This window comes from Nocardia sp. CA-084685, assembly GCF_050955785.1.
Classification (GTDB): Bacteria; Actinomycetota; Actinomycetes; order Mycobacteriales; family Mycobacteriaceae; genus Nocardia.
The window spans coordinates 229,384-344,726 of sequence record NZ_CP192095.1; the positions used below are offsets into that span (position 1 = coordinate 229,384).

Annotated in this window: 99 protein-coding genes and 3 pseudogenes (1 of these 102 running past the window's edge); 49 read left to right on the plus strand and 53 right to left on the minus strand. The window is 65.3% G+C overall.

The genetic code is table 11. The features are described 5' to 3' along the window. The 4 genes and pseudogenes from ACQP2U_RS43060 to ACQP2U_RS43075 form a co-directional block, all read right to left on the minus strand. Positions 1 to 3,554, minus strand: partial view of a DEAD/DEAH box helicase family protein gene (locus tag ACQP2U_RS43060; RefSeq protein WP_433717244.1) — the start only. It extends 27,139 nt beyond the left edge of the window; only the first 3,554 of its 30,693 coding nucleotides appear in the window; its start codon is at positions 3,552 to 3,554; its stop codon lies off the left edge, out of view. After that, positions 3,515 to 3,892 (minus strand): hypothetical protein, encoded by a 378-nt coding sequence (locus ACQP2U_RS43065; protein WP_433717246.1) that lies wholly within the window; start codon positions 3,890 to 3,892, stop codon positions 3,515 to 3,517. The genes ACQP2U_RS43060 and ACQP2U_RS43065 overlap by 40 nt, the downstream gene beginning before the upstream one ends. Positions 3,893 to 4,150: 258 nt before the next feature. After that, positions 4,151 to 4,612: pseudogene (locus ACQP2U_RS43070) on the minus strand (hypothetical protein); the annotation flags it as partial. Positions 4,613 to 4,889: 277 nt separating this feature from the next. After that, positions 4,890 to 5,069: a hypothetical protein gene (locus ACQP2U_RS43075; RefSeq protein WP_433717248.1), complete on the minus strand. Its 180-nt coding sequence runs from the start codon at positions 5,067 to 5,069 to the stop codon at positions 4,890 to 4,892. A 133-nt stretch (positions 5,070 to 5,202) separates the two neighbouring features. Here ACQP2U_RS43075 and ACQP2U_RS43080 point away from each other — a divergent pair, with 133 nt between their 5' ends. Further along, positions 5,203 to 5,880 carry a hypothetical protein gene (locus tag ACQP2U_RS43080; RefSeq protein ID WP_433717250.1) on the plus strand — a complete coding sequence of 226 codons (678 nt, stop codon included), beginning with the start codon at positions 5,203 to 5,205 and terminating at the stop codon, positions 5,878 to 5,880. Between the two features lie 641 nt (positions 5,881 to 6,521). Here ACQP2U_RS43080 and ACQP2U_RS43085 read toward each other — a convergent pair. After that, positions 6,522 to 7,394 (minus strand): hypothetical protein, encoded by an 873-nt coding sequence (locus ACQP2U_RS43085; protein WP_433717252.1) that lies wholly within the window; start codon positions 7,392 to 7,394, stop codon positions 6,522 to 6,524. Then, the gene (locus ACQP2U_RS43090; RefSeq protein ID WP_433717254.1) at positions 7,391 to 8,386 is read right to left on the minus strand and encodes a ParA family protein; all 996 of its coding nucleotides are present in this window, start codon (positions 8,384 to 8,386) and stop codon (positions 7,391 to 7,393) included. The genes ACQP2U_RS43085 and ACQP2U_RS43090 overlap by 4 nt, the downstream gene beginning before the upstream one ends. A 5,507-nt stretch (positions 8,387 to 13,893) precedes the next feature. Here ACQP2U_RS43090 and ACQP2U_RS43095 point away from each other — a divergent pair. Continuing rightward, the gene (locus tag ACQP2U_RS43095) at positions 13,894 to 14,958 is read left to right on the plus strand and encodes a replication protein RepA (protein ID WP_433717256.1); all 1,065 of its coding nucleotides are present in this window, start codon (positions 13,894 to 13,896) and stop codon (positions 14,956 to 14,958) included. A gap of 408 nt (positions 14,959 to 15,366) precedes the next feature. Here the strand turns inward: ACQP2U_RS43095 and ACQP2U_RS43100 are convergent, their stop codons facing one another. From ACQP2U_RS43100 to mobF, 6 genes are all read right to left on the minus strand, one after another. Further along, the gene (locus tag ACQP2U_RS43100; protein WP_433717258.1) at positions 15,367 to 16,935 is read right to left on the minus strand and encodes a hypothetical protein; all 1,569 of its coding nucleotides are present in this window, start codon (positions 16,933 to 16,935) and stop codon (positions 15,367 to 15,369) included. A gap of 561 nt (positions 16,936 to 17,496) precedes the next feature. Then, positions 17,497 to 17,958, minus strand: coding sequence for a hypothetical protein (locus tag ACQP2U_RS43105; protein ID WP_433717260.1), 462 nt, complete (start codon positions 17,956 to 17,958; stop codon positions 17,497 to 17,499). 299 nt (positions 17,959 to 18,257) lie between these two features. After that, the gene (locus tag ACQP2U_RS43110; RefSeq protein WP_433717262.1) at positions 18,258 to 20,069 is read right to left on the minus strand and encodes a hypothetical protein; all 1,812 of its coding nucleotides are present in this window, start codon (positions 20,067 to 20,069) and stop codon (positions 18,258 to 18,260) included. A 343-nt stretch (positions 20,070 to 20,412) separates the two neighbouring features. After that, the gene (locus ACQP2U_RS43115) at positions 20,413 to 21,525 is read right to left on the minus strand and encodes an alpha/beta hydrolase (RefSeq protein ID WP_433717264.1); all 1,113 of its coding nucleotides are present in this window, start codon (positions 21,523 to 21,525) and stop codon (positions 20,413 to 20,415) included. Between the two features lie 201 nt (positions 21,526 to 21,726). Next, positions 21,727 to 22,563 carry a hypothetical protein gene (locus tag ACQP2U_RS43120; protein WP_433717266.1) on the minus strand — a complete coding sequence of 279 codons (837 nt, stop codon included), beginning with the start codon at positions 22,561 to 22,563 and terminating at the stop codon, positions 21,727 to 21,729. A 26-nt stretch (positions 22,564 to 22,589) separates the two neighbouring features. Then, a complete protein-coding gene (mobF, locus tag ACQP2U_RS43125; RefSeq protein WP_433717268.1) occupies positions 22,590 to 30,038 on the minus strand; it encodes a MobF family relaxase in 7,449 nt (2,482 codons plus the stop codon). Between the two features lie 821 nt (positions 30,039 to 30,859). Between mobF and ACQP2U_RS43130 the strand changes: the two genes are divergently transcribed. Then, entirely contained in the window at positions 30,860 to 32,227 is a 1,368-nt protein-coding gene (locus tag ACQP2U_RS43130; RefSeq protein ID WP_433717270.1) for a hypothetical protein, read from the plus strand. 388 nt (positions 32,228 to 32,615) lie between these two features. On the opposite strand, the gene ACQP2U_RS43135 is transcribed toward ACQP2U_RS43130, so the two are convergent. The 5 genes from ACQP2U_RS43135 to ACQP2U_RS43155 form a co-directional block, all read right to left on the minus strand. After that, entirely contained in the window at positions 32,616 to 33,770 is a 1,155-nt protein-coding gene (locus ACQP2U_RS43135; RefSeq protein ID WP_433717272.1) for a hypothetical protein, read from the minus strand. A gap of 247 nt (positions 33,771 to 34,017) precedes the next feature. Further along, a complete protein-coding gene (locus ACQP2U_RS43140) occupies positions 34,018 to 34,554 on the minus strand; it encodes a hypothetical protein (RefSeq protein WP_433717274.1) in 537 nt (178 codons plus the stop codon). 23 nt (positions 34,555 to 34,577) lie between these two features. Then, positions 34,578 to 36,368: a zeta toxin family protein gene (locus tag ACQP2U_RS43145; protein ID WP_433717276.1), complete on the minus strand. Its 1,791-nt coding sequence runs from the start codon at positions 36,366 to 36,368 to the stop codon at positions 34,578 to 34,580. Continuing rightward, positions 36,365 to 36,622 carry a hypothetical protein gene (locus tag ACQP2U_RS43150; protein ID WP_433717278.1) on the minus strand — a complete coding sequence of 86 codons (258 nt, stop codon included), beginning with the start codon at positions 36,620 to 36,622 and terminating at the stop codon, positions 36,365 to 36,367. The genes ACQP2U_RS43145 and ACQP2U_RS43150 overlap by 4 nt, the downstream gene beginning before the upstream one ends. 380 nt (positions 36,623 to 37,002) lie before the next feature. Next, complete coding sequence (locus ACQP2U_RS43155) at positions 37,003 to 37,791, minus strand: helix-turn-helix domain-containing protein (protein ID WP_433717280.1); 789 nt, start codon at positions 37,789 to 37,791, stop codon at positions 37,003 to 37,005. Positions 37,792 to 38,979: 1,188 nt separating this feature from the next. Between ACQP2U_RS43155 and ACQP2U_RS43160 the strand changes: the two genes are divergently transcribed. The 27 genes from ACQP2U_RS43160 to ACQP2U_RS43290 all read left to right on the plus strand — a co-directional run bounded on the left by ACQP2U_RS43160 (position 38,980) and on the right by ACQP2U_RS43290 (position 65,588). Then, complete coding sequence (locus ACQP2U_RS43160) at positions 38,980 to 40,176, plus strand: lipase family protein (RefSeq protein ID WP_433717282.1); 1,197 nt, start codon at positions 38,980 to 38,982, stop codon at positions 40,174 to 40,176. 339 nt (positions 40,177 to 40,515) lie between these two features. Next, complete coding sequence (locus ACQP2U_RS43165) at positions 40,516 to 41,880, plus strand: cytochrome P450 (protein WP_433717284.1); 1,365 nt, start codon at positions 40,516 to 40,518, stop codon at positions 41,878 to 41,880. Further along, positions 41,874 to 42,812: an alpha/beta fold hydrolase gene (locus tag ACQP2U_RS43170; RefSeq protein WP_433717286.1), complete on the plus strand. Its 939-nt coding sequence runs from the start codon at positions 41,874 to 41,876 to the stop codon at positions 42,810 to 42,812. Before ACQP2U_RS43165 ends, ACQP2U_RS43170 begins: the two co-directional genes overlap by 7 nt. A gap of 7 nt (positions 42,813 to 42,819) precedes the next feature. Next, the gene (locus ACQP2U_RS43175) at positions 42,820 to 43,287 is read left to right on the plus strand and encodes a hypothetical protein (RefSeq protein ID WP_433717287.1); all 468 of its coding nucleotides are present in this window, start codon (positions 42,820 to 42,822) and stop codon (positions 43,285 to 43,287) included. Positions 43,288 to 43,387: 100 nt separating this feature from the next. Then, entirely contained in the window at positions 43,388 to 43,699 is a 312-nt protein-coding gene (locus ACQP2U_RS43180; RefSeq protein ID WP_433717289.1) for a hypothetical protein, read from the plus strand. After that, entirely contained in the window at positions 43,696 to 44,817 is a 1,122-nt protein-coding gene (locus tag ACQP2U_RS43185) for a hypothetical protein (RefSeq protein ID WP_433717291.1), read from the plus strand. The genes ACQP2U_RS43180 and ACQP2U_RS43185 overlap by 4 nt, the downstream gene beginning before the upstream one ends. Before the next feature lie 2 nt (positions 44,818 to 44,819). Further along, on the plus strand, positions 44,820 to 45,665 hold the full coding sequence (locus ACQP2U_RS43190) for a MinD/ParA family ATP-binding protein (RefSeq protein ID WP_433717293.1): 846 nt from the start codon (positions 44,820 to 44,822) through the stop codon (positions 45,663 to 45,665). Beyond that, positions 45,658 to 46,401, plus strand: a complete 744-nt coding sequence (locus tag ACQP2U_RS43195; protein ID WP_433717295.1) for a hypothetical protein — start codon at positions 45,658 to 45,660, stop codon at positions 46,399 to 46,401. The genes ACQP2U_RS43190 and ACQP2U_RS43195 overlap by 8 nt, the downstream gene beginning before the upstream one ends. Further along, complete coding sequence (locus tag ACQP2U_RS43200) at positions 46,398 to 47,903, plus strand: cutinase family protein (protein WP_433717297.1); 1,506 nt, start codon at positions 46,398 to 46,400, stop codon at positions 47,901 to 47,903. The genes ACQP2U_RS43195 and ACQP2U_RS43200 overlap by 4 nt, the downstream gene beginning before the upstream one ends. 25 nt (positions 47,904 to 47,928) lie before the next feature. Further along, positions 47,929 to 48,546, plus strand: a complete 618-nt coding sequence (locus tag ACQP2U_RS43205) for a DUF6668 family protein (protein WP_433717299.1) — start codon at positions 47,929 to 47,931, stop codon at positions 48,544 to 48,546. Between the two features lie 9 nt (positions 48,547 to 48,555). After that, the gene (locus ACQP2U_RS43210) at positions 48,556 to 48,870 is read left to right on the plus strand and encodes a hypothetical protein (RefSeq protein WP_433717301.1); all 315 of its coding nucleotides are present in this window, start codon (positions 48,556 to 48,558) and stop codon (positions 48,868 to 48,870) included. Further along, the gene (locus ACQP2U_RS43215) at positions 48,867 to 49,148 is read left to right on the plus strand and encodes a hypothetical protein (protein WP_433717303.1); all 282 of its coding nucleotides are present in this window, start codon (positions 48,867 to 48,869) and stop codon (positions 49,146 to 49,148) included. Before ACQP2U_RS43210 ends, ACQP2U_RS43215 begins: the two co-directional genes overlap by 4 nt. Positions 49,149 to 49,169: 21 nt before the next feature. Beyond that, entirely contained in the window at positions 49,170 to 49,787 is a 618-nt protein-coding gene (locus tag ACQP2U_RS43220; RefSeq protein WP_433717305.1) for a hypothetical protein, read from the plus strand. Continuing rightward, positions 49,784 to 50,587: a hypothetical protein gene (locus ACQP2U_RS43225; protein WP_433717307.1), complete on the plus strand. Its 804-nt coding sequence runs from the start codon at positions 49,784 to 49,786 to the stop codon at positions 50,585 to 50,587. Before ACQP2U_RS43220 ends, ACQP2U_RS43225 begins: the two co-directional genes overlap by 4 nt. Continuing rightward, complete coding sequence (locus ACQP2U_RS43230; RefSeq protein WP_433717309.1) at positions 50,575 to 52,116, plus strand: hypothetical protein; 1,542 nt, start codon at positions 50,575 to 50,577, stop codon at positions 52,114 to 52,116. The genes ACQP2U_RS43225 and ACQP2U_RS43230 overlap by 13 nt, the downstream gene beginning before the upstream one ends. Next, complete coding sequence (locus ACQP2U_RS43235) at positions 52,113 to 53,597, plus strand: SCO6880 family protein (protein ID WP_433717311.1); 1,485 nt, start codon at positions 52,113 to 52,115, stop codon at positions 53,595 to 53,597. The genes ACQP2U_RS43230 and ACQP2U_RS43235 overlap by 4 nt, the downstream gene beginning before the upstream one ends. A 7-nt stretch (positions 53,598 to 53,604) precedes the next feature. After that, the gene (locus ACQP2U_RS43240) at positions 53,605 to 55,284 is read left to right on the plus strand and encodes an ATP/GTP-binding protein (protein WP_433717313.1); all 1,680 of its coding nucleotides are present in this window, start codon (positions 53,605 to 53,607) and stop codon (positions 55,282 to 55,284) included. A 151-nt stretch (positions 55,285 to 55,435) separates the two neighbouring features. Beyond that, on the plus strand, positions 55,436 to 55,951 hold the full coding sequence (locus ACQP2U_RS43245) for a DUF4913 domain-containing protein (protein WP_433717315.1): 516 nt from the start codon (positions 55,436 to 55,438) through the stop codon (positions 55,949 to 55,951). A gap of 349 nt (positions 55,952 to 56,300) precedes the next feature. Continuing rightward, the gene (locus tag ACQP2U_RS43250) at positions 56,301 to 57,257 is read left to right on the plus strand and encodes a hypothetical protein (RefSeq protein WP_433717317.1); all 957 of its coding nucleotides are present in this window, start codon (positions 56,301 to 56,303) and stop codon (positions 57,255 to 57,257) included. Between the two features lie 301 nt (positions 57,258 to 57,558). Beyond that, the gene (locus tag ACQP2U_RS43255) at positions 57,559 to 58,623 is read left to right on the plus strand and encodes a C40 family peptidase (protein WP_433717319.1); all 1,065 of its coding nucleotides are present in this window, start codon (positions 57,559 to 57,561) and stop codon (positions 58,621 to 58,623) included. After that, positions 58,620 to 59,198, plus strand: a complete 579-nt coding sequence (locus ACQP2U_RS43260) for a hypothetical protein (RefSeq protein WP_433717320.1) — start codon at positions 58,620 to 58,622, stop codon at positions 59,196 to 59,198. Before ACQP2U_RS43255 ends, ACQP2U_RS43260 begins: the two co-directional genes overlap by 4 nt. Before the next feature lie 100 nt (positions 59,199 to 59,298). Next, on the plus strand, positions 59,299 to 61,134 hold the full coding sequence (locus ACQP2U_RS43265) for a type IV secretory system conjugative DNA transfer family protein (RefSeq protein ID WP_433717322.1): 1,836 nt from the start codon (positions 59,299 to 59,301) through the stop codon (positions 61,132 to 61,134). Continuing rightward, the gene (locus tag ACQP2U_RS43270; protein ID WP_433717324.1) at positions 61,131 to 61,931 is read left to right on the plus strand and encodes a DUF4913 domain-containing protein; all 801 of its coding nucleotides are present in this window, start codon (positions 61,131 to 61,133) and stop codon (positions 61,929 to 61,931) included. The genes ACQP2U_RS43265 and ACQP2U_RS43270 overlap by 4 nt, the downstream gene beginning before the upstream one ends. Before the next feature lie 100 nt (positions 61,932 to 62,031). After that, the gene (locus ACQP2U_RS43275) at positions 62,032 to 62,724 is read left to right on the plus strand and encodes a type IV toxin-antitoxin system AbiEi family antitoxin domain-containing protein (RefSeq protein ID WP_433717326.1); all 693 of its coding nucleotides are present in this window, start codon (positions 62,032 to 62,034) and stop codon (positions 62,722 to 62,724) included. Between the two features lie 112 nt (positions 62,725 to 62,836). Next, positions 62,837 to 63,898, plus strand: coding sequence for a nucleotidyl transferase AbiEii/AbiGii toxin family protein (locus ACQP2U_RS43280; RefSeq protein WP_433717328.1), 1,062 nt, complete (start codon positions 62,837 to 62,839; stop codon positions 63,896 to 63,898). Between the two features lie 95 nt (positions 63,899 to 63,993). Further along, entirely contained in the window at positions 63,994 to 64,182 is a 189-nt protein-coding gene (locus tag ACQP2U_RS43285) for a histone-like nucleoid-structuring protein Lsr2 (protein ID WP_433717330.1), read from the plus strand. 560 nt (positions 64,183 to 64,742) lie between these two features. Beyond that, the gene (locus ACQP2U_RS43290; RefSeq protein WP_433717332.1) at positions 64,743 to 65,588 is read left to right on the plus strand and encodes a helix-turn-helix domain-containing protein; all 846 of its coding nucleotides are present in this window, start codon (positions 64,743 to 64,745) and stop codon (positions 65,586 to 65,588) included. Positions 65,589 to 65,591: 3 nt separating this feature from the next. Here ACQP2U_RS43290 and ACQP2U_RS43295 read toward each other — a convergent pair whose 3' ends face one another. Further along, the gene (locus ACQP2U_RS43295) at positions 65,592 to 65,960 is read right to left on the minus strand and encodes a hypothetical protein (RefSeq protein ID WP_433717334.1); all 369 of its coding nucleotides are present in this window, start codon (positions 65,958 to 65,960) and stop codon (positions 65,592 to 65,594) included. A gap of 318 nt (positions 65,961 to 66,278) precedes the next feature. Next, positions 66,279 to 67,325: an NERD domain-containing protein gene (locus ACQP2U_RS43300; protein ID WP_433717336.1), complete on the minus strand. Its 1,047-nt coding sequence runs from the start codon at positions 67,323 to 67,325 to the stop codon at positions 66,279 to 66,281. Between the two features lie 436 nt (positions 67,326 to 67,761). Here ACQP2U_RS43300 and ACQP2U_RS43305 point away from each other — a divergent pair, with 436 nt between their 5' ends. Together ACQP2U_RS43305 and ACQP2U_RS43310 are read left to right on the plus strand one after the other, a co-directional pair. Then, positions 67,762 to 68,382 (plus strand): hypothetical protein, encoded by a 621-nt coding sequence (locus tag ACQP2U_RS43305; RefSeq protein WP_433717338.1) that lies wholly within the window; start codon positions 67,762 to 67,764, stop codon positions 68,380 to 68,382. Further along, on the plus strand, positions 68,382 to 69,389 hold the full coding sequence (locus ACQP2U_RS43310) for a nucleotidyl transferase AbiEii/AbiGii toxin family protein (RefSeq protein ID WP_433717340.1): 1,008 nt from the start codon (positions 68,382 to 68,384) through the stop codon (positions 69,387 to 69,389). The genes ACQP2U_RS43305 and ACQP2U_RS43310 overlap by 1 nt, the downstream gene beginning before the upstream one ends. Positions 69,390 to 69,393: 4 nt before the next feature. On the opposite strand, the pseudogene ACQP2U_RS43315 reads toward ACQP2U_RS43310, so the two are convergent. From ACQP2U_RS43315 to ACQP2U_RS43385, 15 genes and pseudogenes are all read right to left on the minus strand, one after another. After that, positions 69,394 to 69,591, minus strand: a pseudogene (locus ACQP2U_RS43315) (RNA-guided endonuclease TnpB family protein); the annotation flags it as partial. 97 nt (positions 69,592 to 69,688) lie between these two features. Continuing rightward, complete coding sequence (locus ACQP2U_RS43320) at positions 69,689 to 69,988, minus strand: hypothetical protein (RefSeq protein WP_433717342.1); 300 nt, start codon at positions 69,986 to 69,988, stop codon at positions 69,689 to 69,691. Between the two features lie 115 nt (positions 69,989 to 70,103). Next, on the minus strand, positions 70,104 to 70,247 hold the full coding sequence (locus tag ACQP2U_RS43325; RefSeq protein ID WP_433717344.1) for a hypothetical protein: 144 nt from the start codon (positions 70,245 to 70,247) through the stop codon (positions 70,104 to 70,106). Between the two features lie 1,027 nt (positions 70,248 to 71,274). Next, a complete protein-coding gene (locus tag ACQP2U_RS43330) occupies positions 71,275 to 72,132 on the minus strand; it encodes a hypothetical protein (protein WP_433717346.1) in 858 nt (285 codons plus the stop codon). A gap of 103 nt (positions 72,133 to 72,235) precedes the next feature. Further along, on the minus strand, positions 72,236 to 72,634 hold the full coding sequence (locus ACQP2U_RS43335) for a hypothetical protein (protein WP_433717348.1): 399 nt from the start codon (positions 72,632 to 72,634) through the stop codon (positions 72,236 to 72,238). Positions 72,635 to 72,694: 60 nt separating this feature from the next. Continuing rightward, on the minus strand, positions 72,695 to 73,315 hold the full coding sequence (locus tag ACQP2U_RS43340; protein ID WP_433717350.1) for a hypothetical protein: 621 nt from the start codon (positions 73,313 to 73,315) through the stop codon (positions 72,695 to 72,697). A 15-nt stretch (positions 73,316 to 73,330) separates the two neighbouring features. Further along, entirely contained in the window at positions 73,331 to 73,522 is a 192-nt protein-coding gene (locus tag ACQP2U_RS43345) for a hypothetical protein (RefSeq protein ID WP_433717352.1), read from the minus strand. 48 nt (positions 73,523 to 73,570) lie between these two features. Continuing rightward, on the minus strand, positions 73,571 to 73,948 hold the full coding sequence (locus ACQP2U_RS43350) for a hypothetical protein (RefSeq protein ID WP_433717354.1): 378 nt from the start codon (positions 73,946 to 73,948) through the stop codon (positions 73,571 to 73,573). A gap of 115 nt (positions 73,949 to 74,063) precedes the next feature. Next, on the minus strand, positions 74,064 to 74,387 hold the full coding sequence (locus ACQP2U_RS43355) for a hypothetical protein (protein ID WP_433717356.1): 324 nt from the start codon (positions 74,385 to 74,387) through the stop codon (positions 74,064 to 74,066). 40 nt (positions 74,388 to 74,427) lie between these two features. After that, positions 74,428 to 75,636, minus strand: coding sequence for a hypothetical protein (locus tag ACQP2U_RS43360; RefSeq protein ID WP_433717358.1), 1,209 nt, complete (start codon positions 75,634 to 75,636; stop codon positions 74,428 to 74,430). Between the two features lie 35 nt (positions 75,637 to 75,671). Beyond that, positions 75,672 to 76,583 (minus strand): hypothetical protein, encoded by a 912-nt coding sequence (locus ACQP2U_RS43365; RefSeq protein ID WP_433717359.1) that lies wholly within the window; start codon positions 76,581 to 76,583, stop codon positions 75,672 to 75,674. Between the two features lie 83 nt (positions 76,584 to 76,666). Further along, positions 76,667 to 76,924 (minus strand): hypothetical protein, encoded by a 258-nt coding sequence (locus ACQP2U_RS43370; RefSeq protein WP_433717361.1) that lies wholly within the window; start codon positions 76,922 to 76,924, stop codon positions 76,667 to 76,669. Positions 76,925 to 77,026: 102 nt separating this feature from the next. Further along, positions 77,027 to 77,413, minus strand: coding sequence for a hypothetical protein (locus tag ACQP2U_RS43375; protein ID WP_433717363.1), 387 nt, complete (start codon positions 77,411 to 77,413; stop codon positions 77,027 to 77,029). A 79-nt stretch (positions 77,414 to 77,492) separates the two neighbouring features. Next, positions 77,493 to 77,642, minus strand: coding sequence for a hypothetical protein (locus tag ACQP2U_RS43380; protein WP_433717365.1), 150 nt, complete (start codon positions 77,640 to 77,642; stop codon positions 77,493 to 77,495). A gap of 280 nt (positions 77,643 to 77,922) precedes the next feature. Further along, the gene (locus ACQP2U_RS43385; protein ID WP_433717367.1) at positions 77,923 to 78,504 is read right to left on the minus strand and encodes a hypothetical protein; all 582 of its coding nucleotides are present in this window, start codon (positions 78,502 to 78,504) and stop codon (positions 77,923 to 77,925) included. Positions 78,505 to 78,743: 239 nt separating this feature from the next. Between ACQP2U_RS43385 and ACQP2U_RS43390 the strand changes: the two genes are divergently transcribed. From ACQP2U_RS43390 to ACQP2U_RS43420, 7 genes are all read left to right on the plus strand, one after another. After that, positions 78,744 to 79,358, plus strand: a complete 615-nt coding sequence (locus tag ACQP2U_RS43390; protein WP_433717369.1) for a hypothetical protein — start codon at positions 78,744 to 78,746, stop codon at positions 79,356 to 79,358. Between the two features lie 309 nt (positions 79,359 to 79,667). Continuing rightward, positions 79,668 to 81,836 carry a hypothetical protein gene (locus tag ACQP2U_RS43395; RefSeq protein WP_433717371.1) on the plus strand — a complete coding sequence of 723 codons (2,169 nt, stop codon included), beginning with the start codon at positions 79,668 to 79,670 and terminating at the stop codon, positions 81,834 to 81,836. Positions 81,837 to 81,902: 66 nt separating this feature from the next. After that, positions 81,903 to 83,333 carry a hypothetical protein gene (locus ACQP2U_RS43400; RefSeq protein ID WP_433717373.1) on the plus strand — a complete coding sequence of 477 codons (1,431 nt, stop codon included), beginning with the start codon at positions 81,903 to 81,905 and terminating at the stop codon, positions 83,331 to 83,333. After that, positions 83,334 to 85,268, plus strand: a complete 1,935-nt coding sequence (gene dnaB / locus ACQP2U_RS43405) for a replicative DNA helicase (protein ID WP_433717375.1) — start codon at positions 83,334 to 83,336, stop codon at positions 85,266 to 85,268. Between the two features lie 100 nt (positions 85,269 to 85,368). Further along, entirely contained in the window at positions 85,369 to 85,986 is a 618-nt protein-coding gene (locus ACQP2U_RS43410; protein WP_433717377.1) for a hypothetical protein, read from the plus strand. A gap of 419 nt (positions 85,987 to 86,405) precedes the next feature. Continuing rightward, positions 86,406 to 87,386 (plus strand): hypothetical protein, encoded by a 981-nt coding sequence (locus ACQP2U_RS43415; protein ID WP_433717379.1) that lies wholly within the window; start codon positions 86,406 to 86,408, stop codon positions 87,384 to 87,386. A gap of 397 nt (positions 87,387 to 87,783) precedes the next feature. Next, positions 87,784 to 88,008 carry a hypothetical protein gene (locus tag ACQP2U_RS43420; protein WP_433717381.1) on the plus strand — a complete coding sequence of 75 codons (225 nt, stop codon included), beginning with the start codon at positions 87,784 to 87,786 and terminating at the stop codon, positions 88,006 to 88,008. Positions 88,009 to 88,100: 92 nt separating this feature from the next. On the opposite strand, the gene ACQP2U_RS43425 is transcribed toward ACQP2U_RS43420, so the two are convergent. From ACQP2U_RS43425 to ACQP2U_RS43435, 3 genes are all read right to left on the minus strand, one after another. Further along, complete coding sequence (locus tag ACQP2U_RS43425; protein ID WP_433717383.1) at positions 88,101 to 88,388, minus strand: hypothetical protein; 288 nt, start codon at positions 88,386 to 88,388, stop codon at positions 88,101 to 88,103. A 500-nt stretch (positions 88,389 to 88,888) separates the two neighbouring features. Beyond that, positions 88,889 to 89,902, minus strand: coding sequence for a PH domain-containing protein (locus ACQP2U_RS43430; RefSeq protein WP_433717385.1), 1,014 nt, complete (start codon positions 89,900 to 89,902; stop codon positions 88,889 to 88,891). Between the two features lie 586 nt (positions 89,903 to 90,488). After that, complete coding sequence (locus ACQP2U_RS43435; RefSeq protein WP_433717387.1) at positions 90,489 to 91,010, minus strand: hypothetical protein; 522 nt, start codon at positions 91,008 to 91,010, stop codon at positions 90,489 to 90,491. 540 nt (positions 91,011 to 91,550) lie between these two features. Here ACQP2U_RS43435 and ACQP2U_RS43440 point away from each other — a divergent pair. After that, on the plus strand, positions 91,551 to 92,426 hold the full coding sequence (locus tag ACQP2U_RS43440; protein WP_433717389.1) for an exonuclease domain-containing protein: 876 nt from the start codon (positions 91,551 to 91,553) through the stop codon (positions 92,424 to 92,426). A gap of 266 nt (positions 92,427 to 92,692) precedes the next feature. On the opposite strand, the gene ACQP2U_RS43445 is transcribed toward ACQP2U_RS43440, so the two are convergent. Next, complete coding sequence (locus tag ACQP2U_RS43445; RefSeq protein ID WP_433717391.1) at positions 92,693 to 93,841, minus strand: hypothetical protein; 1,149 nt, start codon at positions 93,839 to 93,841, stop codon at positions 92,693 to 92,695. Positions 93,842 to 94,267: 426 nt separating this feature from the next. Here ACQP2U_RS43445 and ACQP2U_RS43450 point away from each other — a divergent pair, with 426 nt between their 5' ends. Beyond that, on the plus strand, positions 94,268 to 95,359 hold the full coding sequence (locus ACQP2U_RS43450; protein ID WP_433717393.1) for a GntR family transcriptional regulator: 1,092 nt from the start codon (positions 94,268 to 94,270) through the stop codon (positions 95,357 to 95,359). A 358-nt stretch (positions 95,360 to 95,717) separates the two neighbouring features. Beyond that, positions 95,718 to 96,230: a hypothetical protein gene (locus ACQP2U_RS43455; protein ID WP_433717395.1), complete on the plus strand. Its 513-nt coding sequence runs from the start codon at positions 95,718 to 95,720 to the stop codon at positions 96,228 to 96,230. Between the two features lie 104 nt (positions 96,231 to 96,334). On the opposite strand, the gene ACQP2U_RS43460 is transcribed toward ACQP2U_RS43455, so the two are convergent. The 5 genes and pseudogenes from ACQP2U_RS43460 to ACQP2U_RS43480 all read right to left on the minus strand — a co-directional run bounded on the left by ACQP2U_RS43460 (position 96,335) and on the right by ACQP2U_RS43480 (position 101,221). Beyond that, positions 96,335 to 97,381: a hypothetical protein gene (locus tag ACQP2U_RS43460; protein WP_433717397.1), complete on the minus strand. Its 1,047-nt coding sequence runs from the start codon at positions 97,379 to 97,381 to the stop codon at positions 96,335 to 96,337. 818 nt (positions 97,382 to 98,199) lie between these two features. Further along, positions 98,200 to 98,619, minus strand: a complete 420-nt coding sequence (locus tag ACQP2U_RS43465) for an NUDIX hydrolase (RefSeq protein WP_433717399.1) — start codon at positions 98,617 to 98,619, stop codon at positions 98,200 to 98,202. Between the two features lie 17 nt (positions 98,620 to 98,636). Then, positions 98,637 to 99,797 (minus strand): DegT/DnrJ/EryC1/StrS family aminotransferase, encoded by a 1,161-nt coding sequence (locus tag ACQP2U_RS43470; protein WP_433717417.1) that lies wholly within the window; start codon positions 99,795 to 99,797, stop codon positions 98,637 to 98,639. Between the two features lie 213 nt (positions 99,798 to 100,010). Next, positions 100,011 to 100,808: pseudogene (locus ACQP2U_RS43475) on the minus strand (NAD-dependent epimerase/dehydratase family protein); the annotation flags it as partial. Then, positions 100,808 to 101,221: a hypothetical protein gene (locus tag ACQP2U_RS43480; protein WP_433717401.1), complete on the minus strand. Its 414-nt coding sequence runs from the start codon at positions 101,219 to 101,221 to the stop codon at positions 100,808 to 100,810. The pseudogene ACQP2U_RS43475 and the gene ACQP2U_RS43480, both read right to left, overlap by 1 nt. Positions 101,222 to 101,394: 173 nt before the next feature. Here ACQP2U_RS43480 and ACQP2U_RS43485 point away from each other — a divergent pair, with 173 nt between their 5' ends. Beyond that, a complete protein-coding gene (locus tag ACQP2U_RS43485; RefSeq protein ID WP_433717403.1) occupies positions 101,395 to 102,747 on the plus strand; it encodes a helix-turn-helix domain-containing protein in 1,353 nt (450 codons plus the stop codon). Positions 102,748 to 102,915: 168 nt separating this feature from the next. Here ACQP2U_RS43485 and ACQP2U_RS43490 read toward each other — a convergent pair whose 3' ends face one another. The 4 genes from ACQP2U_RS43490 to ACQP2U_RS43505 form a co-directional block, all read right to left on the minus strand. Continuing rightward, positions 102,916 to 103,089, minus strand: coding sequence for a hypothetical protein (locus tag ACQP2U_RS43490; RefSeq protein WP_433717405.1), 174 nt, complete (start codon positions 103,087 to 103,089; stop codon positions 102,916 to 102,918). A gap of 228 nt (positions 103,090 to 103,317) precedes the next feature. Further along, positions 103,318 to 105,102: a hypothetical protein gene (locus tag ACQP2U_RS43495; RefSeq protein ID WP_433717407.1), complete on the minus strand. Its 1,785-nt coding sequence runs from the start codon at positions 105,100 to 105,102 to the stop codon at positions 103,318 to 103,320. Between the two features lie 337 nt (positions 105,103 to 105,439). Beyond that, positions 105,440 to 106,753: a hypothetical protein gene (locus ACQP2U_RS43500; protein ID WP_433717409.1), complete on the minus strand. Its 1,314-nt coding sequence runs from the start codon at positions 106,751 to 106,753 to the stop codon at positions 105,440 to 105,442. Between the two features lie 3 nt (positions 106,754 to 106,756). Beyond that, positions 106,757 to 107,410 (minus strand): type IV toxin-antitoxin system AbiEi family antitoxin domain-containing protein, encoded by a 654-nt coding sequence (locus tag ACQP2U_RS43505; RefSeq protein ID WP_433716968.1) that lies wholly within the window; start codon positions 107,408 to 107,410, stop codon positions 106,757 to 106,759. 43 nt (positions 107,411 to 107,453) lie between these two features. On the opposite strand from ACQP2U_RS43505, the gene ACQP2U_RS43510 reads away from it, so the two are divergent. Further along, positions 107,454 to 107,942, plus strand: a complete 489-nt coding sequence (locus ACQP2U_RS43510) for a diadenosine tetraphosphate hydrolase (RefSeq protein ID WP_433716966.1) — start codon at positions 107,454 to 107,456, stop codon at positions 107,940 to 107,942. A gap of 115 nt (positions 107,943 to 108,057) precedes the next feature. Here ACQP2U_RS43510 and ACQP2U_RS43515 read toward each other — a convergent pair whose 3' ends face one another. Together ACQP2U_RS43515 and ACQP2U_RS43520 are read right to left on the minus strand one after the other, a co-directional pair. Further along, positions 108,058 to 108,453, minus strand: coding sequence for a hypothetical protein (locus ACQP2U_RS43515; protein ID WP_433716964.1), 396 nt, complete (start codon positions 108,451 to 108,453; stop codon positions 108,058 to 108,060). Between the two features lie 258 nt (positions 108,454 to 108,711). Continuing rightward, entirely contained in the window at positions 108,712 to 109,458 is a 747-nt protein-coding gene (locus ACQP2U_RS43520; RefSeq protein ID WP_433716962.1) for a GNAT family N-acetyltransferase, read from the minus strand. Between the two features lie 639 nt (positions 109,459 to 110,097). Between ACQP2U_RS43520 and ACQP2U_RS43525 the strand changes: the two genes are divergently transcribed. Then, on the plus strand, positions 110,098 to 110,628 hold the full coding sequence (locus tag ACQP2U_RS43525; protein ID WP_433716960.1) for a hypothetical protein: 531 nt from the start codon (positions 110,098 to 110,100) through the stop codon (positions 110,626 to 110,628). A gap of 16 nt (positions 110,629 to 110,644) precedes the next feature. Continuing rightward, entirely contained in the window at positions 110,645 to 111,070 is a 426-nt protein-coding gene (locus ACQP2U_RS43530) for a hypothetical protein (protein ID WP_433716958.1), read from the plus strand. Positions 111,071 to 111,224: 154 nt separating this feature from the next. Here the strand turns inward: ACQP2U_RS43530 and ACQP2U_RS43535 are convergent, their stop codons facing one another. The 4 genes from ACQP2U_RS43535 to ACQP2U_RS43550 all read right to left on the minus strand — a co-directional run bounded on the left by ACQP2U_RS43535 (position 111,225) and on the right by ACQP2U_RS43550 (position 113,435). Then, positions 111,225 to 111,419: a hypothetical protein gene (locus ACQP2U_RS43535; RefSeq protein ID WP_433716956.1), complete on the minus strand. Its 195-nt coding sequence runs from the start codon at positions 111,417 to 111,419 to the stop codon at positions 111,225 to 111,227. A gap of 5 nt (positions 111,420 to 111,424) precedes the next feature. Next, positions 111,425 to 112,018: a hypothetical protein gene (locus ACQP2U_RS43540; protein ID WP_433716954.1), complete on the minus strand. Its 594-nt coding sequence runs from the start codon at positions 112,016 to 112,018 to the stop codon at positions 111,425 to 111,427. A gap of 229 nt (positions 112,019 to 112,247) precedes the next feature. Then, entirely contained in the window at positions 112,248 to 112,415 is a 168-nt protein-coding gene (locus tag ACQP2U_RS43545; protein WP_433716952.1) for a CopG family transcriptional regulator, read from the minus strand. A 441-nt stretch (positions 112,416 to 112,856) separates the two neighbouring features. Further along, a complete protein-coding gene (locus tag ACQP2U_RS43550; protein ID WP_433716950.1) occupies positions 112,857 to 113,435 on the minus strand; it encodes a hypothetical protein in 579 nt (192 codons plus the stop codon). A 97-nt stretch (positions 113,436 to 113,532) separates the two neighbouring features. Between ACQP2U_RS43550 and ACQP2U_RS43555 the strand changes: the two genes are divergently transcribed. The 3 genes from ACQP2U_RS43555 to ACQP2U_RS43565 all read left to right on the plus strand — a co-directional run bounded on the left by ACQP2U_RS43555 (position 113,533) and on the right by ACQP2U_RS43565 (position 114,609). Continuing rightward, the gene (locus ACQP2U_RS43555; protein ID WP_433716948.1) at positions 113,533 to 113,799 is read left to right on the plus strand and encodes a hypothetical protein; all 267 of its coding nucleotides are present in this window, start codon (positions 113,533 to 113,535) and stop codon (positions 113,797 to 113,799) included. A 258-nt stretch (positions 113,800 to 114,057) separates the two neighbouring features. Next, the gene (locus ACQP2U_RS43560) at positions 114,058 to 114,309 is read left to right on the plus strand and encodes a hypothetical protein (protein ID WP_433716946.1); all 252 of its coding nucleotides are present in this window, start codon (positions 114,058 to 114,060) and stop codon (positions 114,307 to 114,309) included. Between the two features lie 72 nt (positions 114,310 to 114,381). Next, a complete protein-coding gene (locus ACQP2U_RS43565) occupies positions 114,382 to 114,609 on the plus strand; it encodes a hypothetical protein (RefSeq protein ID WP_433716944.1) in 228 nt (75 codons plus the stop codon). Positions 114,610 to 115,343 lie beyond the last annotated feature (734 nt).

Genomic DNA, 115,343 nt, shown 5'->3' on the forward strand with positions numbered 1-115,343 from the left:
GCATCCAGCCCTTCGGGAATTGATGCTTCTGCTACCCCAGAGAGGGCGATCTCCACAGCCGCGGACACTGCAGCGTCGGCGACTGGTGGTTTCGCACCGGTCAGGACTGCACGGGCGGCGATGATGGCGTCGGTGAGCCGCTCCACTGCGATCGCGGTGTCGGTGCCGTCGGATGCACGGCCGATCCAGTTGCCGGAGCGAGTCGGGCGCGTCAGGGTGATATGGCGGCTATCGCGGTCACCGACGACCACCGTGTATTGCGTCGTCGCCAGCAGATCCCAGTGGCTGCTCCCCTGCCGCAGATACCTCGCGTGCTGGTCGATGAGGATCGCGGTGGCGACCTCGTTGATCAGGTAGCGGTGGATGTCGATCCCCACCCAGTGGGCGTCGAACAGCAACTGTGGGTCGGTCGTGGGCAGGCTCGCGATGACCTCCGCGACCGGTTCGGTCACCAGCGGTGAATCCAACAGCGACCTCGACACCGATCCGGTGCGGGCGTATTTCCAGAAGGTCTCCGACTGCGCCGCAGCCTGTATCCGGGCGTCGCCGGTGAGTCGGGTTCGCGCGTAGCGGTCCATCGCGGCGCGCACATCGGCGACGTGAGCGTGGATAGCGGTGGCGCCATTCGGTGCGCCGCTGTCGTCGCGCCCGACCGCGTGCAAGGCTTCGACCATGGCCGCGCGGTGGTCGCTACCCCAGTCCTCTTCAGTGGCCCCGCCGTCGCGGGTGAGCCGCCAATACCCAATCACCATCACGTTGCGGCTCGGCGCGTCGCCACGCTGCTCGACTGGTGACCACACCTGGGCCAGTTCGGTCCAACCTCGCCGCTGATCCGGCGCCGGGGTCGGCAGCATTGAGCGCACATGCAGGCGCACATCCGCAGCCAGCCAGTCGCGAGTGCCGGGATCGGTGAGGTCGACATCGAGGTCCGGCAATTGGACCGGCAGTTGTTGGAGCATCGTGTCGATCACTTCATCCAGCGCGATCGACCGAGTGCCCGCCGACAGCGGCCATTGACCCGGCATCGCGGTGAAAGGGTCCGCCATCAGCTGCGCCGCCGCCCACGTCCGCCACCGTTCCAGTTCGGTGCGCCCGTGGATCGGTGTCGGCCACCACGTCAAACGTCGATCCAAGGCGGTCGCGGCGATCTGCTCACACATCGCGCGCGTCGACCACCAGCCAACCTCGTTGCTGTGACGGCGGCGTTCCTCGGCGATGGCGGCAGCATCGGCGGGGCTGCGGTCGCCGTACTCGGTGAGCAGCTCATCGATCAGCGTCTGGAATCGCTGATGCCCGGCGAGGTCAGCGGCCGGGTAGCGTTCGCGCCGGATGTGGGCAAGCACTCGCGGATCAGCGGCGAGCTCGTCGCAGATCAGTCCCCACGCCAGCACCGGGTCGTCGTCGAATTCCTCTGACGAATCGGCGTATTCGACGTCGGTGTCCTCAGCGACATAGGGTGCGAACTCGTCGACGTACCCGGTCTCCGGTTCCAGCTCGAGATCGGTGCGTGTTACGGCGGCTGCCAACTGGTCGGCGATCTGACGAACGAACCCAGCGCGGCGCGCGGGTTCCTCGTCTTCCGGAGGTGTAGCGAGCCGCCGCCGGTTTGCGCCGGCGGCTTCACCGAAAGGGGGCGACCACTCCCCACTCGATGATCGGCTCGAACGAATGCGGGCGTGTTCGGCAGCGCGGATCGCGGCCGCGTGCAGGTCACTGCGTGCGGCGATGCTGTCGAGGAGGCTGCTCAGCCGTGACTCGGCCGCCGCGGCGGCGTGGTCGGCGGTGATGCCGGTGGCGGTGAAGATCTGCTGGATCTGCGCGTCGTCTCCGAGTTCGGTCAGGATCTGCGCCCACGTCTCGCTGGTGTGTTCCGACAACGCCGCCCACCAGCCGTCGGTGTAATCGCGGCGAATCAGCTCACCGGCAGTGCTGTCACCGCAGCCCGCCAAGGCGGTGGCGACCCGCGGGTCGGTGTCGGGATCGGGTTGGGCTGACAGCGCGTCCGGGGTGAACGCCGCGAACCCCAGCGCGTGAAAGTCGGCGCTGTTGACGGTGTTGACCGTGTCGATGGCGCTCTGCACCACCGTCTGCTGATCGGTCTCGGTGAGTTCGTGCAGTGCGGTGAAGCTGGCGATGGTGTCCAGGGCTGCTTCGGGTTCGGCACCGACACCCGGACCGACCTCGGCGGCGAGGTCATCGGCTAGTTCCACGGTCAGCTGCTCGATGCTGGTGCGGTCACCATGGTGGGTGCGCCACACGTGGTCGGCGATATCGCGGCCCATCAGGGTTTGGGCGTCGACGTCCTCTATCAACCCCTGTGCGATCCGCGCGATCTGCCGGTCGCCCGACGCGGCGGCCTCGAGATCATGGATGGCGGCCAAGCGCGCCAAGACCAGCGACCGCGCGGTGGGCACCGCGGCCGGGCTGAACTCCTCACGCGTCGCGGCCCCGGCAGCTATCACGGTCAGGTCAGCGGCATCGACAGTCTCGGCGGTGATCGCGGCGATCAACTCGGCACGCCGCTGCGCGTCGGGCACCAACGGCTCGTGGTCGTGGTCGTGGTCGTGGTCGTGGTCGTGGTCGAGCACGGCATCACGAGGGCGGTCGCTGGTGCGTGCGGCCAGCCACACCAGGTAGGTGTCCTCGTCGCTGATCACCTCCCTGACACCGCTGACGACGACATCCTTGTCGAACACCTCGACCGGTTCCCCAGCCAGCAACGCGGCCGCGACACGTTCCAGACGTGCGACCTGGCGAGGCAGCCACAATTGGCGGTTCGTGCGCGCGGCATACACGACCGCCTGAACGCGGCTGACGACATCCGCGTCTGTGTAGGCTGCGCCGGCGCGCAACTGCGCGACGACGGTCAGCAACGCGTCGTACAGCTGACTGCCCACCCGGAACTGCTCGACATTCGGAGGCTGCGCAGCGTCGATGACAACCGGACGCAGCCCAGCAGCGTCGGTGAACTCCCCCTCCCCCACCTCGACAGGCTGGGAAGCCGCCTTCGCTGCTCCGCCCGCGGCGATGGTCACCGCATGACGTATCGCCTCGTCGGCCTCTGCCTTGGTCAGTGGCGTATCCAGCAGATCAGTGGCTGCGGCACGGGAGGTCAGCATGGAACGCAGGGTTTCGCGCTGCACAAGGCTGGCTGGTTCGTCGCGCCAAGGCCTGGTGTTGGGGCGTCCCATCCGAAGAACCGCTGCGCGGTTGATGTTCTCCGGGGCGATCCCGGCAGCCCGCAGCTGGTTCTCCATCTGCATCGTCTGCACTTGGAGCCCAGACCACCGTAGCTGGCACACTTCGAGATCGTCGGTGAGGCCGTCGATCTCTTCGGTCAGAACGCTGATCTGCTGGGCGGCTTCAGCTTTCGCAGCATCCGACGCTTCGACGTCGGCGACAGTGATATTGGCGAACTCGAGCGCTTTCTCGGCGCTGCCTTTGGATGCCAGCAGCGTGTGTCCTCGCGACCTGATGCCGTCGAGGTCGTGGATCGCGCGAGCCCACTGGTATGTCAGCTCGGTGATCGGCTGGCCCGGCTCCTCGTGCGCCATTCCTCGTCGATCATCAGTTCCAGAGGCTCGCGCAGCGGATCCGCGGCGTTCTTGGGCGTCGGTTCGCCGTCTTGCAGCCGCTGAGCGATCAAGGACACTGCCAGAATCTGCCACAGCAGCGGCGGGCTGATCCCCCACACTCGGGCGACGATGTCTGCCGCCAGCGCGTCCTCCCGCACCAGGCACCGACGCCACCGATCCGGATCCCGCCTCCGCTCGGCTTCGATCGTGTCGGCCGCCACCAGGTCGCTGATCAGCGAACGGCCCGGATTGATCGCCATCGAGCCCCCCTCCGATCCGGTACTCATGGCGCGGATGCGGCTCGGGTCCCGGTCCATTGGTTTCCTCCTGTTCGGAATTCACGTCGGCCACGGATCATTCCCCTTCGAACACCATGCCCGTGGCGCCCGGTGCGGGTGCCACGGCAACTCAATGTCCGAACCGTATCCACGCATTTCCGCTGAATACGCCGCAAACCCACAGCCAGTGTGACATCAAAACCATCCACCACACTCGATGCGTACTGCCGCGCCTGCGAGCAGGAAGTGGTTCTGGCACACAGAACATGAGACGCCGCTGTTGGGTTGTTGGCGCAGCTACGAAGCAGATGTAGCGGGAAAGAGCACAAGATAGCTGGGCTTGGCGCTCGCGAGGGCTGGTTGGCTCGCGCTGGTCGAGACACCTCGCGAACGATCCATGCGACGCTGGCGAATCTGAGCCGGATGGGCCAGGGATCTACCGGTGTGGTGGGTGTGGCCTCCGGTCACGGGATCCGCAAGGACCAGCGTAAGCGTGTCGCCGCGTTCGGCGATGTTGGGCAGCGAAGCCCAAATTTCCTTGAGACGAGGGTCGGATTGCGCGAGCTCAGTCATCGCGACGTAGTCATCGTCGGCGGCAACCCCCAGTGAGAACAGCACGTAGAGAGCCAAGAAGTACGCTGTCGCGTCCTTCCAGTTGACGATGAATTCTTCAGCGTTCGGCGCGGTCAGCAACTGGCGCAGCAGATTGAGCTTTGGTGGATGATCGGCGGGTACCAATGGAGGGCAAACGCTTTCAGCCGCGGAGTTGTATCAGGTGACATCAGTCGTCGGCGTCGACAGCTCCCACATCGGATGTGAGGCCAGGCCGTCACGGAAAGATTGATCGTCGCCGTCGGGGACGATTTCACCGTAGGTGGAGGTCATATCGAGTTCCTTTGATTATCAACGTGTCGAGCCTGCCACTGGGTACCTGTCGGGTGCAGATGCTTTGACGACGACATCGTGGCCGGACCCGCAGTGAGGGGTGTTCGCCCCACTCGGCGCCGGCGATATTCCAACATCGCCGGCGCCGCCGCTACACAGACCGCGGACCCAACCACAACACGAGGAAACCGAGCCCGCACACCGGCAACAGCGCGATAGCACCGCCGATCCAGAAGCCGCGGGCCACGCTGCGGGTCAACAAACCCCACGCGACACCCACCAGGACCGCCATCGGCAGCCACATGCGTGCCACAATCTCGACCGTCGACATCGCCACCACCCCCACTTCTCCGAAAAACGTTGGGACACAAATGATCTCGCACACAGTACATTACCGAATGCATACAGGCGACCCGTTAAAGGCCTGACACACCATAACGTAAATATGTGCATATAATGCGCGAGTGACTGAAACGCCACACGCGGTGCCGATGCTGACAGCCGCGCAAGCCGCGGCCGCCGCGTCCCGGGCCGCGGGCGTCAGCATCAGCAAAGCTGCGTTCCTGGCCGCCGCGGCCCGCTCCAAAGAGCTGGAGTCGGTCATCGGCGAGGACGGCGTCTTCGTGTGGCCCGAGCCTGCGGTACACGCATTCGGCCTGACCCGGATCCCGGTAACCGAGAAGGACGCCGAGGAGTGGGGGTCCGAGCACGGACTGATGACAGCACGCCAAAGCGCCGCAGCCGCCGAGATCACCTACTCACATTTCAGCCGCGCAGTCTCGGACAAGACCCTGGGTAACCCGGCACCCGATCCCCTGTCCCCCGAAGAGATCGCAGAACGAGTCCCCCACCGCTTTCGCCGCTGGGCGTGGTTCCGCGCCGATGAGATCGCGCGCTGGAGCAACGCCAAACCCGGCAAGGGCAACCGCGAGCCAAAACGACTCACCACCGAGGAACTCGGCCCCGACGAATGGACCGCGCAAGACTGCGCCGACGCGTTCGGGTGGACCAAAGGCAGATGGCTTCGACATGTACGAACAGAGATAACCGCCAACCCGCCACAGCCGACCCGCAAGAAGCGATCAGCATTCATCTGGAGCAAGTCCGCCGTCCTAGCCCACAAGGCAGCACTCGACGGCTGAGCCGTTCGACGAGAATTGGTCGTTCTAGCCCGCCGCGAGTGGTTGGTCAATTCTCTCGGCCGAATGCCCTCCGAGGGGGTATATCCGAGCTACTACCGCCCGGTGCCCAGGAAAATTGGCCCGTCGTGCATACGCGGCGTCACTACATGACGTTGGACCGGCTGTGAAAATCTGGGAGAGTTCGATCCAGGCACGGGACCTGGGTTGCTCGGCGGCCCGGTCGAACAAAGTGTCACACCGCCACCGGCGTCGGTGACCGATCCCCCGTGCGCCCGTAATGTTACTGCTGCACAAGCTATTTGGAAGTTTCGGGACTATATGCTCGGTAACGGCCAGCTTGTCTCAAGATCGAATTCCTCCAGGCCGGTAGAGACGATGTTCCCGCAGCCCACCACGGATGATCACTACATGTACACCCTGCCACCCAGGTGCGGGCTCACAGCACCACCTCTTCTTTCGCCGGACCAGTGCCCAACGGGGGAGCACTGGCCCAGTGATCACGAGGCCATTTGGCGCTCGATCGTGTTTGCCAGCCGCCGTCACTACGACCGACCAGGCTGAGTGATGCCGACATGACGTTATGGAAGGCATCGGGAAAGTGCTTGTCGATCGTAGGTTGTTAGCGCCTGGACTTGCGAAGCTCAGTCCGTCGTCGTGCCGCCTGAATCGTCGGACACCTCCGCCGATTTGTCGGCAGATTTGACGGGGGCCTTGCTGCTACGCCGTGCGCGCGTCGGCTTTTTCCCCTCCGGCAGGAAGTCGTGAAGCATGGCGTTGATGAATCCACTCCGGTCTGGAAAGCCAACCGCCTCCCAGATCGCGTCAAATGAGGCGAGCTCTTGCTTCGACGGGCGGAACGACTGCTGCGCCTTGTTCTTGACACGACCGCGTGCCGCTCGCCTTCCATTGACGTCGCCGAGAATCTCTGCGAGATCGTCGTCTTCGTCGTCGTCCAGTTCAGCGTCTTGCGGCCGGTTCCGTTGCAGTTCCTCTTCCAGCAGGCGCAGCCATGAATCCGCCTTCCGCGCATGTTTGAAGGCCCTCCGCACAACAACGCCGTTTGTGGGTGCAGAGCCGGTCTTCTGCTTGACGGCATCTTGATATGCCTCAAACCGGTCCCGGACCTCGACATCAACATTGACCAACGCGTTCGTGCCATCTTCGCCGGCTGGACCGAGCCTCGGAGCGTTGACTGTGATGGTCTCGTTTGCGATCTTGAAGGTGATGTAGTCGTTGCCGCGTTCTTGCTGCTGATGCTGGCTGGTCGTCCTGACCTGTCGGTCGGCGCGACCCTCCTCTTGCGCTTGGCGGGGACCAACCGCTTGCAGGCGAGGGCTGGGCGCGGGACGGGGCGAGCTGCCCCCTGCTGGTTGGTTCTGTGTTGCGGCCTCGGGTTTCGGAGAACGTCGGGGGAGGGCCTTCGCTGCCTGAGCAGCGAACGCATCCAGTGACGGGTCGTCGGCTGGCAGTCCGCCAACCTTCTCGGACTCCGTCTTTTCGGGGTCAGTACTCATGCCACGTCCACCTCATTGTTCAGTGCGGTCCATGCCTGCAGAATTTCCATGCCGAGTGACTGATAGTCACCAGCCAGCGACGCCACAGACTTTCGGACTGACGGATCGACGTCCGTCAGCTCCTTCATCTCCTGTGGCAGTTTGCCTTGTACGCGGCACGCAACTGCAGCGGCTTCGACGTGACGGATGGACTGGTTGAAGACCGGTGCGGCCCCGCGAAGGTCTGCCTCAAGTGTCTCGCGGATTCTTTCGTGAACCTTCGTGGCGCTTGTGTTGGTCGCAAACAAGACCACTCCTAGGAGACGGAGGGCGGCGTTTATGTTCCGTGCGCGTCCGAATCTATTTGCTACGAGCCGGAGTCCCTTGCGAGACGAAGGGTCAGACTTGGATGGAATGACAACCATATCGCCAGCGACGAGCGCCTGCAATTGAAGAACCTCAGACCCGGGGGCGACATCGAGGATAATCGCATCGTAGTCGTCGCGCACTGCGTCGATCGCGGCCGCGTACATGGACATCCATGCCACCTGATCCTCGGTGACGTCTGTCTCATCGTCGTTATCGCTTCCTTGATATGAGGCGTAACGGCGTTGAACATACAGTTCTTCGACGATGGATTCGAGCACATCGCCACCAGGAACTACAAACAAGTTGGGACGCGCTTCACCAGTCGGAAGCAATGGTGTGCCGTCAAGTATGGCATTCGCTTGTGCTTCCCCTTTGTCGTCGAGGCTGGTACCAGTAATTCCCAAATCTTCACAGTTGTTGCCCTGCTCGTCCATTTCTATGAGTAGGACTCGATACCCTATCGCAGATAGGGCGAAGGCCAAAGCTACAGCCACAGATGATTTGCCGACACCACCCTTGCCATTAATTAGAACAATAACTTTTCTGGCAAGAGTATTTTCAAGTATCGCCTTTATTCTGCTCCTAAATGCAGCTTTAACCGCACTTAGGTCCACGAGACTGAACGTGGCCTGAATATAGGACATAACTGCGCCTTCCTAAGTTCCGACACCGGCTGCGTCGGACGAGACTCTACAGGTATGACCGCTGTTACGCAGAGCATGACACGCGGGGAGTAGCAAACTAACGGCATAGTTCATGGTGTCTATCGGTCTATATAGAACGACGTATCGAATGCCGTATAGAACTACGTATAGAACGATGGCTCGGTTGCCTGGTCAGATGGGGAATGACGTTGCTCTGCGGACGTGCAGGCATCGACACTTACCTCTGACTCGACGGCACGAATCGCGATAAGGCTATCCGATGGCCGCGTCATCGCAACTCGGCGCGCCACTCACCATGCGATGCGAGAGGCCGCACAACATGGCTACTCAAAGCTCCCGTCACTGTGACGTAATAAGTGCAGGTCATCTATCCCATTCATGCCACGGCAAGAAATAGGGGCGACTGGTGCGATCGCACGCCCAGCGCAACGGAAGCATCCGCCTAATGGTCCTGTAAATCCACCAGCAGGTGGCGATTTGGTCCCGGCCATCCATCTGACCCCACCCGTTGGGACAGCCGTGAGACGTGCCAGCTACTTGGGGGGCGCTGCGGACTCCGTCCCCGCAGCGTGGTTGAACGACGAGCCGGGCCGATTTGCGTTCTGAACATCGACGGCGAGCACAAGCCAGGCCTTGCCATGAAGTCCGCCCCAATAGCTCTACCCCGGAAGGCGAATCCTCCGGCGCCAGCCCAGCCCAGATCGGTTGCGATTGGTCGCATCCGGCCCAACCCAGGAGACTTCCGCGCGCCACTGCGTTGGGGGGCTGATCCTCGCCGATTGGAGTCCTGGTCAACTCGCATAAGCTCCAGGAAGTCAGTTCGGCGCTGTGTCCATGGATGATGCAGCACTCAATTGAACGTCACGGAGCTGAGTCCGCAAAGACCGGTCGGGGGAGCGCTGGTCATTTCACGCGGCGGGAGAGGTGGAAATCGGATGCGCCTGTGCTCAGGCACTGAACTGGGAGATTCTCGCCGCGACCCACTCTGTGGAATCGAAGGCCGCCGAAGCGGCAGGGAGTTATTGTTGAGATCCAGTTGCGGTGTTCCCCCATCCTGGCCATATTCGGCTACCGCGGCCAACGCCAGAGGCTGGCGAGCCGGAGGATGAGGCCCGCAAGCTGTTCGCGATGGCCAGCGTTGTGAATGGACCACCATAGGATCACGGACATCAAGTGGAGCACATGTGGTAGCCAGCAGGGCCGCCTCGACTAGCACTGATAACCCCATACATTCCGAAGTCTTGATGTGAGGGCTGGGGCGCCATCCGCCACTAACACTCCAGTCTCGATCCCATGCGTGTTCGCGTAGGTACGCCTGATTGCAGCCATCCCGCCATACAAGTTGTCTCAGGTGCGCCGAAGAAGGCAGTGTCACCGCGCTGCAAGGATCAGCACAAGTTTGACCAGCACCACGCTGATGCGACGGACGCAAGGGACCAAAGCGAAGTTCAGTTGCCGTCTCACACTCGCCGAATTGGGCACCAGCCGAGTGAACTCCGATCAGTCCAGTCGACGGTTCAAATGCAGTATCAGCCGACAATCGAGGGGGAGGCGTAGCCGGATACTTGCGAAAGCAACCGCAGGAACACCACACTCGTGCCACCACCGATGCAACGGTCCCTGCGGAAAGTCGCGCCCTTCGCCAGGTGCGCCCCGTTCTCATATCCGTCTCCTGGGATCAGACCAACCTGGCCAAATTTCCCAAAATTGCCGTCACAGTGACGAATTCGCCCAAGGTAGTTCGGTGTGATGACACTTTCCGATCAACAGCACCGACATGGGGGTGCAGAAATCACCATCCTCGGCGCGCCTGTCGCCGCCAATCTCGCTGCTCGGCGACACAGGTCGTTGGTGGCAACGAATTCCGGCCGCCAGGTCAACCTTGGGGCAGCTAGGGCGCAACCACGCTCATCGTCGACGACTTCTCTCATTCGCGAGCACACCGGCCTCCCAGCCGCAGCGGGCGAAGGTGGAGTAGGTGGTGGTGTGGTTGCCCATCCGATGTGGCGGAGGCGGGTTAGGTTGACCTGCGGTCCGCCACGTGCCATGCGGCGGTGGCAGCTGATTCTTCCCATCGAATCTGGCGGATTTCTGGGGGTCGCAGTCGCGGCTGGGCGTGGGTGCCCGGCCGGTCCGGCGTCGTTGCGCCTGGTCGTCGTATCGGGCGGCAGCTTGTCCGCCAGTTCGGACGAGAACTCCGCCATCACGTCGCCACGTACGTGAGAAATCCGCCAGCTGAGAAGCGACAGGTGGGTGCGGTCATCCGTGGCTATTCCAACGGATCGCGAGTTTCGTTGGTCGACAAACGAAAAACGCAACGCTACTAATCTCTCGCGCTTCCGCCGACCACCACATTGTCAGGCAGCCTGTCATTTCTCAGCGATCTGGCGGTTCTCTCACGCATGTGGCGGGACAGTGGCGGGATTCTCACATAAGTGGCGGGGATGGGTTGGTGGCGAGATGATGTCGCGGTGCAACGTGAGTTCGGCCAGTTGGGTTGGAGCGGGTTGAGGATTCGAGGCGGTGTACGTCACGGATTCCGGTGAGGAACGTCGGGTGCCGTGGCGGTGGATCCTGGAGGTGATGGCGGAGGCAAGGAGGCCTGCGCGGTCGTTCCCGGCGTATCAGGTTCCGCGTCGTCGCGGGGACCGTAATGTCGACGGTCAGCTAATCCCCATGACACAGTGAACCTTGCACAAGCATCAGTGTTCTCGCCGGGCAAGGGCCCGAGGATATCGCACCCGAGCAGGCGAAGCAGGCCCGTTTCTGGGAACGGCATCTGGTGGAGCTTGAGACCGGGTTGGCGCCGGACAGCTCGCCGAGGTGCTGCCGCGACCGGAATGCGATCCAGCGGCCCGGTCGTTGGCCGAGCGCGAAGCCGCCAAGACCGCCAAGTTGACCGAGGCCGGGACAAATCCCTACCGCCAGCATTCTGGCGTCGAGCGGTTCCTAGCGTTGGCGTCGATTATGCGATGCTCCAGACTGGCCGCGCATTGACGCTCCTGCGCCACGACAAGCCACACATCCGGCCTGCCGCTGCCCAGCCCCGCTATGAACGATGCAGATGGACGCTGAGCCGGTCCTGCCTTTGCTCGCGAGCCGAGCCACGGTCGGCTTCTAATGCGCACGCCACGCTTCCCACACCGGATCCTTCCCGGCTTCACCGTCGCGCATGATGGAACTGCGGTCTCGGTCGGTCATGCTTATGGCTGGCGGGCACGTTGGCCGCCAGTGAGTCCACAGCTTTGTCATGGCACCAGTTGGCGGCTCGCTTCGGGACAGAGATCGCATCGAAATTTGCCCTACAACAGCTCAAGGGCAACGTCTGCCGACACCTCACGCAGGTCGTTGAGCACTATTCCGGCACCGTCGATGTATCGGCGGAGGGCCTACGCATGTTCCGGCTGTACGGACTCGGCGTCGCGATGCCCAGACCTTCGCCGGCCAGCGACGAGCCACGCCGGCTTAATCGTCTGAGCGCTGCAGAATTACGCATACTTCGCCGACCGGTCCTTGCGCGCTTCACCCATTAGGCCCGGGAAGGTCGGGGCTGGGTCGGCGAGGTATGCGGTATGTGTGTTCCCTTTGGACAGGGAGCAGGCGTTGTGAAGCAGACCCCCAACGCGGCTCCGACGTGGTTTACCTGCTGATTCTGCTGTTCCTGGCGTCATCGCCATTCGGGGGTCGGCAAGATATGCGTGCACCGTCGATCGAGCGCGAGGATGTCCTGCGACGCGGTCGGCCACGCATTCGATGCCCACCCGCCGACGGGCATCCGACTCACCGTGCTGGTCGGCCGCGTATGCGCATACTGAGCCGACCCGGTCCTCGTGTCACGACGAGTGACAGGTCAGCCTCACAGGGGGAGTGTCGTCTCGGCTCGCCGGTCGGGCTCGCATGCGCATACCGAGCCGACCAACCCTTCTTGCACTTCAGCGAACAATGCGCGCATTGCCGGTCTCCTCGTGGAGTGCAGTTGAGCGCATTCGCTGCCGACTTCACTACCAGGAGGGTCGGCAAGATATGCGTCGCCCACCTTGCCGGTCGCGCCCGGAGACATCCGGTCTTCAGGTGCGCATTTCTTGCCGACCTCCCTAGGTGGAGTCGCTTTCCCTTCGTCACCGCGGCCCAGGCGGCGGTGACAGCCAGCTGGTGCCCCCGTCGTGTCCCGGATCGAAACGACGACCTGATGCGCATTTCTTGCCGACCTAAAGCGGGTGTCAAGACATCTGGGCAGGTCAACGCAGTCTGTCCGCATTGCTAGTGCAGCAACCACGCCCCCAGCCGATCCGAGGGCTACGCATATGTTGCCGACCGTCGGGTGGTTCGGTCGGCAACATATGCGTTGAATCGACCGTCGGAGTCCGGCCGCGTAGATCTCGTCCGAGCACGCATTTCTTGCCGACCCACCCAGGTCGCCGCGTGGTTCTATCGAATAGCCGGTGGCCTTGCGGTCCGAGTACACCGCAAGTAGGTCCACCAGACGAGCCCGTCGAGGTACGCATTTCTTGCCGACCACGGTGCTGCAACGTGCTGATTGCCAGGTCAGCTGGGCACACCAATTGCTCGCTGGCTTCGCGAACCTAGCCCCCATGCCGCGGCCGATGTCCAGGGGCCACCAGCAGGAGCCACCAGCAGGAGCCATTAATGCGCACGTCAGGGCGCTCTCCCGTCGGCGCGTCGAGTCCGGTGAGGTCTTCTGACACGCAGCCAGTTCAGCACAAGGTCTTGTCGCCGACGACCGGCCCACCCGACCTACTGTCTCCGCGCCTATGCGTGGACGCAGCCGGTGCGACGCGCCGATTGTGCGCATTTCTCGCCGACCTCGGGTTCAAGCGCTAACCTAATTCGTAGGTTGCGCATTTCTTGCCGACCTGTGTATAGGCTGTGCAGAACCCTGTGAATGGGACGATTTGTCCACACATTTCTCCACGACCGCTTCTCTCGGCGTTTGTGGTTCCTCCACACATTTCTTGCCGACCATACACACATTTCTTGCCGACCGAGGACGTGTATTTCCGCAGGCCAAACCGGCAAAATCGGGCCCTACAAGTAGTTATCTTGTAGAGAGAGATAACTAGTAGTAGTAGGCGGCTCGATTCTGTGCACAATTTCGCATGCCGCCCGAGCAAGGTTCTCAAGGCATCCGCCCCATCTGCGTACGCCGCGCTCGCCCTCACTCTGATTCCGTATTCACGCTGGGCATTCCCATCGCGCGCGGACACCGCCGTGGCACCTGCACCTCGTTCCAACGGCCCCAACCGGTCGGCTACATATGCGTGATTGAGCGAATGACTCCAACATCAAGACCGACTAACGATATATTTCCCCAAGATACTACGCATTTCTTGCCGACCACTGCTGTTGAAGACCTTATGCCGCAAATGTGACACTCGTCGCTTTCGCGGCTGTCTTTTTGTGTCATCAATGCCGACACGCCGCCACTTGATCAAGCATCTCAGCGACCTCCATGGAATGCTGTGGCCATGCCGCGGCCGAACCGAGACGGAGCTGAGCTCGCTGCCCGTGCCGTCGGGCGCCCGAAACGAGACGAAGTCGAACTCGCCGCGCTTGCTCTCAGGGTCCAGGAACAGCGAGCCCAGGAGCTCCAAGACGTCGGCTACCTGGGAAGGTTGTTCACTCAGTTCTCCCTGCCGTACAAGGATCCGGGCGACGACAAGACTGCATGGGGTCGCGAGAGCGGCAACTACCGGATCACCGTCCAGCCCGGCATGGTCGTCGAGAATGGCGTACCTCACTCCTACGGCTTTCCCTTCGGCGGTATCCCGAGACTTGTCCTAGCGCATCTGTCCACCGAGGCCGTTCTGCGCGGCGAGCCGGTGATCGAGCTCGGGCACTCCCAGTCGGAGTTCATGAGGACCGTCGGCCTGGGCAGGGCCACAGGTGGAAAATCCGGAACGATCGGACGGTTCCAGAACCAAACTGAAAGGTTGCTGCGCAGCAACATCACCATCGATTTCAAAGACCGCTACGCCAAGGAGCGCTCCACGGCGATCAAGCTGTCCATCGCGGATAACTGGGATCTTTGGTGGATAACCGACCCTGATGGATCTCGGCGTCCAGTCAGGCGCCGCAAAGGTGATGACCAGCTGTCGCTGCTGGACAACAAGGCCAGCACCATCACGCTGTCTGCCAAGTTCTTTGAAGAGGTCATGGCCCACCCGGTGCCGGTGGACATGAAGGTCCTGAATCTTTTGCAGTCCTCGCCCATGGCCATGGATATCTATATCTGGCTGACCTACAGAATGTTCAACCTGAAGGATCCGGTCCTTATCTCGTGGCCGCTGTTGATGCTGCAGTTCGGGACAAATCTGGCCGACACCAAGCAAGGCCGCCACCAGTTCCGCCGCGACTTCAAGAAGCATCTGCAGACGATCAAGCCCTTCTACCCTGACCTCCGGGTGGAGGTCATCGAACGGGCCGAGGGCAACGATGGCAACGATCGCGACGAGAAGACGGGGCTACTGCTCTATCCCAGCCCGACTCACGTGGTCCAGAAGCCACCGCGCCGGTTGCGAGCTATCAGCTGAGTTGCGTGGAACTCCTCGGTGCCGCGCGTGCCGACACTGGTCCACACGGCATGCGGTCGGGTGCTTCGCTTCACCTGCACCACAACAGCCTCGCCTCCGACCACAATCTGTACGCATATCGAGCCGACCACTGACGTAGCGGTAGTATCGCAGCCGCCAGCATCCCGCAAATAGCAGTTTCGTTCACATGGCGGTGTGATGATCCCGACCGGCACCAGTCCCTCGTTCTCGTCGGCGGCCATTTCCCCGCGACCCGCCCACGTGCCAGGATCGGCGATCAACCCGGCCGGTCTGGACCAGATCTCGGACACCGCCCGACGATGTCACGTGAGCGGACACGGCCCCGAAGCAGCCTTGCTCCGCCTCGCCAACACAGTGCCGCCCTCGGATTCTTGCGTATTTCAGCATCTACACCGCCTCTGGCATCACCGAAGCAGCGGTCGTAGCAGGGTAGAGCACATCAAATCCGTTGCTGTGCCAGCAGTCGTCACACACTGTTGAGTTCGACGGCGTCGTCTCGCGTGCTGTGCCCGGCGCCATGCAGAGCTGGCACTGATCTCCGGCGGTGGATGCGACCTGCTGCTCGTGAGAGTCTGCACCTATCGGGTTCGGGGTCGGGGTCGGAGCTGCGGCTGGATGTTCTGTGGATGTGTTATCCGCGACGAGCCAGGAGAGGTGCGGCTTGCCATGTTCAAGGGCATCATCGAGCCGCACAGAGCGCTGTTGTGAGGACCCACTCGCCGGATTCGGCGAGAGGGTGCGACGTGTGCCCTTGCGCTGCAAGATTTCCCGGATCGTTTCCATGTGGTGAGCTCGGGTCTCTGCGGAGGCTGCCACGCAGACTCGTTCGGCCAGAGCATGTTCGGTGATGAGTCGGCGTTTGGAAGCTGTGGCAGCGCGCTGGGCGGCTTCCTCGCTTGGGGAGCGGGCCGTCCAGTCCATCTGTGTTAGGCGAGCTGTCAGGAACCGCCCGGGATGGGTAACGCTGTTGGGCCAGTTCCAGCCACGCTCCTGGGTGTCAAGGGTGAGCCGCTTGGCGATATCGAGGCCGCTGTAGCGGGTGACGTCGATATCGGCTGCGGCGATGGCATCAGCGATCGCACCGATGTGACCGCGCCCCAGTCCATGGCTGTGGCGGACCAGCTCGGCGGCAGCGCGCTGCAAATCCAGCGGCCGCGGACTCAGCCGCACCGCCTTCTTCTTTGCGGGTTTCCGTCCTTCGCGCGCGCGTACGCGCTTTGGTGAGTTCTCCCGAACAGAAGATGAACTACAAACCCCCCTGAAGGGGGGTAGGTTGCCACTGGCTCCGACCTGGGGGATTCTCGATGCCACCCGCCCTCGCGGGCCCAGTGTGGCTGAATGGCGCCGAGGCGTCTGAATCTTGGCTGCGTTTCGGGGGGTTGTCAGCGCCCATACCGACGCAGCCCGTGTCTGCCAGCCCCCGTGGTGGGCCCTGGCCGCCTTTCTCTCGATCGGAGACAGCAACCGCCCACGCTCTATCTCCACAGCCATTCCGAGGTCACTCAGAACGCGGCGGGCGCGTGAGACAACGCGGTCACTGACACCAGCCATCTGCGCGAGCCGGTAATTGGACAGCGTCACATCGCGGCCGGTGTTGCTGGAGGCCACCCGAGACATCGCGACAGCCACAGCGAAAACCCGCTGCAGCGCCACCTTCTGGGCAGCCCGAAAGTGCTGTCCGCGGTCACTGGCAAGTGCCTCCTGCACCTGTTGCTGCCAGTGGGCGCGGCTGGTCCACACCGGGATGGACGCCACGGCGTTGGATTTGACTGGAATAGCCCATGACCTGCCGCGCTGGTCCTTGTTCAAACGCTCGATTTCGGCGGCGTCGACCGCCGCATGTGTGACAGCTTGATCACAACCAGCGGTGCACGTGTCGACTTCGGCCGGAACCTGTCGGGCGCATGCGTTACCCTCGGATCTGCCCACCACGGCAAAACCCTTCTGTAAACGCAACGGCCACCACGGAATCGACGGGAACTCGATTCCACGGTCGAGCAGTCGAGGGATTTCTCCCTCAGCACCGATTCCCTTTCTTGCCGGAAAGGGAATCAGTGCTGCTCACTTGCCGCTGCTCGGCCTGTATGGAATTAGCTGTCGGCGCTATCAGCGCAGGCGGCATTCACCTCCTCGCTGCAGTGGGGGACTAGCCGCCCGGTCCATCAGCGACATCGCGCGCGTCAGCGTCGGCAACTGATCAGGGTCGGCCAAAAATTTGAAGGCGCGATCATGCTCGCGCGAATAGCCGCGGTCAGCGGCACAACCGAGCGGCGCAGCGCGGCGCAGGCTGGGGGAGTGGTGATCACCTGTGCGAGCACACCGGCGACACGCGGCAACAGCAGGGGTGATCGGCGCGCTGCCTGGCAGTTCCGTCAGGCAATGCTCTACACTCGGGGCAGGCATCAAGCCTCCCGAGTACGCAAAGGGGACATTCGACCTCATTTGAGTGCTCGTCGGTTGTGAAGCGCAGGGCCCCCTACTGTTGGACGCGGCGGGGGGCCTTTCGCTGTGTTCGGGTCAGGTGCCGGTGGGTGCCAGCGGCAACTCCGGTTGAATCGAAACCTCGATACTGGACTGCTGGGCTTGCGTACGCTCCTGTGCGAGGCCTCGGTGCAACAACTCGATCAGGCAGTCGGTGATCGAGGGGAACGGAAACACTGCCTCCGCGGCGGAGTTTTCGCCGGGGATCAGCGCCATGAAGCGGTCACCCAGTGGTAGCGGCAAATCCACGGGCCCCAAGTACTTTCGCTTCCCGGGGTAGATCACACCCAAGCGATTGGGGCCCTTCTCGAAGGAGTCCAGACCGTCCTCCAACAGCTTCACCACCCGCGCCTTAAGGGTGGGGAACTCCGGTGTTTTCACTGGCTGCTTCACCAAGTCCAACAGTGATGCAGGGACCTTGGCACCCACCGTGCGGTAATCGGGGCCGTCCGCGCGCTCCGGACGCCCACCTGGCGAACGTTTGGCTCTGTCGACCATGCCAGCGATCCTGCCTCGAGGTTTCATAAAACCCTCGGCGGCGCGCCGACATGGCCGCACGTGATCTGCGACCCTGCGGCAGCCATCCGCCGCCGAGATCTGCGTTGCTTGTCCAAGGCAAGCGCTTTCGATCGGATCTGTATGTGTTGGCACGACCACAGTCACCACACCTCCTCCTGCCTGTATATCGGCAATTGCCAATCTCTTTGGGGTCAAGGCCACCGAAATGACACACCCCGTGCAACAACTCGTCGGCACATCCCCGCTAGTGGGGCAGGGTGTGCCACAAATGTGTGGTCTCAGGCAGGCGATTTCGACTGCCGGGTGTGATTGCTACGGTCGATCCGCTGCTGCGCGTGCGCTATCCACGGCGAATCCTGCTTGAGGTTGTCGCCGTCGAGCTGATCGGCGTTCTGCAGCACAGCCCGCTCGGCCATCATCACTTTCATCATCGCGGGATCGTGGGCAAGGTTGGACCGGGCCATCGCACGATGGCGCCGGAACCTGCGCAGCGGCGCATGCTTGCTGATGGACAGCTTCGCCACCTCCCGGGCGTTGCGTTCCTGTGTGCGCTGCAGTGCGTCACGCTCGTCATCGGCCAACCCCAAACGCGACAGCAATCGCTCACGCAGTTCCCGGCCGATCCGCGCCCACGTGCCGGTACGGGTGGTGTGGGATCGAAGCTCCATGCCGAGCGCCAGATGCAGCATCACCAGCCCCAGCACCGGCCCCAGAGCCACACGTGAAATACCCCCGACGAGGCCCGCCAGGTCGATCGCGATGTAGGCCGACAGTCCGGCCAGCCCCCACGCGACGTATCGGGACGGGCCCGGCTGGTGGGGAGGCTTGCGGATGCTGTCGGCCATGCCGACGCCACAGACGACCTGCGCCACTTCCACGACCGCGAACATCACCAGCCGCTCCCGGAAGTCGGTGATGCCGAGCTTGTCCTCGAAGAAGCGCCAACTGGTGTCGAGCGAAACCGCCATCGACATCAACGCCACCACGTAGTACAGCCGCGCACTCTTGGGAGGCTTCACCCGACGCGCCATGCCGGGCAGCACCTCACCCCGAGCGTCGGCCCGGGGAACGCGCGGCGGACGCTGTGGGGCAGGGGCGAGGGGAGATGGTGGGGCGGGGGGCGCTGACACGGTGCTCCTGGGGCCAAGGTCGACGTCGGTCAAGTTCCCGAACACGTTCGACCCCGCTGCCGCGACGATGTAGCCGGGGTCGTCAGGGCTCCGCCCAGCGGTCGAGGGGGCAGCCCCAGCAGCGCCCTCCTCAGCCTCGGGCGCGGCGGGAGCGGGTGATGTCGGTGCCGGTTGGGTGGTGCTCGGTTGTTCTGCTGCCGGATCGGCGGCAGGTTGCGGCAGTGTCTTCGGTGGGTGCGGCAGTGTCTTCGGTGGGTGCGGCAGTGTCTTCGGTGGGTGCGTCAGCCACTCCGGTGGCTGGGGTGCCTGGCCGAGGATTTCCTGGTGGATGGTCTCGAGGGTGTCGCTGACCTTGTCGGCGCGGATGTTTCGCCCGGCCTGGCGCGCGGCGATCCATTCTTGCCAGCCCTTCACGAACGGCTGGACCTTCACCCTCGAGTGCTCCTCCTCGGGGAGCAGGACCTCGAGCCAGCCCGACACCACAACAGGCATTACGTCGTCCGGGCGGATCGGGGTCTCCCGGACCACGCTCGGCAGCGCACCCAGGGCAGCGCAGGTGAGGAAGACCTTCTCGGCGCGAGTGCGGCGAGGGGTTCGCAACTTGTCGCGGAGGCTGCCATCCGGATCGAGGATGTCGGCGAACGCGGTCGCGGGCAGCTCGAAGTCAGCGGCCGCAGAAGACGCGATGCCATCGGTGTGGCGGCCCCGAGTTGCTGGTGCGGCTGCGGCGAGGACCGCGGTTTCCTCGGCCGGGAGCGGCTCGGTGTTCGACGGCTCGGCAGCGCGCTGCGCCCGTTCTGCGCGGCGCTCGGCGTGGGTCTTTTCAAGCTGGCGGTCCAAGTCTCCGGCCGGCGATGCCACTGCGGACCCTCCGCCGACGGTGGTGGCGTGGGTGCTGTCTGCCTGCTCGCTGTGCTGCACGGCGTGCACCTCGTGGTGGTTGGTGAAGGTGGTGGTCATCGGTTCGGCTCGCTTCCGGGCAGCGCTCTTGCCAGCGGCAATGGCATCGATCGGTCCGACAGTGGCAGCGGGATGCGCCTGCGGCGGCGCCGCACGGCGACTGGAGATCCCATGTCGGCCGTGGAGATCACCCCCCAAACGCAATTCGCTAGCATGCGAGCATGATAGCATTCATGATCAGTGGGGCTGGAGTGAAAGCGCTCCGCACCACTTCCGGGCGCCGCTGATCGAAGGAACAGCAGGCCCGCGAATCCTGGGGCAGTGCCAAGCACTCCATGCACGGGATGCGAATCTCCTTCCCTGACTGACTGCGAACCCCGTTGCGGGCTGTCGTATGAACCGGTCATGGCGGTGGTGTCGAGCCCTCGACACCGATCGCGGCCAGCAGATAGGGGCGGGCGCGGCCGAGTTCGGCGTTCCAGGTCGGCCAGTTATGCGTGCCCGTCGGCGGAAAGCTGTAGATGGCGGGGATCCCGAGCTCGTCCAATCGATCCTTGAACCGGCGGGTTGCGACGGCGGTGATCGCTTCCAGTCCGATCCCGCCCAGGACGGTGCCGGCAGCGGAAAGGCTGTCGACCTGGTCGGCGGGCCCCGGCACCCCGGAGCCGGCCGCGATATAGAGGGTCGCACCGGTCAACAGCGGAGCTGCCGTATAGGGGTCGAGGTGGTCCCACTCGGGGCTGCCGGGCAGTGCGAGCTCATCGGGGTTGTGTCCGGCCTGCCAGGTGGCGGCGCGCACGGCAGCGCTCATGTCGGGGGTGTGCCAATCCAGGACACCGGAAAACGCGGCCGCCGCGACGAACTGGTCACGGTGATGCGCCGCCAGCGTCACCGCAGTGCTGGCGCTCATCGACAAACCGACCACAGCGTTGCCGGTAGCTGAAACCCCATAGTCAGCCAAAGTTTTCGGCAATTCGCGGGTCAGGAATGTTTCCCACCGATAGGTGACGGGCCGGCCCTGATCGAGGGTGGGCCCCACCCAGTCGGCATACCAACTGCCTGGCCCGCCAACGGGCATCACCAATGTGACATCGTCGTCGGCGAACATCGCAGGGGCGTCGGTCTGGGCGACCCAGCCGTTCACATCACTGCGGGCGCGCATCCCGTCGAGCACATACAGCGAGGCCGAACCGCAGTGCCGCGCCCATCGCACCTGCACCGGGATTGTGCCCATCACCGAAGACACGGTGATCGTCTGCGCGGTGCCCGCCCGCATCCGGCATCCCGGCGGCGGCGTTGCTTCCGCGCCCGGGTGCACCATGGCCGCGCCCACCGCCGCGGTGAGGGCGGCGGCGAGGAACCGGCGGCGCGCGCGGTGTCGCTGTGTTGGCGCGGTCGAGGCCGTGTGGTCATTGCTGATCGAAACGGGTTTGTGCTGCACGGACATGTGGTGGGCCTCCCAGGTTTTCGCCGATGGATCGCCACCGGTGAGGACCGTGCGGGCCGCGGCGTCCATCTGGTCGAAGCGCGTGATGGCCTCGTCCTCGACGCGACGGGTGCCGTTTGCTCCGGGGGCTGATCACCATTGAAATCACCAAAACCGCTGCGGCAGGGGGCTGCTCACACAGCTGGTGTGACCACTGCCGGTGTGGGGGTGAAGTTCGATCCACAGTTGACACGCGCCGCACCACGACACAACCCGGTCTTCACCCGTGCTCTACATCCCTGCGGCCGAACCAGGTTCGAGGGGGTCGTCGAGACCGACACCGGTTCCCGCCGGGATGTCCTCACGTGTCGCCGAAACCTGCCCAGAGTGCCCGCTGTGTGCGGGCGCACTGTGCGCTCTCGCGGCCGCGGACAGCGCGTCGAATAGATTGTCCTGCTGGGCATGCCGTGTCGGCACTCGCACGAGAACGTCGGCGGGTGTGTGCGCCTGGGTGGTGAGGTCGGGGTAGTCGGCGAGAACCTCTGGTGGGATCGGGTGGCCCTCGGCGAGGGCCGTGGCCACAGCATGTCGATGGGGCAGGCCATCTATGTGCACCACAGCTGGGTCGACCGTGTCTGGGCGATGGACCACCGGCGACACCCACAAGTGGATGGTGCCGGTGCCGGTGGCGTGCAGTGCGGCAGCGCGATGGTGCCCGTCGCAGACGCTGATGTGGCCGTGTGCTGTTTGCATGGCACGACCCGGTTGTGGGATGTGTCCCGCACGGATCCACCCGATGTATTTCTCCACGACCCGTCCGTGGCTGCGGCCTTCGGGGAAGGTCAGGATCGGGTCGTCGATGCGGTACTCGCGCAGCTGGTACAGCTCGTCGCCCAGGACCTCGTCGCGGTCGACACACCAGGTGCCGAGCAGCAATTGCGGCACCACCGGCGGCCGGGATTCGGCGGCCCGCACCCGCGACGAGTAGGCGAAAAGGTTCGCTTCGCTGAACTCGGCCGGTGCCGGGACGTCCTGGTCGAGGTTGCGGCGGGGGCGCGTGGCAGCCAGCGGGAGCATGTCGGTGACACGCTGCTGCCACGGTGGCAGCCGGTACCGCGGGTGCGACATCACAACCCTGTCGAGGTGCTGCATGCCTACAGCCCTATCTCGGCATCCGAGGAGTTGGTGACTGTTGTGCTGGTGTCCTGGTCGACAGCCGTCGTCAGGGCGGGGGCGTGATGGGTGGCTCGGATGCGTTGTTCGGTGGCCGCTGAGGGGGAGGACAGTGCGGTGCGGCGGCGGAGTTCGCGGGCGGCGGCGGTCAGGTCGTGGGCGGCGCGCGCGGCGCGCTGTTCTGCGCGTTTGCGGCGGGCTCGGTCGCGGTGGTCGGCCTGTTGTGCGGCGGCCAGTTCGGCAGCCAGTGTGGCGGGGTTGTCGGCGCGGGTAAGCAGCGTGGCCCATCGATGACGTGGCGCGCCCAGTGCGGCGGCCGCGGCGATGGCGGCCGTGGCGGTGCGGCGAGCACGCTCGTCGCCGCGCTGTTCCTCGGCAGCGGCCATCGCCTCCTGGGCGGTGTGGATGGCGTTGACCTGCCGGGTCAGGCGAGCATGGATGTCGCGCACCTGATCGGTTCTCGATGGTCCGGGCTCGGCCAATGCCGGGTCGGCGTGCCCGGCGGTGTGGCGCAGCGCCCGCATCAGCGTGGCGAGATCGGTGTCGCTGTGCAGTTGGATCGGATCGTCTCGCATCCGGGCAGCCAGCTCCCCCTCCGCGTTCTCTGTGCCTTCGCCGGGTGCTGGGTCAGCGGCGGGCAAATCCTCGGTGGCGCGGAGCTCCTCAGTCACTGAAGCCGCGACTGCGGCGGCGAGCAGGTCGACTTCGGTGAGGGCGGCATGCCATTCGAGTCCGGCGCTGGCGCACAGTTCGGTTGCAGCCAGCATGCGGGCGCGGTGCAGGTAGGGCGGCAGCCGCCGAAGCGTTGACCGGGCGGTGTTGAGTGCGTCTATTGCGAGTTCATCGGCCAGCAGCCGCAAGCGGTGCAGGTCGGACTCCTCGACGACGCCTTCGTCTCCGGCCGCCTCGTCGAGCAGTGTTCGGGCGGCGTCGGTTTCGGTTTGGAGCTGCTCGGCCCATGCGCGGGCGTCATCGGCGAGCAGGCGGGCCTGGGCGATGTCGGCGTCGACGCTGGTCACCGCGCGCGCGTTGACCGCGTCCCGGTACCGGTCGAGGAGATCTGTGAGCCGGGTGCCCATCCCCGGGTCGTGAATGCACGCCATCGTCTTGTCGTGCAGGAACGCCAGAAACGCTTCGTCGGCCTGTTCGGGTTGGGCGGCCAGCGCCTGCCGGTAGGTGTCCTCTGCGGCGGCGGCTTCGATCGCGGCGTCCTCGGAGCGCTGATGGGCGTCGCGGTAGGCCAGCAGCAGCGGGCGCAGCTCGTCGACGCGTTCGCGGCAGGCACGCACCTGCGCCGCGATCGCGAGGTGGTGTTCGCTGCGTTCCTCCTTGAGGGCTGCGTGCAGCTCGATGACGCGGTCCTGGGCGGCTGAGAGGTCGCTGGTGATGCGAACGACGCGTTCGATGGGATCCAGATCTGGGTAGAGCTGGTCGGTGCGTGCGTCGGCGACGCATATCCAGCCTTCGGTGTCCTCGCCCTCACCGCCGCGTGCCTCGTCCTCGGTGTCCGGGGCAACGGAGCGGTCGGGGACGACCTCGACTGGCTCGATAACCGAGCCGGACGGCTGAACAGGGTGCGCGGCAGCCGGCGTAGAACTCACCGTGTCTGTGATCTCCGCGGCGGTCGAGTCGCGGTTGATTTCTTCCACCCGCGCATCCAGGGCGCGACGTGCGGCGAGCGCGTCAGAACGTAGTTCCTCCGCGTGAGCGCGAGCCTCGGCCGCGGCATCGCGTGCGGCATCGCGGTCGATGCCCAACCGTGTTTGTTCGGTGTCGATGGCGGCGAGCTGGTACTGGTCGAGCAGCGTGCTGACCTGATCGCGCAACGGTGAATCCGGTGGCAGGGCAGCGAGTTTGGCTTTCATCTCGGCGACAAACGGGTCATCAACGACCCATGGGTCGGGTTCTTGAACGGCCAGCAGCTGATGGGCATTTTCGGCGGTGATCGCCTGTGCCTCAGCGGATTTCGATGCGTTTTCGGCGGCATACGCGGCCAGTGCGGTGGGCAGCAGCGCGTCCGCGCGGGCCCGGATCAATTGGGTCACCGCATCGTCGGTGATCGGGCCGAGGTGGGCGTCGGGGTCGCCGTCCTCGATCGCGTCGGCTACATCGACAATCTCGATGAGACGGCGCCGCGCCGCAGCGACAGCCGCGTTGACGAGGTCGATCGGTGCGGCGGTGTGGGTAGGCCGATGTCCTCGCCCGACCGCCGTGGGCAGCGCCGCATCGATGTCCGCGCGGGTGGGTTGGGATCGGTCGACCTGGGCGGCGGCTGCAGCGGGATCCAGCCCGGTCGCCGCGATCAGCTCCTCGATCGCGGCCCGCCGAGCGGTCATGAGATGGCTGCGCAGGCGGTGGCGGTGTTCGCGGACGGCGGCGAGGTCGGCGAGGGCCAGTTCGGTACCGAACTGGCGAAGGTTGTCGATATCGCGGGATTCGAGGGCCAGGTGCTGACCCGCGGCGGTGATGAGGGCGCGCTGCGCGTTCTCGGCGGCATCACGCAACTGGTTGGCCCATCGCCGCGCGGCGTCAGCGAGTAACTGCGCGGCGTCGATGTCGGCGGCGACCCGCGCGGCGGCGGTGTCAGCGGCAGCGGCCCGGTAGGCGCTCAGGCGAGCGTCCATCTGCGCGCGGACCTCTGGGTCGGCAACGGCTTCGACGATGCTAGTCATCGTTGTCAGCCACTGGTCGTCGGCAGGTTCGCGACGCTGTCGCAGCGCCTGGTGGTAGGTGTGCTGCGCGGCGCGGGCAGCGTCTTCCGCGGCATCCGCGTCTTCGGCGGTGTCACGAACCTCGTGCAGCAGTCCGGCGATCCGGTCAGCGCGGGTGCGGGCACCGGCCACGATCTCGGTCATCGCCAGCGCGTGCGGGCTGGTGTGGTCGAAGACCGTCGCGGTTAACAACGCGGCCAGTTCCTCGGCCGCCGCCAGCTCTGCGCGGATCCGCGCGAGCCGCTCGGCGCTCGGCAACTCCGGATAGGGCAGCCCATCGGGGACTCGGGTGGTGATCCAGTCATCGGTGTCGGAGTCGGGCAGCGCATCGCTGGGGTGTGAGTCGTCGTCGCTGTCGGTTGGATCGGTGGGAAAGGTGGTGGTGCGGGCCCGCCAGTCCGGGGCGTATTCGGGCAGATCGAGAATGCGTCGATACAGTTCGTCGGCCCAGTCCGCGACAGCGGTGTCCATGCCAGGGTGCTCAGGCGGGAGCGGGCGCAGACCCGCCGGCGACGGCAGATCACGCACCGCCCGAAAGCGGCTGCTGCGCTGCCCATCACCCGCAGCGGACCCGGACCCGGCCGCGGACCTGGTCGCCATGGCGGCTTCGGCAACCGTAGGGGTGTGCTCGGCGATCCAGCTGTCGGCTCTTGCGCACAAGACCGCGGCGGCGTCGTGCGCGCGCAGCAGAAACGTGGTGTCGCCGTCGGTGATGGCCTCGACCAGCACGGCCGAGTCGTGGCCCAGCCATGCAGTGAACGCGATCGTGTCCAGCAGTCGCATCCACCCGCGCCCGGCCTGCACCCGCGCCAACACTGCGTGCTCCACTGCGGTGTCGAGCAGGTAGCGGGCATGGTCGTGGGCCAACTGCCGGGCATAGCCGTCGTATTCGACGCGGAACCGAGCCATCTGGTCAATAGGCGATGTGCCCGCATCGACCTCCGTGCTGTCGAGGTCGACATCTGGTGTGGTGGTGATGGGGTCTTCGAACACAGACAGCGGATCGGAGCCGGTGAGGCGCGCGAACAGGCGCAGCGCGAACTCGGCGAGCTCGATATCGACTCCCGGGTGCCGCGAGGGCACCGGCGCAACATCGGTGAACTCGACGTCGCGCACTGCACGAAACCGGCCGAGTTCGGGGGCGCCCGCACCGTCGGGCCCGGCAGCGATGCCGAAATGGGCTGTGGTGGTGTTGTTTTCGAGGTGCGCGGCGATCGACCGGTCGGCGCGGACGCTGAGCACGGCTGCGGCGTCGCGAGCGGTGATCAGGGTTTCACCGGCGTCGCGGCCGCCGTTGGTGGTGATATCGGTGATCAGCGCGACCAAGTCCATGCCGATCTGGTCGGCGACGGTGAGGGTGTCGCACAGCGACTCGAACGCGCCGCCGGCACAGACCTGATGGAACAGCACCGCAGGTAACGCACGGTCGAGCAACCACAGAGCACGCCCGCGTCCGAGTAGTCGGCAGGCCTCGGCGTAGATCTCCCGCAGTCGCGAGGGGTCCTCGAGACGTGACAGCTCCGCGCGCATCACTTCGGTGGCGGAGATGTTGTCGTCGTCGCGGGCCAGGATCTGGTGGAACACCGCCCGGTCGCTGGCAGGTTCGTCGGGTGCGTGTTCCAGCGGTGGCGGATCAGGCAACCTGTCGGTGGCCACGTAGAGCCCGTTCCACAACCGGCCCCGCGACAGCCCGACATAAGCGAGGGCACGACCAAGGCTGGTACCCATCAGCAGGTGCGCGCGATCCACGGTGACGCCTTGGGCCCGGTGAACGGTGCACGCATAACCGAGCTGGACGTCTTCACGCACATACTGGGTCGGCAGGTGCACGCGGCCGCGGTGATCGGTGCTGACGGCGGTCAGTGATCCGTCGCGGTGCACAGTGAGCACCCGCCACCGGTCACCATTGGTGACCGGGCTACCGTCACGGCTGCCACCGAGGACCCGGATCCGACCGGTGTTGCGGCGGGTGACGATGACATCACCCACATACCCCAGATGCCCATCCGACAGCCTCGCGGCGGGGCCGCCGTGTGCGACAGTGCCACGTTGGGTGTGCACGGCTTGGGCGGCACCGTTGAGGTGGAAGACGTCGTCGATGGTGGCGGCCATCATCAGCGATGACAGCCCCGCATCCAGGTCCGCCAGATGCGCGGTCAGCATCTGCTCACGCAGCTCGACGGCCAGCCCGGATCGGACACGGTCGTTGTCGTGGTAGAACTCCCACGCCTGCGACGGGTCACCGTTGCGGACATGCAAACTCGCCGCCGCTTCGGCCGGATCAGCGAACCGCACCACGGTGTCGAGCTCGGGGGCCTGGGTGTCGGTGGCGACCAGGCGCAACGCCCCACCGGCTTCCACCGCTGACAGCTGCCACGGATCCCCAGCCCAGCGCACGACAGCGCCCGCGTCGTCGGCTAGCTGCTGGACCGCGACCAGGTCGGCGGTCGAGGCCATCCCCGCCTCGTCTATGAGGATCATCGTCCCGGCCGGTATCGGTGCGGCGGTGCCGAGACGATGCGCCCACAACAGCGACGCGATGGTGTTGGCGGGAATCCTGATGCCCCGAGCCAATTCCCGCGCACCGACCTTCTGCGGCGACAACGCGATCACCGCCCGCCCCGAGTCCGTCCACGCACGAACGACCGCCTCCAACGCGGTCGTCTTGCCCGCGCCCGCGGGCCCGATCGCCGCGGCCAGCCGGGTCCCAGAAGTGCACAGATGCTCGACGAACCGGTGCTGTCCAACCGTCAACCGCGCTCCACGGCCCTGCTCGGATGCCGCCTGCTCGACCGTGGCGATCGCGGCGGTCACATCCGCGCGCGGCAACACCGATGCGCTGGGTTGGTGCGCGGCGCTCTGCAGGTGCGCCTCCGCCGCCAGCACCGCCTCGCTGGTGTAGCGGATGGTGGTGGAGGCCGGACCGTTGAAGACGCTCTCACCGTTGCGGCGCTGCAACGACTTCGGAACAGGGTCGGGGTCCACGCTCAAGCACACGCTGTGCTGATCACGCACCAACGCCACGACCTGTTCGACCGCGGCCCGTTGTGCGGCGTCGCCGTCGAACACGCAGATCGCGACCCGCTCTTCGACCGCGGCGCGGATGTGGGTCTCGGTCCAGGTCGATCGCCGCGCCGCCACCACCTGGGCCACCTCCGACGCGATCGCGTCGGGCTCGAACCGGGTGCGGGCCAACGCAACACAGCCGCGGCGAACCTCTTCGACAACCGTGGCCGGATGTTTCAGATCCAGCAACGCGAGCACATCGGCGCGTGCTCGCGCTCGCGTAGGCGCAGTGTCGAACGCGTACCGCGACAGCTCGGCGTCCACCGCCGCGCTCAGCGCGGCCCGATCACCGGCGAGCACCGCGCCGACACCGACACGCACACCAGCGGCGACAGCGGCGGCCCGCGCACGGAACAGATGCCCGGCTATCGGGCCGGTGGAGGAGTCCAACAAGTCCGCGATGAACTCGCGGCCGCTGCGGTGATCACCGGTAGAGGCCAGCCACGCGCTGGCCAGTTCATCCCATTCGGACAGCATCTCGGCCAGCGTGCGCGGCCCCGGCTTCCCGCCGCGTGTCGCCAACGCCGCCTGCCCGGTCAGCTGGATCTGCACGGCCTTGGACGGCGAGCGACCGTGGCGACGCCGGTAGTCGAGCACCAACTTCTCCGCGTGTGCCGCGATGGCGTCGCGACGGGAGAACAGCGCAATCAGCTCCTGCGGCACACCGGCGACCTCGAGCACCGGTTTCTTGCCCCGCCCCCGGGAACGCTCCTCGAACCGCACACCCAACCGGCGAGACAGCTTCCCGACCAGGATCGCGTTGTACCGGCACGACAGCGACACAGCGGCTTGATGCAGCGCACGGGCGTCCAGGCAACTCCAGCGGCCGTCGGCCCCGCGAACCCGCGTCGAAATCACCGCGTGCGTGTGCAAATGCGGGTCAGCCGCCCGGTTGTCCCAATGATCGAACAGCGCAACCGTCCACCCGTCGGTGTCGATCTGGCGGACTCCGCCGCGCCCCCGCCTGGCCACCGCGTACAACGGCTCGGCGAAGCTCAAAGTCTCACGCACCGCGTCCACATGGCATTGCCACACCAGGTTGCGCACGCGGGGACTGCCGAGCCCGAACAACGCCTTCGACACCGATCCCGGAGCCGCGAACACACAGTCGAACGCCGACACAGGTTTACGCATCCGGCGCCTCTCATCACCGAGCGCTTTTTGCACCTCCCGCGGTGAGGGATCACCCCCGCCAGCTGTCCGCAGGTGATCACGGGCTGCTTGCCGCCGCATCGCCGCCCACTCGTGGCGAGTCGGGGCTCGCCCTTCCGCGGCCCGAAACGCCGACAAGCGGTGCTGGTGCAGTTCGCTGATCGCGGTCTTGCCGCGGCCCAAGGCATAGAACGGTGACCCCAACCGGGTCGCGGCGATCGCGTCCGGGATCGCTGTGCCGGCCCGTGTGGCGGCCTCGATCATGGCCTCGGCATCGGGATGCACGCCCGCGCCGAACAGCGCCTGCATCTGCGCTGTGGTGACCGAACCGGCCACCCCCATCACTTCGGCGCCGCGCCCGAACCACGCTCCCGGTGGCGTTCCGGAGGCTCGGTAGAACTCCGAAAGGTCCTGGCGCGCCGCCTGGCGGCCGTCACCGGCGGCGACGGTCCGCGTCAAATACGTATAGCCGTCGCCGCCATGGATCACACGCAGCGTCATCACAGCCCCGACGGTAGGGAGGAATCAGCCGCGTACCCTTGGCATCTCGGACACCTTGTGTGACAAGACTTTCCCGGCAACCACACGCCCCGACAGAACCCGCAGCCAAGCCGGGGACGGCTGCGAGGTCACCCTTCACGACCAGGATTCGCTCGCTGTGATGCGGCGGTGGCACAATCGCGATGAGGGGCTGGACACAGCAGGGGGCATTTCCCGACCGGTCGGCCCCGTGCGATCTGCGGAAGACCGCGCCCTACCCCCTCCAGGCCGTGGTCTCCGCAGATTGCGACACCAAAAGGGGACAGCGGCGAGTGACAGCGTCAAGTACGTCGCGCATCGATCCCCGGCGCAAAAGTGGCGGTGATCTGTCTGCTTTTGTCACACGCCCGTCGGCGGGATGCCGACCCGCACGAATTTCATTAATGCGGACGACGGCATCTAAGGCGAAGATCCGCTCTCCGGAGTGTCTCGACTCTGACGCATGAGAAGCGAATCACGGTGGCCGGGAACAGGATCCGGCTGACTGCGACAACGGTGAGATCCGTGTCATCCTGCCGAGTTTCGGTGGCAAACCCTGCGTCGATGCAGGCCGGCACGGTAATGTCGATTCGCTATTATCGGTGAATCGACATTATGCTGTTGCAGCTTATTCGCCCTGCTGATAGCGTCGATTTCGCGTCACGCAATGCATGGAAGGACCTGCTATTTATCGGGAAATTAGGTGCGTGTGGCGCGGCAATGACAAAAAGGGGGCCTCAGATCGCTTCTCCGGTCAAGAGTTCGGCGACGTGAGGCCCCAGGACCCGCGAGCAGAGGACCATATGGCATCCGAAACGGGTCGCGCCGAGGATAGCGCGCTGCCCACCGTTCCCGCCCGTTCGACGAATCTCAAGACCCGCCAGCCCACCGGTTCGTGCCCGCCGCTGGTCTTGTTCGACGCCGACCCCGGCAGTTGGCCCACGATGATCGAGATGTTCGTCGCTTTCATCGCCGAGATGGGAGGCGGGCACATGTGCTGGCTCGATATCGGAGATGAACGCGACGGCGACGAATACCTCATCCACGTCGACGAGCCCTCCTGTGTGCTGCTCGAGCACGACGGCAGCTGGGATGACATCGTCGATCGGATCAGGCAGGTACGCGAGTTGGCGCTGGTCGAGGCGGCCGCTGGGACGCCAACGGTGCTGGTGATCAATTCGATCAGCAGGCTCAACGTCATCACCCGAGCGGGCACTGTGGCCCAAGCGTTGAGCAGCGACGCGGCGACCGAGAAGATCGCAGCTGACCCCAACGCCGACATACAACCACAGCGTGGACACTATCGGTCCGGCGATGCACGCTGGGAACTGCTGATGACCATGCTCATGGAGTTCCCTGGCATCGTCCTTGCCACCTCTCGCTCGCACCCGGTCGGTGGTGAAGAACCCGCAACCGTCGCAGCCATGTTCAAACGACCCGATCTGCCGAAAGACTTCCTGTACCAGGTCACCGCCTGCGTACACATGCGCACCGGATCCGGGCCGGTCCTCGCTGTCGCCAAGAACCGCCACATCCGTGGCGGTGCGTTGCACGAATACTCCACTGACCTCACGATCGCTGAACTGATCTATGAGCATCTGCGTTTCGATCCCGCTTCAACCGCGCCGCGTCAGCTGCATCCCTCGGTCGAAGAGATGGCAGCCCGGCTGTTCGTCGCGCCGAACCTCGAACAACTCGAAGCCCTCCTGGACGAGTACCAGACCCGGCTCGGCAGCCGAGATAACCCGATGCTGCTGTCGGCATACCAAAAGCGCGGACAAATCCTGCGCTTGAAGCAGATGGCCCAAGAACTGCTCGCAGCCCAATCCATCGCGGATTTGGACAAGCGATACGACCAGGTCGAAAAACAGGTCGGCCGCGAACAGCGGATCGTCAACGACGCCTACACCACCCGCCGCCGCGCGCTGCTGCAACAGCTGGCGAATTGGGTGTTCGACGCTCCGGACCTCTCCGACTTGCGGAATCGCTATGAACACGCCGCAAACCGGGTCGGATCCAAGCAGCCGATGATCCTGCGCGCCTACAACGAAAGGACAGAGCAGCTGCAATCGCAGATCGAGTCCAACCAGGCGCCCGCCAGTGGCGAGTCCGATACTGAGGGCACGACGGATTCCATCCAAAAAGGCCTCACCGGCGCTGCCACACACTGACTCCCGGCCCAGCCGTTGCCCGCGCCGCCTGAAGGCTTTCACGGCGCGGTCAGCGCGCCACTACGGCAAACAAACACGCGCCACGACGACTACCTGTCAATGACGAAACTACCGTAGACACACGAGCAGGCCTGGATGTGGCTCCAAAAGCCAACTCGCCCAAACGAATTAGCCGAAGATCCAATCCGGGGAGTCAGCGAGCCCGGTATTGCAGGCACAGTCAGTGACCGGGCGAGATGACATTGCGTGTCGCGAAGCAGAAGAGCGATGTTTGTCTAGGAAGTCCCGAAGCCCGGCGAACCTGGTTTTCGGTGTCGGCGAACCCGCTGGCGGGAGAGTGGACAGGCCAAGAGCGCCGGTCCTCGCCCGCCCGACGGCGGTGCATGATCTAGGCAACCGAGGCCACCAAGCCCTCAGCCTCGACAACGCCCATGGCAGCTACTGGCTCAGGATCCGCGGCGGGAGTCGCACTGCCGGCGGGAGTGTGGGCAGAGTCAGGGTTGTTCAAAATAGAAGCTGCGGCAAGTCCTTCGTCGACGCCGCTCTCGTCGACCGCTGAGCTGACCACGCTGGCAGCGTCTTCATCGTGGCGACGTTCCCACCGCCGGAATTGCTCGTCATCCACCAGCATCAACTGCTGAGGATCGTATCCGACCCCGAGCTGACCAGGGCGGGTGTCCCGGATGAACCCAGTGGTGATGACCTGAGCGCGATCGCCGAGCTCGCCAGGCACTTGGTCGACCAGGGCGCTGAGGTCTCGATGGATGCTGCTGAGGTCGCAGTTGCTCGACACCAACTCGGGCAGAGTACCCATCCACTCGATCAGCCTCGCCTCCCGAGGATCGACATCGGCGTTCATGGCTGCCGAGGTGTTTGCGCGGCCTTCGCGCTCTCGCCCGCCGGTGATGTCGGGCTGCTCGTGTTCAGGCTGCTGCTCTCGTAATGAATGCTGTTTACGTGGAGCAGCTGCCACGTTCTCAGTGGACTGTGTTGAAGGTCTCGCCGAGGCTCGGGGGGACCCGAATGCGGCGCTACGTATTTGGCCCCAGCGGGCGGTCATCCGTTCGCGTAGTTGGTCGATCTCAAAGCCGAGCACATCCATCGCGAGCCGGCGGTCCGGGAGAAACACGGGGAAATCGCTGCTGGGGTGCAACAACATCCACCGAGCTCGCGAACGTTCGCTGTCGGTAAGGCCGTTCGCTGCGTCGATCTGCGCCGCGATCGCCTCCTGTTCTTCGACCAGGAATCCAGGAAGCGGGCCCGGCTGGGGCTTGTGCAACGGCTGCGAAGCGTGGTCGCCGTCGGGAGCTTGTGCACCTGGTCCGTCGAGAGCTTGTGCAGCATCGACGGATGCGTTGAGGTGCTGCTCGTCGCGCTCGTCGATTTGCTGCTGGCGCACCCTGTCTTTGAACTGACGAATCAACGATTCGATGTGGACACGCAACGCGGCCCGCTCGACCGACAGACTCCACTGGTAGAGCTGCCACTCCCGGCTGATGTCCTTGCGAACCTGTTTCCACTCCTGCCTGATCTGTTTGCCCATGTGGCGAGGCGGTGGTGCGGCGCCCGGGTGGGCAGCCAGGTACCGGTCCATGATCGCCTTTTGGCGTGCCCTGACCGCCTGTTCGTCCGGCAGCTGGGATTTCCAGCGGGGTATCCGAGCAGGTGACGGCGAGACGGCAGCGCCTGAGCGATCTGGAGGGGTGTGGAGTGCGGTGTCTGGCATTGTGGGCTCCTTCAGGGGTTTTCGCGAGAGCGTTGGTGAGGTTGGAAGAGGTCTCAGTGGGCAGCTACTGTGCTGAGCCCGCGTCGATGGCGAGCTGCGGTGCGGCGACTGCTTCGGGAGTGATCACCGCGAGGCCTGCCGTCGGAGTGGCATTTGCTGTCGTGGTGAGGTGACGCGGGCGGGCCACCGCTGCGAATACCACGTTCTCGACATCCTGCGTTGACGCGTTCTCGGCGCTGTGTTCCGGTGGCTGGTGCAGGAAAGGGCGGGCGGCGGCCCACATGTCGAATCGGAACTTATGGATCACCAGTGCTCGAGGGTCGGCGCTGAACCGGTCGCCCTGTTCGGCGTCCTCGACCATTGCTGCGATGACTTTCAGAGCGCGGGCGGTTTCGGCGGGATCCAGGACTCGCTCATCGAGACTGGCGCTGACCTGGTGTGCGGTTGCCGAGCGGCCGGTAGTGCGGACTTCGTCGAACACCTGCTTGGGCAAGTCGTCGAGGTTGTGCAGCAGCTCGTTTCGGCGGCGGGGGGATTCGTGGGTAGCGGGATCCATCCGGGCCCGTGACTGTGGAAGCGGCTGGTCGGTGTCCTGTGGCATGGCTGTGTTTCCTTCCCGGGCAATCAGGGGTTGGCGGCGGGCCCGATGTCATCTACCTCGGCACCGGGCACCGACACGTCGACCTCGGCAATGGGTGCGGGCCAGGCCCCTGGTGGCGCCAACGGGTGGCCGCTGAGGGCCGCCGCTGCCAGGTCGTCGAGATCCGATGAGGCTGCCGAGGAGAAGAGGTCGAGTAGCCGTTCGGGGCCGTTCGCGGCGAGGAATACCTCGGCGGCGCCTTCGGCGAGCGCGTCGATCCACCGGGGGTCACCACTGTGGTAGGCGGCGGCGATTTCCTCGATCGGCGGGCGCGGGAACGGGGGAGTCACGGTATAGATCCGGCGGCCCAGCGCGGTCTCGTAGTGGTGGTTGCGCACAAGATCGCGGGTGTTGGCCGGGTCGGTGATGCAGGCGACCACTCGACCCCGGCACCGGTCGGCGAAGCCTGGATCGATTTCTGGGCGGGCGATCGTGGTGACGGTGAATTTTCTGTCGTTCAACCCGGCGGCTTTCAGGGCGGCCTGCAGCGCCTGGGTCCGCTCTGAGCTGCTGATGGGGTTGCGTTCCGGAGATCCCGCGATCTGCTCGTCGCGGAAGAAGTCGAGTTGATCGTCGGATGGTCGCACGGTGGCCTCGACACCGATGGCCGGGTCGATCACCGCGATTTCGACATCGGTGAATTCGATGCCCAACTGGGCGAAACCGGCGATGTCAGCGGCGGTGACGACTGGGAAGCGGTCGACCACGACGACGCGCTCGTATTGGTCGACGGCATCGGCGCCGAGCAGGTCGGTAAGGTCCGGCAGGACCACCGCTGGACTCAGCACCTCGTGTGCGGCGTCGCGAGCCAGAATAAGAGCGGGCACCCATTCGGGTCGTTGTTCAGCCATATCGAGGTAGAGCCGCAGTACGGCGGCGCTGTCGACGTCGTTCATCCGCAGTACGCGGGTGAGCGAAAGTACGTCGCGTGTGGACAGTCGTGGATCCAGCCTGGTGCTGGCGTTGTCGAGGGTGTCGGCGTAGAGGAAGTCGTCCCATTCGCCAGAGGGGAGGCGGACTTTGGAGGCGACCGCGTGGGGCAGGTGATCGAACTGCTGCAAGCTTGCGGGGTTGCGCAGCAGCGAGGATGGCTCGATCGGGACGGCTTGACGGCGATGGACGCCGATCATCGCGATATGAGGGTTGGCGTCGAGCCAGTCTGCCACCGTCAGCAGGTGCTCCTCGCTGAGGTTGTGCATCGCCCACTGTGGCCGCATCGTGCCGTGGGGGCCAAGGTATTTGCAGTCGAGCAGATGGGTCCCCCACCAGCCCAGCCAGCTCTCGCAGGTGTGGACACCCATCGCAACGGCTTCGATCCGATACGGCGCGCCGGGCTCGACGATCGGGTCGATCAGCGGGGCCACGATGTTGTCGAGTTCGGCTTTGGTCGCGATTTCAGCGACGATGATCATGTTCACGCGCTGCTGTGCTGCTGCGGTGATGAGCATGCTCAGCCAGCGTTGCTCGTCGACGAACACCCTCGCCTGGGCCTCCGCGTGGCCGTATCTTTCGCTCAGGGAAAGGTATTCGGGGTGGTAGTGACGTAGCTCGGCGGTGTCGATGATCACGGGCCGCTCGTCAAATTCGTCGGCTATGAGTGCCGCCGCAGCGAGTTGTCCGGCGCCGTGTTGTCCGACGATCAGCTGCGCGACAGGCGTGCCGCGAGCGGGGTCGACTCCGCCCAGCTTCGCGCGCGCGATCTGCGCGGTGAAGACCTGCTCGGCGCGGGCATGGCTCAACACGTACCGTGCGCGAATTTGCCGAGGGCTGGTCATCGTTGCGCTAAGCCCGGGAGGAAAGCGGCGTCGACGGTGAGGATCCGGTCGACGGCTTTGTCGTCGCGTGGGCTGAGCGTGTGCAACTGCCGCGCCCAATCGTCGCCACGTGTGGCCCAGTCGCCGCGTGCGGCCAAGTCGGGGTCGGTGACCGCGCGTGAGCCGGCATAACCGATCAACGCGGTCAGCACATGGCGAGCCGCCTCGAACCGCATCCGGGTTTGCAGGCTAATCGGGTGCTGGTTGTGTTTCATCGTCCCTCCGAGTCAGAACCCGCGGTGTCGGCGATTGCGATCGATCGGCTGCCGCGAGGAAGCGCGATTCCTTGTGCTTCGCAATCGGTTTCGCCTGGCGTGGCCATCGCCGAATAGATCAGCCCACCCGGCGCGGTCCGGTGTCCTGTGCGGCGAAGTCACCGGTGGTGGGCTGATCTCGATCGCCGCTTCCAGCATCATGAACCAGCTGCTGACCAGCAATGGCTTGATCTCACACCGGCTGTGCGAGTTCGACATTCGGCCCAACGGGTGGCTCATGAGCAGGGGCAGGCAGGCGATCGAGCGCATATGTCCGGGCAAGAGGGGGCAGCTGTCGCCGATCAGAGCTGCGGACTGGCACAAGGGGTCTTCGATCTGAACTAGGAGGGGGTGAGGGTGAACAGTTCCCAGCTGCTGCGGGGTCCGGCTCGGTAGGAGTTGGTGAGGTAGGGCACCCATTGGTTGTGGGTTTGGTCGAGGATGGTCATGTCGTTGTTGTGGATGTCGTCGTTGGTCACGTCGGTCAACCACATGTCGTGGAATTCCGCGGAGCGGCGGAAGGAGCCGACCAGCGTGTCGAGATCGTCGGTGGGCACGACCGCGGGGGAGAGCACCTGCAGCGCGTTGACCATGACGTGGGTATGCCGGGCCCAATCGCGCACGATGGTGCGTGACAGCGGCGACAGCAGCATCCACTCGATGAAGTTGGCCGGGCGTGCGGCTGCGGGCGATGCTGGGGCGAATCCGCGGAACGCGCGGCGGAATGCGGTGTTGGCGGCGATCACGTCGTAGGTGGGCAATCGCCGGTAGCAGGCTGGGAACGGCAGCAGCTCGAGTTGGCGCAGTTCAGCGGTGCTCGGCGCGACTTGCCGGACACTGCCGGCCAGCTCCTGCTGCAGTTCGAACAAGGCGGGCTGCGACAAGCTCAACACCTTTTCGCGATACCAGTCGTTGGCATCCAACGCGTCGAACCAGTACTTGATTTTATCCAACATCGGTAGCCGCTCTCCGGCCTCCCATTTCTCCAACGTCGACGCCGTTATCAACGCTTTGGGTGCGAGCCGATCTCGGGAGATGCTTGCGCGTTCCCGGCATTGCCGCAGTGTTCTGCCGAGAACCCGCAATCCCTCTGGCGTGATGAGCAGTGAGCTGCTTTTTACCCCCGGCACGGCTGTTCCCTTTCCTGGCTACATATCCCGGATACTCCGTGCCGTGTTCGATCCCCTGCCGTGGACCATCCTCGCGCACCGCCTATATGAGCACCGGGCTTCCGTCCGAACCTCTCCTCTATCCGTCTGCTAGATGAGTATGTCGGTACCCTAAACCGGCGACCGGGAACGAGAACATCAACAAATTGTTGATATGCCTGGAAATGGCCGCAATTCGTTCTCCTGTAGGACAATATGTGTCATCTGGTCGTCACGAAATCGACTGTGGTGCACAGGTTGTGCAAGTTCGCAGGGTTCCGATATGCAGGCCTGATCGGTAGAATTCACGCCGTCGGCCGCTCGATCCCCCCGAGTCGTGCCGCCCGGTGGCCCGGCGTGAACCTGCTGTTCCCGCAAATTGGCGTCGGGCCACTATCCCCTCAAAAGCTATGGCCGTGACAGGTAGGTATGTCACGGCCATAGCTGTATCTGCACTGAGTTCGTCGTCGAATTTTGATTATCGTGGTTGGCTGCGCTCGATCATGTTGCACAGATTGTGTACACACCAGCTGTGTGGGTTCCGTTGACCGCTGCCCGCTGTGGCCGTGAGACTGCTTGCGATATCTCCGAGAGCCCACACGGAGCGAGCCCCAGTCGACTTTGGTTCGGGTTTCTCGGAGATATCTGGAGAATTCGCGGGAAACCAGAGCGGGCAGACGAAACAAAAAAGGGGGAGATATGAGTTTCCGACACGATGTTCAGCGGCCGCTGTTATCAGAGCGTTTCGCTGCATTTGTCGTGTCGGCTGTGATCTCGCCCCGCTGCTGCATCTGCCGGCGATCACATCTCCACCCACCTTCGCTGCCTCCAAGCCCCCGGCGCCGTGCCGCGGTCATGGCGGCGGATCCCACTCGGTGCTCGACCCTCGCGCGCCGCACACGAAAGGAACACCTACATCCATGGCTGGAGTTCTCAACCTCCTCAGTTTCGGCTCGTCGATGCTCGCCAACGGCACAAACATCGTGGCCAACGTCCTCGCCATCCTGCACAACCTCGGCTTGTAGATCCGACCCACCTCCCCCGTGGGAACCGGTCCGGGTGCGGCGTGGCACCCGGACCGGCCCCCAGGACCCGGCCCACCGTCCGCGCGATCACCGTCGGCTCCCTGGTGTGTGCGGACCTCACCGTCACCTGTTGAGGACACACCCTGTGCGAACCCAACGATTTCTGCGCGGCGCTCTCACGTTCGCCTGCGCGGGCATCCTCACCGTCGGCATCAGCGGGGGCGCGGCCGCTGCGTCACCTTTGACACCTGCCTCGCTGGCCGACGACTTCTACTCCACACCAGCGGATTTGGAGTCCACCGCACCCGGTGACGTTCTGCGGTCGAGGCCGATGCCACCGATCTTCGCGGTCGTGGCCAGTGTCACCCAACTGCAGTTCCACTCCACCGATTCCCTCGCCCGCCCGATCGCGGCGGTCGCGACCGTGCTGACCCCACCCAACCACCGCCCCGACAGCCCGATATTCGTGTGGGATCACGCGACCAATTCCCTGGGCCCGCGCTGCGCGCCGTCGCAGGCGATGTGGTCGACCGATCCAGATGTCGTGATGCGCGAAACTCCCGCACTGGACCCGATCCTGGCGTTGGGCTGGACGGTGGTCATCCCTGACCATCTCGGCCCGGACTCCGCTTACGGCGCTGCCCGCATGGGTGGGCAGATCACCCTCGACGCGGCCCGCGCCGCCGTCCGGTTCGAGCCGCTGCACCTGAACAACAGCCCGATCGCGTTGGCCGGATACTCCGGCGGCGGAATGTCAGCCGCCTTCGCCGCGGCGATGGCGCCCACCTACGCGCCGGAGCTGCGTATCGTCGGCTCTGCGCTCGGCGGCGTACCCGTCTCCATCGAGACGATGGCCAATGCCTTGTGGCACAACAGGCATCCGGCATTCGGTATCGCCGCCGCCGTCGCGGTCGGATTGTCCCGCGAATACCCCGACGATCTGCCGATCATCGACTACGCCAACCCCGTGGGCCGCCAATTCATGACGGCACTCAACGACGCCTGCGTCAACCAGATCCTCAGCCAAGGGTTCGGGCATTCGGTCGACGATTTCGGCAGCGACTTCACCTTGTTCTTCGCACCGCGTACCCGGGCGATCATGCGCGACAACAGCATTGAGAACTACGAAGGTGTCCCGGGGTCCCCGGTCTTCGAATGGCATTCCCCGACCGACGTCCTGCTGCCCCTGCCCGAACTCGACGCCACCATGGCGCGCTGGCGCGCCGAAGGCACCCCGGTCACCCAACTGCAGGTTCCAGCGCCCGATCACCTCAGCGCCGCGCTCATCGGGCTCCCCGCCGCCGTGCAGTGGCTGGCCGGTCGCTTCGCCCAAGCCCAGTAGGACAGGACGGATCCACATGGGACAACCACTCACCACACGCCCCGCCACCCGCGTTGGAGGTGAGGCCATGGCAGTGATCCGACCTATCACCGCGACGAACCCCATGAGTCGACAGCGGATAGCTGCGATCGTCACCGCTTGTCGCGCAACGCTTTTCGGCGTCGCATTCACTACCGCAACGGTCCTCACCCCAGCGGTCGACGCCCTGACGGCGCTGCCGGCTCGCCTCGTGACAGCGCGGCCCAACCCCGAGCGCGCAACAGCGGCCACTCCCCGCTGGTGTGGCTGCCCACCATCTCGTACCCGGCACCAGCCCGCCCGTGCGGAAGGAGATCTCCGTTGAGCACCACCCACTCCATCACCCCTCAACCGGCCACGATCGCGGACTATCCACCGCAGTCGCGGCTGCCTTTCCCCTTGCAGACGCTGCTGTACTCGCGGGTTCGGCACCGCTGGCTGACCTCGTTGCGGGCCCGCTACGGCGATGTCTTCGCGGTGCGGGTGCCGCCCTATGCGGACCGGCTGGTCGTGGTGTCGCGGCCCGAGCATGTGCGCCAGATCTTCGCCGCCGACGCCACCGACGTGCACGGCGGCGAAGGTAACCATCTCATCGCCGGGCTGATGGGGGAGCGCAGTGTGATGGTCCTCGACGAAGAAGACCACGCACGGATGCGGCGGCTGCTGACTCCGGCATTCGGGGGCGCCGCGCTGCGCGGCTACCGCACCTTGATCGAAGACATCACCCGCACCGAGCTCGAGCGCTGGTCGAGCGGCGACACCATCGCGGGCCTGAACCGCATGAACGCGATGGCACTGGAAATGATCGTCCAGGTCGTGTTCGGTGTCACCGACCCGCAGCGCCGCGCCGAACTCGGGCCGCGCTTGGAACAGGTGGTCGGCATCCACCCGCTAGTCCTGGCAGGCCTGCACTGGCCTCAACTGCGAAACATCGGCCCATGGTGGCGATTCCACATCAACGAGCACGCCATCAACGAGCTGCTGTACAAGGAACTGCTCGAACGCCGCATCGACAACAACGTGGCGCAGCGTAGCGATGTGCTGTCGCGGATGGTGGCCGTCGGTGCGGGTGAGCGCGCGGACAAACCCTTGTCGGACCGGGAAGTTCGCGATCAGCTGATCACCTTGCTGCTGGCCGGGCACGAAACCACCGCCAGTGCCCTGGCCTGGACGCTCTACGAGCTGGCCGCCAACCCCCACATCCAGGACCTGGCCCGCACCGCCGTGGCAGAAGGCGACGACAAATACCTCGACGCCGTGTTCAAGGAGTCGATGCGCCTGCACACCGTGATCGGCGGCACCTACCGGCGTGTGACCCGCGAGATGAGCATCGGCGGCTATCGCATCCCGGCCGGAGTGTATGTCACCACCAGCTCGCTGCTGACCCACCACGACCCCGAAAACTTCCCTGACGCACTGCAATTCAGGCCAGAACGGTTCCTCGAAGGCGAGGTCGCACCGCATTCCTGGTATGCGTTCGGCGGCGGTGTGCGCCGCTGCCTGGGCGCGGCGTTCGCGCAGCTCGAGGGAACCGTCGTGCTGCGTGAGGTGCTGACCCGCTACCGGCTGTCGCTGCCGCCGGGAGCTCGGCCCGAACGCGACCTCGTCCGCAACATCACCCACGTCCCCTCCGGGGGCGCCCTGGTCACCGTCACCTCGGTCAGCCAGGAGGACCGCACATGCTGAAACGCCCCAACCTCCACGACCTTCCGCTGGCGATCCACACACCCGATCGGTTGCGGCTGGCCTACACCGGCACCGGATCCGGTGAACTGACGGTGCTGTACCTGCATGGACTGCTGGCAGACTCGAGCTTCTGGGCTCCGCTCATCGAGCACCTGACCCCCCATGTCGCCGACCGCGCCCGCCAATTCGCCTACGACGCGCGCGGGCATGGCCGCTCGGACTGGCCCCGGCCAACAGCGACAACCGATTTCGGGGTGCTCGCCGATGATCTGGCGTTGGTGATCGACACCATCAGCGGCCCAGTTGTGCTAGTCGCTCACTCCATCGGCGGCTACGTCGTGCTCGAATACGCGCGCCGACATCGCTCGCAGCTCGCGGACCGAGTCGGTGAAGTGGTGATGTTCGCCGTCGCCGGTGAGGAACCGGACTGGCCCGCCTTGAGGACTTTCCGGCCCGCCGCCCGCTCGCTGCGCTGGATGCGTCACCGAGGCCCGCTCGATGTGATCAACGCCGCCGGGCACAGCTACCTCGAAAGCAAGCTCCGCAGCCTCGCCGCGCACGCCAAACCAGGTCGCGCACAACTGATCCCGAGTATCCACCCGGTGGATCCGCGCGCCACCGCCGATATCTGCACCAACGTCACCGTGTTCGAGGTCGACGACGACATCGCGCGGTCGCTGTCAGCGGTGCCGGTATCGATCTGCACTGCCGAATTCGACAAAGTCGTGCCCCCCGCGCAGTCGCGGCGCGTGGCCCACCGGATCCCCGGCGCGTACCTGCACCACATCCCGGGAGCCGGACATTCTCTGCCGCTGGTCGATCCGGCCTCGGCCGCCGCGCCCATCATCTGCGCCGTTGACCGGCTCACAGGCGGTGCCACGCAAACCCACCCCGCCCCAGTGCTGGCGAGGTCGATGCGAGATAGCAGGTGAGGATCGAATGACACTGGACCCCACACCGCCCGGCGCGCTGGCCACTGCGCTGGTCGCTGCCCGCGACCATGCTGTGCACGCCGGTGACGGAATCGTCGTCGTCGCCGTGCGTGCCCATCACCACCCGTTGGTGCTGCACCAGAAGGTGGACGGGCTCAACGAGGCCGCGGCGTTCGCGGTCGGCGCGGCCGCCGACGCCGCGGCCGTGGTGATCGTGGTCGCCCCACCCCTGCGATCGCCCCGGGCCATCCACGCCGCCGACGCCATCTACGAGCAGCTCACCACCGCAGAGATCCCCGTCGAGGCGCTGATCTATACGCCATCGCTGCAGGAGGGCACCGCATGGACCAACCTGCGCCCCACCAGTGGTGACCTGCCCACGGGACTGGTTCCCTCCGCCCGAACATCCCGCGCTCCAACCGCTCGCCGACGTGTATTCCGTGGCCGGTGGCTGACCGCGGCAGGGCAGCGGTGATGACTACCCCGCCCGCAGCGAACACCGTTGGGCGGCCGCTGCTTTCGCTGGCCGCCTCGCCTGCGGGCCGAGGCGGGCGCAACGCAGAAGGAGCGAAACCGTGACCGTCGAGCCCGCCATCGCCGGTCCCGGCCTCCGCCAGGTCGGGCATCCGGATCCCTCAACGCCGCAGATGCAGCTCGCAAAACTGCTCCGTCACGCGCTGCGTGCCCAAGCCGACACCAGACGCTCCGGGGCACCGTTCGTCGGACCCGACCAGCTGCCACACATCCAGCTGGCCGGGCGCTTCGACCTCGAACTGGTCGCCGCCGAGCTCATCGCCGCCGCCAGGACCCGGGTGTGCCTGACCGACATCCGAGAGATGGTGCGCGGCAACCCATCCCACACACAAGCCGATCAGAGGATCCCATGACCACCATCGCCTGTGACCACGTAACCCAGCTGCCGGACGCCGATGCGTCATCGAATGCGCAGCCAGTGCTCGTCGACATCAGCACCGCGCAGCGACGCAGGCGCCTGGCCGCGATCGCAGCTGCTGTGGTGGTGCCGGTCGCGGTGGCCACCGGGCCCGCGGTGGCGGCTGAACCGCCACCGCAGCCAGGTGTCACACCCCAGGCCACACCCGCCCAGCCCGGTGTCGCACCCCAAGGACAACAACAGCCCGGTGTCACTCCCGCGCCTGCGCCAGCGCCGCATCAGGACATCGGTTCGGGTTTGGCCGCGGTGCTGCCGCGTCCCGCGCCGCCGCGCCCGGATCGTCCGATGCCGAAATTCTGGTCCCAGCCCAGCTATCCCGAACCGGCCGATGACACCACAGGATCCGAGGAAGCCACCGAACCGGCACCGCCGCTGATGCTGCATGTGGGCGCCGACAGCGTCCCCCGCCCGGACTGGTTGCCCGAATCCGTGGTGCAGGTGTCGAACGAATGGAACGACCGCGGGGTGTACGAGCTGGCGTTGATGGGCGACGCGGCCGGGCTCGACCGCGACCAAGCCAACCGTCGTGCCCAAGTAGCCGCTGGTGGCGCGGTCGCCGGCGGGATAGCCGGTGCCGACGCGGTGGGGTTCGTCGGCGTTGTCGGCGGGTGCCTGGTGGGGCTGGCAGCCGGTGGCGTCATCGGAGCAGGCGTCGGCATCGCCACCGGCGGAGTCACCGCACCATTGTTCGCGACCATCGGCGGCATGGCCGGCTGCATGGCCGTCGGCACAGCGGCGGGCGTGGTCGCCATGGGCGTCGGCGCGGCGGCGGGCGCGGCGCTGGGAGCCTCGGCCGCAGGTGCATTCGGTGGCGGCACCAGCGATAACCCTGCCCCGCTGCCGCAAGCTCTGCAGCCGCCGACCGCCCCGGTCGACGGAGCCGAGCCCGCTGCTCCCGCAGGGGTTTCCGCGCCGCTGCCCGCGCTGGATGCCCCGCCACCGTCCCCGCTCGATGTCGTCGCGTCCGCGGTGGCTGGGGTGGTGTCGACCGCGCAGGCAGCGTGGGCGCAACTGACTGTTCCGCCGGTGCCCGAAGACATCTTCCAGGGATAGCTATGAGTGGGGACTGGGTCGTGCGAGGTATACAGCCACCGTCGGTGATGCCCGTGGTCGGCCCGATCATGCACTTGGTGCGCGCCGAACCGCCGTCGACGCCACCAGTGCTGGTCGTCAGCGGTTGCGGTGGCGGTGGAGCCACCACCACAACGCTGGGGCTGGCCTCGCACCTCGCGGCAGCGGTGCGCGCGGTCGCGGTCGATGCCACCGTCGCGGGCGGGGACCTTGTCCTGCGCGGCGCGGATGCCCAATTGGTTCTGGTCCCGATGCAGGCGTGGCTGGCCGGTGCACATTCGAACCGTTCGGTCTCGTTGGGGCAGGCGCTGTCGCAGGCCTCCAGCGGTGCCGCGCTACTCGCCCGCGACCCTGGCCCGTTGCCGCGCCGAGCCACGATCGCCACCGTGTGCGAGCGGCTCATCACCGAAGCTCTGACACCGATCGTCGACGGTGGAGCCGCAGTGCACGCACGCCACCTGCGCCCACTGCTCGATCAGCCCGGCATCCGCCTCGTGCTGAGCATCCCCGCACGCCACGACGCCGCCAACCGACTGCGCTGGACCATGCAAATCCTCGACGCCGAGTTCGGCGAAGATCTCATCGCCTCAACGGTTTTGGTCATCAGCCACCAAACACCGAACACTCCTGCGGTCGGTGCCGCGCTGGCCGAGCACTATGCGGGCTGGGTCAGCGCGGTCGTCGAGGTCCCCTTCGACGCGCACCTGGCCACCGGGCAAACCATCACCCACGCCAGCCTGCATCCCCAGACCCGCGACGCATACACCGAACTCGCCGCCCACGTCATGCCCGAAGCTGAACGCCCGCAGACGAGGTCGGCCCATGGATGACTGGTTCGCCACCCCCGACACCGAACTCGACACCACCACAACATCTTCGACCGACCCGGTTCCCACTGCGGCCGCAGCGACGCCCGCACTGTCGGTGGTCACCGAAGACGACGCGGACTGGTTCGACACCGTGGCGCCCCCAGCCCGGGTCTCCACCAGTCCGCCGCCGCGCCGCGCAAAACCCGCAGGCCGCAACCGCAACTCGGTGCTCGCGGTCGCCGCCGCAGTAGCCGCACTGGTCGCGGTAACCGCAATCGTGGTGGCCGTCGTAGTCGGCGCCCTGATCCACGAGGACTCCACCGAGATCACCCTGCCCTCCACCTCGGTGCCAGCGCCACCAGCCAACACGGTCACCCCACCGTGGTGCACGGGCCTCGCCGCCGGCGAACCCGCCGCAGTGAGCTCCCCGGATCCGTCGATCGCGACGATCGCGGCGTTCGAGCAGGCCTACTACGGTGCCCGCAACGCCGCCGCCGCCCGCGCCTATGTCAGCACCGATGCCCGGGTCGGTTCGGTCGAGGAACTCGCCGCCGGGATCGCCACCGTCCCCGCAGGCACAACCCATTGCGTTCTCGCAGCGCGGATCCAGCCCGGCCTGTACGCGGTGGACCTGTTCGCGCGGCGATCGGTCGGCGGGCAGCTCGACCACTACCCGCAAACCATCACCACCATCGACGCCGCCAGCGCACCACAGGGCGCACTGATCACCTCGATTCTGGCCAGGGAGGGCACGTGAGACCGACCGTCACCCACATCAGCACCGCCGCCACCACCGTGCTGCTCGCCTGCGCGGTACTGACCGGCACCGCCCACGCCGACGACACTTCGGATTCCTGCACACCACTGCACCTGCTGCTCGCCAACGGCACCACCGAATCCGCACCGAACGCCGCCACCGACCAAGACAGCGGATTCAGCATGCAGATCGCGGTACCAGCGATGCTGCAAGCCAACCGCGACGGCCGAACACTGCTGTCGCGCAGCTATTTACCGTACTCAGCGTCCTTCGGCGGCAAACCCGGAGATCGAGCCAGCGACCCCTACAGCCTCTCGGTCAATTCCGGGGTCGCCAATGGCGTGCGAATGCTCAACGACCAGGCGCAGCAGTGCCCGAAGCAAAAGATGTTCCTCGTCGGCTACAGCCAAGGCGCACAAGTCATGGCGACGATCGCCGCCGACATCGCCAACGGCAGAGGACCGATACCCGCCGATCGGGTCGCTGGGGTGGCACTGTTCTCCAACCCTCTGCGCATACCCGGGGCACCAGTGTTCGCCACCGCCGGTCAGAACTCCCCAGCGAAAGTACCTGGCGCCGCAGGCTCGAGCGTCACCCAAGTCCACGTCGGCACCGTCACCCCACCCGATGGTGGAGGCATCGCGCCGACCAAAACCGCGCCCAGCTTCGCGGGGATGGCCGGACGGGTCGCATCATGGTGCGCTCACGGTGACCTCGCTTGCGACACCCCCAAAGACGCGGCACTGGCCCGGGTGGTCGCCAATATCGCCAGCCAATCCAAGCTCGACCCCACCGATCCGATCGGCATCCTCACCAGCGTCGGCACCGCGGTCGGCCAGTCCATCCTCTACACCGGCTCCAAATTCATCACCGACAACGTCGGCTTCAACTCCGCCACCGGACGGGTCGAAATCAAAGCCTCCGCAGGGCCCACGGTGATGGACCGACTCGTCGAGGCCAGCAACCCCAACCTCCCCAAAGACGGAATCGGGGAAGCGATCAAGGCGATCACCAAACTGGCCGGGATGGCGATCAGCGCCACCATCAGCGTCGTCAAAACCGTCTTGTCCCCAGCATCGATCGGCGAAATCGCCGCCGCCGGAGTCGCGGGACCCGAAGCCGCGTTGGCGATGCTGGGCACCAAAGTCGCCGGTGCGGCACTGAAATTGGTCTCCCCGGTCACCGCGGTGAACGCGGTCCAACTCGCCTTTCACGAGCTCGAGCAGGGCGCGATCGACAACGCGGGCCTGGTCCGCATCGCCATGGACTCCACGTACTGGAACACCGCCCAACAGCACACCTCATATGTGAGCACTCCCGTCGGGGTCGACGGGCAGACCGCCGCCCAGTTGACCGCCGATTGGGTCGCCGCGGCCGCCGCGGACCTCGCCGACACCCCGGCCGCGAGCACCACCGCAACCAAACCCCGCACCGGGCCGCTTCTGGCCTCTCCCGACCGGCCGGTGCTCCCGGCCTCTCAAATCCTTGCCGGACATTCCTGACCCGCGACCAGAAAGGACACCTGCCATGGCGGCGCCGATTGCACACGGCGAAGGCGGAACAACCCCCGAGGTTCCCGCCGGGCTGAACGTGCCCTCGGTGTCCGAGCAGGCACCGATCTGGCATGAGCCCCTCACAACCACGACGCCAGCGCCCGCGTTCTGGGTGCTGGGGGCCCACGGCGGTGCTGGAGCCAGCACCCTAACCCAGACCTGGGCACCGGCAGCGGACTCACAGCGTGGATGGCCCGCCGCCGACCGCTATCCGCACGTCGTGATCGTCGCGCGCACTCACCGCACCGGGCTCGCAGCCGCGCACGTACTACTGCGCCAAGCCGCAGCCAGATTGACCGGCGGCTGCAAACTGCTCGGGCTTGTCACTATCGCCGACGCCCCCGGCGCGCTCCCCAACACCCTGCGTCGGCAACGAGACCTGGTCGAAGAACTCGCACCCCAGTCCTGGCGGATCCCGTACCTGGGCATCTACCGCCAACTACCCCTCGAGCAGATGCCGCAATGGTGTCCCCGCGATCAGCCGCCCGAACACAAACGGTTCTCCCGACCCGATCCCGACACCGTCCACCCACAGCTCGCCGAGATCGGCACAGACATCTTCCAAGCCGCCCGCAACGCAACATCCAGATAAGAGGCACCCATGCAGAGCGCACTGACCACCATCTACTACGCCACGACCACCCAGATCCTGGCCGCACAAGACATCGGCACTCCCGAACCTGCTCCGCCACCAGGGGCACCCAAAGTAACCCTGATCCTGTCGTGGGTGATCTGGGGAGCCGTGATCGCCACCGTCGCAGGGTTCATCGTCGCAGCCGCGATGCTCGGGTGGCAGCGGATGCAAGGCGGCGGCGGTGACGCACAAGGCAAGCTCGTCGGGGCCATGATCGGAGCCGCACTCATCGCCGCGGCCGGAACGATCATCAACGCGGTGTACCTGGCACCGATCCAATGATCGACTTCCTGATGCAGGGCCCACCGACCGAGCACAAACCGCTCCCCAGTCAGGTGTGGGACCCGTTGTACTACAAGGCCTTCAGCTGGTTTCTGTGGTTCGGCATTGTGTTCTCCATCGGCACGTTCATCGCCACCATCGGCGCACTCGCCTGGCAGCGCCGCTCAGCATCCTCCACGAACCTGCTCGAAGAAGCCACGCTCCTGCGGATCCTCCTCGGCGTCGCCCTGCTCGGCTCTTCCATGGCCATCGCTCAATCCCTGTTGTCGCAATCCTGAACTGAAAAGGGGGACACCACAATGCACGCAATCGTTCGGCCAACCGCGGCCGCGCTACTGAGCATGGCTCTGGCCGCTGGATGCGGCAGCGGCGGCGATCAGCGTGTCGAACCGAAACCGGTCGATCTCACCGCAGCACCCGCAGCGCTGACATGGGAGAACTACCGCGGAGTGCGCCTGCCCCGCTCCGCGGTCGACGGTCCCACACAGTTCGGACAGATCGCCAACGGCTACACCCAGACCCCGCAAGGTGCAGTGCTGGCCGCGATTCGAGGCCAAGCCGCCTTGATCCTGGCCGGCGACAACGAATGGGGAACCGTCGTGGCCACCCTGACCGCACCCGGGCCCGGACGCGACGAGTTCGCCGCCAACCGGGCCGTGCTCTCGGTCTCCGGGTCGGTCCCTGCCGGGCAGGCACCACGGTTCGTCGGGTTCAAAGTCATCACCTACCAGCCGGACCCACCGATCGCCGGTGTGCGTGTCGTCGAGCAAATCGGCTCTCCACCACGCACTTTCGCCTACCCAGTAGCTCTGCAATGGATAGGGGACTGGCGCATCGTGCTACCCACCGTCGCCGAAGGAATCGACGCCATCGAACTCGACAACCTCGACGGCTACACCCGCCTGGAGGACAAATGAGCCGGGCACTGCTGATCATGATCGCTGTCGCGGCGGTACTGGCTGGGGCCGCAGCCGCGATCATCGTGGCCCACGACGACGACACCACCGCGGTGGCCCCATCACCGAACGCGGGGTCGACCACCCCGAGCCCTCCGACCGGATCAGGGTTCGCCGACCCGACCAGCGACAGACTCGGCCGCAAAGTCGCGATCCCGAACAACCCCGCCGGACAGGTGCTTGTCCAGCGCGAGCCTGCCGCCCGCACCGAATATGTTGCCGGACAGGCGGTTCCGTCACCGGAATCAGTGATGATCCAGCGCAGCTACACCATGCCGATCCTGATGTCGACCAGCGACGGACCCACCCGCCTCGACGGCACCACCCTGGTCGGTTACCGCCGCAGCCCCCAAGGCGCGGCCCTGGCCGCCTGGAACTTCATTGCCCGCGCCTACGCCTCCGACCCCGCCGTCACCGTGGAAGCACTGAACAAACTCGCGATCTTGAAGCCAGACGATCACGCCGCCCTGACCAACCCGACGATTCACCAGCCGCCCGACGGGGACCGGTACCGGCGCCTGTTCACCGCCCCAGACGGGTTCCGGATCCTCAGCTACGACGACACCTTCGCCGCCGTGGAGTTGGCCCTACAAATCCCCGGCGAACCCGGCAGCAAAACAGTGCGGCAGTGGGCCGGAGTCCGAATGAACCTGCTCTGGCGCAACAACGACTGGAAGGTCCAGACCCCCGAAGACCCCCGAAGCCTCGGCTCCGGACAAACGTATCCAACTCTGACGGGGTGGACGACATGGGCGTTCTGAAACGACTCCTCCTGCTCATGGCGGCCCTCGCCATCATGGCCACAGCGAACGCGGCCACGGCCTCAGCTCAAGATCGGCCAGATATTCCCGTGCCCGGTCCCGGCCCCACGCTGAACCTGCCCACACCCAGCAGCGACGGCAACAACAACTTTCAGACCGACCGCAACAACTGCCAAGACGCACTCAGTACCGGCAACGCTGCTGTCGATGGGTTCATCGATGTAGTGACCGGAGGCGCACCGACCAGCTTGTGTATCGGCGCGGCAACAGCATTGAACCCGGGAGACGCCGCCACCACCCTGGCGTCCTCGGCAGGGTCTCTGTTCTGGGGGGACCCGGTCGGCAAGTTCACACGCGCGGTGATGGAAGGCAACACCAACGCGTTCTCGATGCTGATGACGTTCTGGATGCGTACCCCCATCCCCGCACTGACCGACTCATCGGCCGCGATCGGCGTGCAGAACATCACCTGGGAAATCCAGTTGATCGCATTGGCATTCGGCGTCGGGGTCGGAGCCACACGCATCGCCATCGCACGCCGCCACGCGGTCGCTGACGGAGCCGATGAAACCGCGAAGATGCTGCTACGCACCGTCTTTGCCATCTGGACCCTGCCAGCGCTGGTCGTGACCCTGCATCAAGCCGGGGACAGTTTCTCGGTCTGGGTGATCCAGCTAGCAGCAGGCGGTGACGTCAACGCGAAGATCAATGCGATCACCTGGATCAACGAGAAAACCGGTTACGGGCCGGTCGTTTCGTTGGCGTTGGCCGGAATCGGTTTGCTCGGCTCGGTCGCTCAACTGGTTGCGTTACTGATCCGTGAAGCCGTGCTGGCTCTCGCTGTCGGGTTGTCACCGATCGCGGCCGCATCGTCGGTGACGGGCACGGGACGGCAAACGTGGTCGACGATGATCAGCTACACCGTCGCCGCGTTGCTGTTCAAACCCACTGCAAGTTTGCTGTATGCGTTCGCGTTCTGGGCTGCCGCCGACCAAACCGCCGCTGATGCGATCGTCGGTGCGGTGCTGCTGGCTATCGCGGGGCTCGCCTTGCCGACCCTGCTGCGAGTGATCGCCCCTGCGGTGTCGACGATTTCGGCTGGCGGCAGTCAGATGACGGGCCTGGCCGCCGGCGGTGGCGCGGCCCTCGGCGCGGCCGCGGGTGCCAGCAAATCCGCCGGAGGCGGCCTCAGCGGGCTCGGAGGCAAGAAGTCCGGTGGCGGAAGCGCGAATTCGAGCGCGCCCGCCGCATCAGGTGCGAAGAACCCGTCCTACCGCGGACCGTACTCGGGCAACGGATCATCCAGTCGCGGTGGCATGAGCAACAAGAGCGCTCCCACCGGCGGCTCGTCGGGTGGGCGGATGGCGGCGATCGGGCGTGGGACCACGAAGACCGCCGGTGCAGCGCTGACCGGAGCAGGCATGGCGCTGGCCGGAGCCGCGGTGATCGCCCACGGCCTCAACCGCGGAATATCGGGAACCGCGTCATTCGCTGAAGGCGCGATCAGCAACGGGAACGTGCCTCGATGAGCGAAACCACAGCCGACCGGCCGCTGTACGCCGCCGGCACATTCCCGCAGAGAACTGGATTTTTTGGTCTGTCGTTGCGGGCGAGCATGTTCGGTGCCACCGCGATGGTGGCCGCCCTGCTGGTGCTCATGACCGCAGGTCTGATGCCCGCCGTCATCTTGGCGGGCCTGTCGTTTCTGGTGTTGACGCCGATGGTGATCACCTTCGGCCGACGGAGCTTATACGAGGTGGCTCAGGTGCGAGTGCAATGGTGGTCCCGGCGAGGTCGCGGAACAACGGTCTACCGATCCGGTCCACACTCCCGGATCCCGTCCGGTCGATATCGACTTCCCGGAATCCTGACGCAAACGACATTGCACGAAGCGGTCGACCGGCTCGGCAACGAGTTCGGCATGGTGCACAGACGTCGAGGTGATGAGTTCACCGTCGTCATCGAATGCTGGCCCGGTGGCGACGAGGCCCGCACCGCCCACGAACGGGACCTGGCAACCGCGGACTGGGGCGCATACCTGGCTGGTCTCGGTCTGCCAGGCGATATCGCGGCCGCGGTGGTCGTGTCGGAGAACATCCCCACGACGGGGCTGCGCCTGGGACACGAAGTCGACCGGATGATCCAACACTCACGCTCACCCATCGCCTCACAGGTGATGCTCGAGTCGGCGCGCATCTTCCCCGCCGGCAAGGTACAACAGCTCGCACGGTTGAGCATCACCTTCAAGGCGACCACCCGCGCCACCCGCACAGACCCCGAGGAGATGGCCGCCGAACTGGCGCGAAGACTGCCCGGACTTTACGAAGATCTGATCGGCGCCGGGGTGGAGGCCACACCGATGTCGGCAGCCCAGATCGTCGAGTTCGTTCACCGCTCCTACAACCCCAGCGCCGAAGCCGATTTCGAGGAACTCGACATCCTCGACGAACCCCACGGATTGGACTGGGAAGACGCTGGCCCCGCCGCCGCGGTGCCCCGCTGGGATCACTACCGCCACGATGGTGTCACCTCGATCGTGTGGGAGATGGCCGCACCACCGGAGAGCGTATTCACCGACGAAGTGCTGAAACCGCTACTGGCCCCGCATGACGCGCTCGAACGCAAAAGGGTGACCCTGTTCTTTCGCCCCTACAGCGCAGCCGACAGCACCAAGAAGGTCGATCGGGAATACAAAGACAGCCTCGTCGACATGCAACAAGGTCAAGGGGTCAAAAGCGCGGCCGCGGAGCTGCGGTTGCAGGTCACCGAGCAGCAGCGCAACGAGCAGGTACGCGGGGCCGGTCTGCTGCGGTACTCGCTGCTGGTGACAGTGACCTGCCGCGACAACGTGGCGACCGCAGCGGCGATCACCCAGTCCCTCTCGGCGCGCGCCCGGCTGAAGTTGCGCCGTGCCTACGGTCAACAAGACGCCGCGTTTGCCGCCGGATTGGGTGTCGGTGTCTCGTTGCCCGACCACTCGACCATGTCCAAGATCGTCACGAACGCGTAGCCACGCCATGGGTACCACATTCACCGACGATGCTTTGGCGCAGCTGGCCACCGACATCGAAACAGGGGTCGCAGCCGAACCCGCGCTGTTGTCCAAAAAGGGACGCGCACTCGCGAAATGGAGGCGAACACAACAAGATTCGAGTGACAACCGCTCGACGCCTCCGAAACAGCGCTGGGGTGTGCGCCCCCACACCCTGAGCCCACGCGGATACCGCGGGCCCGGCGGCGGTGCGATGGACATCGTGGTGCCACCACTGGAGTGGCAGGCCACCACCATGCACGCATGCGGTCTGTCACCGTGGGTGGTCGGTGCCGCCGCACCGCTGGTCGGCACCCCGGTCGGTGCACACCTCACCACCGGAGAACCCGCGTGCGTCGACGTCCTCGCCTGGTTCGCTGCCGGGCTGATCTCCAATCCCTCCGCATTCGTCCTCTCGCTGCCAGGCCTGGGGAAATCGACCCTGATCCGCAAGATGTTCCTCGGCGCGGTCGCCCAAGGCCAGGTCCCGATCGTGGCGGGTGATCTCAAGCCCGAATACGTGGCAATCACTGAAGCCGTTGGCGGACAGGTCATTTCACTCGGACACGGCAGAGGCACCATCAACCCGCTCGCGGCCGGATCCCTCGGCGCGATGATTCCGCTGCTGGAAGCCCACACCGAAGAACTCACCGCCAACGGCCAACTCGGTTTGATCGAGGAAACCAAGGAACTGGTGCATTCACGGCAGGTCACCATGTGCGCTGCGCTGATCGAACTCATCCGCCAGGGCACCGTCGCTGATTTCGAGCACGCGCTACTGTCGGCTGGGCTGCGTGAACTGCGCGACAGCGGCAGGTTCTCCTTCGCGAACCCACCGCTCGTGCGTGACCTCGCCGACCAGATCACCGCCGGATCCGAACGGCTGCAACGCGTTGCAGCAACAGACAGCCCGCAGGACTACACCGCCGCAACTCAACCACTGCGCCGGTCGCTGGAAGCGTTGCTGGATGGTCCCCTCGGTGAGATCTTCGCCGCCCACACCTCCACCCCGCTGAACCTGGACGCCGCAGCCATCTGCATTGACGTCTCGGCGCTGAGCCGCGGCGACAAAAAGCTCAAGGCCGCTGTCATGTTGGCCTGCTGGAGTGACGCATACGGCTCAATGGAAGCCGCCCACCTGGCAGCCGCCGCGGGGCTGGCCAAACAGAAATACTTCCTCGCCATCCTCGACGAACTGTGGCAGGTGTTGGGCGCCGGGGCAGGCATGGTCAACAGAATCGACGAGCTGACCAGGCTCAACCGCACCGACGGCACAGGGCTGTTGATGATCACCCACACCGGCCGCGATCTGGAGTCCCTGCCGAGCGAGGTCGACGTCAAGATCGCCAAAGGATTCATCGAGCGAGCAGGTTTGGTAGTCACCGGCGGCTTGCCCGCAGGCGAGCTACGCCGCCTCGCCGATGTGCTCCAGTTCAGCACCGCCGAACAGGAAATGATCACCTCGTGGTCTCGGGGCGCGCCACTTCGGCGGCTTCGCCGCCGTGCCCGCCAGAAACCACCGGGCATCGGCCGGTTCATGGTGAAAATCTCCAAAGACAACACCCCGGGGATTCCCATTCAGACCCTGCTCACCAGCACAGAAACCGAATTGCAACTGCACGACACCAATATTCGGTTCGCAGATTTGATCGAACAGGCAACCTAATGGCCCCGCCGCCGCCCGCCGCCGCCGGTGTAGCTTCTCACGATTTTTGTCGCTCTTTTCGGCAATTTGTCGCCGATCTGTCGCCTCCGAAGATCCGGTGTGAACCCAGTCTGCCGTGTCGCGCCAGAAAATCCGCAGAAGGAAATACCAGATGACAACCGAGTCCGCCTCCACCAACTACTGCAAGGACCTGGGGGAATTTGTCGAAATAATTCTATTGCCGCTTTACCCGCGACTTCTAATCGAGGCCTCCGACCTGCCTGCGTTCCAGCAGACCTACCCCAACCTCTGTGACGCCGTGTGGCCCATCCGAGCCTGGTGCGCCGAATGGTGGAAACACCCTGATGCGGTGGTCCGACTGGAATGCATCTGGCGAGAGTGGGAGTTCATGCGCCGGAGAGGAGAGGATTTCAGTCTTTCGATGTGGTTTACCTACCACGCGGATCACCACATGGCGGTTCTGATGTCGCCGTTTGGAACCTTCGCTGGCTGCTCAACCACCGGCGGGCACAACAGCGGTCAAACCCTGCACCCGCAGCGGCACCGGCCAAGCCAACTGCCTACGGCCCCGATTCCACCGGATCTGCTGGCCGCACTCAACCGTGACATTCCGCCTCCCGAAACCGACCCGCCAGCGGAAACCGATCCGGACAGGACCGACCTGTGATAATCCCCTCTCCCCGTTCTGTCGCCGACCATTCGCCGACGGATCTCGCCACACCCAAAACTCCCAGCTCATCGGCGTGCGCAGAGAGCGAACGGACCTGTGCTGGAGGCCGGGCTGTATCCAGCTCCGATGAAAGCGGCAAATCGATAAGAAAGACGGTCGACAGATCGAATGAGAAGTAGCAATAAATGCATACCTCGCAGTTCTGCCCCGATATATACGGCGAGAACCTACTGTCGTCGCGCCCTGGCGAATTTGTCATCAGCGAGCTTCGCGGGCATGCCTGCTTCCATCACCGCTCTCGATGAAAGATTGACGAGCGCAGCTACTTTCGAGGATGGGCAAGGATATGAGTGAGCCCGACCGACTCCGCGATATCGGCGATCTCGCGGCAACGGGGACAGCCGCATGGAAGAGTTTTCTCGAATACGAGAATGACGGCGCGGCAGCGGAATCGCTGAAAGTGTGGCAGGAGAACGCTGCACGCATCAACACCGCCCGTCGAGAGGCTGAGCGGCGCGCAATCGACGCCGGGATCGTATGGCGTCACATCGACCAAGCTCGGACCGCAGGCTTTCTGTGCCCTGACTGGCGGCATATTCGACGACAGCCGGATCTGATCGCAGCGATGCGCACCGCACTGGTGGGTGTTGTCGTCGCCGACGCGCAGCAGTTGGGAGTCATGGCGATCGTCGATGCCGTGCGGACTCTGACAGTCCGATCGAATGCTGCCAGCGATGAGCCGAATCCGGTTGGTGCCCAACAGTATCGACAGAACATGGAATCGCTTCTGATCAAGGTCAATTCCCTCGGGGCGCTGCTCGAGTTGACTGAGTCCGAGCACGCTTCCATTGCGAACGCAGAGATACAGGCCCGAAAGCAGTGGCTGGACATCAACGGCGTCGTCCCCAACGACGACATCGAAGCCCGCTGGAATGCCTTCGCGCGGCCAGAGATAGCCGAGGACGCCGATGGGTTGGCATCGACCCTGTTGGACGGCGATCCATTTCTGCCGCGACCCGACGCACTGATCGAGCACGCCAGCGACGCCCTGGCAGACAGGGCGTACGACGATGGCGTGGAAGCTGCGGGAGCCGTCGATGCACTTGCAGCGCAACCCGCGGCGGTGACAGCAACAGCCGCTGAGATATCGGCCATTGTCGCCGCCCACGACAGCGACAGCCTCCCGGTGATCACAACGGCTGGTCTCAATTGGAACCTGCGCACAGACGCTGCGCCTGTCACCGACGCCCACCTCGCGCCCGAAAGCCACGCCGGCCCCGACATGCCGGGGCTCGGGCCGTGACCGATCAACGACTTCCTCTCATCGCCAATCCTGGCGCAGTTGCCATCGAATCCGGCCGTCTCCCGGAAGGCGCAAAGCCAACCGAGCTGCCGCGCAGGTTCCACTCAGCGAGTCGGCTTGTGACGCTTCAGATAATCGACGCCGAAAAGGGCTATGGGCTGGGGCGGACCGAACCGCAGTGGCCGAGTCGGTGCCCAGCCACCGGCGAAGCCGGAAGCGTACAGGCGATGTGGCATGCCGACCGTGGGCCCGAGGCGGCTAGGTGAGCATCAGCGCGCTCCGCGCCGCCGTCATCGCGTGTGTGGCGGCGGCGATCGCGGTGCCGATGCTGATCATCACGATACTGGTCGACAACGAAGCCACAGCGTGCGCTCCGGTGCTGGGGCAAGGGCTACCCGACACCGATGGCGTCAGCCTCGCCGGTCTCAACACCCAGCAATTGGCGATCGCGAAGCTCGCTGTCCAGGTCGGCGAACAACGACACATCGCCTCCAACGGGATCATGGCCGCGCTGATGGCAGCCAGCCGCGAATCCAGCTTCCAGAATTACGCCAATTCCAATGTGCCGGAAAGTCTTTCCTTCCCGCATGACGCGGTCGGATCCGACTACGACAGCGTCGGGCCGTGGCAGATGCGAGTCAGCGTGTGGGGCAAGGAAGTCGGCGTGGCCGGGTTGATGGACCCCAGCTATCAAGCGAACTGGTTTTTCAACAAACTTGCCGACATCGACGGCTGGGAATCCCGCGACCCGGGCGACCTCGCCGCGTTGGTCGAGAACCCCCGCGCGGATCTCGTTGGCGCCTACGACGCCCACCGCGACACCGCCGCCGCTATCTACAGCGCGTTCCAGGGAAGCGAGGGAAGCGGCGGTGCGTACACCCCGGACTACGCCACATGCGGGCCCGGCGCGCCTGCCGTTGACGCACCGCCCGGCGACTTCAACGCTCGGGTGCTTGCGGCCGCGCAAACGTGGCTCGGCACCGATTACGTATGGGGCGGCGGCAATTACGAGGGCCCCAGCGGCGGTGGCTTCGACTGCTCGGGCCTGGTGTTGTACGCGGTCTACCAAGCATCCGGTGGAGCGATCCAGCTGCCGCACTACACCCAGTCCCAGCAGGACGACCCCGCTGGGCGACCCCTGGACCCCGGGGAGCAGCTGGAACCCGGCGACATCATATTTTTCACCGCCCCAGGCAAGGACGACAGCCATCACGTCGGCATATACGCAGGTAACGGGCAACTTTTGCACGCACCCGAAACAGGACAAGTCGTCAAAGTCAGCTCACTGGCCGACGGGTGGGAAGGGGAGCGTCAGGACATCCGGCGCTTCGGTACTGCCTCAAAAACCACCAAGGAGGCCCAATGATGATCCATCGTCGGATTCGGGTATCCGCCATCGTCGTCATCGCCACGGCGTTGGCCGTAGCCGTCGTCACCGGATGTGGCCACCATGAGTCCACGCCCTTGGTGCCCAGCACATCCAGTTCGGCCCCTGCCGCGCCGCCACTGAGAGTCGACGACCGCGATCCTGACGCTGTGCTGGTCGCGGCCGCAGCGCAGATCTACAGCTGGCAGCCCGCCCAAGACCCTTCGGCGGCAGCCGGTTTCACCCGGGCCCGCGCGCTCCTGGATCCCACCTACATCGAGTCGGTCGGCGCGACCGCGGCCGGACTGTCGCAGGTGACCGGAGCCACCTGGGACCGCTGGGCAGCGCAGCACGCCACCGTCACCGCCACAGCCCATATCGGCCACGACGATCATCCCGCTGACACAGCCACGGCCCATCAGCGCGTCGTCGTCATCACCCAACACATCACCCTCCCCAACCCTGCGGCGAGCGAACCCGATCGCGTCGTCGTGGCCTACATGATCGCGTCCCGGCTCGGCAGCACCGACCGCTGGCGGATCTCGATGATCGCGCCCAAGGAAGGACAACCATGATCAACACGCTGCCGCGAGCCAGCCTGCGAGAAGTTCAGCTCACCCGCATCGGTGAGATTGGACGACCCCCCGGCCTCACCGCGATCGGGGAGACAGCGCCGTGACCGCCCGCACCTCCCGCCCGACGCCGCTGCGCGGGGAGCTGTTCCTCCTCGGTTTCCTGCTGTTGTGTGCAGGGATTATCGCGTTAATACTGCTGGCTTTCCGCCTCGGCGGCGGTGCCAACCCATCATGGAACCCGTCGGTATTGATCGCAGTCGCCGCTGGCCGCCGTGCCTGGCCGGCCACCGCGACAGTGGTACTCGTCGCGGAACTGGTCGCGGTGACCGCCGCCGCATCCTCCGCGGCCTTCATGTTGGCACGCCGCACCAAAGATCGACGGCCGCGCCCAGTCGATGCCGCCGCGAAAACCATGACCGACCCCAGCACTCTCGAATTGTTCGACGAGGAATGGTCGATCAAAGAAACCGAGCGGCTCGCGCCAGCCATCCCCGCCGATCATTCCGCGTTTCGGGGAGTCCTGGTCGGACGCACCGTGCGTGGCGATCTGCCGGTCTATCTGCCATGGGAATGGGTCACCGTCGCCATCGCGGGGACGCGGATGGGCAAAACCGCGGCTCTGGCGATTCCGGCGGTGCTGACCGCACCCGGCCCCTGCATCGCCACCAGCAACAAACCCGACCTGTACTCCCACACCCGCCTGCACCGCGAATCCGTCGGCGACGTATGGCTGTTCGACTTGCAGGGCGTCACCACTGGTGAGCACGGCGCAGCGTCGTTCTGGTGGAATCCGCTTGCCCCAGTTCATGACCTGCCCGCCGCGAAGAAGGCTGCGTCGTATTTCGTCGGTGCCGAAAAAGAGGACGGCGCCAAGGTCGACGCCTATTTCGACGGCTCAGCTCAAGATCTTCTGGCGGCGTACATGCTTGCCGCCGCCTTGGCCGGGGGAGACCTCATTCACGCGGTCGAATGGATGGCCAACGAGCAGTCCGGAGTCCCCGCAGCGGTGCTGCGCGCCCATGGTGAGCATGCCACCGCCCGCATGCTGACCACCAAACAAAACGTCACCGAACGCCAGCGCGACGGCTACTTCGACATGGCCAGACGGTTTCTGGAGTCGTTGGACGCGCACAGATACGCGCAGGCCATCTTGCCCAACCGGCGCATCACAATCGGCGTCGCCTCCGACGGCAGCATCGCGACCGCGCCCGGCAACTGGCAGCACTCCCTGCCCGAGTTCGATGTCGATGCCTTCGCGACCAGCACCGACACCCTGTACGCGCTCAGCCGCGAAGGACCCGACTCTGCGGCAGCGCTGACCACCGCGCTGGTCGGTCAAGTCCTCGACCGCGCCGAAGCCGCCGGTGCCCGTACAGGCACCGGACGCCTGGACATCCCGATGGTCGCGGTCCTCGACGAAGCCGCGAACGTGTGCCGCCTGCAATCACTTCCGGATCAGTACTCTCACTTCGGATCTCGCGGCATCATCCCGATCACGATCCTGCAATCCCCATCCCAGGGCCGCAACGTGTGGGGACAGGTGCGCTTTCAGATCATGCTCGACGCCTGTTCAGCGGTGTGGTACGGCGGCAACATCGATGACAAAGAGTTCCTCACCACCCTCAGCGAGCTCATCGACGACCACTGGGTTCGCAACGATCAAACCAGCAGCCCCACCGGCATTTTCGCCACCGGGCAGCGCTCGCGATCGAGCTCATGGCAGAGCGAACGAATCCTGAAACTCTCCGACCTGGCCGCACTCACCAGTGACCGCGCCATACTCCGCCTCCCGGGTTCCAAACCTCTGCTGCTCCGCAAAACCTATTGGCAGGCAGGCCCATTCGCCGATGTCGTGCGCCAATCCGCGGCCACCACGAGGCAAGACGACGAGACCGGCGGCACCATCACCATCGCAGAGCAAGGACAATTACCGTGACCGGACCACAGCAACAGCCCGCCAACAACACTGCACCGGCCGAGCCCGCGCCGGCCCCGCGATACGCCACCGTGTGGGAGTGGGTCGAAGGCTGGTTCGCCCCCCACATCCGCCGCCACATCAATCCCAAACCCGGATCAGGCCTGTCATGGGACCGGTACTGGTGGCGATACCCCGAGACCGTCGCTCGACTCCTGGCACTGCACGCCGCGTGGGAAGAAGCCTCCGCCTCCGCCTCAGCATCGGCGATGTCGACGTGGTGGATCAGCCACCTCGAGCCACATCTGAGAGTCCTGCTCGACGGCGAAACCGGTCCGATGTCACACCCCGACCCCGACTCCAAGACCTTCGGACATCCACCACTACAACTGCTGCCGGTTCCCGATGACACCAAACGCCACTACGAACCTCTCGGTGCTCTCGCCGACCTGACCCCCAAGTACGCCGACGTGTGGGCCTGGATGGAAAACTGGTTCGTCAAGGTGGTGCGCCGGCGCATCAACCCCAAGGCCGGGGCAGGGCTGTCATGGGATCCACGGTGGTGGGGCTATCCAGAAATCGTCGCCCGATTCCAAGCCCTGCATGCCGCCTGGGAGCACGCCCTCGCCAGCGAATCCCCATCAGCGATGTCGACCTGGTGGGTCAGCCACCTCGACAATCACCTGCGAGTCATCTTCGACAGCGCCAGCGGCCCGATGTCACAAGCAGGACCAGATGTCACCTTCACCGGCCACCCGGAACTGGCCACCACACCGCTGCCCGAAGTCGTCAAGCGACAACTCGCCCCCGCACGGTAAACCATTTACACAAGGTCAACCGCGCACCCGGGATGTCATCGGCCAGCTGTAGGTTCGCCGCCGGATGCACACCCACAAAGCCTGGAGAGGAAGCCCGACGATGATCAACCATCAGCAGTACCTGTCCCTGGCCGAGGTGGCCGAAACCCAATGGGGGCTGATCACCACCGGGCAGGCACACGCAGTCGATATCGACGCCGATCTCCTCGAGCAGGCAAGCGGGGTTGGCCTGCTCACCCTCATCGACGACGGCGTGTACCGATTGGCGGGAGTGCCCGACAGCCCGCACCATCTGCTGCAGGCAGCGTGGCTGCGGCTGGATCCCACCCGCTCGGCCACCGCACGTCTGACCGCGGCCGAGGTTCCCGACGCGGTGATCTCTCACCGCAGTGCCGCCGCCATACACGGACTGGGCGACCTGGATCTCACCCCCGTAGAGGTCACAGCGAACCAACCCATCGCCACCACCGGAGTGCTCCTGCACAGCGGTGAGATATCTCGGCGCGAGTGGCAGCCAGTCGCGGGCCTGCCAGTGACAACACCCGCCCGCACCGTCGCCGACCTGGCCGCGACCCGCATCGACGGCGGACATTTGGCCACCATCGTTCGCGATGCACTGTTCGGCAGCAGCGCCACCACGACAGCAGCAATGGCGAGGGCGCTGGATCCAGCCGCACGTTTCTACAGCTGCCCAAGCGGAGAACAGCTGCTTCAGGTCTGCCTCGAGCAAGCAGGAATACCCGAGGCGTGCGCGGTACTGACCGCCGACATTCCCACACCCAGTGCGAACTGACCCATCCCGCACACCCGATCGGTGTTGAAATCCTTGCCAGCCCAGGCCTTTTGACCACACACCACAGGGGCTACTGGCGCCAGGATTCGACGACTTGAAGGATTGATCGACAGTGGACCCCGCGCTACGAGAAGCGAAGAAGCTCAAGAACAAACTCGGCCAACTCATCGAAGCCTCCGCCCGAGCCAGCGGCCGCGACTACGCCAGCCGCGTCGCCGAACTACACCAGCAACTCATCATGCAGCGGTTCCTGACACGGGTATTCGATCAACCTGGCCCATGGATGTTGGCTGGCGGAACCGGGCTGCTGGTGCGGCTCCCCGGCGCCCGCCACAGCCAGGACATCGACCTGAATCACCGCGGCGGACACCTCGACGTCGACAACGCCATCAACGAACTCCACGACCTGGCCGGCCCACACCCCAGCGACCCTTTCGCGTTCAGCATCACCGTCAAGAATGAACTCCGCGGAGCCAATCCGGGCGCCACGTTGTTCGCGACGCCCTACTTTGCTGGCACCACGTTGTCGATGACGCCGATCCGGATCGATCTTGCGGTCCGTCGCAGTGTCGTCGGGTCCGTCGACCGGATCACACCCGCACCGGTACTCGAACTCGCCGAGATCCGCAGACCACCACCCATGACGATCTATCCGATCGCAGACCAAGTGGCCGACAAGATCGCCGGGATGTATCAGCTCTTCGGCGGCCGCAACAACATCCCCTCCAGCCGGTGGCGAGACCTTGCCGACCTTCTACTGATCACCCACAACCTCCCGTTGGATGCCGCGACTGTCCAGGCCGCGCTCGCCGAACATCGCGGGATCAATTTTCCTCGAGCTGTGCACGCCCCCAGTCCGGAATGGGCCCACCACTATCCGATCCTCGCCGCCACCACCACGCTGCCGCGTAGGCTCCACACGCTCGACGCGGCACTGGGCGCACTGGGGCGCTGCGTGAACCCGATGCTGGATGGCACCGTCACCGTCGGCACATGGAATCCCCGCAATCAGCGCTGGGATCGGGATCTCGACCACCATTCAATGACCGATGACTTGGCCGCAGTGGTCGATGCCCACCGCCACGCCGCAACCCGTGGGGATAGCCGCCCCCAGCCCACACCGTTGCTGCCACCCTCCGATATCGAGGGAGCGAGCGCTGTACTGGATATATGAATCTCCGCACGGCATGCCTGCGCTGCAGCGTGCGGAATGTTGGATTGCACGGCATAATCCGAATCCGTCGAAATGAAATTTGGAGGGGACGTCTCGTGCGCAAGGTTGCCATAACCATCATCGACGACTTCGACGGAATATCCGAAGCCGACGAAACTGTGTCATTCAGCCTCGACGGCAGCCACTATGAGATAGACCTGTCCAGCAGAAACGCCGCAAAACTCCGCTGCCTTTTCGGGCTGTGGTGCGAATCCGCGCGCATGACCAGCCCAACGCCGCACTGACATCGATCACGAGCCGCTGACCCCGTCTTCTATCCATGGTGCTACACGCGAACCACGGCGCCATCGCGCGCGCGAGCATGTCGATCTGACATCTCAGCGTGAATGCATAGCTGCTGCCCGCGTGGCTTGTTGCACAATCTGTGCCACAGAGATCCCCGCAGTTGTCTCGCACTGACACATTTGGTGTATTTCGGTTCCGGCACGTCCTTTCGGTAACCAGCCGGAATGCTCGAAGGTGCACGGTATGTGCAACTACGGATGATTGACAGCGAATAGGTAATTTCAGAAGACTTCGTAGTTACATCAAATCCAGGTCACTCACATCAGCGTGCTGGATTGGTTTGCAGCGAGGGGCAGCACATGCAAGTCGAGGTCAAGCAGCGCGGCCGCACCAGGGCCTTGACGAAGCGGATCCAAGCAGCCGCATCAGCCGAAACAGCGCCACCGCCCCGATTTCGAGCCTGCCGAGGCCAACACGGCACAAGCTCGTGACCATCGGCACGCCCGGTGCCGCGGTGCAACCGAGTGATCCTGGACCGGAAACTTCGCACGGTGAGCCCGTGGCGGACCCGCTGGTAGCGGGCTGCGGGCATGAACCCGTCAGCCTGCGTGAGGTTCGTGAGCTCTCGGAACTGTCTGCGATTTCGGGCAAGTACGTGATCGGGCGAATGCTGCGACAATGGCGCATCGCGGCGGGACGAACTCAGCCACAGGTCGCCGCAGGACTGCACGTCAGCGCCCAAGCGATCCATCTCTACGAGGCCGGGCGGCGGACCGCTTCCCCTCAGATGCTGCAGCGATGGTGTGAGAAGCTGGACGTGCCGCTGTGGAAGCGACGGAAACTGGCCGCGCTCATCGCAGCAGGGTTGGACCAAAAGGCTCCGGATGCCTCTCCGCCGCACCTGGACGCGCTCGACCGGGCTCGCATCGAGTCGTTGAACGTGCCAGCCTGGTACCTCGCCACCCCCACCTGCGACATCCTTCATGCCAATCAGGCTGCGGAAACACTGTTCCCCTGGGCTGGCGCGGCACCAGCGACATCGGAACGCCCGACCAACATGATCGAACAGTTCGTGACAGATCCACGCGCAGCGGCAACCATCGCGAACTGGGTAGACATCATCGGCCCCTTGATCTGCCGGTTCCGCGTGTACAGCCCTGGTGTTGTGCCGATGGGGCGGATTGCCGAAATCGTCGAGGCCTGCAGCGACAACCCTGCCTTCGGCCAACTATGGAGATCCGACCTCGACGACCACCAGATGCAGCGGAGCGAACTTCTCATCACGTCCATCCACGGGACGACACGCTGGAACTTGAGTCACCACTGCGCTGCCGGTCGAAGCCACGAACTGCTGCTGCTGACCCCCATGACCCCCTCGGTCGGCGCTTGCATGGATCGGCGCTGACTACTACTTTTTCGGCGACCGCTTCGTCAGGATTTCCATGATCTGCTCGGTCAGATCGTAGGCGTTGTCGATCTTCGAGCTGACGTTCTTCTGATGTTCGTACCACTGGGCGTAGTTCATCTGGAGGTGTCGCTTGAGGATTTCGCCGAGCTCGTCGATGGCTGCCGCCGCGACCTCGGGGTCCTCTTGACGGAGATCTGCCGCGTGGTCACGCATCTCGATGATCGCTTCGGGCGGCAATGTGCCTTCCATGATGGCGCGAGCAGTGTTGATGTGGACGTGCTGACTCACTTTCGACGCCGGGACGTCGTGCGCCTCGCCCCACTTGTTGAGGGTGCGAATGAATTGATCCCGCTCGCGGTCGTCCTCCAAGCGGTAGCTCACCTGGTTCCGGCGGCTCGTAGTCTTGTTGTCCACGGCCGCTATCCTCGCACTCTCGCATGCACGCATGCACGCATGGCGCGCGGCAGCCGTCGACGCCCATCGGCTTCACACACGAAATCGCCCCGCCCCGTTGCTAGCATGCCGAAATGCTAGCATCCGAGCACAGCATGATCGAGCGATGGTTCGCCCATGGTGCGCTAATTGGAAAGTGAGCACACAGAAGGCGGTGTGCTGCACTGCACTGCTTGGCCGAGCTGCAGCTCCTAAGGTCGCCGATCGCCACAACGGTCATCAAAGGCCTCCTGGTCAGCACGCGGGATCGAACGGATAGCACGCTGGCGGCGCGGGGCGCTTGGTCACCGGCGGTGGCGCTGATGGCGCCGGAGCCACTGTCACCGGAGGTTCCCAAGTTGGTTGCTGTTGCGGTGCTGGCGCGAGCTGACCGCTGGTGGGGTGCGGGCCACCCGCGGGTGCTTGGTTCGCTGACTGTTGCAGCACCGCCCACCCAAGACCGGTGATCAGCGCCGCGCCGATCGCGGTAGCCGCAAATCTGATGGCGGTGTGAAGTTGGCTGGCTTCCGCTGCAGGTTCGACGTCACGCACGGCGGGCAACCGTGATGGCGCCAGTACCGGCAGGTTCTCGACCGGCCGCGTCGCGGGCGTGCGGGCAGGCGCAGCGTCGACGGCGTTCGGCTGCACAGGCGCGTAGGTGGTCTGGGTGAGGGGCGGTTGTGCGGGGAAGCCGCGCGCCAGCAAGTCATCGCGTGTGACAACATTGCCGACCTCGAGCCGACGCAGAATGGTCAACACGGTGTCGGCGTCCCAGGAATCGCTCGCGCGGCGCGGCATATTGCGCAGATAGGTGTGCAACGATTCCGGCCCGGTGCCGAGCAGGACGTCGAAGCCATCGGCCAGGAACGACGGCTTCTCCAAGGTGATGGTGGCCCCTGGGCCTGGAACCACAATGACCAGGCCATTGAGGCGCATATCCTCACCGACGGCCGCGGTGATGATGTCCTTCACCTGGTACAGATTCCGGGTGACCTGCATCAGTGGGTTCATATTGCCCGAGGTCTTGAGAGCGGGCTCGTCGGGTGCGTCCTCGAAGTACCACTGGCCGTTGGTGAGACAAATCAGTCGCCCGTTTGCCTCCCAACTAGGGCCCTTGGCCTCGATGACCACGCAGCCCTCGGGGGTGAACATCAGCAGATCGACCTCGCCTGGCACCCGGCAACCGGAGATCGCGACGCCGCTGACCATGTGCGAGTCGCTCAACCTGTGCAGCCAGCTGATGATCTGACGCTCGGGGCGATCGAGCTTGCGATCGCCGTTGATGATCAACAGATCGCCCACTGCAGGAACGGAGCGGCGTTCATCAGCAGTAGCACCGTCCGTGCGTGATTGCGGTCTGGTCGACTTCCGTCTCGCCCGAGAAGGGGCTGGCGGTACCTGATCGGCGGGCTGGTCGGCGATGACGTGGTTGATACGAGGCATCAGTGCCGCCCGACATGATCAACCGGGGACATCCGGGGGATGTGTGTGTGGATGGACGAACGCCGGCGCGGCTGTACTGCTCGCATCTCCGCTCCCTTCGCTCGCTTTGATAGCATGCTACCACGCTAGCATTTCTAGTTCGGGTCTCCGAACCTGAAAGGCCTTCGCGTGCTCGGCAATTCATCTCCGAGCGAGATTGAGCGGCAGTCATTCACCCAACACGGCGCGCTCCCTCCAGTGATCTGAGCTACCGCGCTCTCGACTGCATGACAGAATTTCGATACAGTTTTCTGTCATGACGACAGCGGTCGCGAGCCCCAGTAAAGCGCTGGAGAACTACCCAACGGGCATGTTTGTGCACGTTGCAGACCTTCCTGGGTCACGTGACGCGGCCAGTTCGGCGGTGTGGCGAGCGAAGAAGGACGGGCGACTGATCAAAGTCCGCAATGGTGTCTACTTCGTGACCGGCGGCCCAACCCGGTACGGCCAGGCCCGCCCGCCCGCCGACGCGATCGCCGCCGAAATCCTGGCCCCCCGCGGCGGCGGCCCCACCGGATTCTCAGCCGCCCGGGCCCTCGGGCTGACCACACAAGTGCCCGCCACGCCGACATGGACCGTGGTCGGGACACCGCCGACCGCAGTACCAGGAGTGCGGATCTCCCGACGCAACAACCTGCAGCGGCTGAAGCTGCGCCCACCAGAGATCGCGATCCTGGAACTACTGCGCGGCGGATGGGAAACAGCTGTCGACCACGGTTGGCCAGCACTGGTGACCGCGATCGAACACGCCCTGGCCGATCACACAATCCGCTGGAGGGAGATCACCGAGGCCGTGAAAGGCGAGCGCTCGCCGACGCTGCGACAGAACTTGGCGCGCCTGACCGAGGATCTGAACGCCTCAGGCATTCTGGCCTGATGCCACAGCTGCGCAAGCATCCCAATGAGCTGTCCGCGCTGATCGCCTCCACTGCCGCCGCCCACGAAATAGACCAGCTGTTCGTCGAAAAGGACTTCTGGGTCACCGAGGTACTGAGGGCATGCTTCCAACCGTTCGAGGTCACCACCGCGACCGGCAGCCAGCCAGTGATCGTGATCTTCAAGGGAGGCACCTCCCTGAGCCGCGTCTTCAACCTGATCGAGCGGTTCTCAGAAGATGTCGACTTGCTGATCTCCTTCCCCGAGGGCGGGTCCAGCATCAAAGCGCGCGACAACGCTTTGAAGCAGATCCGGGACGCGGTGACGACACACCTCGAACTGCCCGACAATGCGATGCGGCCGATGGAGTCCACCACCGGCGTCAAACGCAACGTGCGCTATCTGTATCCGAAACTGCTGGCGTATTCCCAAACAGAGGCAGTGGTCACCGACACCGTTTTGCTCGAGATGGGTTGCCGAGGGGGTGCCTTCCCGATCGAGACACACACACTGCGGTCCATGGTCGCCGATCACGCCCAGCGGGAGTTCGGAGACACCGCACAGACATGGGAGGAGTTCGCCCCGGTCACGGTCACGGTTCTCGCTGCCGAACGAACCATGCTCGAGAAGCTGAGCATGCTCCATGACGGCTTCGCCCGCCAACCGGAGGAGAAAGCAATCGCGAACCTACAGCGCGGGGCCCGCCACCTGTACGACATCCATCAATTGCTGTCCAGCCCCGACGTCGTGGCGACATTGGAATCAATGGGCCAAGAGCAGGTCGCCGCACTGTGCGCCGACATCGACAACCACAGCGCCGCAGCAGGTTTCGACTACACACCCCGACCGGCTGGCGGGTTCGGTCACAGTCCCCTCGTGGATCCCGATGCAGCAGGCCAACTCCCACTGCGCCAGGGCTTCGCCGCAGCCATGAAGCTGGTTTACGGCACCAAACCAACCGTGGACGACTGCCTCCAAAAGATCCGGGCCAGCGCCCACCTGCTTTGACATCGACGAATGACGCGAAATACCGTCCGGCAGCATCACAGATGATCGTGACCGACGACGGGGCTGAGGGCAGTTCCCGCGACCACCGCACCGCGATGTCGCCGATCTTCGGTAACCGCAGCTTCCCACCATCGGTGACCGCGAAGCGGGCATTGGCGGTGAACCGGATGCTCTGCCGATTGTCTCTCCGGGACCGGGACCGGGACCGGGGTGGGGAAACCTATCGGGGATCGAGCTGCTCGTTGCCCAGGGAACCCGCAATGAATACACGGGCGGACACCGCAACACCTTGGCGCCGGTTACGAAGTCCGGCGAGGTCCGCGCAGCAGTGGCCGGGGCGGGCAGTGGCAGCCACTGCGGTCCAGCTCGGCAGTGATGCGCCGGGAGGCATTGAGGTTGGTGAAGCCGCCACCGGCCGTGAGTGCGGACAAGGCCAGCCAACCGATGGTGGTCATGAAGGGCTGCTCGCTGGCTATGACCTGCAGGCAGGACAAGACCGCCAGGACTGCTAAGACAGTGGTGGCAACGGCGTAGAGCCAGGCGATGCGGTGATGGTCCCACTCCCGATAGTGGCGTCGGTTGTGCTCGGACTCGCTCATTGGGCTGACTGGATGAAAATCGTTGTGGGGCACGGGCTCTCCCTGATTCTTGCCCTGGCCGATGTCAGAAGGATTGTCGCCAGCGGCAGTGAGTTGATCGCTCGCGTGGCGTGCCTCATGGCCTCGGGAAGCGGGTGAGGTCGTGGCCGCCATCGCAGATGGTTTCGATGCCCTCGGCGCCGAAGCGTTTGAACAGCGGTGCCCAGCAGTGGCAGAGATCGTCGGTGGCGAACCGGAATCCGCTGGCGGCGCTCCTCATGGGTTGCGCCGCCCCGGTATAGCCGGCAGCCCACCATGTTGGTGCGACCACCTGCGCAAAAACATTCGATCCGGGTGGGAATGCCTCGGGCTGGGGGTTGTCAGCGGTCGCCATGGGAGTCTTTTTGATCGCTGGGGATGTGGTCGGGGGCAAAGCAGGGGACCGCATCTGCATCGACGATGCCCAGCTCGACGGCCAAACGGTTGATCGCCTATGCCACGAGCGCGCTGGTCGGGGTCGGTGACAGCGCGGTCGACGTCGAGTGGAAGCAGTTCGGTGTCGAGAACGGCGAGCAGCGCGTGCCCTTCGACGCTCAGGTCACGGTCGGTCATTGTGTCTCCGTACAGGTTTGGCTTCGTGCCACCCCACGCGCGATTGGCCCCGCCATTTGCGGCGAAGGAGTTCCTGGAATTCGCGAATGGCGGCAATGTCGGCATCGGTCAACAGTCCGGCGGTGCGAGCGAGGACATGGTTGCCGTCGACTTCGATTGGCGCACAGTGAATTTTGTCGCTCATGGCTCATCGTCCTGGTGCCAGTAGGTGGTCGTTTCTCGGGTGGCAGCAGGCATCGGTGTTTCCACTCCTCCTTCTATGATCACGACGCTGCTTCCTATGCTGGTCCGCTCTCTGACTTGGACATCGCATCGGCGCGGACGGCGGTGTGCCAGGCGGCGCGTACAGCGGGGCCGGGGTGGCGGGTGAAGGGGGGCGATGAGTTCGAGGGTGTCGAGGGCTGTGTGGAGTTCGGTCGGGGTCAGGTCGCGGTTATGGGCGTTGGTGGTGAGTTGGGTGGAGATGGTGCGGGTGCGCTCCAATGCTTGCCGCATGGCTTGTTGGTCGGCTGCGGGGAGGGTGTCAAGGGCGGTCATTGGTGCTCCTCGGTGGGTGGTGTTGTGGGGGAATGTGTTTGAGAGGGCGAGGAAGTGATCAGCGTGTAGGTCGGGCCTATCCGTGCAGCGGCTGCTTAAGGGTCTTCGACCTGGTGCTCTCTTCAGATATCGGTGAAATCGGTTGTGGTTGAAAGAGATTAGGTGGGGTCAGAAGTGATGTTCAGAGAAGTGAGGGCAGCCACGGTGGTGCACAGCTCGTTGAGGGTGGTGTGAGGGCCGCGGGCGAGGCTGGGGGCGGCGTTGGGAGACAGGGCGGTGTGTTGGTGCAGGCCGATAAGTGCGGCCTGCAAAGCTGTGGCGGCCTGCTGCCAGTCAGCGCCGCCGACCTGCTGGCCCTCGAGGAGGTCCTGCAGATCCAGGACACGGTCGGCGAGGTCGCTGATCGCGGCGGCGAGCGCGGTGTGGGATGTGGTGGTGCGGACGTGGGTGACCCAGCGGATGTCGAGCCACATGCGGCCGGGCTCGCCTTTGACAGGGTCGTGGATTTTGGGTTCGGGTTTGCTCATGTAGCGGGGGTCGTCGTCGCGCACCATGCTCCACCCGAGTTGCGCCTCGACGGTGTCGCCTTTTTTGGGTCCGGTGCGGATGGTGTACGCGGCGCGGGTGCGGGTGAACGCGTCGTAGATGGGTTTGGTGGTATTGGCGAGGTTGTCGGTGTCGCGGGTGCGGTTGTCGACGGGCTGGTAGTGCAGCCACACCACGACATGGGCGACATCTTGAGGCAGTTTCGCGGCGCGCAGCAGCATGTAGACGGTGTGGCGGACGTCCTTGGCTTTGTCGGCTTCGCCGATGCGTCCTCGCATGGTGGCCGCTTTGGTGTTCATCGTCAGCACCGGTTGGGTGTAGGGCAGTTCGATGACCGCGTGCCCGGTCCCGGTCGAAGGGTCGACGGTGAATTCGACGAGGCCTGGTTCCCGCCGTCGAGCGATGTGGGTGGTCGGAGTTGACTTGCGATGCCGCGTTGTCGCGCGGCGGCGCGGGGAAGTGGTGGTCATCGGGGTGGGGCTCCTGAATAGGAAAGGGAAAGTGGGGCAGGGGCTGTCGTTGACGAGGTTGTGGCGGGCCGCGTTGCGCATGGGGGTGGGATGGTGCCCTGCACTAGGGCGAATTCGGTGGGTTCGGGATCACCGGCTTCGATCGGCGACCACGCTGACGCCAGTGGATGACACCGAAACCGGCGGCCAGGGCGGCGCTGATGAGGGTGGCTGCTGCTGCCACGCGGGTAGCGCGTGCCATGGTCGGGGTGCGGGGGGTATGTGACTGTTGGGTGCGAGCGGTGAGTTCGGTGGTGGTTGCCAGCAGGTCCGCAAGATCGGTGACTGGGTGGGTGGCTTCGGCTCGCGGTGCTTGACGCTCGCGGTCGTTGAGGTGTTCCCATCGAGCAGGGGCACCGGGCGGGTGCATGCCGAGCTGATGCCTGCGGTGGTAGGTCCCAGCTGCGACGAGGTCGATCGCCCGCGCGGTGACCGCGGGGTCGTGGTGGCCAGGGTGGTCCATAAGAGGCCCTTCCTTGAAAGAGGTTGTGGTGCAGCCAGATCCGGGTGATCGGGGTAGTGGTCAGTGGGTGGTGGCGAGCACGGCGATGAGGGTGTCGAGTTCGGCGAGGGTGGCAATCCGCGCGCGCGGGTGTTGTTCACCGGTCGGGTCGTCGAGGGTGTCGAGGTGGGTGATGGTGGTGCGGTCGGGGCGCTGCGGCCACAGCCGGTAGAGGCGAGCTGGGGCAGAACTGCCGTCGTCAGCGCCGCGGGGGAGTGGAAGATTGATGGTGAGCTGGTCGCCGAACAGGATGTTGAGGATCCAACGGTCGTGGATCGCATGCCAATTGCTGCCCACGCTGATGGTGAAGATCGGGTCGATCCAGACCGACGCGATCAGGTCGGGCCCGACCTCGATGTGGGCACCATCGCGTCCAGCGAGGTGACCACGCAGCAGGCCGAGCAGGTGGGCATGGCTGGCGCGAAGATCAGGGTCGACGCTGCGCGCCAGCACCTGGCGACGCACCCAGATCGTGATCAGCAGCACCAAGATGATTAGCAGCAGCGTCCTGGCCACCACCAACCCAGCGGCGCACACGCTGATCACGCTGACCGTGACCACGATGATCGCGGCGGCGATCGGGGAGATGGTTCTTGGGGCGCGCTGGCTGCTGCTGGAGGTGTCAGTGGTGTTGTGGCGCATGGGCTTTCCTGGCCTTCAAGGGGTTGATGGTTGCTGGTCGTTGTTTCGGGTGCGGCCGCGGTAGATGTGGTAGCTGGTCAGGCAGACCAGGGTTTCGAAGGCGGTGGTCAGGGCGATGGCGGTGATGAACGAACCGCGATAAGGGTTGGGAATGTCGATGATTCGCAGCAGCGTCATCACCAGCAGCCCGCCGCCGACGCCGGCCATGCCGGCGGTGAATTCGCTGACTATCGCCCAGTGCTTGGTGGCATGGGGCTAGCCGAGGGTGGGGGAGAGGTCGGTGCGTGGGGTCCAGGCGGAGAGACAGCGTGAGACCACGACCGCGTCGGGGGTCAGGTCACGGAGCTTCTGGGTGCGCAGCAGGTGCGCGACGGCGTTGCGGGCTTGGTCGAGGTCTTCGGTTTCCTCCGTGGTCAAGGTGCGCTGGCCTTGTTTGGTGAACTGGTAGCCGAAGCTGGTGGCGACCGCGGGCACGCCGCCGAGCAGGGTTTGCTTGAGTGCGTGCACGGTCGCTTCGAGGTCGGCGATCCGGTCGAGGAACCAACACACATTGCAGTTGCCGCAATCGGTTTCGCATTCCAAACCAGTGGAGGCTTCGGGGGAGCTGGGATCGAGAACGGTGGGGTCGGGCATGGCTGATCTCCGGAGAGGGTTTGTGAGGGGGGTAGGTGGACTGGTCGTTGCCAGGAATGGCGTGTCGGGCAGAACGGAAGGGTGCAGGTAGTCGCGGCCGACCTTGAGGTCGTTGTCACCGGCAGGTGCACTGCTCGTCGTTTTCGCGACCATGGCTGCGTGTGCGGGCGGCGCGGCGGGCGCGACGCCCGTGCAGGGTCTGGCCCGGCGCGGTGACAACTGCGGCGACGGGCGTGGAGCGGGGAAGGGGTTGCAGGGCTTCGGTGAGTCCGTCGAGCCCGGCATGCAGTACCTGTGTCAGACGGTCGAGCACGGCGGGGTTGTCGGGGTCGGTGATGACACAGTCGCGAAGGTGGGTGAGGGTGGAGGTGAATTGGCTGGTGTGCTCAATGAGGTCGGCGAGGTGAGCGAGGATCTCGGCGCGGGCAGGGTCGGTCATGGGTCAGGTTCCTGTTTCGGGGATAAGGGCTTTGTGCCGGTTAGGAGTCCGCGACTTCGCCTCCACCATCGACTGGGGTGTCTCCGAGGGCTTGCCGAAGCGTGAAGCGGCCGTTGACCTTCAGGGCAGGTGCGACGTGGGTGGCGGTGGTGATCGCGGTGGCCAGATCGGTGAACCAGAACTGCTCGCACCATGCGTCGGTGCGGGTGGAGCGGCTTGGTTCCAGATCGCGGTGACCATCGCGGCTGTAGCAGCGGCCGAACACGTCTTTCACAAGCCAGCGGCCCAACCCGCGACTGATCACCTCGACGAAGAAGCCGTGGAAGTCGGGGTGGTCTTCGGGCAGATAGGTGACCTCGTAGCGGCTGGCCCGCACTCTCGGGGCAGGCAAACCCGGGTCGGCTCCAGGTTCGTGGGGGTCGGAGCCCGTCGTAGGGGTGGTGACCCATTCCTGCATGCGCCGCCAGGTTTCGGCTTTATCGCTGTGATCCCACCAGGGGGCGCGGGAGTCGGTGGCCGATACCTGCTCCACGTGGGGGAGGAACCACTTCAGAAGCTCCAGTGGGATGTGGCGGGCGATCTGACGCGGGGTGCCCAGGTTGCCGAAACCATCGTCGTCGGCGGGCAATTCGAGATAGAGCACCAGAAATTGCGGGTCGGCTTCCACGTTGTCACACAGCATCGGTGCGGTCGCGGCACCGCGGGCGGCAAGCATGAACTGCTGCTTCGCCGCGACGGCAAGCAGCAGGTTGCGGTCGAAGTACTGCTCACGCATGGCGGGGGTGTCGGTCAGCGCGCGGTGCAGGGCGCGCAAGAACTCCGCGTCGGGGTCGTCGGGCGCGGGAGCCGACACCGCGCGCGGCAGGGTCTCGAGCGCGTGCACGAGTTCGGTGGTGGCGTGCTGCCAGCGGTCAGGGGCGTAGCTGGGCCCGGACCGCAGTTCCCGCAGTGTCGTGGCGGAGGAGATGATCGCGGCCAGCGCGGTATCGGCACGGCGGTCGGCGGCCTCCCGGACAAGGGTTTCGGTGCCCTCCGCTCCGAGGACACCGATCAGGTAGCGGAGCTGGGTGTCGAGCCCAGCGTTGTGGTCGTCGGCGGCCTGCTCCGGGTCGGCCTCACCGGTGGCGGCTTCCTCGACATCGGCGCGTAAGTCCAAGGAGTCCAAGCCCACGCTGTGAGCGAGGGAGGTGATTCGGGTGAGTTCGACGGCGTCGACCTCACTGAGCGTGGTTGTGGTGGTTGTGGTCATCGCGGTGTCCTTGCCGAAACAGGGAATGGGTGTGGTCAGGCTGGTGTGGTGAGACCGGACAGCACGGTGTTGGCGGCCGCGCACACCGCACGCAGGTGGTGGCGGGCGGCGCCGATCAGGCCGGTACCTGGTTGCGGGAACGACAGTTCGGTCCAGGTGCTGGTGATAGTGGTTAGGCGCTGGGTTCCGTGCAGGTTGAACAAGTGGATGTGGAATCCCGCCCCGGCGGGGTGGTCGTCGGCGGCCACGATCAGCCCGAGGTCGGGGTCACCGGTCAACGCGCCGTGCTCGCGGGCGGTGCGGATCAGGTTCGACAGATCGGTGGCGGGGGATTCGTTGTTCGGGTGCGGGATGAGCGTGAACAGGTCTTCTTCGCTGATCGCGTTCACCCACGCGGCGAACGCGGGCTCGTCGAGGACGAACGGTGCCGGATCGTTGTGGTCGATGACGAACACGACCCGCCCGTCGGCTTCGGCTGATGCGGTGGTGTGCAGTGCGCTCAGCAGCACGGCGAGGGGATCGCCGCCGCTGTGAGTGGCGGCGACGAACGCAGCCAGCTCGGCGCGGATATGGCGCAGGGATGCCACGGCGGCACCGACGGTCTTGGCGGCGGCGACGGTGTGGGGGTCGCTCGGATCGTGCAGACGCCCGTTCAGTGCGGCAGTGGCATCCCGGACCTGTTCGAGAGCTTCCTGGAAACTGTTGACACCGAGGTCGCGGATGGTGCGCTCGATCTCGGTGTAGCCGAGGTGGCTGATCAGGTAACCGATTTGGGTGTCCAGAGCGCTGTTGTTGATGTCGGTGGCGGGCAGGCTGGCGACATGGTGAACGATGTCGCCGAGGTCGAGTTCCAGGCCGCTGCGTTCGGCGAACTCGATCAGCGCGCGGTCGCGGTCGTGTTGTTCGCGTGTGGTCTGCTCAGGCTCGGTGGTGAGGGTGGAGGTCACAGTGGGTGTCCTTTCGCTTTCGAACGATCAGCGGGGTGCTCGTCGGGGGGAGATGTTGTGCAAGCGCCCGGTTTCAGTCGCTGCTACTGCACGGTGTGGGCGAACAGGAAGCTGTGGGCGGCGCGCAGAGACCGCGCGGCGGTGGTGAGGGAGTAGGCCAAGTCTTCGCGGTCGTTGCCGTCGAGATCGATGTCGTCGCTGCCATCGCGGGTCAGGGCTTCGAACGCGCACGAGATGATCTTGTGTTGGTCGCATCCGTGGGCGATGGCCTCGTTGAGGATGTCGAGAGGGCTGTCGTCGCCGAAGGCATCGCTGTCGAAGGTGAGGGCGGGGTTGGTCATCGGCGAATCCCTTTGGTCACGTCGGTGGTATCAGCGTTGGACTGCTGATGGGACGTGGGTTTGCACAGCTGGTGTGGGTCCGATCGCCCATGCAGCTGGGGCCTACGGCCAGGTGACGGTGACGCGGTCGCTGTGGGTGCTGCCGGAGGTGCGCAACCAGGCGTCGTCAACCCCTTGTGTGGTGACCGTGTAGCGCGAGGAGCGTCCGAGAGTGATCGCCGCCCCAGCGGTGGTGGTGTGGCGGGTCGCTCCGGCCGCGTCGGTGTAATCGACGAGGAAGAAGTCGTATTTCTTGGGGCCCGAGGGTTGGGCTTTGACGATGCCGAACTCTGACCAAACTTCCAGGCACACATCAGTGTTCAGAACGCTGCAGTGCTTGACATCACGGGTGCTACCACCGGGAGGCTGGGCAGAGGCCAGGCCCGGTGCCGCCATGACGGCGATGGTGAGAACGGTGGTGGCGGTGCGGGCGAAGATTCTGGCGGACATGGGATTCGTTCCTTGCTCGGTGGGGTTGGTGCCGAAAGTGGTTGCGTGCGTGAGACGGGGATACGACCGTGCGGGTAGGTCAGCGGCGGCGCGGGCGCTGAGTGCTGACCCGAATCAGGGCGGGCCGTGCCTGGGGGTGGCGTCCAGCAGAGGCGATGTAGGTGGCAATCACGATGACCAGGCCGACCACGGTCAGGACGACGGAGATGGTGAGCAGCAGGGCGATCACGGCAGAGTTCTCCTGGGAAGCGGAGGGGTGAGGGTGTGAAAGAGGGAGCAAGGACGCGGGACCGCGGAGGATTGCGGCCCCGCGTCGCTCACGCGACGGACAGCTGGGGAGGGGACCCACCGTCGCGAGCCGTGGGGAGCGAGATCGACCCACGGCTCACCAGCGAGTGCGGTTGGGCGGGTACGGATTTGGCTCCGGAGGCGGGGGAGCGATTGTAGGGATGGATGGTTGGTGAGCAGTGGCACGGCAGACGCAAAGGTCGGTACCGCACCACCGCTGTCTAGGGGGTGTCGCGCTTGGGGGCGCGTTGGGTGCCGCTCATGAACGCCAGGTGCAGGATCGTTTTCACCAGGACACAGGTGGCGTGCGACGGGGGTCGGCGGATGCCGAGGCGGGCGGCGGAAGCCTTGATGTGGGCTTCGGTGGTTTTGGAGGGGGTGCGGGAGGGGTCGGTGCTGAGCAGATCCTGGACCAGGCGCGCCGCTTTGATCCCGCGCTTGCGGGCCCGGTAGTAGGGGTCCTGGTGGCCCGGCTCGAGGGGAAATGCGATGACGGCGCGGCTGTCCTCGATCTCGACCACCGTGCCATCTGCGTTTTCACGCAAATCGGTCTGTACCGCCCAGTCCAGTGGGGCGAGCCGCTGGACGCCGGTGCCTGGATCGGTGACCCGGGACACGACGCGCAGGGTGGTGACCCGGATCAGGCGGGTGTCGGCCTTGGTGGTGGTGAACCCGTCGAGGCTGCCCCCCTTGCTGGTCAGGGCGTCGAATTCGCCGCCGTTGAGCAGTGCGCGGAAGCGGCGGAACGCGGTCTGTGCGGACGGCGCTGATGCGGCATCGGTGTGGGTGACGGTCGCGGTCACTACAGGTCTCCGATCGCGGATGTGAAGTCATGAAGAGGAGAAACCGGATGAGGCCCGAGCAGCCCCGGGGCGACATCGTTGTCGCTGGTGTTTGCCCGAGACGGGCTCCGTTGCCCGCCTGCCTGATGTGGTGATCAGGCCACCTCATTACGTTCGCTATGATGCTAGCATCATACCATGCGAGCATGCACACAAATCTTGGATCTGCTTCTTCCTCGCTCCATCGGAGGCGCACGCTGATGCACGTCTTCACCGCGACTCCATGCCCGCGCTGCGGCAATGCGCTCGTCGAAACCCTCACCGGCACCGGCCGAGAACTGCGCTGCGCCGACAGCAACTGCGCACATCAGGAAACGCTGTGGGACAACGACTTCCGAACCGGCACCGGCCACGTAGCCGGCGGTGAGGTCATTGACCGTCACGTGACGGTCGATGCGATGAGTGAGGACCAGTTCTACGGGCTGGGTCCGCTGCTGGGCCACCATCTCGGCTGGCTCGGCTCATGCAACAGCGGGAAACACGTGGCCTTGTCCGAGGACGACTGCGAGGGCGCGCCCGGGTTGGAAAAGGTCATCGCCTACCTCAAGACGCACCGGCTGGCCTACACCGAAACCCTTGAGCTGCGCCACCTCCCTGCCGCCGAGCCCGCCACCAGTGTTGATGCGGCGCTGGCGCGAGTCGAAGCAGCGGTGGAGGCGGTACATGGGCGACTCTCCCAGCGGGATGCGGGCCGCGCGCGGACGTTGCTCGACGACCTCGAGCGCCTGTTGCAAGACAGTGCAACCCCGGTGATCTCCGACAGCCTGTGTGACTTCCCGGATACGGGAGCGGCCTGCGGCGATACCCTCGCCTGATCGGCTGGGGCGAGCTGAGGAGTCTTCATGTCCCAGTGCCGATTGCCCGCCACCACCGCGGTTGTGTCTCGACGGTGGGGTGCGCGCACTGCCCACATCCCAAGCTGGGCAAGTGCGGTCGTGCGCCCCACTTCCACACCTGCGCTGTGTGCGCTGTCTTCACCGGTTGTCGGCGTATGGCGACTCGATTCCCCTCACCAAGTCCCGCACCTGCTCGTGTCCCGAGCTGGTGCCCGCATCCACGGCCGGCCTGGTCCTCGGCCGGTGACTGTGTTCTGCCCGACTCGCCACCTCTAGGGGAGGAAACCCATGTCCGACACTGTTTTCGACATCATCAGCGATCCTGGATTGCGATCGCGGGCGGAAGTGTTCGATGCCCTCGACGAGTTGAGTGCGTACCTGGAACGTCTGCGTACACGCACCGGCGACGCGACCACAGTCGATGACGATGCCCGCACCATGGCCGCCCGGGTCGCCGCCGCTCTGGATGCCGGTGTGATGGACACCGCGCCAGGCGACGCGTTCGAAGCGGCGCGGCTACGGCGGGTCATGGCGTCAGCACTGGCCGGTGGGGACGCCGCGTTGCTGGCCGACCGCGCCACCTACGAGCCGCTGTTCGAGTTGTGGCTGGACGCGACTAGGTCGCCGCGGGAACGCCCGCATCGGTGGCGGGAAGCCCCCGGATTGTCATTCCCGGACATACCAACTCTGCGTGTGGTGCAGATCGAGGTGAACGCCCGGCATGCATCTCCTGACCGCGACGGCTTCTTCAGCCGATTGCGGGAGTTGGCCGCCCATATCGGCGACGACGACCGGTTCGCCTCGACTGGCGTGTGGGAGTGGCGGTTACTCATGCTCTCGCGGCACATCGCGGCGACACTGCGCTCGGGCGAACCCGCCGCCGAACTCACGATCGGTGAGATCGCCCGTGCGGAGCGGGTTTTCGCCGCCCTCGCAGAGTTCGAACTCTTCAGCGCCGATGATGTCGTCGCGCTGGTCACCGACCCCGACCGGTTCAACCGGTGGCGCGCCGATCGGGCCGCGCAGGAGGGGGGTCTGATCGTGCAACGCCACCACGCGCTGGTGGCCGAAGTGCATCGGGCACGCAGCGTCCCGATCAGCACCCGCGCCCTGGTCGACTCCTACCAGCAGCAGCGTCCAGAGTTCACCGACTGCCCAGGACTGGTCCCCCTCAACATCGACGATCACCGCAGCGGTGTGCGGGGTTTGGCCGGACTGCGTGGCGCGGTGAACACCGTGCACATGGTGGCGGCCGAGGCTGCCCGCGCGGTCGGTGGTGAGCGTGGACGGCTGCGGGCGCGGGTCCAGCGATTGGCCACCCCGATCTTGGTCACCACCACGAACCGGGACCGGGGTGGGTTGAGCACGACTCAGGCCGCGCAGTTGGAGCGGGTACTGGCCTCACTCGTCGCGCTCGAACCGACCACCCTGGCCCAGGCGCCAGGCCGGTTGTGGCAGCTGATCTCCCACGAACGCGACTACGAGCAGTGGCTGGACGAACGCAACGCCGCCGAGTTCCAGGCCCAACGCAAGAGCGCCGGGATCGATCCCAGCGTGAGGGAGAGCTACCAGTGGTTGGACAACCTCGCCTCCGCCCGCGCCCGGTTGGACGACATCGCCACACACGAAACCGAATACGAACAGCGCGAACGGTCCCGCGCAGCTGAGGACGCCGAGTTCTATAGGGGCAACCCAGATTTCGAGCCGGAGGACCGCTACGAGCAGCAACTGCGCCAGGCGGCCGAGGACATGGAGCCGGACTGGGACGCGGTGGACCGCCACATCAATTCCAGTGCCGAACGGGTGGTCGCCGATCCATCGGCCGCCGCCGCCGTTCTGGGCGGCTTCGACGGCGCCAAGTGGGCAATTCCATCGCTGATCGCCGAGGTCGCGCGCCGTGGCGGAGATCTAGCCACATTGCTGAGTGTCCACTGCACCGACACCCTCGCCCTCGTCGCTGGCCACTGCGCTGACGGCGCGGCGCTGCAACAAACCGGTGAGGGGTCGTGGGCCATCCGCGGACGGTTGGACAACGGGTTGCGGGTCCAACTCACCAACCCGGTCACCGACAACGCCGAGACCAGCGAGCACGAGCGGTTCCGCGTCACGTTGCTCGACTCGGACGGCGGGCAGTTGGGCTATATCGACGCTGGGCCGCTCACGCAGCGGTTGATCACCGTGGCCTCGATCACCCCCACCGCGATCGCCGACCTGCGCGCCGGGGTCCACGCGCCGGATCTGCCCTCCGCAATCACGGTGACCGGAGGCTCCGAATCCGGTGCCACGCCACCAGGATCCCACCCCACCGCCGACCCGGCCCTGACAGCCGCCGCGTCTGGCACCCAACCCACCACGGCCAGGACATCGACCCGACTGGTCGATGCTCCCGCACCGATCGATCCGACCGCCGAGCTGGGAACGCAGCCACCGCCCCTGTCTTCTGCTCTCCCCTTCTGACATGGCACAACCAGAGGAAAACCGATGCCTGAGAACACTATTGAAATTCCCACTACACGCGGACAAATGATCGAGGCCCTGCACACCTTCGGCGCACAGGTGGCGCGGGCACGGTCAGGGCGCGACAAGCGCGCCGCGCCCGCCGACGCCCGCGCCACCGCAGGGGCCGTTCTGGCCGGTCTGCGCGCCGGAGTACTGCCGGACGCGGGAGAAACCGGGCGCGCCGGGAGGATCGTCGTGGAGATCCTCGACGGTGCCGAGGCCAGGCTGATCGCCGAACGGGTCACCGACGAGGCACTGGCCACAGCCTGGTGGGTGTCCAACCGGGCAGGTCTGGGTCTGCGATCGGTTCTCCCTCCGGATCACATCCCCGACATCCCGACCCTGCGGTGGGTCCGCGTCGAGGCCACCCCGCCGCAGGTGCTCGCAGATCGCGACGCGTTGGCCACAGCGTTCACGCGGTTGAGTGACCATGTCGCCGCTGTTGATGGCCGCCGATCGTTCGCGCCGGGACAGTGGGAGCGGCAGCTGCTGGAACTGGCCACCGAGATCGCGGCGACTCTGCGTTACACCGATCCTGCAGCTGGCATCGTCACTGTTGGTGAGATTGCCCGTGGTGAGCGGGTTTTCGCGGCCTTGGTGACGTTCGAAGCGGTTGGGTCCGAGCGCGGCGACGCGTGGCGGGCGGTCACCGACCCGGAGTTCTTCCACGACTGGCGCATCGCCCGCGCCGACCGCATCGGTGACCGCACCTGGCAGCAATACAGCATCGAACTCGCCGACCTCGCCCGTGTGCGCGGGCTGGCGATCACCGATCGAGGTACGCCCGACCCGAACAGCGAATTTGTCGACGCGCCCGGTTTGCGGGCGATGAGCCTCGCGACGTGCCCGCCCTTCACGCGGATGGATCGTTACGAACTGGAGCAGGCGACTCACGACCTGGTCGAGCGCATCAGACACGGGCAGCGGTACACAGTGATGGGCGAAACCCACGACCAGTGGCGTGACGCGATCAGGGAACTGGCCGAACCGATCCTGGCCAACACCCGCGACCACGACAGTGGCGTGTTGAGCCGGATGCAGGCACTGCAGGCCGAACGGGTGATCGCCTCCCTGCATGCTTTCGAGGAACCCGCCATCAGCTGGACACCACCACAGCTGTGGGCCGCGATCACCGAGGAGAATACCTTCCACCGGCTTCTCGACGAACGCAACACCCGCGAGGTCGGATTGCGGTGGCAGACGGTCACCGATCCCGGTGTCAGCTGCGTCAACACCATTGCCCTCGCCCATCTGGAACTCGAACGCATCCACCGCGTCGCCGAACAGGCCACTGCGGCGGCAGACTCGCCCACGGCTGATCCGGCTGTGGTCTTGGTGGCGAGCATAGGTGTCGGCGGGTCGTCGGCGAGGGACAGTGTGGCGCCCTTCGCCGATGCCCCAGAGGTGAGCGAACCCATCGCTACCATCGGGCTCGGCGAGGCGGGGGTGGTGTAGATGACCGCCGTCGAACCAGCAGGCACCCTCACCGACGCCGATGTCACCGAATTCTCTGGTGAAGACACCGGATTCGGTTTCACACCACCCCCCGAGGACTACGACGACAGCAACAGCGATGGTGGTCGGCGTCGCGGATCCGGCGGCTACAGGCCGAGTGTGGATCCGGAGTTCGGGCGTCAGCCCCCACATGATGTCGTCGCCGAACAATCGGTGCTGGGTGGGATGCTGTTGAGCAAGGACGCGATCGCCGAGGTCGCATCGGTGCTGACGGCCGCCGACTTCTACCGGCCCGCTCATCAAGTGATTTTCGAGGCGATCGCGGAACTGTTCGCCACCGGGGAGCCCGCGGACCCGGTGACCGTCGCCGCGGGCCTGGACCGTCGGCGCGCGCTCAAACGAATCGGTGGCGCACCGTATCTGATGACGCTCACCCAGACCGTCCCGACGGCAGCGAACGCGGGCTACTACGCGGAAATCGTTGCCGAGAAAGCGATCCTGCGGCGTCTGGTGGACGCAGGTACCCGCATCGTGCAGTACGGGTACGCCGGTGCAGACGGCGCTGATGTCGCCGAGGTCGTCGACCGCGCCCAGTCCGCGCTCTACGACGCCACCGAAAACCGTGACCGCAGTGAGGACTTCCTGCCGCTGTCGCAGCTGCTGCAGCCGACAATGGACGAGATCGACAAGATCGCGACCGGGAAGAGCGCGGCGGGAGTGCCGACCGGGCTCACCGACCTCGACGATCTCACAGGCGGCCTGCACCCGGGTCAGATGATCATCATCGCCGCCCGCCCAGGTGTCGGCAAAGCCCTCGCCTTGGATACGAAACTGCCTACCCCACAAGGTGGTTGGACCACGATGGGGCAGGTACAAGTCGGGGATTATCTGATCGGCTCCGATGACAAACCCACCCGCGTCACCGCCGTCACCGAGGTGTTGACCGACCGCGACTGCTTCGAGGTGGAATTCGACAACGGCGCGGTCATAGTCGCTGACGCCGAGCATCAGTGGCTGACCATCGCCAGCCACCACGGCGAACACCTCGCCATCCGCACCACCCGCGACATCGCCGCCTCGGTGCATGCCGTTAACGGCTGCCCTGCGCACCGCATCCCCGACCGCAAACGCCTTGTAGCCCACCGCATCGTCGCGGTGCGCCCCGTGGCGAGCGTGCCAGTGCGGTGCGTGGAGGTCGCCGCGTCCGATCATCTGTATCGGGCCGGGGACGCGCAGATCCTGACCCACAACTCGACCCTCGGTCTGGACTTCTTGCGCAGCGCCTCGATCAAACACGGGATGACCAGCGTCATCTTCTCACTGGAGATGAGTCACACCGAGATCGTCATGCGGCTCCTGTCGGCCGAAGCGAAGATCAAGCTGGGCGACATGCGGACCGGGAAGATGAACGACGACGACTGGGTCAACTTGTCGCGGAAAATGGGGGACATCAGCGATGCGCCACTGTTCATCGACGATTCCCCGAATCTGACGATGATGGAGATCCGAGCCAAGGCGCGGCGGCTCAAGCAGCGGCACGACCTGAGACTCATTGTGGTGGACTACCTGCAGCTGATGACCTCGGGCAAGAAGGTCGAGTCCCGTCAACAGGAGGTCTCGGAGTTCTCCCGCAACCTCAAATTGCTGGCCAAGGAACTCGAGGTGCCGGTGGTCGCGATCTCCCAACTCAACCGGGGTCCCGAACAGCGCAACGATAAACGGCCGATGGTGTCTGACCTGCGCGAAAGCGGCAGTCTCGAACAAGACTGTGACATGGCCATCCTGTTGTTCCGCCCGGACGCTGTCGATCGCGACGACCCACGCGGTGGGGAAGCCGACCTGATCATCGGCAAGCACCGCAACGGGCCCACAGCCACCATTACCGTTGCCCACCAACTGCACTTGTCCCGGTTCGTGGACATGGCTCGAGGTTGAGTAGTTGTTTATCGAAATTCTGTCAAACCATGTCGTTTAGAGCAGTGGGGTTGCCCCCCAACCCGACGCAGGCAACAACCGATCCCAAGACGAAGGCAGCATGACCATGGCATATGAATACGATGAGGGACTGCGGTTGCAAAACGCGATGATCGAGGACCCAGACGCAGCCTCCGCTGGGCCCGAACCCGCCGCTGACCCGGATTGGCTGTTCATCCAGTGGCGCACAAGCGGAGAAGGCAGCGACCCGGCGGCACTCGTCACCGCCTACATGCCCATCTCGTCCCTCACCAGCCACGACGAACTGTTCGACCGCACCGCTGAAGAGATCACTTCCGCCCGCAACAACCGCGACGACGAGATCTGCCTGCGTGTCGTGCGAGTGGAATACGGCGGCACCGCCCCCCTTGAGCCGTCACTGTACGAAACCAGCGGAACCGTCCACTCCGTGCTGGCCACCATCGAAGAATGGCGCGAGCGAGCACACGCAGCCCGCGCGACGAAGGTGCGCGACGCGCTCATGGCAGCCGAGACGGAGCATGCGGTAGCTCTCGATTTCACTGTCGCCGACGTTGTCGATGCCGACGGCCGCATTGCCGACGCGGATGTCTTCCGTGCTGTCCACCGTCTACGTCACCTCGACAGCGGTGGCAGCGCCACCTCCGAACCGCAGGTGCCAGAACCAGACACTGGTGCAGACTCCGGTGTAGGGCTGTGAATGCTCATGTGTGCCAACACAACACAGCCGACGGCAAAGTGCGATCACCATAAGCGCAACCCCGCCTCGATTGACGAATCCACGCCCGAGGCAATCGGACCGTGACTCACCAGCGGTGCCGCGGTGCTGTTGCACGATCTGGCGATGCGCGTGGGGCAAAGCGAGATCGATCGCGGCGAGCACCTGGTCCTCGCACACTTTGCGATACCCGGGGGCGCGAGGAACACCAGCAGCTGGGTCCTGTCGCAGGCGAGTTCATGGACAGGCCCCGCCGTGCGCATTGGTCGCACAGCTGCAGCAGCGGCGTCGGATCGAGATCAACCAAAGGGTCCAGGCGCTCACACCGACCACCTGCCCGGTCCGGCCAAGCCGGTCACCAGCGGCATTTCTCTCACAAAAGTAGATCGAGGTACTGACCGATGAGCATTCCTGTCGCCCACACCGTCGCCCATCAACTCGTCAACGCGGCCACCGACGCCGTCGAGCGACTCGCGGCCGGCGCCGACTTCGATTCCGGTGAGAAGGATGCGATCGTAGGGCAATTGGAGCGCGCGGTGGAGGCGGCCAAGGCGCTCCTGCTGTCTGATCGCCTCACGTGGACCGGGGATCCGACCGAGGATCTGCGACCCGGGGCAGCCCTGCTATGGCTGAATACCTTCGGCGGGCCCGACGAGACGGGGATCTTCTATGGACGCCTGCTCGACGATGTCACTCTGCCCAATGCGACGCGCCGTCAGCTCGAGGTGAAAACCGAATCCCCCTGGGGCACTTCCGTGCACACCGTTGATGCCGAGAACGTCATAGCGAACCCCGTCGCCTCGCCAGCGGCGTGGGCGCGTGTCCCCAGTGTCGGCGAGGACGACCTGGCCGCCGCGCTCGCACCGACCACCGAACCCGCAGCGTCTATCAACAGATCCGATGCGGAACCCGTTGCCCAGCACTCCGATTCCGGCACGACCGTCATATCCTTCGACGCTGTGGTCGCCGGGGAGGTCGACTGGGAGCAGCTCGGACGAGACGCCTACACCACTGGCGCCCCGCGCCTGCCAGCGGAGAACCCCGTCATCGCGGCCGCGGTCACCGTCCACGAGGAGACCGGCGAACAGGTCTGGCTGGTGCCAGAGATCACCGTGCACCAGATCATGACCGACTACACGCGCGGCTACGAGGTGGCTGAGACTGAAGCCGCCGTGTCTGCGAGCGGGCAGGGCGCAGAAGCTGTATTGCCCGACGGGCTCGTTGCAGCCACCGAAGGGCGTCATGACACCTTTCCGCCCGTCAAGCACGAGGCACCCTCCGTCGCGTCATCCGCTGCGATGCCAGAAGCGGAACGACTCGGGCACCGAACGCCGGCGGTGGAGAGGACCTTCTTTGCGGATGGCGCAGGTGCCGGACTGTGATGTCGCGGGATGAATATCCAAGCGGATTCGAGGGGTCAGTGATCCGCCCGCCTTCCAGACCATGCTATTTCGTGTGCAGGTAGCTTTGCGGACCATTGGGCCTTCGTGTTTCGACTCCCGATGTCGTAGATGCGGGTCGGCGTCGTTTCGCCACATTTCGGCAACTAGTCCCGGGCTACGCTTCCAGGTCATGAGCCGCAACAAGAAGCGTCCGGCAAAACCGAGCCGGCCAGCCACCGTTCAGGGTTTGCGGAGTCGGGCGGTCGCTGATTCCTTCGAAGTGCGGGTGCCGTGCTGCATGGGAACGGTTCGTCTCCCGGCACATCTCGCACAGATTGCACTCCAAGGCGGCCCAGTGACCGCATTTACCGCCTTGTGCCCCTGCGGGTATGCACACTTGGCAACGACCGAGAAGGACGGGGTCCACCTGCGTATCACCGCCGACCCACGCACACTCGGGCGAATCTTCGCGACCATGCCATGGCCGACGATTCCGCCGGAGAAAGTCGGTGAGGACGTGCTCGAGGCGAAGACGATACCCGCTGTGGAAGAGCTTCTGGCACACCTGGACTCGTTACACCTCAACCTGCACTCAGGGCCCCCGCCGACCGCACAGTCCTGAGAGGACGCCGCAGCCGGATTGCGGTGGAAGTGCCCCTTCAAGGAGGGGGCGGGGGTTTGGACGGGGACGGTCGTAGTTGTCTGTCGAGGCCTTCAGAGGTCGAATAGCGATGCGGTCTCGGCGCTGGTGTGGTGCCGCTGGTGAGTAGTGCGGCGCCGGGCGGGTTTAGTGAGGGTCAGTTCGGTGGGCGAAAACGCGAGTGTGTCGGACGAGCCAGCGGGTTTCACGCGGAGGTGGTCAGGTTCGGTGGGGTCTGCGATTTCGATCAGCTTGCCGGATCGACCCTGGTCGATGCCGACCGCGGCGTCGGTGAACCACACGGTGGGCGAGCGGCCTGCCTCGATGTCAGCGGCAAGTTGCTGGAGCTCAGTGCTCGACAATGGATTTGGCTTCGGTAGGCGAGACGACATGATGCGCTCCGGGCGGGGTGAGACGTGGTTGTACGCACGAAGCATGCCGCAGAGCACCGACAGCTCGCACACCATGGGCATGCCTCGTGCGCGAACTGCCACTGCGTCGGATGCGAATGCATGGCTCCTGAGGGAGCCGTCCACCTGTTCGGCCGCTATTGATCGCACAGAGTGATGCTTGCCTTGGCGAGGTGCAGGCAGCTCCAGGCCCGATCCGCGGGCCCTCCAGATCACGTCGGGGCGAGCGAAATGCCGACCGGGACTGTACAGCATTTTTAATCGGCGCCGGTCTGCTCATACGCGAGAAGTGTTGCGACACAGAGAAAATAGAGACAATCGCGTCGGAGTTGAGATGGAGCGCATTGGATCCGTCGGCGCTGGGAGTCTAGGGAGACGTGTTGTTCGTGCAGGTACGGCGCGGGCGCTCGGCTGGTGTCCGCATGGCTCCCGCGTTGCGTCGGGCGGACCAGCTAGAGCCGCCCTAACAATTCCTGCTTCTTCGCGGTGAACTCGGCCTCGGTGAGAATCCCGGCCTTGTACAGTTCCCCAAGCTTGCGAATCTGATCGGCAAAACCAGGAATCGGCGGTGCGGCCGCTGGTGGTTGAGCTTGCGTTCCGCGGGCGATCCCTCGGCGGATGGCCTCAGCGATCGGCTCGAGGTCGCTTTTGAGGATTCTGGAGATCTTTGCGGTGTTGCCGGAGGAGAAGATCTGGAGTTCACCGAATGCCAGACCAGTCTTCGTCTGCACCGAGTTGATGTTGCGCAGTGGGAAGTCCTCTTTCCGTTGTCGCATTATGCCGTGGAACAGGAACAGCAGCCGGGTGTCGGTGAGGACGACGATTCCGGCGTCGCTCTCGTAGGTCCCCTGAGCGATGAGGTGCACGGTTTCGGTCTCGTGAAGATGCTCTCGGAGTTTCTTAATCTCACGACCGCCACCCAATTTCCAACCCATACGCGCGACTGCTTCTTGCACGTCCTGGCGACCTTCTGGACCGGTCAGACGGGCGGCGGACTGCGCCCCGGATGCCTGCCGCTGGGCATCCCAGCGCTGTTTCGCTTCTTCCAATCGCTGCTCCTGTGCCGCCGCCTTCTGCTCCAGGCGGTCGGTGCGGGTTTCGCCTTGGTCGTAGGCAACGGTCGTGGACGGGTCGAGTCCGGACCGCGTGTTGTGTTCCACGACCGAACGCAGCCATTCGTGCAGTTCGCGAAACTGGTCGCGGACTTTCCAGGTGAAAATGACGGTGTCGGCGTTGGCGTTGGCCTGTGTGCCCAGGTCGGGCATCTCCGCTCCACCCAAGCCCAGTTGGATGTGGCCATTCTTTAGCCGGGTCGCGTCCTCGAACTTCACTCCGGAGATCGCCGCCAGCGGGATGGTGCGATCCGGTCCCGCAGTGCCGCCCAGCTTGGCCATCAGCCCCTCGCGCTTGATGACCAGCGCATCGCCCACAATTTCGATCTGACCGTTATGACCGATGTACTGCATGCGCCCGTCCGCCTCCTTTCTCCGACGCGGTCGTCTGCACGGAACCGAATCTGCCGCCTTGCGTAACTGCGCCCTGCCTACATATCGGTGCTGATGGCGGCGCTGATACGCACGACCGCGCAGGAAAGGCGACCGCCCACAGGAGCAAGAGTTGCCGAGAAGAGGTACATCATGTAGGTCGGCCGCGCCCTCGCGTAGATGGCAAGACTCGCGAATACATCCCGCTGTGATCGCGGCAAGTCGCTAGGCGATCACCGCCATCAGCTATTCGCTTCGACAGCGTTTGCGACGCAGTCAGTTTGGTTGGCCTTTGTAGTCGATGCCGATCGGCATGCTGGGGCATAGTCGATTTCGGCGGCATCGATGCGGGCCGGGATCAGTGGGGTGGATCGGCCGCTGGGGGGTTCGACACCGTTATCTGCGCAGATGGCTGTCTCATGTCGAAAGTGGCATTTGCGACCGAGTTCAACGCACTCTGAAACTCGCTCTGATAATGATTTCCGAATCCCAGCGAACCGGTAGTGGAGTCACACCCCCGGAATCGCGGCACCGAAGGCTGTCGCATTGGCAATCAGTCCAGCCCGGATCATAGGCAGGCGGTGCTTGCCTGCTCGAAGCCGGGAAAGGATGTGGGCGCAGGAGATTCGACCGTGGTGGTCGTCAGAACTGCAGTAAGGGGCTGGCCAGTGAGGGCAGCGGCGGACAGACCGGAGTCAGCGTCCTCGAGTCGGTGGCGGGCGATGTCGGCGCGGACGCCCTCGACGGTCGCAGCGATGTAGTCGATGCCGTCGAGGTGATCGGCGTAGCCGGAGTCGCCGTAGAGGTTGCGATGACGGTCGATGTGTCGGCGAGACGCCGCCGCCTGGGCTTCGATCGCGGTGTCGATGGGCACGAAGGCGTACAGGCCGTCGCCGAGGTAGATCGAGACGGCATCGGCCAGGCCCGATTCCTCCGCCGCGGCCAGGGCCTGCTGAGTGCGGCGCGTCGCAGCGTCGAGGTCGCCGCTGGCGGCGGCGTCGAGAGCACGGCCCAGGTTCCGGTGAACCGCGCTGACATAGCCGTGCCCGAAGCAGGTGTAGGGGAGCAGCCTTTCCACCTCGGCGCCCATGCCGTATCGGTGGGCGAGCTCGACAGCATGGTCGGGGTAGAAGTTCCGGCCGGGATGGGTTCTCGGATCTATTTCTCTGAACAGCAATTTGAGCTCCAGGATGGATCAGGTGTCTGGTGAACTCCGCGAAGCTCACCAGGTCTCCGTTGGGGGCAAGCATAGAGGTGGGTGCGGACCGTCTCGGGAGTGTCCAGACAGCTGGTGTGACATCTGCCGGTAGGCCTTCATCGACGACCAAATGACGAGTTGTCCGAATTGTCGGTGGTGATCGGTAGCCTGCACAGTGGAGCAGCGGGACCGGCCGAGCTGCCGGGGGAAGACGCCCCGTCGTACTGCCGTAGGGCCGGGGGCAGACCGGGTTGTGCCGCGCCGGAGCCGGACGCCATTGCGACTCCACCCCATCCTCGGTCCCCGCTGCTCCGCAGGCGGCCGGACCGGCATGTCATCCGAGTTATGGACCAGCTCCTGTATTCGAAACTCTGTGCGACACAACGGTTTAGGGGAACCGTTCGTGTCGGTGCCGGTTGGCATGATCGGGCCATGACCGTGATCATCGACAGCCGCGGGCCCGGGCACCGGAACCGGTGGGTGGATCGTCCACTGGTCGGTTTCGACACCGAAACCACCGGTGTGCGTATTGGTGCGGACCGCATCGTTACCGCATGTGCAGCCCGCACTGGCCCCCTCGGTGTGGGTGAAGTCCGTGAGTGGATAGCCAACCCAGGTATGGCGATTCCGCCCGAGGCGACCCGGATTCACGGTGTGACCGACGATGTGGTGGCTTTGCGGGGTCGCCCACATGACGAGGTGGCTGCTGAGGTGGCCGCCGAGTTATATGCGTGCTGGGCTCAGGGGTATGTGGTGGCGGTGTATTGCGGGCGCTTCGATTTCGGGATGGTCGCCGCAGCTGTGCCGGGGTTCGAGATATGCGGTCCGGTCGTCGATGGGTTCGTTGTCGAACGGCGCATCGGCCGTGGTGTCCGCGGCAGCGGCAGGCGTTCACTCAAGCTGACCGAGGCCTGCGACCGACACGGGGTACGTCACGACAATCCGCACAACGCGACAGCCGACGCTGTCGCCACCATCCATCTGGTGCGTGCGCAGGCGCAGCGGTTTCCGTGGCTTGCCGGGTTGTCGACGTCGGAATTGATGCTGGCCCAGCAGCATTGGCATCGCCGAAGCCTGCGCCGTAGCACCGCTGCCGCTGACGGCGCAGATGGTCACTGGCTGATCCCGTCAGTGGCTGCCGCCGCAGACATCGACGAAGGAATCGCCGCGGCCGCGAGCACGATGCCATCCCAACACACCATCGGTCACCGGGTGCTGGGCGAACTCGACACCGGTGCCGATACCACGGCACCGGTGAGGAGGGACGAACCGTTCATTGGCTTATCCACGCCGTCGCTCGCGGTGTAGAAACCATAGCCCGGGGCGTGTTGTAGTTGCGTAGCGCGATTCACCCTTTCTAAGCTGCTCGAATTGTCGACGAAACCGACATCTCAGGACGGCCGGACGTGTGCGTCGCGGAGTTGATTCTGGATGTCTCGGTCATTTCGATCGGGAAATCATGACGAGGTGCGTTGGGAATGCCAATGCAGTCCGCGCCCGGACCAGGCCTGCCCATGGCCAGCCGCAGGGCGTGCGCAGGCGGACCTAGGTCTGTGGGGCGGCATCAACTCTTGTCAGCCGCGGTGAAGACTGCGCTGGTGTCGGCGTTGCTGTACCAGCGGACTTTCCTCTGCGTTCCGCACTGGCTGCTGGTTGAAAGCGTTGACAACACCTTCGGGATGGGTAAACAGCGCTGCGTAGGCGCGCACCCGGTTGTGCAGAGCCTGGATCGAATCGTTGTCGGCCGAGGTCATCGCGCTGATGAAGTCGGCACGGACTACGGGGTTCACGCTGGCGCCCAGATAAGTCTGCTCGAGCAGCAATTGGGCTTCATCCCACGCAGCACGGCTGCGTCGTGTGGCGGTGCTGATCGCGGCGGCGAGCTCGTCACCGGGTTCCATGAACAACTCCCGCATGCGCAGTTCGATCGGGTCGATGTGGGAGGTGTCCGGCAGCGTCTCATCGGCGGCGGTGATCTCGCCGTCCAGTTCGGCGAGCCGAGATACCAATTGGGGCGGCGGCTCGACCGCCAACTCATGGACTGGCAATTCGATGGTGGCGACGGTGGCGAGGGCAGCGGGATCGATGGCCAAGGACAGTGAGCCCATCGCTTCGTGCACGTTGAGGTAGCGGACCGCGAGCAACCCTGCCTGTTCGAGTTCGTCGATGCTGAGATCACTTGCCGGAGCGTGGTTTTCATCACGGAATCCGTCTTCGATGGTGTCGGGAGTAACCCGCAGCGTGACCCGATGTAGGTAGAACGTGCTGTTGGCATCGCCTTGATCACGCAATCGGCGCAGCATGTTTTCCACGGCTGTTTCGTAATTGCCGAGATGCAGCGCCCGGGTCAGCAGACGATGTCGGATCCTTTCCGGCGAGACATCGCCCAATACGATCTCGTCGTCGAGTCCAGCGCAGGTATTCCACTCGTAGTCGGGTGACGGCCAATCCGCGTAGGTGCTGCTGTGAAACCAGCTACCTTGTGCGGTAACGACATCGGACAACACAGGATCGTTGTCGTCGCGCAGTGCGGCGGCCGCGGGGCCGTAGTGGATGTCGGTTCCGCAGTGCTCGCACGGTGATAGAGCATCGATGCCGAGTCGCTCTTGATACCGGTGCGCGGTGACAGTGCTGACTCTCCCGCAGGTGGCACACCCCATGCGGTAGTCGTAGTTGAACCCGATCTTCACCGACCGGCGGCCCGCGGGAACGTCAGCAACCACGCCGACAAACATATCGCCAGTCCTAACAACAATGTCCATGGACCCATCCACGACCAGCGGACTCATACGCGACAGTAATCATGCGCACGCAGAAGAGCCCCCTGAAGGCAGTCTCCGGTGAGGTGTAGAAACCGCAGTGCCACAACAGATTGCCTCCTCGCAAACATGCGCGCAGCTGGTCGTACCCCCGAGGGGAGCGGGATCACCAGCGCGGCAAGGCTGGTTGTGAAAGGCACTTCAATCAGCCGACCGCTGATTTCTCACTGCTTCGGTGGTGCTGTGCAGGCGCAGGCCGCCGTGGACGCTGACGCGATTGCCTCACGCGAGATCAGAGGCCGCATCGATTCCACCACCGGCTTCTGTAGCGTCATAACACGTTTCGCGGGCTATGAGCGGACGATCTCAGAGGGAAAAGCGAGGCAATCGATGAGGGCGGACGAAGAGCGCAGCGCATCACCGACACCGGTACAGAAGGGCCTCGTGCCGCAAGTGGCGGCACAGATCGGTGACCGCATCGACAGCGGCGAGTTCGGGCACGGCGACCAGCTGCCGCCCCTGAACACGATTGCTGCCACCTACAACGTTTCGCGGGCCACCGCCAGCGCCGCGATCGAGCTACTGATCACCGATGGGCGTGTTTCGCGTCCACGGAACCGTCGCGCAGTCGTCGGCACCCACGTTGACCCCGTCGTCCCACCGAGTGTCACCCTCGGTGCGCAGCGGGTTGCGGCGCAGATCATCGCCGATATCGACAGCGGCGAGTTGGCCGCCGGTGATCCGCTGCACGTCAACATGATCGCCACAACCTATCGAGTCGAAGACGGCATCGCGCGCGCCGCGATCGAGATCCTCGTCGCCGACGGGCGTGCTGTCCGGCTCCCGAACCGCCCCGCCACTGTCTCCTCAGCACAGGACGTTTCAGAGACGGAATGGACTGCAGGCGATTTCAGCCCAGGAGCATTCGTGCGAATCAATGCCGGTACCTGGCATGAGGTGGTGCAGGTGGACGGCCGCGGGATGTCGGTGGCCTGCGACGAATCCCACCGCTACGAACAATCAGGAACTTCGCTGTACCGCCAGCCCGCCGCGCGACCGCTGCTAACGCTGGGATTTGAGCAAGTGCGTGAGAAGTTGACCGGCTTCCAGGCGCGTGCTCGGTTCCCGGACGCGTATGCGGCGGACGCTGTGCAACGCCCACGCCGCAAAAAAGGCCGGACCCGACTGGCGGCCACCTCAATGTCATCGGCAGAGGTATGGCGGTGGCGGATCGGGGATATCGACTACACGGCGACATGGGATCATCCGGGCGGATGGTCGACGACTGAGGCACCGGTCGCTAACGCCGGCGCAGTTCAGATACTCATCGATGACCAGCAAGTGACGCAATTGCGAGTTATCGGGCCGACACGCTTCGTCGAGCAGGTCCACAACCAGGTTCGTGATTTCGTCGAAGAACAGGCACGGGCGTTTGCCGAGGGCGGTGATGCCGCGGTGGCCGTCTTCTTGGCTAGTGAGTAAGCAACCCCTGCCTGGTGCACCGATGCGTGGCGCGTGTGACCTATAAGACTGGTCCAGCCTCGACGGCTGTTGGCGTGTTGGAAGGCCATGGCTACCATTCCGGCGCGTCCAGCGCAGAGCTTGACGCGGACAGGCGGCGCTGGCCGAATTCAGGGCGGCAAGGACTGTGGCCACGTGAAGGCCTGCTGCGAAAGACCGTGGGGTGCAGTGTATTCCGGTCAGGATGACGATGAGTGGTGTCGCAATCGCTAGGGCGCTCGATTTGCGAAATTGCTGATATTGAGAGCCGCCGACCTGAGGGCAGCCGTTCCATCCATAATTCGAGGATGGACCGGCACGTAGGAGAAATGAGGCAGGTGTGGGCAGTAGCCGGATTGAGCCGAGCAGTCATCCGTGGTGGTGCGTGCGGGACGTTGCTCCACAGGGCGAAGACCCTGGTCGCGATGCCATCTACCAGCACTACGGACAGCCGATCCACCTTCCGGTCGCCGAACACCCCAACAAACCGATCGAACTCAAACGCTGCTGTTACGCACGCTTCGACGACCGCTCGCGCGATTATCACATCGATGTCGATGTGAATAAGTACGGGTTTACCCTCACTGAACAGGAAGCATCACACCTCGCCTCTAGGGTTCGATCTCTCGCCGCTGGGACTGGGGATGAGGAGCCGTTCGCGCTGCATCACACCCCGTCCGAGACGCTGACGACCTATCAGATGACCACCGAACCCCTAAACGGCGGTCCCGGGGAACGCAAGGTTGTCATCATGGGTGGCGGCACGGTCTTCGTGTTCACAACAGCGGAAGCAGACAAGTTCGCCGATGAGCTGGAATTCCTCAGTGCCGATCTTCAACGTGACAGGATCTGAGACCGGCACGGCTACGGTGACTGGGACTGGCCTGGCACTGGTGCCACCTGTTGCTGAGGCCCGGCTGTTTGTGTCAGAACTTCCAGACCGATTTGTAATGTGAGTCATGTTGTCGCGCTTGTGGTTCCGGTGCGGCGGGCGAAGGCGCGCAAGCCGGTTAGGGCGTTGGCGGCGGGGTCGTGCAGCAGGCTTTTGGTGATCTGCTGGATTTGTTTGCGGTAGCGGACTTCGTCCGGGGAGGTTTGTTCGGCGGCGAGCAGTGCGCGATAGCACTGTTCGGGTTTGCCCCATTGGTGGAATGCGCGGGCGACATCGGACCAGTACTGTGCTCGTCTTTCCGCCAGTGCGATAGTGGCAGGGTTGATCTGGCGTGCGGCTTCGATCGCGGTGCCGGAGTCGCCGAGGACTCTGGCGATGCTGATCCGGTACAGCCCGACGGCGGTTGGTCCGAACCCGGTCCGATGGCTGTTCGCGTTGTTGTCGAGTCTGGTTGCGGCGTCGATTGCTTCGCCGATGAGCGTGTGGGCGGTGTTGCGGTCGCCGTCGACGGCAGCGGTGTAGGCCGCCGTTGACAGCAGCGATCCGTAGACCGCCAGGTATTGGGGTCCGCGGTGCAGGTCGGGTAGCAGTGATGCTGCGGTATCGAGGATCAGACGTTTGCCGGTGTCGGCGTGCCCGGTGCGGCGCAGCACGATTGCCCAGGCCCGGTGTGCGGCTGCCTGAGTCAGCCGGTCTGCACTGCTGTGTGCGGCCTGCATGGCCCGGTCTGCGGTGGTCCAGGCCAGTTGATCATGGGCGAATTTGACGGTCAAGGTGGATGCCAGGACGTAGATCTGGGCGAGCAAGGCGGTGGTTGCGGCGATGTCGTCGCCTGTGTTTGCTGCGGCGCGGGTGGCCATCGCGTCGCACAGCAGGCTTGGAAGTTCAGCGGCGACATCGGTGTAGCGGCCGAGGTCGAAGGCCGAGCGCAAGGTGGCCAGGTCGTGCCCGAGCTGTGGTAGTCCGACCGGCATACCGGTCGAGGGTGGAACCAGCAGGACATGCTCAAGTTGCTGCAATGCGTCACCGGTAGCCGATGCGAGCGCGGTAGGGCCGAGGGCGGCGGTGCCGGCCAGGCTGGTCAGTCCGGTCAGCAGCGTGCGACGGCGCATAGGTTCGGTCTCCTGGTCCAGCGCTGAGATGACGCCGACGATAGCGCCGGGTCGTCGCGACCGCACCGTTTGTGGTTTGTGTTGGAGTTTCGGCCAATCCGAGCAGCTGGAGCGGGATGTGCAAGGCGTCGGCGAGGCCGCGCAGCACACATACATCGCTGAGGTGCTGTTTGCCGCGTTCGAGCCGAGACAGGGTAGAGATCGAGTAGCTGACGACCGCATCCGCACCGCGATGGACCGCATCCTCGATGGCACTCCCACCCGATCCAACGGCGCCTTGACCATCGTCGCCGCGCGCTGGAGGCCGACGTCCCCAGAAACGCACTGACACAACTGCATCCAGATCTCAAGAACGAGTTCTACGCTCGCGCCGCCGATCGCGACGGCAACTCCGAACTCGAAACCCAGCTACGGGCAACGATCACGAAGCTGAAGAAGACGATCGAGAACAAGAACACTGAACTCACCCAGCTGCGCCGCGACGTCCCCGCCCTCGTCCGAGTCGTCAACCAGCTCACCGTCGAGAACCAGCAACTCCGCGAAGCCCTCACCAACCCACAGGCGACCGTAATCCCGTTGCCGCGCCGCCCGGCCAAGCCACCGCACTAAACCGGACCTCCGGATCTCCCAGGGAAGCTCACGCACGCCGCCGAGGACGAGGCATCGACGCCGATGTTGATGCGGATGAGCGGGCACACCTCGGTGCGCTCGCTCGGCAGTACTGGCGGCCATCCGCGAAGGCGCTGATCCGCTGGCAGGCCCAAACCGACCCGCCGCCCGGCGGAGACGGTGACCGGGTCCGGGCGCGGAGTGCAGCGCTACCGGGCCGAGGCGGTCGGGTCGGGCAGTTCGGCGAAGAATTCGGCGAGTATTGCGTTGTCCTCGTAGCCGAGCTGCGTGGTAGCGGCGTCATGCTCGCTGAACCAGCCCAAGGCCTGGCCCTCGGTGAGCATGACGTCGTCGATCTCGAAGCCGACGCGGGCGCTGAAGGTGTGCTCTACCCCGAAGTGCAGGTTGCGGGTGCGTACGTGCTCGACCTCGCTGGGGTCGAGCACAACGCCGATCTCTTCGTCGATCTCACGCACGATGCACTCCAGGGGCGTTTCCCCTTCTTCGAGCATCCCGCCGGGCAGACACCACTGATTGGGGTAGGCGATCTGTGGGTTGTCGTCGCGCAGGTACAGCAGCACTTCGCGACGGTCGTTGAGCAGGATGATCTGAGTTCCTTCGCGCGCCACGGGTTGTCAGCCTTTCCTCAGCGGTGGTAGGCCGTCGCGATTTTGGTGACCGCGGCGGCGACGTCGTGCACATCGGTTTCGGTCATCTTCGGGTACAGCGGCAACGAGATGATCCGCGCCGAGACATCCCGCGCGTTCGGGAACTCGTCGGGATCGATGCCGCGGACCCGCTGATGGTACGGCTGAAGGTGCAGGGATATGAAGTGCACGCCGGTGCCGATCCCCTCCGAGCGCAGGGCCTCGATGAACCGGTCCCGGGTGATGGTGAGGGCGGCGAGGTCGAGCTGGATGACGTACAGGTGGTGGGTGTGCCGCATATCCGGCAGCCGGACCGGGAGCGTGATGCCGGGCACGTCGGCAAGCAGCTGGTCATAAAGGTCGGCGTAGTGGGCGCGGGTGGTGATGAACTCCTCGAGGCGCGGAAGCTGGTGCAGCCCAACCGCGGCCGACACGTCGGGCATGTTGTATTTGAAGCCCGGCTCGAGCAGCTGCCAGTGGGTCGAGCCGTCGACCGCGTAGCGTTTCCAGGCGTCGCGGCTGATGCCGTGCAGGCTCAGTACCCGCGCCCGGTCGGCCAGCACGTCATCGTCGGTGACCAGCAGCCCGCCCTCGATGGTGGTCATGTTCTTGGTGGGATAGAAGCTGAATGCGGCCATGGTGCTGGTCTGCCCGATCATCCGGCCGTGATACTGCGCGCCGAAGGCGTGGGCGGCGTCCTCGATCACCACCAAACCCAGCTCTTCGGCGAGCGCGCCAAGGGTGTCCAGGTCGCAGGGCTGTCCGGCCATGTGGACAGGCATGATCGCTTTCGTGTGCTCGGTGACCGCAGCGCGCACCGCGGCGGGATCGATGTTGAGGGTGTCGGGATCGATGTCGGCGAACACCGGTCTCGCGCCCACATGTTCGATCACGTTGGCGGTGGCCGGCCAGGTGACCGGTGTGGTGATCACCTGGTCACCGGGGCCGATCCCGGACGCGGCCAGCGCGAGGTGCAAGGCGCCGGTGCAGGAGTTGGTGGCGATGGCATGTTTGACACCGAGATAGTCCGCGCACATCTGTTCGAACCGCTTGGCTTTCGGGCCCGTGGTCAGCCATCCCGACCGCAGCGTGTCGATGACTTCGGCCTCTTCGGCGTCGCCGAGCAGCGGCAGCGCGAACGGCAATGCCTCGCTGCGCACTGGGTCACCGCCGTCGAGCACGGGTGTACACAGCTTCCGCGACAGGGTGGCCGCGGTCGAAAACTGCTGTTCGTCAGCAGCTTCCAGACGGCCGGGCTGTGACAGCCAGGCCCGCACCTCACCGATGCCGTCGGCGAGGGTGTGTGCCGGGGCGAACCCGGTCACTGCGGTGAATCGCTGCCCGCTGACGCGGTAGCTGCGTGGGTCACCCGATGTGGCGACGGTCTCGATGAGGGTGCCGTGCACCTGGGCGGCGATCTGGACGGCCAGATCGGTGACGCGAACGTTGTGCCCGACGACGTTCCACACCGGATCGGCCGGCAGGTCGTCGTCGCCGATGTCCAGGCAGGCTAGGAACGCGGTCGCGGCGTCGGCGACGTGCAGGAAGGGCCGCCATTGGCGGCCGTCGCCGTCGACGGTGATCTTTTGCTCGGTGACCGCCCGGCGGGTCATGGTGTGTACGCCCAGGTCGAACCGCATCCGCGGCGAGGTCCCGAACAGGGTACCCAGCCGCAGCGAGATCACCCGGAACCCGGATGTTTGCAGCGCCGAAAGCGCCTGCTCGGCATGGGCTTTGGACTGCGAATACTCCGATAGCGGTGCCAGCGGGGAGGTTTCGTCGATCAGCTCGTCGCTGTGCCCGTACACCCCGCAACTCGAAGCATGGATCAACCGCCGTGCACCGGCGGTGCGGGCGATATCGGCTAGCCGGGCCGCGGCGGTGGCGTTGACCTCCCGAGTCCAGGCTGGGTTCAGCTTCCCGGCAGGGTCGTTGGAGACTGCGGCGAGCGCGATCACGGTGTCGCACCCGGTCACGACATCGAGATCGAGGGTGCGCACGTCGCCGCGGTGGATGTGCAGGCCTGGGTGTTCGGCCCAGTCGGAGAGCACATCGTCGCCGAACATGTAGGTGTCCACGGCGGTGACGGTGTGCCCACGCTTGAGCAACCGCGGCACCAGCACCGCACCGAGGTAGCCGCCCGCCCCTGTGACCAGGATCTTCTGCATCATCAGTTCCCTTCTCCGTGCCCGGTTGTGCCGGGCTCTTCTTCGTCGTGCAGGTACTTGTCAGCGCGGGGATCGGGCACCGCGTGACCGGCCTGTACCAGCACCCGGAATGCGGCACGTTTGCGTGCACACCGGTCCAGGCCGCAGTGGCGGTGCTGCTGCATCACCGCATGGGCCGCATCGACGCTGAACGGGGTCTCCGGGGCCTCGTGCGGCCAGCCGAGCGGCCACATCTCCGGCCGCGCAACCGGACTCGGCCGCGGGCGGCGCTTCTCGGCGTCGACGCGCCGTTTGATCTCATCGACGCTCGGGCCGCCTGGGCGGGCGGGGCACAGATACGACGTGCCGCCGGCCCCGGCCGCGAGCGCCAGCGCGGCCCCGGCCGCGATCATGATCACCATCTGCCAGCCTGCCATGCCGCTCACCTCCGCTTGGGGTCGAAATGCGGTGCGTGAGTTCCGAGTTCATCGGGTGCGTGGCAACGTGCGGAAGGTGCGCACACGAGATGTCACAAGCCGTCACGGGCGGCCGGTTGGTGGGCTACCGTGGCTGTACCACTGGAAGCCGCAGCACAGTAGGGGTGGGGCCGATGCAGGACCCAGGCGATAGACAGGCATTGGGTGTCACATTGGCGCGGTTGCGGACCACGGCCGGGGTGACGCAGGAAACGGTGGCGCGCAAATGCACGGTGGATCGCACCACCGTGGCCCATATCGAAGCCGGACGGCGAAGTGCGCCACGTGCGTTCTGGGCCGCCGCCGATGCCGCGGTGGCCGCCAGCGGCGCGCTGCTGGCCGCCTACGACGCCGGCCGGGGCTTTCGGCACTCGGCGCAGACCCCGGCGGCGGGTATCTTGACCGTCGGAACCGTGCTACCGGCAGTCGACCTGGCCTCCATGCTCGACACGGACCTGGAGAGGTGGCTCATGCTCAATCGACGACAGGTGATGGCTCTGCTCGGCGTCGCTGGAAACCTCCCGGCGGCCTCGCTGCTGGCAGGGCTGGAAAGTGACTCCGCCGGGCATATCGCCCACGCTGTGAACGCGAAGGTCGACGCCGCCGCGATCGACCAGATCGAAACCGTCCTGGATGCGGTGGGCCGTCAATACGAAGCCTTCGGCCCCCGCGCGGTGCTGGCCGTGCGGCAGAGTCAGGCCGATCTCGTCGACGCTCTGCTCCGCGACTGCCCCGAGCAGTTGCTGCCCCGGCTGCTGTCGGTGCGGGCGTCGCTGGCGCGGTCGCTGGGCTGGATGAGCTACGACGCGGGGAACCTCTCCCTTGCAGCGCACCATTACGAGCTGGCCCGCGACGCCGCGCACCAGGCCGGGAACCCGGCGCTGTCTGCGCTGGTGTTGTGCAACATGTCCCTGGCCGCTACCCGGGGCGGCAAGCCGGGTATCGGGGTCGATCACGCCATGGCCGCCCGCTACTGGGCGAACAGCAGCGACGATGTGTACCTGGCCGCTTACAGCGCCGATATGGCCGCCGAGGCCCACGCTGAACTCGGCCAGGCCGATCAATGCCGCGCCGCGCTGGACCAGGCCCGCGAGATCATCGAGAACGCCGCCGCGGCAACCCATCTGCCCAGCTACGTCTATGACCCGGGCCTCAACGCCGGGTTCGCCGCCGAATGCCTCACCAAACTCGGTCTCGGCGATCAGGCGGTCACCGCCGCGCACCGCTGCGTGGACCTGTTCGACCCCGCCTACGCCCTCTCGCGCGGGTTCGCCGATGTCGGCCTGGGGACCGCGTTGTGCCTGACCGGCGAGGTCGACGAAGCCGTCACGATCATCGCCCGCACCGCCGACACCGCCGCCAACTACGGATCTGCCCGGCTGGCTGGCGAAGTCGTGACCGCCCGCAACACCCTGCACCACACCGCACCGGATTCCGCGGCCGTGCGCACCCTGGACGCCGCTCTGGCCGCCCGCGGCCTGCGCTGATTCACTCCAGGTCCTCGCCAGTAATGGGATCGCGCAGCGGCCGGTGGTGCCCGCCCAGGTCGGGCAGGTAGAAGCTGTAATGCCCGGCCTAGCAATGCGGCGCGTTCCGATCAACGAAGCCGTCGGTGCAACGGACCTGGGGCCCCGCTATGGGTTTGACCCAAGACTTCAACACGTTGACTTGACACGGAACGTGAGTTCGGTGGTGAGCTGATCATCCTGATGGCGCTGGTGCATCACGTCGGCGACGGTCGCGTGCCCGTAGCGGGTGAAGAGATCGTTCAGCATGGCACTCGCAGTGTCCTGGTTGCCTTGGGTGTGGGCGTCCTGGAGTCTGCGCACCTGGTTCAGGATGGCGTGTTCATCGGCGGCTGAGGTGTCGCTCGCCCCTGCAGTTGTGCCGCACCCCGGGCCGGAAGTTGCGTGTGACGAGTGGTGGACACTGTGGGCCTGGCTGGTTTGCCGTGCCGGGGATCCCTTCGCGATCGAGTCGACTGCATTGTGCCGAGTGGCGGTCTGCCTGTGGCTGTTTGGAGTCGTGTGCGGAGCTGCTGAGAACGTGTCGTGTGGCTATGTTGTGCTGTTCGTTTGGGTTGGTTGACTGTTGATCGTTGGGGGTGGGGTTGGTGTCATGGTTGGGCCGTGGCCGGTGTAGACATATGGGTCGGCCAGGGGGGTGCCGGTGGGGGTGGTGACCGATGGCGATACGACGAGGCGTACCGGGTCGGTAGGGTCGCACAGCCATCCGATTGCTTGCTGGGCGGTCGGGCGAGCGGCGAGGTTGTGCTCGAAGTCGATCACGAATTCGTCTGGCTCGCCGAGTAACTCGGCGAATCGTTGAGCCAGCTCTGTTGCGTGGGCGGTGGCGTCCGGATTGCCGAAGTCGATGCTTGTCCAGGGTGGGAATCCTGTTGTGCCGCACAGCGATCGGTACAAGTAGGCGGTAACGCTTGCCTGAGTAGGGGTGTCGGTGTGACCGGCTTGCTCGCACAGTGTCTTGGCGAGGGTGAGTACTGATCCGAACAGGGGGCCGAAGGCCCGTGCCACTGCTATTTGCCGTTGCGACAGCTCGGGATGCAGTTCGACGATGGGCCACGGCGTGCGGGGCGTGGCTGGGCGGGCCGACAATGCGATGGCGATTTCGGTGATGTGGCCGATGAGGTCTCGGTCTTCGTCGGTGAGGTAGTTAGTGATTCCGAGGTGGTGCTCGGCGGTGGTGGGCACAGGGATGAGCGCTTGGAAGTAGCGGATGTAGAGCCAGACCGTGACCGCGCCGTACGGGCCGCCTTCGAAGAAGGTCGGGGGCGGGTCGACGCGGAATCCGCATCCGGATGATCCTGGCGTGGTGATCGCGGTGGCGATAGCGGCGGCGTCGACGGCTACCCGATGCACCTCAGCCGGGGTCGGGGTGCAGTAGCCGCATTGCGTGGCGGCGCCGTCGGCTCGCACGAAGCGCCCGACTCCGTGGCAGTGCGGGCAGGTGAACCATCGCACGGCGACCGGATCGGGTAGTGGTGTCCGGGCGGGGTGTGGGTGCAGTGCCGCGGCCATCTGCGGACTGTGCGTGTGGCCGTGAAGGAGGATTTCGCGCGACAGATCCATGACCGTCTGGTGATCGTCGCAGCTGCCGCCCTCGATCTGGATCCGGACGCCGGGTTCGGCGACGGCTCGGGCGGTGTATTCCTCGGCGGCGTGGCGCAGGCATCCTCGCGGGGTGATTGTGCGCAGTACCTCACCGTGGCTGCTGGTGTCGTATACAGCCATCCGCGGCCGCACCGGGTTGGCGTGCCAGCAGGTTGTTCGGGGATGCGACAACGACAGCTCGGCCAGTAAGCAGGAGCGCTGCGCGGCGGCCCGCGCTGCGGCGGCGAGCATCTGGGCGTGGACAAGTTCGACTGCGAACCGTTTGGCCGCGGCACCGCTGAGGCGGCGTTGTGCCTGCTGAATCCGGTCTTCGAACGTCTCGGCGATGCCGGTTCGATGGTCGGGGGCAGCATCGCCGTCACCCCGTTCGGGGTTCCGGAGTTCGTCGAGGTACTCGACGGCGTCCTCGATAGCGTTGTGGAACCGCCGATTGTCGGTGCATTGGGTGACCAGGTAGGGCAATCCGCCCAGGACGACGGTGGGGGCTGGGGAAAGGTCAGTGGTTAGCCACAGCCGCCGCAGCCGGTCGGCGAGGGTGTTCGCGATGGCGATCACCGATGCTGTTGTGGGGTCGCCGATTTCGTGCCATACGCCTTGGTCGTCGAAATAGCGGGTGCGCTGGCCGTCGAGTTCATGGCGTGCTCGGCTGTAGGAGATTCCGTTCGCTTGGGCGTGCGCACGCACGATGCGAGACCGGTTGTTTTTGGTCATGTCCGAATTCCCTTGCCCGGCAGTGACCCCACGCGTCCGCCGAATGTATCGGGTGCATGACGGATTAGGCGATATTGGTATTCGCACGTGTGGTCTGAGAACCCTTGTCCTCGGTCGCCATCCCGGCGTGGGCGGGGTCGTGGCTCGGAGTCGGGCTGGTGCGCCAGCCACCGCGTACCGTACAGCCGTTTGTGCCGCAGGCACACGAACCGCACGGCGTGTCGCGGCGATCGGTGCCCCGCGCGGTGTTGATCATCAGTCTTCCAACGCGTGACGGTGCTGGCCCGGCTCGCCTGTCTGGTAGGCGGGAGTCGAGGCGTGGCGGAGGACCGCGAGACTACATGCCCAGAGTCGAACCAGATTCGGAGGGGCCATCGAGTCCACTGCTCGGTGCCGACGGATTCTCGCCTACTGCCAATTTCGCACGAGGGTTCGCCGATTTATCGTGGTCGGTGTGAGGATCTGCGGCTGCACCGAGCGCGTCTAGCAGTTCGTCGCTGGCCTCCAGCGAATCGATGCCTGTGGGGGCCGCTTCTTTGGCGAGCCATCGGTGGCTTTCCCACACTGCGGTCGGCCCGCAGGACCGGAGTGCGGCAACGAACTCGGTTATTGTGGCTTCGAGTTCCGGGAACGCGGGATAGTCACGAAGCTCTGGGTGTGTCGACCGCAGCAGTTCTACACCTTGCAGCCACGGGATCGGATCCGATCCGGGATCGCCGGGGTACAGGCGGTACGGGTCAGGCAGGTCGGTGCGGCCGAAGCGGGCCAAGTTCTGGTTGGTGCGGATCGCTTCACGCATCCCCTGGGCATCGAAACGACAGTTGCGGATCAGGTAGTAGCAGTCGAAAAGGTCTTTGTAGCGGTGCCAAGGGCCAGCCCCGATGATCCGTGACGTGGATGGTGGCCCACTGAGCATGCAGATCTTCGTGGCGAGCTGATGGGCCGTGGGCAACAAGTCCGGTGTGTAGGGCTTCATTCCAGGAAATGTGATTGCCACAACCGGCCGCAAGCTCGGCTCGGATGGTCCCTCGAAGCCCACCTTGACCGGCGGTTTGATATCGAATTCGATGTTGATCGGATCGTCTACTGGAACCGTCATGTGCGGGCCTAGATGTGTATCGCGGGGCTGGGCGACTACGACGCCCATGGTGGTGCCGTTGGGATGCACTGTGCGGTGCGCGATGCTGTAGCGCACGAGACCACCCAACCCCAAGCCGCGAGTGGTGAGGACGTCGGGATCGTCGGCGGCGACGTGGTCGAGTAGGCGGGCCACGGTGGTGCTGAAGAGTGTGGCGGCCTGCTCGGGGTCACGGTCGTCGAGATCGCGGGCAGACAAGTCGAGATCGAACGCGGCGCGCGCCACGATGTAGGCGGGGTCCAGCGGCGAGGAGATCGTGACAGTCGGCCACTTGGTGTCGACGGGACGCGCCGGAAGTGACAGCGACCCGAGCAGGACCCAGTCGTGTGGTTCCACGGCGGCAAGTCGTTGTGCGAAGTCGGCGGCGAGAACCTGGTGCAGGATCCGGTCGGAGCCGACTTCAGGTGGGGCGGCGTGATCATCGATGAAGCGATGAAAGTGCGGCCAGGTGGGAAAAGCCTCGATGAAGTCCGAACCGATATGTGGGGCGGGGTCCTCCCACTGTTGGGCCACTCTTCAAGCTCCCGCGGCCGAGGCTTCATCACTGGAGGCGAGCAGGCCGGTCAGCCAGCTACGCCCGTCACCATCCCGGCCCGTCGCCACGCGGGTCTTCTCAAGGCGCGTCGCCAATTCTTCGTCATCGGCGAGTCCGGACTGCAGTATCCGTGCTGCGATACGGCCCAAATCGATGGGATCGAGTCGGCCCGAGCCGACGACATCGGTGAAGGCGCGGCCCGCAACGACCACGGGAAGGCCATCGACAGTTTTCCAGTCGCCAGCGTCCAGCGATCCAGCGGTGACTACCGTTTCGGGGACCTGCGACAAGTTTGATGTGCCAACGGTGGTGATTTCGGTGGGACCAGGCAGATCGACGAGCTTGTAGATTCGCAACGCGGTGGCTCCGGCAACTACACCGGCGGCGGGGAGGGACCGCTGTGAGGCGGGAAGGTGGGGCTCGAGGAGAAGCCATCGAGCGAACTGACGGGGGAATGGATGCCGTCCCCCGGCCCGCATCCTCACAACACCCGGGATTACCTGCTCCAGCAACCCGGCATCGACAAGGCCTTCGAGCTCGCTGTCGGTGACACCAGCCCCGCGGGCCTGAACCCCCGTGATCAACCCAGACTGGCCATCAGCCAAGTGGGCCAGCTTCACAATGCGTACGATCACCCTCCCGACTATATCCCTTGGCGCACAGCAGAAATGGGAAAGCATGTCCGACACCGGCTCCGCAACCATCGACTTCCGCACCGATCCGATCGGAGCGGCCCGGCAAGGGACCAACCCAACGGTGCTATGCAGGATGCGCAGTGGATGGGCCGTCATCGGCGGCACCCAACATCTGCCCGGGTACTGCGTGCTGATGCACGACGGCACAGCCGATCAACTCACCGACCTACCACGCCCGGACCGCATGACGTTCATGCACGACATGGTGCTGCTCGGGGAGGCGGTCGAGCGTGCCTGCCGCGCCGCGGATCCCGCTTTCTGGCGCATCAACTACGAGGTCCTCGGGAACCTGTGGCCGCATCTGCACGGACATATCCACGCTCGCTACCAGTGGGAACCCGATCACCTGCGTATCGGCCCGGTCCACCTCTACGGCCGGGATCGTCAGGCACCCGAGCACCAGCTCGGCCCCAGACACGACAACCTGCGGGACGCCATTGCCACTGCGTTGCGCGAGATCCTCGCGCAGTAGGCCGGCCTGAGGCATGCTGTTCCGGCGTCACCTGTCGGGTAGGCAATGGCCCCTGGCTTCGGCGGAGTCGGACCGAACGCGGGTCTTCTGCATGAGTGAGGCCCCCCGAACATCGTCATGGTGTTGGGGTGGTCACGGTCGCGTCGGAGCCCGGATAGGTTGCGGGAGTAGGTGATTCGACCGCACGGGTCGGTTGGTGTTGGGGTGGTCGTTGTCCGCTGCGGGCGGCACGCAGGGCCGGGAGGTCGATGTCGATTGGCGCGCTGTCGCTGTCGACGACGACTTCGACCGCGACATCGGGATCGGCGTAGAGGCTTAGGACCAGCCCGCCGTGGCCGTCCTCGTAGGCGTGCACGTGGAAGTTTCGGCCGTCGTCGCGGGTGCCGTCAATGGCGGGTATGAGCCCGTACTCGCCTTGGTCGTCGACGCTCAGCTCGTGGGTCCAGGCGCGGAAGCTGGCGGGTGCGGGCTCCTCGGAGCCTGGGTGGGGCGGTGAACTGCTGTGGGGCATGGTGGATCCTCGGGGAACAGGGGACACGACTGCGGCGTACTGGTTTCCGCGTACGGCGATGCGCCGGTGTCATCGTCGCCCATCACTTGGGCCTCGCGGCCGAGCATCCGCACGGGCGGTGTGTCACCCCGCGGGGTCGATCCGATCTCCGAGCGGTCGGGTCCCGCGCTGGCTGTTTGGCGCGATTGAGGCTGGGGTGCACCTGCGGGGTGTCGACTGGCCCGGTCGGGCGGTGTGGCTGCCGTTGAGGCTTGCGTCTTAGTGTTTCTCGGTGGTCAGGATGCGGTAGAAGAATGTCTCGTTGGCTAGTGGTGCTGGTCCGCCGGGGAATCCGCCTAGCCATTGTGCGAAGTTCAGCGGTTCGGCGGGTGCCTTCAGGATGAAACCCAGTTGTCGGTAGAACTCGGCGAGTCCGGGGTCTTCGGTGAGGAATTGGCCGTAGAGGATCTCCACTCCGCCCCGGTAGGCGGCTGAGGTCGCGGCGTTTACGAAGGCCCGCCCGAGGCCGTGCCGGCGGTGGTCTTCGTCGACGGCGACCAGGTGCAGTTTGGAGGTGAACAGCAGGGCCTGCATGACTGCGGTGGTGTCGAGGTTGTGTTTTTCGGCGAGGTCGGCGATGAACTGCGAAGCGGGCCCGACGAGCGTGCCGCCGACCACCTGTCCATCCAGGGTGGCGACCAGGGCTGTGGTCCGGGCCCACGCCACTGCGTCGAGATCGCCGCCGGTCACCGCCGACATCATCATCCGATGGCTGCTGTCGGGATCGCGAAGGCCTTCACCGAGAAACCGGTCAGCGTGGGCGTGGACGAGATTCTCCGTGACTTTCGGCCCGCCCGCGCCCGCCATCGCCGCCCACCGTTCGAACCCGCGCAATTCCTCCGTGGTCCGGGCGGGTCTCACGCGGTACGGCCCGACAGCGACCTCGCCCAGTGCCGACGCCCGGCGGCGCGTAGCGCGACGCGGTGATACGGACTTCTTCGGCTTACGCCCCTTGGACTTCGGCACCGCACAACCCCTTTGCCGGATGCGAACTGTACTCCTGAACGCTACCGGGTCGCACGCGGGCTGCCCGTGGAAATCGTTGTGAGGTGGGGCTTTTCGCGTCACTGGACCCCCACGTGCCGACACCTCGAAGCTCGTCAGACCGACGCAGTCGAATCGGCCTGGATGAGCGGCTGTCCAGTACCGAGTTTCGGGGCGCCTTCCTGAACTCGGCCTGATCGCGCTTCCACGCGGTGTCGTCCTGTTCGAAGGCTGCCCCGAACCGGTCGAACCACTCGATCGCCGTCCAGAACCTTTGGGTCAAATCCGTATTCGGGGTATCGATGGGGCTGGATGAGGATTCGTCACTGTGTTGGTAGTTTTCATCGCCCCGGCGGCTCGCGGGTTCGGAGACGGATCGCCGGGTGACACGGTAAGGTCGGCGGTGTTGTTCCCCGCATACGCGGGGATCGCTCACCTCGAGGTGAGCATTCGGCCCTGCCTATGCGGGGATTCCCCGCCGCTGCGGGGTTATTCAGGATGCGTCCATGGCTCCTGCCTATGCACCATGAACCCTCGCACCCTGTCTGCCCCGAAACCGAAATGGCCCCGGCAGGTGATGTCAGCACCGGCCGGAGCCCCGACGGAGAGGATTCCTCCGCAATGACTTGGTACACCATCACCCACTCCTGCACACACGAAGTCCCCCAACATGTACACGGCGACAACCGATCTCAGCGCGACTGGAAAGCCAAGCAGCTCGAACAGCAGATCTGTAACGCCTGCTTCGCCCGCGACCAGAAGACCGAACGCGACGGCGCCAACGCTGCCGCGCTCGCTGCTGCTGACGCGGCGGAGTGGCCCGCACTGACCGGCACCGAGAAACAGGTCCCGTGGGCGGCCAGCCTCCGCGCCCGCGCCCTGGCGCTGCTGGACGTGGTTGCAGAGGTGGCCGCCGGTAATCCGCACCACCCCGAGGGGGGAGAGCTCGTCGCTCCGGTGCGGGAGATGCTGCTGAGTCAGACAACAGCCCAGTCGTGGATCACCTTCCGCGACAAGAATTTCAACGCCATGATCACCGCATGGGCAACACCCGATGAACGCGGCCGATGGCGCGACCAGGCCGGTATCGACCGGTTTCCCGATAGCGTGCTCCGCGTGGCGAACAACCGTTTCTTCGCCCGCGAGCAGTAAAGGAGGTTCTCCGCCCATGGAAAACCTGAATTGGTGGCTGGGACTCGACACCGACCGCTTGATCGGCATGACAGGCTGGGCCGGACAGACGCCCGAGGGCGAAGTCCCCTTCGTCCTGCTGTATCCGCTGCAAGGTGGGCTCGAGGCGGACATGCGGCGGCTAGCGTCTGTCCTCGGCCTCGCCGTGGGTGCTGATGGCGCACCCCCGCAAACCCCCGGCCTTGCGTCGGTGACGGTTGCCGGCGGCTGGGTTCGACTGCGCATCGGCGAGTGGAGCACCGAGATACCGAGCAGCCCGGAGTTCGCGGACGCGGCACAGGCCGGGTGGGGAGTTCTCGTCGTCGGCGAGCGCGCATGGTCCGGAACCTCCGCCCAGCTGGACGGATACCTGGCTGCTGGCGGGTTCCACGCAGTGCACCACGGTCGCATTCCTGTCGGGTGATCCCGGATTCCGGGCGGGGCCGAACATCTCGAACACCTCGGCGTGGAACTGGTTACGGGCCTGGAGCATCCGCACGCGGGTCACCTCGTCAGCCGGTCGTCGTGCCGGTCGAGTTGATGGTGGTTGTCGGGGTGTGGGCGGCGAGTGCCGTTGTTCAGAGGCCGTGGCCCAAACCTGCGCTGGTGGGGACGCTGTCGATGCTGCTGGTGGTGGCGACGGTGGTTGAGAGGGTGTTGGAGGGGTGTGCAGCTGTGGCTGCGGTGAGTGCGGTGGTGTGGTCGAGTAGAGCGCGCAGGATCGTCGCGGTGAGTGCGGTCGGGGTGTGGGCTGCGCGGTGCCCTCCGATCATTGTCTCTAGCATGGGCGCGTATCGGACGTCGATGCTCCAGCAATCCCCTGGGCGCAGCGCAGCGGCACGTCGGATCGGCGTGTGGGGTAGGCGGTGATAACAGTGTCCGCATCGATGTTGACGGCGACTGATGGCCACCACTGGCCGGTGATGCTGTTGTGCTTTTCGATGTAGGCGTCCAGGTCGTTGAGATCTGCGGCGATCCGCGCGGCCTGCTCGGCCAGCGTGGGCGGGGCCGGGTTCGGGACATCGCTCGGCCCGGCGATGTCGGTCCATATAGCGGTCCAGGATCGCCCCTCGAGTAATTCCAGCCGGAGCAGCACGTCGATCACGGTGTTGTCCCGCTCGATGTCGAGCTGGGCGAGCTGGCGTTGCACGAGCCCGTTGAGGGTGCCTGGCGGCAGTGCCGGTATTTCGGCCGCGGCGTCAGGTGGAATGGCGGGCAGCCAGGCAGTCGAGCCGTATTGCGTTGTCGTCCAACCGTTTTTGCTCGATTTGGCCCACCCGGTACGGGCGAGATAGTTGTCGATCAGGTGAGGGATCGGGGTGCGGGCGGTCATCGCGGCTGTCACACAGCCCCAGGTGTCGCGGGTGTTCATACGGGGCTCCCAGGTGCGCTTGTCGGGGTTCCAGCGGATGGGTGCAGGTGCCGTCCAGAAGGGGGTGAAGCAGTCACAAGCTATGTCCGTTCAGGAACGTGGGCGTCGTGGACTCACACCGCTGGTGTGTGCGGCGGCGGCCACGTGGGCGGGAACCGGCGTGACGGTTGTGTGTGGGCGTTTCTGGTTCGATCGGCTCGGCGGTGGCGGTGGTCTGCGTAGCGGTGGTTTACGTGCGTGGGGTGTCTGTGGTGCGGGTTTTGTCGGTCAGGTATTGGCGTAGTGCGGCGGTGATGATGTCGCTGCGTGTTGTGCCGCTGCGGTGGGAGTATTCGGTGAGTGCTTCGTCTATGTCTGCGGGCAGGTGAGCGACGGTTTGGACTCTTGGAGTTGGCATCTGGAACGTCCTTGTTTGTTGCGGTTTGCGGGGGTGCGCGCGGTGTGGTGTTGGCCTGGCTGTCGCTTGGGGTCGGTGCGGGCGGTGGGTGGTGGGTGTTTGGGGAATCATCACTTCACACGCGGCGGCACTTTTCGTCTTCGTCGGTCACGTTGATGAGGTTCATGCTGGGGCGGTTCCGTTCACGGATTCTCGGTGTTGGCCCGCTTGAATTTTGTTGTGGTGTGGGGTTTCATCTGTCGGAGCCTGTGTCCGGTTCCGGCTTGTCGACTAGTGCTGTGGTGTTTGTGTCGTGGGTGGGGGCGGTCGCTGGTGTGGTGTGGTCGGGGGCTGTGGGTAGTGCCGCGGTGGGAGTGTGCGGGTTGCAGAGCGAGGCGGCGTCGAGGCTGTCGGTGAGATCAGTGGTGGAATTGGGTTGTCGTGGTGGGGGTTTGGGGGTGGTTATGTCCAGGTCCAGGGGCCGCCTTGGCGGGTGGGTAGCCAGTGGTTGGTGACCAGGTCCGACCAGGTTCCGGCGGGGCGGGTGGTGAAGCGGACGAGTCCGGGTTCGGTGGGGACCTCGATGATGTCGCGGCACAGGCCGACGAGTCCGGACACGGTGGAGACCAGGGGGATGAATCCGTTGTGGTGGATGCGTGCGCGCATCGCGGCGCGGGTTTGGGCGCCGATTGTGTACCAGGCCTCGGTCGCGGCGAGTTGTTCGGGCAGCGGGGCGAATACGTCGACTCCCATCCATTGTCGTGTGGGGTCGCCGGTGACGGGGGTGCGGCAGGTTTGGCGGGTCACGAACACCTGCCCGACTTGTGTGTGCAGGTGGGTGATGTCGGTGTCGGGCAGTGCGGCGGCGCGTTCGACCTGGTCGCGTTCGACGAGCAGGCCCGCGCTGTGGTGGTAGCGGGGGCCGAGTAGTCCGCTGGCCAGCAGTGCGGGGATCTTGCGTTGCGGCACTCGGGGTTTGAGGATTTCCAGCGCGCCGGTCGGGCCGACCAGGGCGATGTCGGCTCGCTTCGCTGTCGCCATCGGGCTCCTTCCGTAAAGAATAAACACAGTGGGTTGTCGGACACCACTGTAGTTGCTACAGTGGTGTCCGACAACCCACTGTGTTCGGGAGGGGATTATGACCATTCAGCCCACCGCCCATGTCGGCGACCCTCGTACCGGTTCGCCGATCACGCCGAGCGCAGCGCAGCTCGGCACGGCTCGTGAGTATCTGTGGGCGTGTGCCGATATGGCACCGGCCGACAACGAGGAGCTCATCGCGAAGGTCGAGGCCTTCTCCGACGAGCAGGTCGTGCGCGCCACGCTGCGGATGTGGCCGCAGGGCTGGGAGGACTTCTGCACCTATTTCGCCCCCGAGATCCGCGACGCCGAACAGGGCGCGTAGCGGCCTACCGGCTCTCTGCGGGCAGACACACCGGGTTCGAGTCCCGGGAGAGGACGAACGGGGTCCGGACTCATCACCCGGGCGGCAGGTGATCCCTGTCCGCGTGCCTGGTCCGCCACCGGCGGATGGGGCCGCCCCAGCATCACCACCGGCGCTGCCTGTCCGCTCACGGCTTGCGCGCATTGAGTGCCGCTGTTTCGTCGCCGCCGGATCGGCCACGCCGATATCGATCAGCCCCACACCGAAAAGAGCACTGCGATGACCTCTTCGACGAATCGACTGGAACTTCTGCTCGAACGCCGTGACGACGCGCTCGCGCGCGGCGATCTGCGGCGCGCGCTGGAACTCGATGACGACCTCGAGGACCTCGGCATGCACGGCGATGATCGCGCCACCTGCCATGGCTGCCAGGTCTGGGGCGATCATGCCCATGAGCTCCTGACCGGACGGCGCATCACCCTCGCCGAATACGAGCAGCAGCGCCGCGCCCGTACGGCGCGGCGGCGATAGTCGGGGGAGGAAAGCCCCCGCGTCCACACCGTTGACCGTCACCATTCACCATTCACCATCAAGGAGAACGCCATGCACGACGCGATATCCCTGGCCAGCGAGATCAGCCGCTGCGCGGCCGTTTCGGTGCGCCATCGCGGCAACGCTGAGACCGATCCCGCCTATCGCGACCTGTGGATCGCCTCGTCCGACCGTCACCGAGCCCGTTATCGCACGCTGGCTGACACCGCACGCCGCCGGCCCGATCCGGAGATGGCCCGCGCGCTGGATCTGTTCGGCCACGGCTCGGTTCTCGACTGATCCCGCAGCACCCCGCGCGCGGCCCGGTACCACAGGCCGCCGAAACGGCCCACTCACCGGTCCGTGAGTGGGCCGTTTCGAACGGCCACGGGAACTCTCGGCGGCGTGGACATGGAAAACCGAAGTGTCACACCATGATCAGCGATGCCCCGGCGCGCGCCGGTCTCGACGGACCGTTCAGCACTGAGAACTGTTGCATGGTCCGCTCAGCGGACCGGGGGTGGTGTCGCAGGGGCGAACGGTGAGCAGGGCTGGGGGTAGGGATGTTGGCGTTGACCGCTATCTGCCCAGCCGCGCCGTGCGGTCGAGAACTGCGCTCGCTGTGGCGAACGCGCCGCTGAACGTCAGCTGGGCACCCCGGGCCCGCCATGAGGGTTTCGAGCGGATGCGTGAGCGGGACGAAGCCCGGGCGCGCTCACGGCGCTGGCTCGGGAAGCATTTGGCCTCGGGCAAACACCGCAACCGCGGGAGCGGTCCGGTCTGCATGTATGGCCAGTGGTGAAAACCGTTCCGATTTCGAACCTCTGCGGGACCGAGGGCGCGCGCGGCGCGCAGCCCTGGTCCGCTCGATCCATGACAGCACGACAGAGGGGATATCGCGAGATGCGCCCTCAGGACTATGACCCGGATTTCGGTCACGACATGCTGGTGGCGGTGCTGCTCAAGCTGGGTGGGTCGATCGAGCTGACCGTCGATGATGTCGCCCCGGATGCTCTGGGCAACGCCGAGGGGAA

What these genes read in the sequence shown, in the direction of transcription:
- ACQP2U_RS43065 (WP_433717246.1), bottom strand. Translation starts at nt 3,892, where the DNA reads ATGGACCGGGACCCGAGCCGCATCCGCGCCATGAGTACCGGATCGGAG.
- ACQP2U_RS43075 (WP_433717248.1), bottom strand. Translation starts at nt 5,069, where the DNA reads ATGTCGACGGTCGAGATTGTGGCACGCATGTGGCTGCCGATGGCGGTC.
- ACQP2U_RS43085 (WP_433717252.1), bottom strand. Translation starts at nt 7,394, where the DNA reads ATGAGTACTGACCCCGAAAAGACGGAGTCCGAGAAGGTTGGCGGACTG.
- ACQP2U_RS43090 (WP_433717254.1), bottom strand. Translation starts at nt 8,386, where the DNA reads ATGTCCTATATTCAGGCCACGTTCAGTCTCGTGGACCTAAGTGCGGTT.
- ACQP2U_RS43095 (WP_433717256.1), top strand. Translation starts at nt 13,894, where the DNA reads ATGCCGCGGCCGAACCGAGACGGAGCTGAGCTCGCTGCCCGTGCCGTC.
- ACQP2U_RS43105 (WP_433717260.1), bottom strand. Translation starts at nt 17,958, where the DNA reads ATGGTCGACAGAGCCAAACGTTCGCCAGGTGGGCGTCCGGAGCGCGCG.
- ACQP2U_RS43110 (WP_433717262.1), bottom strand. Translation starts at nt 20,069, where the DNA reads ATGACCACCACCTTCACCAACCACCACGAGGTGCACGCCGTGCAGCAC.
- ACQP2U_RS43115 (WP_433717264.1), bottom strand. Translation starts at nt 21,525, where the DNA reads ATGGACGCCGCGGCCCGCACGGTCCTCACCGGTGGCGATCCATCGGCG.
- ACQP2U_RS43120 (WP_433717266.1), bottom strand. Translation starts at nt 22,563, where the DNA reads ATGTCGCACCCGCGGTACCGGCTGCCACCGTGGCAGCAGCGTGTCACC.
- mobF (WP_433717268.1), bottom strand. Translation starts at nt 30,038, where the DNA reads ATGACGCTGCGTGTGATCCATGGCGGCGACGGCTATACGTATTTGACG.
- ACQP2U_RS43130 (WP_433717270.1), top strand. Translation starts at nt 30,860, where the DNA reads ATGGCATCCGAAACGGGTCGCGCCGAGGATAGCGCGCTGCCCACCGTT.
- ACQP2U_RS43135 (WP_433717272.1), bottom strand. Translation starts at nt 33,770, where the DNA reads ATGGGCAAACAGATCAGGCAGGAGTGGAAACAGGTTCGCAAGGACATC.
- ACQP2U_RS43140 (WP_433717274.1), bottom strand. Translation starts at nt 34,554, where the DNA reads ATGCCACAGGACACCGACCAGCCGCTTCCACAGTCACGGGCCCGGATG.
- ACQP2U_RS43145 (WP_433717276.1), bottom strand. Translation starts at nt 36,368, where the DNA reads ATGACCAGCCCTCGGCAAATTCGCGCACGGTACGTGTTGAGCCATGCC.
- ACQP2U_RS43150 (WP_433717278.1), bottom strand. Translation starts at nt 36,622, where the DNA reads ATGAAACACAACCAGCACCCGATTAGCCTGCAAACCCGGATGCGGTTC.
- ACQP2U_RS43170 (WP_433717286.1), top strand. Translation starts at nt 41,874, where the DNA reads ATGCTGAAACGCCCCAACCTCCACGACCTTCCGCTGGCGATCCACACA.
- ACQP2U_RS43175 (WP_433717287.1), top strand. Translation starts at nt 42,820, where the DNA reads ATGACACTGGACCCCACACCGCCCGGCGCGCTGGCCACTGCGCTGGTC.
- ACQP2U_RS43185 (WP_433717291.1), top strand. Translation starts at nt 43,696, where the DNA reads ATGACCACCATCGCCTGTGACCACGTAACCCAGCTGCCGGACGCCGAT.
- ACQP2U_RS43190 (WP_433717293.1), top strand. Translation starts at nt 44,820, where the DNA reads ATGAGTGGGGACTGGGTCGTGCGAGGTATACAGCCACCGTCGGTGATG.
- ACQP2U_RS43195 (WP_433717295.1), top strand. Translation starts at nt 45,658, where the DNA reads ATGGATGACTGGTTCGCCACCCCCGACACCGAACTCGACACCACCACA.
- ACQP2U_RS43205 (WP_433717299.1), top strand. Translation starts at nt 47,929, where the DNA reads ATGGCGGCGCCGATTGCACACGGCGAAGGCGGAACAACCCCCGAGGTT.
- ACQP2U_RS43210 (WP_433717301.1), top strand. Translation starts at nt 48,556, where the DNA reads ATGCAGAGCGCACTGACCACCATCTACTACGCCACGACCACCCAGATC.
- ACQP2U_RS43215 (WP_433717303.1), top strand. Translation starts at nt 48,867, where the DNA reads ATGATCGACTTCCTGATGCAGGGCCCACCGACCGAGCACAAACCGCTC.
- ACQP2U_RS43220 (WP_433717305.1), top strand. Translation starts at nt 49,170, where the DNA reads ATGCACGCAATCGTTCGGCCAACCGCGGCCGCGCTACTGAGCATGGCT.
- ACQP2U_RS43225 (WP_433717307.1), top strand. Translation starts at nt 49,784, where the DNA reads ATGAGCCGGGCACTGCTGATCATGATCGCTGTCGCGGCGGTACTGGCT.
- ACQP2U_RS43230 (WP_433717309.1), top strand. Translation starts at nt 50,575, where the DNA reads ATGGGCGTTCTGAAACGACTCCTCCTGCTCATGGCGGCCCTCGCCATC.
- ACQP2U_RS43235 (WP_433717311.1), top strand. Translation starts at nt 52,113, where the DNA reads ATGAGCGAAACCACAGCCGACCGGCCGCTGTACGCCGCCGGCACATTC.
- ACQP2U_RS43240 (WP_433717313.1), top strand. Translation starts at nt 53,605, where the DNA reads ATGGGTACCACATTCACCGACGATGCTTTGGCGCAGCTGGCCACCGAC.
- ACQP2U_RS43245 (WP_433717315.1), top strand. Translation starts at nt 55,436, where the DNA reads ATGACAACCGAGTCCGCCTCCACCAACTACTGCAAGGACCTGGGGGAA.
- ACQP2U_RS43250 (WP_433717317.1), top strand. Translation starts at nt 56,301, where the DNA reads ATGAGTGAGCCCGACCGACTCCGCGATATCGGCGATCTCGCGGCAACG.
- ACQP2U_RS43260 (WP_433717320.1), top strand. Translation starts at nt 58,620, where the DNA reads ATGATGATCCATCGTCGGATTCGGGTATCCGCCATCGTCGTCATCGCC.
- ACQP2U_RS43275 (WP_433717326.1), top strand. Translation starts at nt 62,032, where the DNA reads ATGATCAACCATCAGCAGTACCTGTCCCTGGCCGAGGTGGCCGAAACC.
- ACQP2U_RS43305 (WP_433717338.1), top strand. Translation starts at nt 67,762, where the DNA reads ATGACGACAGCGGTCGCGAGCCCCAGTAAAGCGCTGGAGAACTACCCA.
- ACQP2U_RS43310 (WP_433717340.1), top strand. Translation starts at nt 68,382, where the DNA reads ATGCCACAGCTGCGCAAGCATCCCAATGAGCTGTCCGCGCTGATCGCC.
- ACQP2U_RS43320 (WP_433717342.1), bottom strand. Translation starts at nt 69,988, where the DNA reads ATGAGCGAGTCCGAGCACAACCGACGCCACTATCGGGAGTGGGACCAT.
- ACQP2U_RS43325 (WP_433717344.1), bottom strand. Translation starts at nt 70,247, where the DNA reads ATGAGGAGCGCCGCCAGCGGATTCCGGTTCGCCACCGACGATCTCTGC.
- ACQP2U_RS43330 (WP_433717346.1), bottom strand. Translation starts at nt 72,132, where the DNA reads ATGACCACCACTTCCCCGCGCCGCCGCGCGACAACGCGGCATCGCAAG.
- ACQP2U_RS43335 (WP_433717348.1), bottom strand. Translation starts at nt 72,634, where the DNA reads ATGGACCACCCTGGCCACCACGACCCCGCGGTCACCGCGCGGGCGATC.
- ACQP2U_RS43340 (WP_433717350.1), bottom strand. Translation starts at nt 73,315, where the DNA reads ATGCGCCACAACACCACTGACACCTCCAGCAGCAGCCAGCGCGCCCCA.
- ACQP2U_RS43345 (WP_433717352.1), bottom strand. Translation starts at nt 73,522, where the DNA reads ATGGCCGGCGTCGGCGGCGGGCTGCTGGTGATGACGCTGCTGCGAATC.
- ACQP2U_RS43350 (WP_433717354.1), bottom strand. Translation starts at nt 73,948, where the DNA reads ATGCCCGACCCCACCGTTCTCGATCCCAGCTCCCCCGAAGCCTCCACT.
- ACQP2U_RS43355 (WP_433717356.1), bottom strand. Translation starts at nt 74,387, where the DNA reads ATGACCGACCCTGCCCGCGCCGAGATCCTCGCTCACCTCGCCGACCTC.
- ACQP2U_RS43360 (WP_433717358.1), bottom strand. Translation starts at nt 75,636, where the DNA reads ATGACCACAACCACCACAACCACGCTCAGTGAGGTCGACGCCGTCGAA.
- ACQP2U_RS43370 (WP_433717361.1), bottom strand. Translation starts at nt 76,924, where the DNA reads ATGACCAACCCCGCCCTCACCTTCGACAGCGATGCCTTCGGCGACGAC.
- ACQP2U_RS43375 (WP_433717363.1), bottom strand. Translation starts at nt 77,413, where the DNA reads ATGTCCGCCAGAATCTTCGCCCGCACCGCCACCACCGTTCTCACCATC.
- ACQP2U_RS43390 (WP_433717369.1), top strand. Translation starts at nt 78,744, where the DNA reads ATGCACGTCTTCACCGCGACTCCATGCCCGCGCTGCGGCAATGCGCTC.
- ACQP2U_RS43395 (WP_433717371.1), top strand. Translation starts at nt 79,668, where the DNA reads ATGTCCGACACTGTTTTCGACATCATCAGCGATCCTGGATTGCGATCG.
- ACQP2U_RS43400 (WP_433717373.1), top strand. Translation starts at nt 81,903, where the DNA reads ATGATCGAGGCCCTGCACACCTTCGGCGCACAGGTGGCGCGGGCACGG.
- dnaB (WP_433717375.1), top strand. Translation starts at nt 83,334, where the DNA reads ATGACCGCCGTCGAACCAGCAGGCACCCTCACCGACGCCGATGTCACC.
- ACQP2U_RS43410 (WP_433717377.1), top strand. Translation starts at nt 85,369, where the DNA reads ATGACCATGGCATATGAATACGATGAGGGACTGCGGTTGCAAAACGCG.
- ACQP2U_RS43415 (WP_433717379.1), top strand. Translation starts at nt 86,406, where the DNA reads ATGAGCATTCCTGTCGCCCACACCGTCGCCCATCAACTCGTCAACGCG.
- ACQP2U_RS43430 (WP_433717385.1), bottom strand. Translation starts at nt 89,902, where the DNA reads ATGCAGTACATCGGTCATAACGGTCAGATCGAAATTGTGGGCGATGCG.
- ACQP2U_RS43435 (WP_433717387.1), bottom strand. Translation starts at nt 91,010, where the DNA reads ATGGGCGCCGAGGTGGAAAGGCTGCTCCCCTACACCTGCTTCGGGCAC.
- ACQP2U_RS43440 (WP_433717389.1), top strand. Translation starts at nt 91,551, where the DNA reads ATGACCGTGATCATCGACAGCCGCGGGCCCGGGCACCGGAACCGGTGG.
- ACQP2U_RS43450 (WP_433717393.1), top strand. Translation starts at nt 94,268, where the DNA reads ATGAGGGCGGACGAAGAGCGCAGCGCATCACCGACACCGGTACAGAAG.
- ACQP2U_RS43460 (WP_433717397.1), bottom strand. Translation starts at nt 97,381, where the DNA reads ATGCGCCGTCGCACGCTGCTGACCGGACTGACCAGCCTGGCCGGCACC.
- ACQP2U_RS43480 (WP_433717401.1), bottom strand. Translation starts at nt 101,221, where the DNA reads ATGGCAGGCTGGCAGATGGTGATCATGATCGCGGCCGGGGCCGCGCTG.
- ACQP2U_RS43485 (WP_433717403.1), top strand. Translation starts at nt 101,395, where the DNA reads ATGCAGGACCCAGGCGATAGACAGGCATTGGGTGTCACATTGGCGCGG.
- ACQP2U_RS43495 (WP_433717407.1), bottom strand. Translation starts at nt 105,102, where the DNA reads ATGACCAAAAACAACCGGTCTCGCATCGTGCGTGCGCACGCCCAAGCG.
- ACQP2U_RS43510 (WP_433716966.1), top strand. Translation starts at nt 107,454, where the DNA reads ATGTCCGACACCGGCTCCGCAACCATCGACTTCCGCACCGATCCGATC.
- ACQP2U_RS43515 (WP_433716964.1), bottom strand. Translation starts at nt 108,453, where the DNA reads ATGCCCCACAGCAGTTCACCGCCCCACCCAGGCTCCGAGGAGCCCGCA.
- ACQP2U_RS43525 (WP_433716960.1), top strand. Translation starts at nt 110,098, where the DNA reads ATGACTTGGTACACCATCACCCACTCCTGCACACACGAAGTCCCCCAA.
- ACQP2U_RS43530 (WP_433716958.1), top strand. Translation starts at nt 110,645, where the DNA reads ATGGAAAACCTGAATTGGTGGCTGGGACTCGACACCGACCGCTTGATC.
- ACQP2U_RS43535 (WP_433716956.1), bottom strand. Translation starts at nt 111,419, where the DNA reads ATGATCGGAGGGCACCGCGCAGCCCACACCCCGACCGCACTCACCGCG.
- ACQP2U_RS43540 (WP_433716954.1), bottom strand. Translation starts at nt 112,018, where the DNA reads ATGAACACCCGCGACACCTGGGGCTGTGTGACAGCCGCGATGACCGCC.
- ACQP2U_RS43545 (WP_433716952.1), bottom strand. Translation starts at nt 112,415, where the DNA reads ATGCCAACTCCAAGAGTCCAAACCGTCGCTCACCTGCCCGCAGACATA.
- ACQP2U_RS43550 (WP_433716950.1), bottom strand. Translation starts at nt 113,435, where the DNA reads ATGGCGACAGCGAAGCGAGCCGACATCGCCCTGGTCGGCCCGACCGGC.
- ACQP2U_RS43555 (WP_433716948.1), top strand. Translation starts at nt 113,533, where the DNA reads ATGACCATTCAGCCCACCGCCCATGTCGGCGACCCTCGTACCGGTTCG.
- ACQP2U_RS43560 (WP_433716946.1), top strand. Translation starts at nt 114,058, where the DNA reads ATGACCTCTTCGACGAATCGACTGGAACTTCTGCTCGAACGCCGTGAC.
- ACQP2U_RS43565 (WP_433716944.1), top strand. Translation starts at nt 114,382, where the DNA reads ATGCACGACGCGATATCCCTGGCCAGCGAGATCAGCCGCTGCGCGGCC.